108 protein-coding genes, 2 tRNA genes and 3 pseudogenes (1 of these 113 only partly in view) are annotated in these 115,343 nt (G+C 38.2%); 67 read left to right on the forward strand and 46 right to left on the reverse strand.

Annotated features, from left to right (window positions below):
- Together I4641_RS00805 and I4641_RS00810 are read right to left on the reverse strand one after the other, a co-directional pair.
- Positions 1-325, reverse strand: a 325-nt coding sequence (locus I4641_RS00805; protein WP_229638521.1) for a hypothetical protein, incomplete at its 3' end; no start/stop codon positions are given.
- A 254-nt stretch (positions 326-579) separates the two neighbouring features.
- Positions 580-2,127 (reverse strand): hydantoinase B/oxoprolinase family protein, encoded by a 1,548-nt coding sequence (locus I4641_RS00810; protein WP_229638522.1) that lies wholly within the window; start codon positions 2,125-2,127, stop codon positions 580-582.
- Positions 2,128-2,324: 197 nt separating this feature from the next.
- On the opposite strand from I4641_RS00810, the gene I4641_RS00815 reads away from it, so the two are divergent.
- From I4641_RS00815 to I4641_RS00825, 3 genes are all read left to right on the forward strand, one after another.
- Complete coding sequence (locus tag I4641_RS00815) at positions 2,325-3,809, forward strand: alpha-amylase (protein WP_229638523.1); 1,485 nt, start codon at positions 2,325-2,327, stop codon at positions 3,807-3,809.
- A gap of 141 nt (positions 3,810-3,950) precedes the next feature.
- Positions 3,951-4,160 (forward strand): acetyltransferase, encoded by a 210-nt coding sequence (locus tag I4641_RS00820; protein WP_229638524.1) that lies wholly within the window; start codon positions 3,951-3,953, stop codon positions 4,158-4,160.
- A gap of 131 nt (positions 4,161-4,291) precedes the next feature.
- Positions 4,292-4,453 (forward strand): hypothetical protein, encoded by a 162-nt coding sequence (locus I4641_RS00825; protein ID WP_229638525.1) that lies wholly within the window; start codon positions 4,292-4,294, stop codon positions 4,451-4,453.
- A 347-nt stretch (positions 4,454-4,800) separates the two neighbouring features.
- Here the strand turns inward: I4641_RS00825 and I4641_RS00830 are convergent, their stop codons facing one another.
- Positions 4,801-5,655 carry a DUF2267 domain-containing protein gene (locus I4641_RS00830; RefSeq protein WP_229638526.1) on the reverse strand — a complete coding sequence of 285 codons (855 nt, stop codon included), beginning with the start codon at positions 5,653-5,655 and terminating at the stop codon, positions 4,801-4,803.
- 326 nt (positions 5,656-5,981) lie between these two features.
- On the opposite strand from I4641_RS00830, the gene I4641_RS00835 reads away from it, so the two are divergent.
- Both I4641_RS00835 and I4641_RS00840 read left to right on the forward strand, forming a co-directional pair.
- Positions 5,982-6,257, forward strand: coding sequence for a DUF1816 domain-containing protein (locus tag I4641_RS00835; RefSeq protein WP_229638527.1), 276 nt, complete (start codon positions 5,982-5,984; stop codon positions 6,255-6,257).
- A 171-nt stretch (positions 6,258-6,428) separates the two neighbouring features.
- A complete protein-coding gene (locus I4641_RS00840) occupies positions 6,429-7,499 on the forward strand; it encodes a hypothetical protein (protein ID WP_229638528.1) in 1,071 nt (356 codons plus the stop codon).
- Positions 7,500-7,533: 34 nt separating this feature from the next.
- Here I4641_RS00840 and I4641_RS00845 read toward each other — a convergent pair whose 3' ends face one another.
- Complete coding sequence (locus I4641_RS00845) at positions 7,534-7,749, reverse strand: hypothetical protein (protein WP_229638529.1); 216 nt, start codon at positions 7,747-7,749, stop codon at positions 7,534-7,536.
- Between the two features lie 203 nt (positions 7,750-7,952).
- Between I4641_RS00845 and I4641_RS00850 the strand changes: the two genes are divergently transcribed.
- Together I4641_RS00850 and I4641_RS00855 are read left to right on the forward strand one after the other, a co-directional pair.
- Positions 7,953-8,987 (forward strand): ribonucleotide-diphosphate reductase subunit beta, encoded by a 1,035-nt coding sequence (locus I4641_RS00850; protein WP_369426702.1) that lies wholly within the window; start codon positions 7,953-7,955, stop codon positions 8,985-8,987.
- 563 nt (positions 8,988-9,550) lie between these two features.
- The gene (locus I4641_RS00855; protein ID WP_229638531.1) at positions 9,551-11,512 is read left to right on the forward strand and encodes a tetratricopeptide repeat protein; all 1,962 of its coding nucleotides are present in this window, start codon (positions 9,551-9,553) and stop codon (positions 11,510-11,512) included.
- Between the two features lie 22 nt (positions 11,513-11,534).
- On the opposite strand, the gene rdgB is transcribed toward I4641_RS00855, so the two are convergent.
- From rdgB to I4641_RS00870, 3 genes are read right to left on the reverse strand one after another with little or no spacing between them, the layout of a single operon-like run.
- Positions 11,535-12,122: an RdgB/HAM1 family non-canonical purine NTP pyrophosphatase gene (gene rdgB, locus I4641_RS00860; protein WP_229638532.1), complete on the reverse strand. Its 588-nt coding sequence runs from the start codon at positions 12,120-12,122 to the stop codon at positions 11,535-11,537.
- A gap of 46 nt (positions 12,123-12,168) precedes the next feature.
- Positions 12,169-13,653: a cyclic nucleotide-binding domain-containing protein gene (locus I4641_RS00865; protein ID WP_229638533.1), complete on the reverse strand. Its 1,485-nt coding sequence runs from the start codon at positions 13,651-13,653 to the stop codon at positions 12,169-12,171.
- A 54-nt stretch (positions 13,654-13,707) separates the two neighbouring features.
- A complete protein-coding gene (locus I4641_RS00870; RefSeq protein ID WP_229638534.1) occupies positions 13,708-15,003 on the reverse strand; it encodes a glycoside hydrolase family 10-like protein in 1,296 nt (431 codons plus the stop codon).
- A 120-nt stretch (positions 15,004-15,123) separates the two neighbouring features.
- On the opposite strand from I4641_RS00870, the gene I4641_RS00875 reads away from it, so the two are divergent.
- The 4 genes from I4641_RS00875 to I4641_RS00885 all read left to right on the forward strand — a co-directional run bounded on the left by I4641_RS00875 (position 15,124) and on the right by I4641_RS00885 (position 16,958).
- Entirely contained in the window at positions 15,124-15,636 is a 513-nt protein-coding gene (locus tag I4641_RS00875; protein ID WP_229638535.1) for a GNAT family N-acetyltransferase, read from the forward strand.
- A 150-nt stretch (positions 15,637-15,786) separates the two neighbouring features.
- Positions 15,787-16,557, forward strand: a complete 771-nt coding sequence (gene hisF, locus I4641_RS00880) for an imidazole glycerol phosphate synthase subunit HisF (protein ID WP_229638536.1) — start codon at positions 15,787-15,789, stop codon at positions 16,555-16,557.
- 95 nt (positions 16,558-16,652) lie between these two features.
- Positions 16,653-16,835, forward strand: coding sequence for a hypothetical protein (locus tag I4641_RS24050; protein ID WP_369426699.1), 183 nt, complete (start codon positions 16,653-16,655; stop codon positions 16,833-16,835).
- 50 nt (positions 16,836-16,885) lie between these two features.
- Positions 16,886-16,958 (forward strand) — tRNA-Ala (locus tag I4641_RS00885).
- 19 nt (positions 16,959-16,977) lie between these two features.
- On the opposite strand, the gene I4641_RS24055 is transcribed toward I4641_RS00885, so the two are convergent.
- Positions 16,978-18,894 carry a response regulator gene (locus I4641_RS24055; protein WP_229638537.1) on the reverse strand — a complete coding sequence of 639 codons (1,917 nt, stop codon included), beginning with the start codon at positions 18,892-18,894 and terminating at the stop codon, positions 16,978-16,980.
- A 261-nt stretch (positions 18,895-19,155) separates the two neighbouring features.
- Here I4641_RS24055 and I4641_RS00895 point away from each other — a divergent pair, with 261 nt between their 5' ends.
- The 3 genes and pseudogenes from I4641_RS00895 to I4641_RS24060 all read left to right on the forward strand — a co-directional run bounded on the left by I4641_RS00895 (position 19,156) and on the right by I4641_RS24060 (position 20,680).
- Positions 19,156-19,380 (forward strand): hypothetical protein, encoded by a 225-nt coding sequence (locus I4641_RS00895; RefSeq protein WP_229638538.1) that lies wholly within the window; start codon positions 19,156-19,158, stop codon positions 19,378-19,380.
- Positions 19,370-19,708: a type II toxin-antitoxin system PemK/MazF family toxin gene (locus tag I4641_RS00900; RefSeq protein ID WP_229638539.1), complete on the forward strand. Its 339-nt coding sequence runs from the start codon at positions 19,370-19,372 to the stop codon at positions 19,706-19,708. Before I4641_RS00895 ends, I4641_RS00900 begins: the two co-directional genes overlap by 11 nt.
- Positions 19,709-19,805: 97 nt before the next feature.
- Positions 19,806-20,680: pseudogene (locus I4641_RS24060) on the forward strand (HD domain-containing protein).
- Between the two features lie 2 nt (positions 20,681-20,682).
- On the opposite strand, the gene I4641_RS00915 reads toward I4641_RS24060, so the two are convergent.
- Positions 20,683-22,857, reverse strand: coding sequence for a peptidase domain-containing ABC transporter (locus tag I4641_RS00915; protein ID WP_229638542.1), 2,175 nt, complete (start codon positions 22,855-22,857; stop codon positions 20,683-20,685).
- A gap of 844 nt (positions 22,858-23,701) precedes the next feature.
- Here I4641_RS00915 and I4641_RS00920 point away from each other — a divergent pair.
- A complete protein-coding gene (locus I4641_RS00920) occupies positions 23,702-24,079 on the forward strand; it encodes a hypothetical protein (RefSeq protein ID WP_263858087.1) in 378 nt (125 codons plus the stop codon).
- Between the two features lie 24 nt (positions 24,080-24,103).
- Here the strand turns inward: I4641_RS00920 and I4641_RS00925 are convergent, their stop codons facing one another.
- Both I4641_RS00925 and I4641_RS00930 read right to left on the reverse strand, forming a co-directional pair.
- A complete protein-coding gene (locus tag I4641_RS00925) occupies positions 24,104-24,388 on the reverse strand; it encodes a TMEM165/GDT1 family protein (RefSeq protein WP_229638544.1) in 285 nt (94 codons plus the stop codon).
- 21 nt (positions 24,389-24,409) lie between these two features.
- Positions 24,410-24,772, reverse strand: coding sequence for a TMEM165/GDT1 family protein (locus tag I4641_RS00930; RefSeq protein ID WP_229638545.1), 363 nt, complete (start codon positions 24,770-24,772; stop codon positions 24,410-24,412).
- 120 nt (positions 24,773-24,892) lie between these two features.
- Between I4641_RS00930 and I4641_RS00935 the strand changes: the two genes are divergently transcribed.
- The 3 genes from I4641_RS00935 to I4641_RS00945 are packed head-to-tail and all read left to right on the forward strand — an operon-like array spanning position 24,893 to position 26,528.
- On the forward strand, positions 24,893-25,837 hold the full coding sequence (locus I4641_RS00935; RefSeq protein ID WP_229638546.1) for a serine hydrolase: 945 nt from the start codon (positions 24,893-24,895) through the stop codon (positions 25,835-25,837).
- Positions 25,838-25,862: 25 nt separating this feature from the next.
- Entirely contained in the window at positions 25,863-26,249 is a 387-nt protein-coding gene (locus I4641_RS00940; protein WP_229638547.1) for a hypothetical protein, read from the forward strand.
- Between the two features lie 12 nt (positions 26,250-26,261).
- Positions 26,262-26,528: a hypothetical protein gene (locus I4641_RS00945; protein WP_229638548.1), complete on the forward strand. Its 267-nt coding sequence runs from the start codon at positions 26,262-26,264 to the stop codon at positions 26,526-26,528.
- A 142-nt stretch (positions 26,529-26,670) separates the two neighbouring features.
- Here I4641_RS00945 and I4641_RS00950 read toward each other — a convergent pair whose 3' ends face one another.
- Together I4641_RS00950 and I4641_RS00955 are read right to left on the reverse strand one after the other, a co-directional pair.
- Entirely contained in the window at positions 26,671-27,438 is a 768-nt protein-coding gene (locus I4641_RS00950) for a sulfotransferase family 2 domain-containing protein (RefSeq protein ID WP_229638549.1), read from the reverse strand.
- 88 nt (positions 27,439-27,526) lie between these two features.
- Positions 27,527-29,317: a sodium:solute symporter family protein gene (locus I4641_RS00955; protein ID WP_229638550.1), complete on the reverse strand. Its 1,791-nt coding sequence runs from the start codon at positions 29,315-29,317 to the stop codon at positions 27,527-27,529.
- A 193-nt stretch (positions 29,318-29,510) separates the two neighbouring features.
- Between I4641_RS00955 and I4641_RS00960 the strand changes: the two genes are divergently transcribed.
- The 11 genes from I4641_RS00960 to I4641_RS01010 all read left to right on the forward strand — a co-directional run bounded on the left by I4641_RS00960 (position 29,511) and on the right by I4641_RS01010 (position 41,611).
- Positions 29,511-31,364: a response regulator gene (locus I4641_RS00960; protein WP_229638551.1), complete on the forward strand. Its 1,854-nt coding sequence runs from the start codon at positions 29,511-29,513 to the stop codon at positions 31,362-31,364.
- Positions 31,354-34,386, forward strand: coding sequence for a PAS domain S-box protein (locus I4641_RS00965; RefSeq protein WP_229638552.1), 3,033 nt, complete (start codon positions 31,354-31,356; stop codon positions 34,384-34,386). Before I4641_RS00960 ends, I4641_RS00965 begins: the two co-directional genes overlap by 11 nt.
- Complete coding sequence (locus I4641_RS00970) at positions 34,376-34,756, forward strand: response regulator (protein WP_229638553.1); 381 nt, start codon at positions 34,376-34,378, stop codon at positions 34,754-34,756. Before I4641_RS00965 ends, I4641_RS00970 begins: the two co-directional genes overlap by 11 nt.
- Positions 34,757-34,865: 109 nt before the next feature.
- Positions 34,866-35,318 (forward strand): hypothetical protein, encoded by a 453-nt coding sequence (locus I4641_RS00975; RefSeq protein WP_229638554.1) that lies wholly within the window; start codon positions 34,866-34,868, stop codon positions 35,316-35,318.
- Positions 35,319-35,337: 19 nt separating this feature from the next.
- The gene (locus tag I4641_RS00980) at positions 35,338-36,036 is read left to right on the forward strand and encodes a response regulator transcription factor (protein WP_229638555.1); all 699 of its coding nucleotides are present in this window, start codon (positions 35,338-35,340) and stop codon (positions 36,034-36,036) included.
- A 34-nt stretch (positions 36,037-36,070) separates the two neighbouring features.
- Positions 36,071-37,564, forward strand: coding sequence for a sensor histidine kinase (locus tag I4641_RS00985; RefSeq protein ID WP_229638556.1), 1,494 nt, complete (start codon positions 36,071-36,073; stop codon positions 37,562-37,564).
- Between the two features lie 35 nt (positions 37,565-37,599).
- A complete protein-coding gene (locus tag I4641_RS00990) occupies positions 37,600-38,013 on the forward strand; it encodes a hypothetical protein (RefSeq protein WP_229638557.1) in 414 nt (137 codons plus the stop codon).
- A 190-nt stretch (positions 38,014-38,203) separates the two neighbouring features.
- The gene (locus I4641_RS00995; protein WP_229638558.1) at positions 38,204-38,392 is read left to right on the forward strand and encodes a hypothetical protein; all 189 of its coding nucleotides are present in this window, start codon (positions 38,204-38,206) and stop codon (positions 38,390-38,392) included.
- A 224-nt stretch (positions 38,393-38,616) separates the two neighbouring features.
- Positions 38,617-39,804 carry a phosphotransferase family protein gene (locus tag I4641_RS01000; protein WP_229638559.1) on the forward strand — a complete coding sequence of 396 codons (1,188 nt, stop codon included), beginning with the start codon at positions 38,617-38,619 and terminating at the stop codon, positions 39,802-39,804.
- Between the two features lie 33 nt (positions 39,805-39,837).
- Positions 39,838-40,905: a T3SS effector HopA1 family protein gene (locus I4641_RS01005; protein WP_229638560.1), complete on the forward strand. Its 1,068-nt coding sequence runs from the start codon at positions 39,838-39,840 to the stop codon at positions 40,903-40,905.
- A 148-nt stretch (positions 40,906-41,053) separates the two neighbouring features.
- Positions 41,054-41,611, forward strand: a complete 558-nt coding sequence (locus I4641_RS01010) for a manganese efflux pump MntP (protein WP_229638561.1) — start codon at positions 41,054-41,056, stop codon at positions 41,609-41,611.
- A gap of 77 nt (positions 41,612-41,688) precedes the next feature.
- Here I4641_RS01010 and I4641_RS01015 read toward each other — a convergent pair whose 3' ends face one another.
- A complete protein-coding gene (locus I4641_RS01015; RefSeq protein ID WP_229638562.1) occupies positions 41,689-41,976 on the reverse strand; it encodes a PepSY domain-containing protein in 288 nt (95 codons plus the stop codon).
- Positions 41,977-42,022: 46 nt separating this feature from the next.
- On the reverse strand, positions 42,023-42,214 hold the full coding sequence (locus I4641_RS01020) for a hypothetical protein (RefSeq protein ID WP_229638563.1): 192 nt from the start codon (positions 42,212-42,214) through the stop codon (positions 42,023-42,025).
- A gap of 280 nt (positions 42,215-42,494) precedes the next feature.
- On the opposite strand from I4641_RS01020, the gene I4641_RS01025 reads away from it, so the two are divergent.
- Complete coding sequence (locus I4641_RS01025; protein ID WP_229638564.1) at positions 42,495-42,968, forward strand: hypothetical protein; 474 nt, start codon at positions 42,495-42,497, stop codon at positions 42,966-42,968.
- Between the two features lie 427 nt (positions 42,969-43,395).
- On the forward strand, positions 43,396-44,676 hold the full coding sequence (locus tag I4641_RS01030) for a tetratricopeptide repeat protein (protein WP_229638565.1): 1,281 nt from the start codon (positions 43,396-43,398) through the stop codon (positions 44,674-44,676).
- 123 nt (positions 44,677-44,799) lie between these two features.
- Here I4641_RS01030 and I4641_RS01035 read toward each other — a convergent pair.
- Positions 44,800-45,110: pseudogene (locus tag I4641_RS01035) on the reverse strand (IS1634 family transposase); the annotation flags it as partial.
- Between the two features lie 95 nt (positions 45,111-45,205).
- On the opposite strand from I4641_RS01035, the gene I4641_RS24065 reads away from it, so the two are divergent.
- Positions 45,206-45,448 (forward strand): DnaJ domain-containing protein, encoded by a 243-nt coding sequence (locus I4641_RS24065; RefSeq protein WP_369426700.1) that lies wholly within the window; start codon positions 45,206-45,208, stop codon positions 45,446-45,448.
- A 37-nt stretch (positions 45,449-45,485) separates the two neighbouring features.
- Here I4641_RS24065 and stpA read toward each other — a convergent pair whose 3' ends face one another.
- Both stpA and I4641_RS01045 read right to left on the reverse strand, forming a co-directional pair.
- Positions 45,486-46,769 carry a glucosylglycerol 3-phosphatase gene (gene stpA, locus I4641_RS01040; protein ID WP_229638566.1) on the reverse strand — a complete coding sequence of 428 codons (1,284 nt, stop codon included), beginning with the start codon at positions 46,767-46,769 and terminating at the stop codon, positions 45,486-45,488.
- A gap of 68 nt (positions 46,770-46,837) precedes the next feature.
- A complete protein-coding gene (locus tag I4641_RS01045; RefSeq protein ID WP_229638567.1) occupies positions 46,838-47,671 on the reverse strand; it encodes a GGDEF domain-containing protein in 834 nt (277 codons plus the stop codon).
- Between the two features lie 381 nt (positions 47,672-48,052).
- Between I4641_RS01045 and I4641_RS24410 the strand changes: the two genes are divergently transcribed.
- Positions 48,053-48,187 carry a PFE-CTERM domain-containing protein gene (locus I4641_RS24410; protein ID WP_439655314.1) on the forward strand — a complete coding sequence of 45 codons (135 nt, stop codon included), beginning with the start codon at positions 48,053-48,055 and terminating at the stop codon, positions 48,185-48,187.
- An 18-nt stretch (positions 48,188-48,205) separates the two neighbouring features.
- On the opposite strand, the gene I4641_RS01050 is transcribed toward I4641_RS24410, so the two are convergent.
- The gene (locus I4641_RS01050) at positions 48,206-49,099 is read right to left on the reverse strand and encodes a tetratricopeptide repeat protein (RefSeq protein WP_229638568.1); all 894 of its coding nucleotides are present in this window, start codon (positions 49,097-49,099) and stop codon (positions 48,206-48,208) included.
- Between the two features lie 249 nt (positions 49,100-49,348).
- Between I4641_RS01050 and I4641_RS01055 the strand changes: the two genes are divergently transcribed.
- A complete protein-coding gene (locus tag I4641_RS01055) occupies positions 49,349-49,558 on the forward strand; it encodes a hypothetical protein (protein ID WP_229638569.1) in 210 nt (69 codons plus the stop codon).
- 61 nt (positions 49,559-49,619) lie between these two features.
- Complete coding sequence (locus I4641_RS01060; protein WP_229638570.1) at positions 49,620-50,435, forward strand: prepilin peptidase; 816 nt, start codon at positions 49,620-49,622, stop codon at positions 50,433-50,435.
- Here I4641_RS01060 and I4641_RS01065 read toward each other — a convergent pair.
- Positions 50,432-52,099, reverse strand: coding sequence for a mechanosensitive ion channel family protein (locus tag I4641_RS01065; RefSeq protein WP_229638571.1), 1,668 nt, complete (start codon positions 52,097-52,099; stop codon positions 50,432-50,434). The genes I4641_RS01060 and I4641_RS01065 overlap by 4 nt on opposite strands.
- Positions 52,100-52,210: 111 nt before the next feature.
- Here I4641_RS01065 and I4641_RS01070 point away from each other — a divergent pair, with 111 nt between their 5' ends.
- The 4 genes from I4641_RS01070 to I4641_RS01085 all read left to right on the forward strand — a co-directional run bounded on the left by I4641_RS01070 (position 52,211) and on the right by I4641_RS01085 (position 55,032).
- Positions 52,211-52,822, forward strand: coding sequence for a DUF938 domain-containing protein (locus I4641_RS01070; protein ID WP_229638572.1), 612 nt, complete (start codon positions 52,211-52,213; stop codon positions 52,820-52,822).
- A gap of 95 nt (positions 52,823-52,917) precedes the next feature.
- Positions 52,918-53,676, forward strand: coding sequence for a response regulator (locus I4641_RS01075; protein ID WP_229638573.1), 759 nt, complete (start codon positions 52,918-52,920; stop codon positions 53,674-53,676).
- 227 nt (positions 53,677-53,903) lie between these two features.
- A complete protein-coding gene (rbp, locus tag I4641_RS01080; protein ID WP_229638574.1) occupies positions 53,904-54,188 on the forward strand; it encodes an RNA-binding regulator in 285 nt (94 codons plus the stop codon).
- A gap of 112 nt (positions 54,189-54,300) precedes the next feature.
- The gene (locus I4641_RS01085) at positions 54,301-55,032 is read left to right on the forward strand and encodes a DUF429 domain-containing protein (RefSeq protein ID WP_229638575.1); all 732 of its coding nucleotides are present in this window, start codon (positions 54,301-54,303) and stop codon (positions 55,030-55,032) included.
- A gap of 3 nt (positions 55,033-55,035) precedes the next feature.
- Here the strand turns inward: I4641_RS01085 and thiO are convergent, their stop codons facing one another.
- The gene (gene thiO / locus I4641_RS24020) at positions 55,036-57,033 is read right to left on the reverse strand and encodes a glycine oxidase ThiO (RefSeq protein WP_304956515.1); all 1,998 of its coding nucleotides are present in this window, start codon (positions 57,031-57,033) and stop codon (positions 55,036-55,038) included.
- Between the two features lie 331 nt (positions 57,034-57,364).
- Complete coding sequence (locus tag I4641_RS01100; protein WP_229638576.1) at positions 57,365-60,073, reverse strand: DNA polymerase III subunit alpha; 2,709 nt, start codon at positions 60,071-60,073, stop codon at positions 57,365-57,367.
- Between the two features lie 270 nt (positions 60,074-60,343).
- Between I4641_RS01100 and I4641_RS01105 the strand changes: the two genes are divergently transcribed.
- The 5 genes from I4641_RS01105 (at position 60,344) to I4641_RS01125 (ending at position 64,185) form a co-directional block, all read left to right on the forward strand.
- Positions 60,344-60,925: a Uma2 family endonuclease gene (locus I4641_RS01105; protein ID WP_229638577.1), complete on the forward strand. Its 582-nt coding sequence runs from the start codon at positions 60,344-60,346 to the stop codon at positions 60,923-60,925.
- Between the two features lie 638 nt (positions 60,926-61,563).
- Positions 61,564-62,085, forward strand: a complete 522-nt coding sequence (locus tag I4641_RS01110; protein ID WP_229638578.1) for a type IV pilin protein — start codon at positions 61,564-61,566, stop codon at positions 62,083-62,085.
- Between the two features lie 125 nt (positions 62,086-62,210).
- Positions 62,211-62,717 (forward strand): type IV pilin protein, encoded by a 507-nt coding sequence (locus tag I4641_RS01115; RefSeq protein ID WP_229638579.1) that lies wholly within the window; start codon positions 62,211-62,213, stop codon positions 62,715-62,717.
- A gap of 66 nt (positions 62,718-62,783) precedes the next feature.
- Complete coding sequence (locus I4641_RS01120) at positions 62,784-63,545, forward strand: hypothetical protein (RefSeq protein WP_229638580.1); 762 nt, start codon at positions 62,784-62,786, stop codon at positions 63,543-63,545.
- An 85-nt stretch (positions 63,546-63,630) separates the two neighbouring features.
- Complete coding sequence (locus tag I4641_RS01125) at positions 63,631-64,185, forward strand: transposase (protein ID WP_439655315.1); 555 nt, start codon at positions 63,631-63,633, stop codon at positions 64,183-64,185.
- 31 nt (positions 64,186-64,216) lie between these two features.
- Here I4641_RS01125 and I4641_RS01130 read toward each other — a convergent pair whose 3' ends face one another.
- From I4641_RS01130 to patD, 6 genes are all read right to left on the reverse strand, one after another.
- Complete coding sequence (locus I4641_RS01130; protein ID WP_229638582.1) at positions 64,217-64,810, reverse strand: Uma2 family endonuclease; 594 nt, start codon at positions 64,808-64,810, stop codon at positions 64,217-64,219.
- Between the two features lie 99 nt (positions 64,811-64,909).
- A complete protein-coding gene (locus I4641_RS01135; protein ID WP_439655316.1) occupies positions 64,910-65,803 on the reverse strand; it encodes a carbohydrate ABC transporter permease in 894 nt (297 codons plus the stop codon).
- Positions 65,804-65,986 carry a hypothetical protein gene (locus tag I4641_RS01140; protein WP_229638584.1) on the reverse strand — a complete coding sequence of 61 codons (183 nt, stop codon included), beginning with the start codon at positions 65,984-65,986 and terminating at the stop codon, positions 65,804-65,806.
- Complete coding sequence (locus I4641_RS01145) at positions 65,987-66,535, reverse strand: DUF456 domain-containing protein (RefSeq protein ID WP_229638585.1); 549 nt, start codon at positions 66,533-66,535, stop codon at positions 65,987-65,989.
- A gap of 37 nt (positions 66,536-66,572) precedes the next feature.
- Positions 66,573-67,424, reverse strand: a complete 852-nt coding sequence (locus I4641_RS01150; protein ID WP_229638586.1) for a M48 family metalloprotease — start codon at positions 67,422-67,424, stop codon at positions 66,573-66,575.
- A gap of 89 nt (positions 67,425-67,513) precedes the next feature.
- A complete protein-coding gene (gene patD, locus I4641_RS01155) occupies positions 67,514-67,885 on the reverse strand; it encodes a heterocyst frequency control protein PatD (RefSeq protein WP_229638587.1) in 372 nt (123 codons plus the stop codon).
- 317 nt (positions 67,886-68,202) lie between these two features.
- Here patD and I4641_RS01160 point away from each other — a divergent pair, with 317 nt between their 5' ends.
- Positions 68,203-70,452: a RelA/SpoT family protein gene (locus tag I4641_RS01160; protein ID WP_229638588.1), complete on the forward strand. Its 2,250-nt coding sequence runs from the start codon at positions 68,203-68,205 to the stop codon at positions 70,450-70,452.
- Positions 70,453-70,516: 64 nt separating this feature from the next.
- Here the strand turns inward: I4641_RS01160 and I4641_RS01165 are convergent, their stop codons facing one another.
- The gene (locus I4641_RS01165) at positions 70,517-70,654 is read right to left on the reverse strand and encodes a hypothetical protein (RefSeq protein ID WP_229638589.1); all 138 of its coding nucleotides are present in this window, start codon (positions 70,652-70,654) and stop codon (positions 70,517-70,519) included.
- Positions 70,655-70,763: 109 nt separating this feature from the next.
- The gene (locus I4641_RS01170) at positions 70,764-72,191 is read right to left on the reverse strand and encodes a hypothetical protein (RefSeq protein WP_229638590.1); all 1,428 of its coding nucleotides are present in this window, start codon (positions 72,189-72,191) and stop codon (positions 70,764-70,766) included.
- Positions 72,192-72,295: 104 nt separating this feature from the next.
- Between I4641_RS01170 and I4641_RS01175 the strand changes: the two genes are divergently transcribed.
- Together I4641_RS01175 and I4641_RS01180 are read left to right on the forward strand one after the other, a co-directional pair.
- Complete coding sequence (locus I4641_RS01175; protein WP_229638591.1) at positions 72,296-74,560, forward strand: glycosyltransferase; 2,265 nt, start codon at positions 72,296-72,298, stop codon at positions 74,558-74,560.
- Positions 74,561-74,689: 129 nt separating this feature from the next.
- Positions 74,690-75,094 carry a response regulator gene (locus tag I4641_RS01180; protein WP_229638592.1) on the forward strand — a complete coding sequence of 135 codons (405 nt, stop codon included), beginning with the start codon at positions 74,690-74,692 and terminating at the stop codon, positions 75,092-75,094.
- Between the two features lie 53 nt (positions 75,095-75,147).
- Here I4641_RS01180 and I4641_RS01185 read toward each other — a convergent pair whose 3' ends face one another.
- Positions 75,148-76,548 (reverse strand): ABC transporter substrate-binding protein, encoded by a 1,401-nt coding sequence (locus I4641_RS01185; protein ID WP_229638593.1) that lies wholly within the window; start codon positions 76,546-76,548, stop codon positions 75,148-75,150.
- Between the two features lie 45 nt (positions 76,549-76,593).
- Here I4641_RS01185 and I4641_RS01190 point away from each other — a divergent pair, with 45 nt between their 5' ends.
- Positions 76,594-77,274: a hypothetical protein gene (locus I4641_RS01190; protein WP_229638594.1), complete on the forward strand. Its 681-nt coding sequence runs from the start codon at positions 76,594-76,596 to the stop codon at positions 77,272-77,274.
- Between the two features lie 44 nt (positions 77,275-77,318).
- On the opposite strand, the gene I4641_RS01195 is transcribed toward I4641_RS01190, so the two are convergent.
- Positions 77,319-78,725 carry a hypothetical protein gene (locus I4641_RS01195; RefSeq protein ID WP_229638595.1) on the reverse strand — a complete coding sequence of 469 codons (1,407 nt, stop codon included), beginning with the start codon at positions 78,723-78,725 and terminating at the stop codon, positions 77,319-77,321.
- Positions 78,726-78,992: 267 nt separating this feature from the next.
- Here I4641_RS01195 and I4641_RS01200 point away from each other — a divergent pair, with 267 nt between their 5' ends.
- A complete protein-coding gene (locus I4641_RS01200; RefSeq protein ID WP_229638596.1) occupies positions 78,993-80,606 on the forward strand; it encodes a glycosyltransferase family 39 protein in 1,614 nt (537 codons plus the stop codon).
- 96 nt (positions 80,607-80,702) lie between these two features.
- On the opposite strand, the gene pheS is transcribed toward I4641_RS01200, so the two are convergent.
- The gene (pheS, locus tag I4641_RS01205) at positions 80,703-81,695 is read right to left on the reverse strand and encodes a phenylalanine--tRNA ligase subunit alpha (protein ID WP_229638597.1); all 993 of its coding nucleotides are present in this window, start codon (positions 81,693-81,695) and stop codon (positions 80,703-80,705) included.
- A gap of 238 nt (positions 81,696-81,933) precedes the next feature.
- Here pheS and I4641_RS01210 point away from each other — a divergent pair, with 238 nt between their 5' ends.
- A complete protein-coding gene (locus I4641_RS01210) occupies positions 81,934-82,092 on the forward strand; it encodes a DUF8639 family protein (protein WP_229638598.1) in 159 nt (52 codons plus the stop codon).
- Between the two features lie 49 nt (positions 82,093-82,141).
- Here I4641_RS01210 and I4641_RS01215 read toward each other — a convergent pair whose 3' ends face one another.
- From I4641_RS01215 to I4641_RS01240, 6 genes are all read right to left on the reverse strand, one after another.
- The gene (locus tag I4641_RS01215; RefSeq protein WP_229638599.1) at positions 82,142-83,020 is read right to left on the reverse strand and encodes a LysR family transcriptional regulator; all 879 of its coding nucleotides are present in this window, start codon (positions 83,018-83,020) and stop codon (positions 82,142-82,144) included.
- A 75-nt stretch (positions 83,021-83,095) separates the two neighbouring features.
- Positions 83,096-84,259: a cysteine desulfurase family protein gene (locus I4641_RS01220; RefSeq protein ID WP_229638600.1), complete on the reverse strand. Its 1,164-nt coding sequence runs from the start codon at positions 84,257-84,259 to the stop codon at positions 83,096-83,098.
- On the reverse strand, positions 84,259-85,683 hold the full coding sequence (locus I4641_RS01225) for a VanZ family protein (protein ID WP_229638601.1): 1,425 nt from the start codon (positions 85,681-85,683) through the stop codon (positions 84,259-84,261). Before I4641_RS01225 ends, I4641_RS01220 begins: the two co-directional genes overlap by 1 nt.
- Before the next feature lie 86 nt (positions 85,684-85,769).
- Entirely contained in the window at positions 85,770-87,191 is a 1,422-nt protein-coding gene (locus I4641_RS01230; RefSeq protein ID WP_229638602.1) for a VanZ family protein, read from the reverse strand.
- 60 nt (positions 87,192-87,251) lie between these two features.
- The gene (locus tag I4641_RS01235; RefSeq protein ID WP_229638603.1) at positions 87,252-88,793 is read right to left on the reverse strand and encodes a cyclic di-GMP-binding domain-containing protein, MshE-related; all 1,542 of its coding nucleotides are present in this window, start codon (positions 88,791-88,793) and stop codon (positions 87,252-87,254) included.
- 42 nt (positions 88,794-88,835) lie between these two features.
- The gene (locus tag I4641_RS01240; protein WP_229638604.1) at positions 88,836-88,976 is read right to left on the reverse strand and encodes a hypothetical protein; all 141 of its coding nucleotides are present in this window, start codon (positions 88,974-88,976) and stop codon (positions 88,836-88,838) included.
- 91 nt (positions 88,977-89,067) lie between these two features.
- Here I4641_RS01240 and lpxD point away from each other — a divergent pair, with 91 nt between their 5' ends.
- The 4 genes from lpxD to I4641_RS01260 all read left to right on the forward strand — a co-directional run bounded on the left by lpxD (position 89,068) and on the right by I4641_RS01260 (position 93,379).
- Complete coding sequence (gene lpxD / locus I4641_RS01245) at positions 89,068-90,114, forward strand: UDP-3-O-(3-hydroxymyristoyl)glucosamine N-acyltransferase (RefSeq protein WP_229638673.1); 1,047 nt, start codon at positions 89,068-89,070, stop codon at positions 90,112-90,114.
- A gap of 4 nt (positions 90,115-90,118) precedes the next feature.
- On the forward strand, positions 90,119-90,685 hold the full coding sequence (gene cobU / locus I4641_RS01250; protein WP_229638605.1) for a bifunctional adenosylcobinamide kinase/adenosylcobinamide-phosphate guanylyltransferase: 567 nt from the start codon (positions 90,119-90,121) through the stop codon (positions 90,683-90,685).
- A gap of 139 nt (positions 90,686-90,824) precedes the next feature.
- A complete protein-coding gene (locus I4641_RS01255) occupies positions 90,825-91,235 on the forward strand; it encodes a hypothetical protein (RefSeq protein ID WP_229638606.1) in 411 nt (136 codons plus the stop codon).
- A 29-nt stretch (positions 91,236-91,264) separates the two neighbouring features.
- Positions 91,265-93,379, forward strand: a complete 2,115-nt coding sequence (locus tag I4641_RS01260; RefSeq protein WP_229638607.1) for a recombinase family protein — start codon at positions 91,265-91,267, stop codon at positions 93,377-93,379.
- Between the two features lie 96 nt (positions 93,380-93,475).
- On the opposite strand, the gene I4641_RS01265 is transcribed toward I4641_RS01260, so the two are convergent.
- Positions 93,476-95,332, reverse strand: coding sequence for a sensor histidine kinase (locus I4641_RS01265; protein ID WP_229638608.1), 1,857 nt, complete (start codon positions 95,330-95,332; stop codon positions 93,476-93,478).
- A 224-nt stretch (positions 95,333-95,556) separates the two neighbouring features.
- Between I4641_RS01265 and I4641_RS01270 the strand changes: the two genes are divergently transcribed.
- Positions 95,557-96,111, forward strand: a complete 555-nt coding sequence (locus I4641_RS01270) for a pentapeptide repeat-containing protein (protein ID WP_229638609.1) — start codon at positions 95,557-95,559, stop codon at positions 96,109-96,111.
- 15 nt (positions 96,112-96,126) lie between these two features.
- Here the strand turns inward: I4641_RS01270 and I4641_RS01275 are convergent, their stop codons facing one another.
- Both I4641_RS01275 and I4641_RS01280 read right to left on the reverse strand, forming a co-directional pair.
- Positions 96,127-97,446, reverse strand: coding sequence for a hemolysin family protein (locus I4641_RS01275; protein WP_229638610.1), 1,320 nt, complete (start codon positions 97,444-97,446; stop codon positions 96,127-96,129).
- A gap of 56 nt (positions 97,447-97,502) precedes the next feature.
- Complete coding sequence (locus I4641_RS01280) at positions 97,503-97,757, reverse strand: hypothetical protein (RefSeq protein ID WP_229638611.1); 255 nt, start codon at positions 97,755-97,757, stop codon at positions 97,503-97,505.
- 93 nt (positions 97,758-97,850) lie between these two features.
- On the opposite strand from I4641_RS01280, the gene I4641_RS01285 reads away from it, so the two are divergent.
- Positions 97,851-97,923, forward strand: a tRNA-Ile gene (locus I4641_RS01285).
- A gap of 139 nt (positions 97,924-98,062) precedes the next feature.
- Positions 98,063-98,314, forward strand: a pseudogene (locus tag I4641_RS01290) (ATP-binding protein); the annotation flags it as partial.
- Between the two features lie 165 nt (positions 98,315-98,479).
- Here I4641_RS01290 and psbN read toward each other — a convergent pair.
- Entirely contained in the window at positions 98,480-98,611 is a 132-nt protein-coding gene (psbN, locus tag I4641_RS01295; protein WP_229638613.1) for a photosystem II reaction center protein PsbN, read from the reverse strand.
- An 83-nt stretch (positions 98,612-98,694) separates the two neighbouring features.
- Here psbN and psbH point away from each other — a divergent pair, with 83 nt between their 5' ends.
- From psbH to I4641_RS01325, 6 genes are all read left to right on the forward strand, one after another.
- Positions 98,695-98,898, forward strand: a complete 204-nt coding sequence (gene psbH, locus I4641_RS01300) for a photosystem II reaction center phosphoprotein PsbH (RefSeq protein ID WP_229638614.1) — start codon at positions 98,695-98,697, stop codon at positions 98,896-98,898.
- A 114-nt stretch (positions 98,899-99,012) separates the two neighbouring features.
- Positions 99,013-99,297: a TatA/E family twin arginine-targeting protein translocase gene (locus tag I4641_RS01305; RefSeq protein ID WP_263858083.1), complete on the forward strand. Its 285-nt coding sequence runs from the start codon at positions 99,013-99,015 to the stop codon at positions 99,295-99,297.
- Positions 99,290-99,445: a hypothetical protein gene (locus I4641_RS01310; protein ID WP_229638615.1), complete on the forward strand. Its 156-nt coding sequence runs from the start codon at positions 99,290-99,292 to the stop codon at positions 99,443-99,445. Before I4641_RS01305 ends, I4641_RS01310 begins: the two co-directional genes overlap by 8 nt.
- A 106-nt stretch (positions 99,446-99,551) precedes the next feature.
- Positions 99,552-100,919, forward strand: a complete 1,368-nt coding sequence (locus I4641_RS01315) for a tetratricopeptide repeat protein (RefSeq protein ID WP_229638616.1) — start codon at positions 99,552-99,554, stop codon at positions 100,917-100,919.
- 227 nt (positions 100,920-101,146) lie between these two features.
- Positions 101,147-102,115, forward strand: coding sequence for a hypothetical protein (locus I4641_RS01320; protein WP_229638617.1), 969 nt, complete (start codon positions 101,147-101,149; stop codon positions 102,113-102,115).
- A 65-nt stretch (positions 102,116-102,180) separates the two neighbouring features.
- On the forward strand, positions 102,181-103,263 hold the full coding sequence (locus tag I4641_RS01325; protein WP_229638618.1) for a coiled-coil domain-containing protein: 1,083 nt from the start codon (positions 102,181-102,183) through the stop codon (positions 103,261-103,263).
- Between the two features lie 94 nt (positions 103,264-103,357).
- Here I4641_RS01325 and I4641_RS01330 read toward each other — a convergent pair whose 3' ends face one another.
- Positions 103,358-103,735, reverse strand: coding sequence for a cyclic nucleotide-binding domain-containing protein (locus tag I4641_RS01330; RefSeq protein ID WP_229638619.1), 378 nt, complete (start codon positions 103,733-103,735; stop codon positions 103,358-103,360).
- A 139-nt stretch (positions 103,736-103,874) separates the two neighbouring features.
- A complete protein-coding gene (locus I4641_RS01335; RefSeq protein ID WP_229638620.1) occupies positions 103,875-106,283 on the reverse strand; it encodes a carotenoid oxygenase family protein in 2,409 nt (802 codons plus the stop codon).
- 217 nt (positions 106,284-106,500) lie between these two features.
- On the opposite strand from I4641_RS01335, the gene I4641_RS01340 reads away from it, so the two are divergent.
- Entirely contained in the window at positions 106,501-108,279 is a 1,779-nt protein-coding gene (locus tag I4641_RS01340) for an FAD-dependent oxidoreductase (protein ID WP_229638621.1), read from the forward strand.
- 51 nt (positions 108,280-108,330) lie between these two features.
- On the opposite strand, the gene I4641_RS01345 is transcribed toward I4641_RS01340, so the two are convergent.
- Entirely contained in the window at positions 108,331-108,789 is a 459-nt protein-coding gene (locus I4641_RS01345; protein WP_229638622.1) for an ABA4-like family protein, read from the reverse strand.
- A gap of 121 nt (positions 108,790-108,910) precedes the next feature.
- Here I4641_RS01345 and I4641_RS01350 point away from each other — a divergent pair, with 121 nt between their 5' ends.
- The 3 genes from I4641_RS01350 to I4641_RS01360 all read left to right on the forward strand — a co-directional run.
- A complete protein-coding gene (locus I4641_RS01350) occupies positions 108,911-111,493 on the forward strand; it encodes a two-partner secretion domain-containing protein (protein WP_229638623.1) in 2,583 nt (860 codons plus the stop codon).
- Between the two features lie 6 nt (positions 111,494-111,499).
- Entirely contained in the window at positions 111,500-114,199 is a 2,700-nt protein-coding gene (locus I4641_RS01355) for a CBS domain-containing protein (RefSeq protein WP_229638624.1), read from the forward strand.
- 296 nt (positions 114,200-114,495) lie between these two features.
- Positions 114,496-115,343 carry the 5' portion of a pentapeptide repeat-containing protein gene (locus I4641_RS01360; RefSeq protein WP_229638625.1) on the forward strand. Its footprint extends 73 nt past the window's final position, so the window shows 848 of its 921 coding nt (coding positions 1-848); its start codon is at positions 114,496-114,498; its stop codon lies beyond the right edge, outside the window.

Consider the following 115,343-nt stretch of genomic DNA (forward strand, 5'->3'; position numbering starts at 1 on the left):
CTGCTGCGCAAGGGTCTACACCCGCACAAGGGTCTACACCCGCGCAAGGGTCTACTGCTGCGCAAGGATCTACTGCTGCGCAAGGGTCTACACCCGCACAAGGGTCTACACCCGCGCAAGGGTCTACTGCTGCGCAAGGGTCTACACCCGCACAAGGGTCTACACCCGCGCAAGGATCTACTGCTGCGCAAGGTTTTGCCCCAGCACAAGGTTTTGCCCCAGCACAAGGATAAGCATTTACACTACCGAAATTATTGGGAGTCCCTGCTAGTCCGAAAGTAATGACGGATGCTGCTGCAATAGTTGCTAGATACTTAAATTTCATTAATACTTAATTCTCACTAAAATACATTTACATTTTGTATGATTAGCACGATACTAACTAATCAAAAGAGTAGATTACTTAATAACTCGATAAAAAACAGTTTATTCATAAAATATTTAGATTTGAATATCAAAAAATATAACTGTCGATCGCGCTTTGTTGTTTTACTCAATATACAAACTACAACAGAAAGCTTAAAACTAAATTAGAGAAAAATTAGATAATATGATTTTACTAGCTATTTCATTTGAGAGCTAATTAGTATTTTCTTCTGCTCCATAAGCACCGCCACCAGGAGTTTCTATCACGAAAGTATCTCCTGAATACATTTTGACGATCGCTTGGCTATCTAGTTTTTCAATAGTATTATTCGATCTTTTGATATAGTTGTTACCAGGTTTCCCTGGCTGTCCTTCTATTAAGCCAAAAGGTAAAACTCGACGACGATTGGATAAAATGCCCGCAGTCATTTCTTCTCGAAAACGTATTTTTCTGACTACACCGTTACCTCCGTGATTTAGTCCTCTGCCACCACTATTTTGCCGAATACTAAACTCTTCTAGAAGAACGGGAAAACGCAATTCTAATATTTCAGGATCGGTAAGAAGTGAATTGGTCATTTGGGTTTGCACCGCATCCGTACCATTAAAGTTTTTACCCGCACCCGAACCACCACAAATAGTTTCATAATATTGATACTTGTCGTTGCCAAAGGCGAAATTATTCATCGTTCCTTGGGAAGCAGCCATAACACCCAGTGCGCCATAAAGACAGTCGGTAATATTTTGGGAAGTCTCCACGTTACCCGCTACTACCGCAGCAGGATAGCTTGGATCGAGCATAGAACCAGGGGGAATAATGATTTTTAGGGGCTTGAGACATCCTGCATTGAGGGGAATATTATCTCGTACCAAAGTACGAAATACATATAAGATTGCAGCCTGACACACCGCAGTAGGAGCGTTAAAATTATTATTTAGTTGACTAGAAGTACCCGTAAAATCGATCGTTGCTTGAAGATTTTGACGATCTATAGTTATTTTTACTTTTATAGTTGCGCCATTATCCATGGTACAACTGAATTCACCATCTTTTAAAGATGCGATCGCGCCTTTGACTGCTGTTTCGGCATTATCTTGAACGTATTGCATATAAGTTGTAACCGTATTTAAGCCATAGCGATCAACTATATCTAGAAGTTCGTTTACACCTCGATTATTAGCAGCTATTTGGGCTTGAAAATCAGCAATATTTTGGTCTGGATTGCGAGCAGGATAACTACTATTAGTCAGTTTATTTCTAACAGCTTCTTCTTTGAATTTACCCGAATCAACTAATAAGAAGTTATCGAACAAGATTCCTTCTTCTGCTATATTTTTACTATTTGGCGGCATCGAACCAGGAGTAATGCCACCAATATCTGCTTGGTGTCCGCGAGATGCCACAAAAAAAACTGGTTTTGCTATGTCTTTTCTGAATACTGGAGTAATAACTGTTGTGTCTGGGAGGTGTGTTCCTCCATTGTACGGATTATTAGATAGATAAACATTCCCTGGCTTGATCGTATCTCGTAGATCTGTAATTAAACTAATCACACTGGCACTCATCGAACCGAGATGAACGGGAATATGCGGTGCATTTGCTACTAATAAACCATCGCGATCGAATATGGCGCAAGAGAAATCTAATCGCTCTTTGATATTGACTGAAGTGGCAGTATTTTGCAACACAATCCCCATTTGTTCGGCAATAAATTGATAGAGATTGTTGAATATTTCCAAGCGGACGGGGTCGCAAGACATAAAGTATAAGTATAAGTAGCAGGTTTAAATATATATCTATATCCCAAGGATGATTTTGATCTCTGGTTAATAGAGAGATAATACCCTCCAATCAACAAAATACTCAACGGCACTAAATATTTGTCTATTGTTGAAAAAAACAATAGTTTTCTTAACTAATATATAGTCATTCAGCTTTCAAAATCAGGAGTTTTAATATGTCTGAGTTTAATGGTGTGATGATGCAGTACTTTCATTGGTATAACCAACCCGATGGTAGTTTGTGGAATCAACTGGCAGAAAACGCTGCGGATTTGGCCAAAATTGGTGTCACTTCAGTTTGGCTGCCTCCAGCATATAAAGGTACTGCGGGTGGCTACGATGTGGGTTACGGTGTTTACGATATATTCGACCTAGGAGAATTCGATCAAAAAGGCTCGATTAGAACTAAATATGGTACAAAAGAAGAATATATCAATGCCATCAAGGTAGCTAAAAAAGAAGGTATTCGCATCTATGCAGATGTAGTGTTAAATCATAAACTTGGAGGAGACAAAGAAGAAGAAGTCGAAGCAACACCCATGAATCCCAACAATCGTCATGAAGCGATAGGGGATCTGCAAAATATTAAAACTTGGACGCACTTTACCTTTCCAGGGCGCAATGGTAAATACTCTAGTCTAGAATGGCATTGGTGGCACTTCGACGCCGTTGATTATAATGCCTATGATGGAGATGCTAATGCTGTTTATTTGTTTAAAGACAAGCAATTTGACGACCAAGTAGATCTAGAAAAAGGATCGTTTGCTTATCTAATGGGTTGCGATCTAGACATGGAACATCCCGAAGTACGAGGAGAACTCAAGTACTGGGGTGAATGGTATATAGATACGACTGATGTCGACGGTTTTCGTTTTGATGCAGTTAAGCACGTCAAAGCAGGATTTTTTCCCGAATGGTTAAATCACGTTAGAAAATATTCAGGCAAACCTTTATTTGCAGTAGGGGAATATTGGTCTGATAATATCGAAGCTTTACACCATTTTATTAGTACTACTGGTGGAGATGTAGCTTTATTTGATGCACCCCTGCACTATAACTTTACTGAAGCTAGTAAAACAGGTAACGACTTTGATATGCGTCAAATATTTGACGGCACCCTAGTTAAAGACCAACCTACTTTAGCAGTAACCTTAGTTGAAAATCACGATTCTCAACCTCTACAATCCCTTGAATCAGTCGTCGAAGCTTGGTTTAAACCTCTCGCCTATGCCTTGATTTTATTGAGAAGAGATGGTTATCCCTGTATTTTTTATGCAGATTACTATGGCGCGCACTACAAAGACAGCGGGAAAGATGGGCAAGAATATGAGATCTTTATGGACTCTCATAAGTGGCTGATCGATAAATTTCTGCAAACACGCCAAGATTATGCTTATGGAGAGCAATATGATTATTTTGACCATGCAAATTGCATTGGTTGGACAAGGTTGGGCGATGAATCTCATCCAGGGGCAATAGCTGTAGTGTTAAGTAATGGTGATGCAGGGACTAAATGGATGGAAGTAGGTCAAGCAAACCAAAATTATATTGACTTAACCGAACATATCAAAGAACCTATTACTACTAACGATGAAGGTTGGGCAGACTTTCGTTGTCTGGCAGGTTCGGTTTCTGTTTGGGTTCCCCAATCATCCAATTAAGAATGAATAATACTTAAGAGCGACTTTCTTAGTGAAAATTATTACTTGATCTAAGTCTTTTGTTAGATGTAACTGAGGTCTAATTAATAATATTTTAAAACTAGGTAATAAAAGTTTTAAATAAAAGTAAGGAGTGCCTTAATGCTGTTAAAAAGCAAAAAAGATGATGGTTTGGTTGAAATTGCTTCGCTAGAAGAATTAATCGATCCTTTTCAAGATAAGGTAACTGGACAGACCCAAGCGGGTCAAAACGAACAACCTCCAGAACCCTTTGCTAAAAAAGATTTGATATTTCCTTCGGGAGAAAATCTTCCTCTTTGTTGGCTTGATAGTGATTATAAATCAAAATAGTTTTGATTATTAGATTGATAAAAAAATGGTGCTGTTTTATTTGAAAAATTGAATAGCACCATTTATTTTTATTCATCTTTAATTATTATCATTAAGTTGCAATCTCTTTCTAATTAATAATCAAAGACCTATTGATTGCTTTTTTACAAGCGATCGCTGCTTTAAGTGGTCAGAATAAGATGTGTCTTGATTTAATGACTCTCCAATGGATTTACACACTTCGTAACTACCAACTGTTGCTAGAAGACGACCTTGGAGATAAATACCCCATCGTTTATCTTCAGTTTCCCTAAATTCGTATGCTCTGCTAGACATAATTACTTGATAATTGCATAAAATTAGCTTAATTGTAGATACTTAAGTATTTATGCTCATCTATCTTTAGTTTAACTTCGAGATTGACTAAATTTTGGAGTTGGTGGATTGAGGTATGATTATTTGACTTGCGATCGCTAACAAAAAATATACAGCAATTCTCAGAGCTATGAGGTCAGATACTTTGCCCTTTTCCCAAACACAACCAAGGTATACCTCGCAAGTACGAGAAACGCTGTAGATGATTGTTATGATTTTTAGGATTTTTTATTGAAATTAAGCTCACTATTAGGCTGAAGCCTAAATAAAGTAATTCTAAGGGATACTAAGCTGCTTCCCACATATCTTTGATTTTTCCTGGTAAGAATTCAGCTACTTGCTTTTTGCTGTCTTCAGACAATTCTTCTTTGGTAGCAGAAAAAACAGCATTAATCACTTTTGTTCCAGTTGTTCCACGAGGTAGTCCACCTTCTTTTTCAATGCGTAAAATGAAAGTGTCTGCATCAAATTTTAAAGGGGGACGAACTTTGCTTAACCAAGAAACCAAAGGATTATCATCTTTCCATAAATCGGAGATTTCATTCTGCAATCTTTTGTTTGTAGCGTCTTCTTCTATTTTGTTGTGTAGTTCGGCTTCAATTGCTTGAGAAGCTTCTTTCGACATTAGGTCGCGCATGGTGCGATAAACTAAGTTAGTCAAGTCTCTAGCATCAAAAATATCGGGTAATTCAGCCTTGAGGGCTACTTTTTCGAGAAAGGGTGTATATTTATCAACAATAGAGGTAGAAACACCCGTTCTAAGAGCTTCAGGGGGATTTTTTTCCATGCGATCGAGCATTTTTTCACCTTTTTCGGTCAATTCTGCTCGTTTGAATCTAATGAGGTGGGGCAAAGGACCATCAGGTGCGCCAAAAGTGTTAGCAACGCGAAAATCTATTTCATCCTCATCAATTAGATTGGGTACATCTTCTTGTCTGGCATAGGCATTTCCAGAGAAGTCTGCATTAATATATTGTTTTTGATTGAGGTAATCTAAATGACCGAGAAAATCAGATATAGTAAGATTGCGTCCTGTAAAGTCTGTTGACTGAAAGTCTACTGAATGTTTTCCTTTGTCATCTTTTTGACCAATTTTTTTGAGCAGGATGTACATAACATCATCTTTCAGAGCTATAGGCATATATTTATTATCTTCTTTTGATACAGATTAAATCTTATTAGAATTTGATTAAGCTGCACATCTACTTTAGGGACAATATCTATTTATAACTTTTGATAGATTTGGTTTTGGTATCCTACTCGATCTAGAGGATTTTGTAGGGTGTAATACAAAATTTTGTTTGGCACAAAGCCTAATATAATTTTAGTTTGATAGGGATTGGTCTTAATTTAACTTTTTTGGTTCTGGCGATAAGATAAAGCATTATTTTTTCTCAAATTTTACTAACTATTTTCAACTAAGGGATGGATTTTGTCTCCAACTGTAAATTTAATTAGGTAAGCATTATGTTCTTGAAAAGTTTCACAAATCGCTTGAAAACCATTAGTACTTCGATTATAAAGTATAAATTTACAATCCCGTATTGGGTAAGAATTGCTACAGAAAAGCCTAAATGCCTTTACTATTTTGGTCCTTTTAGCAGTCGTACTGAAGCCAAAGCAATGCAACACGGATATGTAGAAGATTTGATTGCAGAAAAAGCAATAGGAATTGGAATTAAAATTCAACGCTATTTGCCAACACAATTAACTATTACAGAAGAGGAATCGTTGGTTGAATGATTTCGATCGCGACTTCTTTTTGAGAATTTTAGCTCTTTGTTTTTGATGTTTTTTTCTCTATTTCAGACATTTAAAAAAAAACCGTCGTTGTGTTTTACTTTCTTGGTTCTTGTTGATATTCTTAAACCTTAATTCCTATCAAAAACTTAGCTGTTAAACTAGACGAAGTTTATGTCTATCCCCTTCGACGCGGAATCTGCTCAAAAACGGATTGATCGACTATGGTGTCTTCCTGCCAGCTTTGGTATGGAAAGAAATGCCTACCATAACTATCTTAATGAAATAGTGAGCGATCGCTATGCTTTAATAAATGGCTTACAGTTATTAAGAGACGAACTACAATTCGCTGCTGCTAGCCCTACGGATATGCACATTTGCGGGGCAGATCTTAGTTTACCCAGTGTGGTAACTACTTTAGCCTATACCAACTGCGGCGATCGCATTCATCAAGGAGAGGTAACTAAACGCTACCGAGATGTAGTCGCATCCCGCTTTGCTACCCTATCTGAAATTGGCGAACTCAAACTAGAGGCATTTTTTCCCGCAGGTGGCGGTACGGATAATGGGGCTACTTTAGCTCACGTCACCGTCGCCCATCAAATGGACGAACCCCTAAGAAGAAAATTATACGAAGGGAATCCCCAATCAATAGTATTGGTAGCAATTGACCTCAAAACCCACGTAGGGCGTTTAGAAGAAGAGGGCGAAAGGCGCATTTATGGCAAAACTCGCGAATCTCCTTGGCGAGAACCCCGTCATGCTTGTGGTGCAATTGTGGGGGCATTGTCTGATTATCATCCCCATAATATGATTCATCGACGTATTAGGGATGACTTGGGAGAAACTAACTTTCAATATTTATCTAATAATAAAATTATGACTGATAATGGTACAGATATTACGATGGCTGTAGCTGCTGCCATTGTGGCTATTCGCGGTATACGCAACACAGCCATGGCAATGACCCAAGAAATTGACGAACGAGGTGTAGCCCATCTTACCGCTAGCACTACGGTTAATCGTCCTTCTAGAGATGATTTAGTAATTTATCTTGCTAGGGCAACGGTGTTTAATGGCAAGGTACGCATACAAAGCTTGGGTACAAAAGCACAATTGTATAGTGGTAAGTTGGTCAAGTATGCAGGAGAGAAGCGACTCCAATTGACTTATGGTGATTTGGATGGAGAAAGTTTGCCTGTAGAAGAAATTGCTTACAAAATAAAACCTTCAGGTTTATGCTGATTTTCCTCAAGATTAACTTGAAATAAGTTATAAGTTATTTAGTGTGATCGAAGGTGTTCTGGGTTCTATGTTTGAGAGTATTGACTACTGCTTTACCTCTAGCTATAGCATTTTCGACGCTAGGATAAATACCTTCAAAATTATGCAGTATGTTTTCTTGGTTCATAATACTGAAATGGTATAAATTACCAGAACAATGACATACCATTAAACTATAGTCTTCAATACCAATTAGAGCTTTGATTTTCATTAATTTAAGATCGAAATAAATTTTTTATCTTAGTTATATTTCCCCATCGGTCGCCTATTCTAACTTTCACAACTGATTTCATCTACTCTTTTAGCTAGATATGCTAGTGTTTTTTGTTGATTTTTGTTAGGCTGAAACACCGTATATAGTGTGAAAAAATTAAGATTAATTATATGACTTCCTTTTTATCAGAATCTAAGCCAATGTCGGCAAATCCCATTTTCAATCCTGGTGGGGACGACAAAGTGGAAAATCGTTCTATTTGGTTTGGCAACACGACCAATTTAATGCAGTTAAATGATGTTCGCTATTCCTGGGCGACGGGTTTGTATCAACAGATGCGGGAAAACTTTTGGATTCCGCAAAAACTCGATCTAACCCAAGATGTAACCGACTATTGGAATTTGACAGTGAAAGAGCGTCGGGCATATGATGGCATCTTGAGCTATTTGACCTTTCTCGATTCAGTGCAAACTTGTAACATTCCTCATATCAAAAGTTGTGTCACTGCGCCAGAGGTAAGCGTATGTATGGCAGAACAAATTTCCCAAGAGGGGATGCACAATCAAAGCTATCAATATATTATTGAGACGGTGATACCAGGCGATCGCCGTAGTAGTGTTTACGATTTTTGGCGTACTGATAAGGTCTTAGCTGATCGCTGTGAATTTATTGCCAGCATATATCAAAAGTATGTCGATAATCCCACTCCTGAGAATTATTTTGTCTCTTTACTGGCAGATTATTTGTTGGAGGGAATTTATTTTTATAATGGTTTTATTTACTTTTATAATTTGGCTTCGCGGATGCTTATGCCTGGTAGTGCTGATATTTTTAAGATGATCAATCGTGATGAATTGAGTCACGTCAGACTCTATCAGAAACTTCTTCCAGAAGCGATGCAACTATTTCCTTATTCTGTAGAACAAATTTATGAAATGTTTGATACTGCCGTACAACACGAATGCCGTTGGACAAATCATATAGTAGGAGACAGCGTGTTGGGCATCACCGATACTAGTACCGAACATTACACCAAATATATGGCTAATTTGCGCTTACGCTCGATTGGTCTTGACCCATTGTATTTGGATGAGAAATATAAGAAAAGCCCTTATAGACATCTAGAAAGATTTTCAGACACCAAAAAAGAAGGGCATACCAAGGCTAACTTTTTCGAGGCTGGCGTTACTTCATATGTGATGTCAAGTGGTGTTGCGGGATGGGACGAGATTTAAGCAAAGCAAAGTACTCAGTAAATTCAACTAAAATATGTTCAAATGCTGACTTAAACATCAAAAAAATCAATCATACAATCAAATAATTAAATGTTATTTAACGGGCGTGGGAACGCTCTTTTTTTTATTGAGCTAGATTTTTAAGAAAGAAGTATGTATTTATCAATACAAAATATCTCAAAATGGCTAGATTTAAAGAATCATAGAATAGCTGTTGTTGTCCAAAATAGTAGATTTTGTAATTCAATTATTTTCAATTGTTTTTTATTAGTCAATCTAAGCCCCATTAAGATTATTTTTAGCTGGGAAAGTATTTCGAGAATAAAAAGATTAAGTGTGGCATAATTTTCCTAAAGATAAAGATTAAGTAAAATCTAGGATAATGCCTTTAAGATTTAGTGAATACTGAGATGTAAACACGGATCTTTTTGTATTGTAGATTGAGATAGCTAAAAATTATCTTAGCTTTCCGTCATTAGAATGAGCATTATTAATTATTGTCGCTTCTAGACATCAGTAGATTAACTTAGGTAAAAATATTTATAGAGTAATTCAGTTGGCTAATGTTTAAGTTATTTAAAAATCTTCTTCCTGCTGAATCTGCCAAGGAATCTGATTCTGCGATCGCAAAACTAGATTCGGATCTGGTAACTTCTGAATCTGGTTTATCAAAGTCTTGGGAAACACGCATTGCCCAAGCAGATGATTTGTGGAAACAGGGAAAACTAAGTGAAGCCTTGGCAATATACGGTTTGGTAATTGAAAAGAACCCTAATTTGCCAGAAATTCGGCAGCGTTTAGCAGGACGTCTCAAACAACAGGGAGATTTAGCCATAGCTTATGAAAAGTTAGCCACGGAGTTGAAAAATCAAGGTAATGTAGAACAAGCTGCTAACTACTATCGTCAGGCAATTCACATCAAAGCGATGACTGGAAATACCAAAGAACATTTGCTCAGATCTGGTATTGGTAGGATTAAAAAGACTCCTATCCCTTTGGCTAGTCTCAAAGAAGCTGCCTTTTCTTTTCAACCTCTAGCCAATATTAATTCGGGGTTAGTTAAAGTTCCCTCCCCTCAAAGATTTGATGCGAATATTACAGTAGAATCTGACAACACATCCCCTTCCTTTCCCAACCGCCTGAAAGCAGTTAACCCCGAACAAGCCAGAGATATTGACTGGGAAACAGCACAGGTCTATTTACAAAAAGCATTAGATCACCTAGAACAACAAGAGTGGTCGCAATCAGCCCTTGCCTGCAAGCAAGCTACCACTATATTGCCTCACATGGCAGAAGCCTATAAAGTCTGGGGGAATGCTTTACAAAGAATGGGCAAAACTGGCGAAGCAATGTCTTGCTATGCCAAAGCGGTAGAAATTAAGCCCAATTTAGCTGAAGTATATGCTGGACTAGCAGATATTTATTTCGAACAAGGTAAACTACAGCAGGCAGTTAAACACTATCAAAAAGCAATTATCATCAGACCCAGCCCGCAAGTATATCGAAGTTTAGCCAAAGTTTGGCAGGGGTTGGGAGATCTCGAACAAACTCGCTTCAATATTAGCAAAGCTTTGGAATTAGAGTCGCCAAATCAAACCACAGAAACCTGGGAAACAAGTGCCGATCCAGAAATTGTCACGGGGAAACAACCCAAATCTATTCGCTCGGTGGAAGTTTATTGCAGTATGGCAAGACAGCTAGAACAGCAAAATGAATGGCAACAAGCAGCAAAATATTATCGTAAAGCCTTAGATATTAGTATGGCATTACCAGCTTTACCTGCTTCGAGCAAACCAGAGCAACCAGTCAAGGTGGATTTAATTAAGCCCGCAGAAATTCTCCCAGACAAAACTTTAGATGACAATAGGGCAAACAGTCCCCAAACTCAGCTAGATCGAGCAATCAAACGCTATTATAAACAAGCGAAATTGCAGCCCAATTCTCCTAAAATTCATACGGATTTAGGAAATTTATATTCTAGAAAAAGACAATGGCAAGAAGCAATGGCTTGTTATCGTAAAGCTATTAAGCTTAAACCGCGATATGGTAAAGCACACTTAAATTATGCTCGGGTTTTGCTCAAAATAGGCAGACAAGCAGAATTTATACGGGAAATGCAGTTAGCTTTGGGCATACAGCCTAAAATAGGTTCGGCATTGGATCGTTTTAACTTGGGTAATGCTTTGGTCGAGCAAAGTCAAGAGCAACAAGCAATTGGCTTTTATTACAAAGCGATCGTTCTCAATCCTAAATTTATCCAAGCCTATCATCGTATGGCAGAAGTCTTGGGCAAACAAGATAAACACCAGCAAGCGATCGAGTTTTTGAAGCAGGGAATCGAGCAAAACCCTCAAGATGCAGAATCTTTTTATTTTTTGGGTCAACAGTTCGAGTCGATTCAAAATTGGGATAATGCGGTCAAAACCTACAGCAAGGTGCTGCAACTAGATCCAAAATTTCCTGGGGCATCCCAGAAGTTAAATCGCGCCTTGGCAGAAAAATTAAAGCAGAAAAATTCAAACTGAATCAAAAATAAAGACCTTTAGTTCAAATTGATTTGCCTGATGATAATTTTTGCAAGTCTGGCATTAATTGGGCAAAAGCGATACCACGATGACTAATTTTACCTTTAGTCGATGGTGACATTTGGGCAAAGGTTTGTTGGGCAGAGGGTACGTAAAAAATGGGATCGTAACCAAAACCGCCATTTCCTTGAGAAGAAGTTAGTATTTCTCCTGGGCAAATGCCTTCTGTTTCTAAAACAATTTTACCGTCAGGACTAGCGATCGCGATCGCGCAAATAAATTTTGCCTGTCTATTATGGGTATCTCCCAATTCTCTCAATAGGCGATCTATGCGTTCTTGATCTGTTTTGCCATAACGAGCAGAATAAATGCCTGGCGCGCCGTCTAGGGCATCCACTGCTAAACCAGAATCATCGGCAATCGCCCATTCTCCCAAAGCTCGGGCGACTTCTCCCGCTTTGAGACGAGCATTGGCAATAAAAGTCGTTCCTGTTTCATCTATATCCAATTCCGCAGGTTTTAATGCTAACTGCCAGGGTAAATCGGTGAGATATTTCTGCATCTCGGTTAATTTGCCAGGATTTCCCGTCGCGACTATGAGTTTTTTCACTATCGAATAGTATATTTTAATTTTTAAAGTTTACAGGCTTGAATATTTAGCTGGTTGTTTCTCTTTCATTATCCTGCCAAGCTTTGGTACAGACAATATATAATTCCACCCCAAATTCATCAGACTGAATTGTAACGGGGAGAGAACGAAATTTAGAACGGGAAAATAACTTTTCTAAATCTTCTGCCGAACGATAAATCGAGTGCCATTCGAGGATATGCTCTAACAAAAGGCGATCGGGATTGGCAGCGTGAAAATTACCCAGAATAATCGTTCCATTGGGCAATAGGCGATCGTAAATCCAATCCATAATACGAATTAATTCGCGATCGCTGAGATAGTTCGCCATGCTGACACTATAGATCATTTGCTGGGGCGGGATATCAATGTGGCTATAGCCTTCTGCCAGTAAAAATAGATTATCTTGAATAAAAGTTAGGCGATCGCGAAAACCCCATTTGTGAGCCACATTAGCAGCAGCAGCAAGGTCTTGGTGGTTGAAATCAACACAGGTAACATGGGCATTGGGGGGAGCAGTTTGGAAATAGAGGTCTAAAATTTCTGATGCCGCACCGCTAGCTAAACTAGTAATAGGCATCGGATAATCCGACGTCCAAGTTTCTTGTAATTGTTTGATAGTTTGGGTGATGATACCCCCGCGATTTTTGAGAGCCAAACAAGTGGGTAGATTGCGAATCCAACGGTCTAGATAAATGCCCAGATATCCGTCCCCTTCTGGCTCGTTTTGAGAAAGCAATCCGATGATATAAGAATCGCTGGAATAGTTTCCTGGTTTGCGAAAAGCGCGATCAAAAAAACTACTCAACATATAAAAAGGAAATGTCTCGCGAAAGATATAAGTTCCGATCGCTTTTTGGATCTTTGGCTCGCAAATTATTTGCTCCCGCAAGGAGCTAATGAGCATATTGCAGGCTTTATTAATCTGTTCTTGAGCATCGGGTTCGCTAATATTTTTGCCACGAATTGCTTGCTCGATAGTTTGGAGATTTTCTTTAAACAATTCTGTCTCCCCAATCAATTCGGGAGGAATAGCATCTTGTCCTATCTGCCCCGTACGCTGGATGTCATATTCGGGAGCTACCTGGGTTCTTCGCATCAAGTGAGCTACCAACGCAGTAGTTTGTTGCAATCGATTAGAAAGATTGTGCGCCAAAGACTGATAAAAACGGTCTGATAGTCCAGGTACAGAAGTCAGTAGAGAATAAAGATTCTGCTCGCTTAAGACACAAACTTCTACTTCTTCTTGGGCAACTACCGCAGCACTAGTGGGAACACTTTCTAAAAAAGACATTTCGCCAAATATGTCTCCTGGTTCTAAAAAAGCGATCGCTACATCCCTACCCGATGCTGCTCTTTCTACCCGCACGATTCCTTTCCGCACTAAATAGATTGCCCCAGACAAACGACCTTCTTTAAGGATTGTTTCTCGCTGCTGATAGGTGGCAACTTGGGCTTTTTCCAATAAAATGTTGTAATCTTCGGCGGTTAGGTATTTTAGTTTGCTGTTCATTTAATATGGATTCTCCGTGCTGCACCCTAGTAATAGTTCCCAAATTCTTCGTTATTAAGATAAGAATTGACAGTCAGATAAATTAGGGCGTTGGGCTTGATGATGAAACAATCTTTTCAAGGCTGCTTGTCTTCTCTGGGGAGATTCAGTAGCTAGATTCCAGAGACTTTCATAAAAGAAAAAAGATATTCCAGCAAACTCATGCTCGCGAGCGATTTTAACCTGCTTGTTAATTTTGTGCCACAGTATGGGGCGACCTTTTAAACCAGACAAAACCCCGATACCAACGGGGATATGTGCTTTTGCTGCCAACAGTTCTGGGCTTTCTAGTTCTTTGATAAAACTGTCGTTGCGATCGCGATATATTTGAACGATTAGTTCTTCGATCAAGCCTTTGCGTTCCCAGGTATACCAATCCATCAGAAAAGAATTGAGGGAAAAATGTTGGGGGTTGGGAGACACAGAGATAATCGCCTGGGGATTATGACTTTTGAGTTCGTGAAATAATCTTTCTACATAAGCGGTAATTTTATCTGCTCGCCAACGAACCCATTCAGGATCTTGATAGTCTTCTGGGGGAGATTGACCGTCGTGTTCGCCTCGATATAGCTCGACTGTATAGTCGTCATAACCGAGTTCGGCAGGATAGCCAAAATGATCGTCTAGCTGAATTCCATCAATATCATAATTACTGACGATCTCAACCAATAAATCGGTCATAAATTCTTGTACTTCGGGACGGAGAGGATTTAACCAGACTCGTTGATGTACGTCTCCTTCCCACCAGATAGTGCTACCATCTTGCCGACTGGTCAACCATTGGGGATGACGTTGGGCTAATTCTGAATCAGCAGGAGCCATAAAACCAAACTCAAACCAGGGAATTACGCTCATCTCTTTTTTATGTCCTTCACTGACAATTTCGGCGAGAATATCGCGATTTTGTAGCCCTTCTGTGGGGTCGAGATTTAAACCCGTGACCCTTTTTGATACTTCTGACGGATAAAGAGTATAGCCCCAATTCCAAACTGTTGGATAAATAGTATTAAAGTTAGACTCTGCTAAAAGTGAAATGGCTTCAGAAGTCCTGTCACGATCGAATAAAACATCGCTGTCAATGTTAGTCAGCCATACTCCCCGTAACTCTCTGGTTTTAAGATCCTTTGAGCAAATTTGCTCGACTCCATTATTTAAGATTGGCTGAGAATTCCCAGGAAAAGGAGTAATAGCCACTAAGGTTAGAGCTAAAATAAACAAAAAAATCAACCAAGAGACGCGACCTCTTTCTTGACTAAACTGAACTAGTTTATTAGCAAAGATATCAAACGAACGAGCAATACTTTTTTTCATCAATGCCTTAAAATCTATAGGATATGGCGATTATAACTGCTTATTTTTTAATCATTTACCTTTGTTTATTCGCCTGTCGATCTATTTATCTAGCCAAGTCGTAGTCAAAAATATTATCTCATGTATGTTCGCGATGCAAAAGAAGCGGATTTGACAGCAATTGTTGATATTTATAATCAAAGTATTCCCAGTGCCAGAGCAACTGCCGATACCGAACCTGTCACGGTAGATAGTAGGCTTAATTGGTATCGTAACCGTTCGAAAAACCGTCCTTTATGGGTAGCCATAAATAAAACAGAAATCGTCGGCTGGCTGAGTTTCCAGAATTTCTATGGTCGTCCTGCATATTTACATACGGCTGAGATTAGTATTTACGTGGCGACAGCATACCACCATCAAGGAATTGGCAGGGAACTTTTAGCCAAAGCGATCTCTTTTTGCCCAGAAGTAGAATTAACTACCCTTTTGGGTTTTGTTTTTGCTCACAATCAACCCAGCATCAATCTTTTTACCCGTTATGGTTTTAGCCAATGGGGTTATTTACCCGATGTTGCAGTACTCGATCGAGGGGATAAACTGGAAGGCAATACTGCCCTAAGTAGTTTGCTTATTCTTGGTTTGTCAATTAACTAAGAGAATACACTCTTAGAACTACTAGCCACGCCACCGAGATCGAGGTAGAATTTTTCTGCGATCGATAAAAATTCTCTTCATTAAATTGTTTGAGATCGAGTTCGCTATAGAAACAATTAAAAATACTCAGCCGACTAGTGAAAACTGACTATGCTTGCCAAAAGAATATTGCCTTGTCTGGATGTTAATGCAGGAAGGGTAGTTAAAGGAGTTAATTTTGTTGACCTCAAAGATGCAGGAGACCCTGTAGAATTGGCAAAAGTGTATAACGATGCTGGGGCGGACGAATTAGTATTTCTTGATATTACTGCCACTCACGAAGATCGCGGTACGATTGTCGATGTTGTTTATCGTACTGCCGAACAGGTTTTTATTCCTCTGACAGTTGGAGGGGGAATTCAATCCTTAGAGAATATTAAAATTTTGTTACGAGCAGGTGCGGACAAAGTTAGCATCAATTCCGCAGCAGTAAGAGATCCAGACTTAATTAATCGGGCGAGCGATCGCTTTGGCAAACAGTGTATTGTGGTAGCGATCGATGCTCGCAAACGAATGGATATCGACAATCCTGGCTGGGATGTATATGTTCGTGGCGGTCGAAAAAATACTGGGATAGATGCGATCGCTTGGGCAACAGAAATGGCGACCAGAGGTGCAGGAGAGCTATTACTAACCAGTATGGATGCCGATGGAACTCAAGCTGGCTATGACCTAGAATTAACTCGTTCTATTGCCGAACAAGTGGAGATTCCTGTAATTGCTTCTGGAGGTGCGGGCAATTGTCACCATATTTATGAAGCTTTAGATCAAGGTAAAGCGGAAGCTGCTCTTTTGGCTTCTTTGTTACACTTCGGGCAATTGAGCGTTCGAGAAATCAAAACTTATCTTCACGATCTCCAAATTCCTGTCAGGATTACTTGACCTAATAATCTTTAGTAAAGCTTAAATTATTGTCCATCTATCCCAAGCAGTAAAAATTGTATACTAAAATGTATAAAGTTTACGTTTCTTAAAAAATGCTGATTCCAATTCTCATATTTGACGTTGCGCTGGTGGCATGGTCGCTGCATTTGATGCAATCGGCTTTGGATCGGCAAGAATTTTCGCTCATGCTTGCTGGAACATTAGTCGCCCTGTCTGCTGGTGCGATGTTAGTGGTATACTTCATCATTGGAAACTGTCTAAGTCGTCTTAGTTAAATTAATAACTTCAAATCAGATGATGTTGTTGTGATATTATTTGTATACTCGGGGCATTAACTCAGTTGGTAGAGTGCTTGCATGGCATGCAAGACGTCAGCGGTTCAAATCCGCTATGCTCCATTAATGATGAACTATAAAGCTATAAATTTGTATTTAACCGAGCTTTCCTGATAATAAACTGCCACACAGTTTCCTGATGAGTAATAATATCGGCTCTACCTTCCATACCTAATTGTAGAGAGCATTGTTTACTACCTTGAGCTAAAACTAAACTATCTGGTGCGATGGTAACTTCATAAACAGCCTTGGTTGAAGAAGTAAAAGGCAAAATATTATGATTACGATCTACATTTAGAGCATCGGGAGAGATTTTACTGACAATTCCTGAAAGCGTACCATAATCAGGATAGGGACAGGCAGAGATTCTGATATCTACTGGTTGTTCTAGTCGAACTTTACTAATATCTTGGGGTGTAATTTGGGCTTTGATTTCTAATGTCGAGTTACTAGGAACAATTTGGGCAATTTCTTCTCCAGCTTTTACAGTTTGTCCTGGGTTTCTTAAATTGAGTTTGACAATAATACCGTCAGCAGTAGCCACAATATTAGTTTTGGCTAAGTCTCTTTCTAGTTGTTTTAATGAAGAGCGATCGCGCGATAATAATTTATTCGTTTCAATTTGTTGTTGAATTAATGCTTGCCTCTCTTTGTTTAAAGTTGCTAGAGTAGACCTACCTGAAGCTTGTTGTTGGGCAATGTTTTCTGAGGCAATTTCCACTTCCGCATCGCTAGGATTTAAGGCTGTCTGAACTCGTTTTAATCTGGCTTGGGCAGTATTGTATGCTGCCTGTTTTTCTGTTAATTGTAATTGGGAAATTGCCCCACTATTTACCAGTTGTTGATATCTACTTAATTCATCTTGGGCGAGTTTTAGGTTTGCTTGGGCTTCTTCTACTTCTGCTACCGTGGTGATTTTTCGGTCTTGATATTCCCGCAAACTACGATTGTGTTCTGCTCTAGCAGAGGCGAGATTACGGTCGATTTTATCAGTTTCAGCTTGAATTTGACTTTCTAGGGCTTCAATTTGGGCTTCAATTTGGATTAATTGTAGTTGGGCTTGTTGAATATTGGTTTGCAGTTGGGTTTTTTGGGTTTCTAGCTGAGAACTATCTAAAGTCGCAATGATGTCTCCCTGTTTCACTGGTTGGTTGATTTTAGTGGAAATATCAATAACCGCAGCTTCTGCCGGGGCTTGTACCAGTCTTAATTCTCCTGCTGGACGAACTCTGGCATCTCCTTTAACTACAATTTTGTATTGAGTCACAGTTGCCATTAAAGTAGCAATGACGATCGCACTAGCCGTAACCAAACCACCAAGAATTGTCCAATTACTCACCGAAGGTAGTAATTCATTGGCTTCAATAGGAACTAACGTTCCTTTGGTAATTTGACGATCTACCTTTACTATAGGTGCAGGTATGGTGGGAACAAGATTTAATTCCTGATCAGAATTTTGTTTTGCTTCTGTCAAAGTTGCTTTGAGGCGATCAACCCAATTTTTGCCAGCATCAGATTTGAGTTGAGTTGGAACTTGAGCCTTAGATTTGGTGGTGGAAGCGATAGGAGCAAATTCCACCACTCCAGAAATATCTCTTTCAGTCTTACTAGTTAAACGGGGGCTGATTTGAATATAGCCTTTATGAACTAACGCGATCGCAGATGCTAATTCTTCAACAGGAGTATCTTTAAGTAAATAGCCTTTGCCTCCTACTTGTAAAAATTTACTAACCAAATTTTGACTATCAAAAGTACTCCAGCCAATTAACTTGATTTGTGGATAATTTTGACAGATAATCTGGGCGGTACTGATTCCATTCATCCCAGGCAGAATCATATCCATCAAGACGATATCTGGATTTAGCTCGATTACTCGTTCAAATGCTCCATAGCCATCTTCAGCCGTACCGACTACCTCGATATTGGGTTCTTGTTCTAAGAGATTTTTAAACTCTTCTCTAATACTTTTTTGATCATCGACAATGAGAATACGAATCACGAGAGATCACTCCTGGTCTCAAATGAAGCGATAACGAGATAAAACCTATTATCTCATCGATCTAATTCTTATTGTTGGGGATAAATATGACATCAATATGTCATGGGATAATTGTAAGACTTTTAAAAATAGGTTTTACTTTAACCGCGTTATTCTAAAACTAGAAGCAAAAAATATCTTTCCCACCATTAAACAACAAGATTAAATGCGATCGCACTTGATCAATATAATACAATTAAAATATAGAATCATCTTCAATCCATGCAAGCATATAAACTACAGGGCAAGGTCAATAGCGATGGTAAATTAATTATCACAGAACCTGCAAATTTAACTCCTGGTGATGTGGAAGTGATTGTATTGCAAGTAAGCGAAAATTCACCAGATTTTCTGACTGAAGAATATGAATTATTAGCAGAAGAAGGGTTAAAAGAAGTTTACGATCGAGAACCAGAGGGACTATGGGAACAATGTCTTGAAAGTTAAACAACGAGACATTATTTTAATTAAATTTCCTTTTTCCGATCTGACTGGTGCAAAAGTTAGACCTGCATTGGTAATATCTAACAACAAGTATAATGTGTCTAATTTAGACACTGTTGTTGTTGCAATGACATCAAATATATCTCTATCAGAATATAAAGTTTTTGTTGAAAATAAGGATTTAGAAAGTGGTAATTTACCTTTAAAAAGTGCTGTCAGAATTGACAAACCATTTTCCGTCTTACAGAATAAAATATTGAAAATTCAAGCGAAATTAAACCAAGCAAAATTTGCAGAAGTTAAAAAGACAATATTCAAATTAGTTCAGTAAAAAACCCAATTTACAAAGAGAAAATAGCAAAATCAAAGATTGACGCGATCGCTTGTTTCTTGGTTTTTGGGTGAGGTGCGATCTCTAAACGGAATTAATGCAATGGGAAAAACTCCTTACACGAAAAAGACTAGGTAAGAATGAGTCAGAAGAACTAACAGAAAAAACCCGCACTTGTTTTCAGCAAGATTATGATAGATTAGTCTTCTCTTCTCCTTTTCGTCGTCTAAAAGATAAAACACAAGTATTTCCTTTATCAAAACATGACTATGTTCCTACTCGCTTGATTCATAGTCTTGAGGTATCTTGTGTAGGTCGCTCTTTAGGAAGTTTAGTTGGAAGAAAAATTATTGAAAGACATCAAAAAAAATTAAAGGGTTTTGATGCCTCCGATTTTGGAGATATTGTTTCTGCTGCTTGCCTTGCCCACGATCTTGGTAATCCTCCATTTGGTCATGCTGGAGAAGGTGCTATTGCTAAAGCTTTCGAGTTGTGGGATAACAAAAATGAGCATAATTTAACTGATGCACAGAGAAAAGACTTTAAAAAATTCGTGCCAAAGCTATTAACAAACTCGTATTAGAAATAACAGACATTTTTATTGACAAAGAAAATGATTTACTAGCAGGAACTTTTGACACTGATTTGATATCTTTAAGTAGATACGCTGACTGTCTTAAAGAAATTCAAAATAAAACTAAAGATAAAGTTTTTAAAAATCCAAAAATAGTTAAAATTGAAATTGCAGGATATGAAGTAATAAATTATCTTTTTGATAAATTTGTTAATAGTTTCTTAGAAGACAATCAACAAAAATATCGTTTTGAAAATATACTTCCTATTAAATATCGTCCAAAAAAAGGCGATAGTTTATATAGTAATATAATGCGCGTTACTGACTATATTTCTGGTATGACTGATACCTATGCTACTGAGCTATTTCAACAACTTCATGGTATTTCTTTAAATTAATCTTATTCGTTTCTTTCCAATTCCAACTCCTTAACCCCAGCAATAAAACTCAAATGTACCCCTGCTTGTTGGCGTAAATCTGCGGGTGTCCCTTGGATGCTTAGATGTCCCTCTTCTAACATCACGATCCAATCCGCTAACTGCACTACACTAGGACGATGAGAGATCAGGATGGTAGTTTTTCCCTGACGGTGGGATAAAAGATTGTGTAATACTTTTGCTTCACTTACAGGGTCTAATCCCGATGTAGATTCATCTAAAATCAAAATAGGTGGATCGGTAACGATCGCTCTGGCTATGGCTAGTCTTTGTCTTTGTCCTCCTGACAGGTTTGAGCCGAATTCCCCCAACACTGTTTGATATTTATCAGGTAACTTGCTGATAAAATCATCCGCTTCGGCAATTTTACAGGCTTGCACGATGGATTCAAAAGGTATATGGGGCGTACCTAAACGGAAGTTTTCGACAATAGATCGACTCCAGAAATGGGCATCTTGGGGAATTAAGATTACTTGCTGACGCAGAGATGCTAAAGATAAATCCGATAAGTTGTAATCTCCCAAGCGGATATTGCCCGAAGAGAGGGTATATAAACCTGCAATAACTTTTGCCAGGGTACTTTTCCCACAACCCGACTGTCCAATGAGGGCAATTACTTTCCCCCCAGGCATAGTTAAATCAAAGTCTTCTAATAATTCGATTCTGCCAGGATAGCAAAAGTTAACTTGGTTGCAGATAATATCGGCATTATCGGGAATAGTGACAAAGGGTTTCTTATCCTTAGCTGCTATTTCAGGGGTGGAGTCAATCACTTCTGTTAGCCGTTGTGTGGCGGTTTTGGCACGGGCAACACTATCAACAAAACCGATTAAGAAGCTAATTAAGTCCCAGAAGTTTCCGCTGAGGGTTTTAAATGCCAATAATTGCCCGATACTCATTTGTTTATCGATCACTAATAAGCTACCAACCCACAGCAAAGACACACCCCCAATACCAGAAATTAAACTAGAGAAGCGACTATTAATAATGCTGATGCGTGTAGTGGTTAAGCTGTGATTTGCCAAACGACCAAAACGATTTTGAAACTCATCCCAAAATTGAGGTTCGGCAGAGGTGGTTTTGAGGGCTAATGCACCCTTAAAACTTTCTACTAATACCCCTTGATTTTCCGCATCTAAGATTAACAGTTGACGGATTTTTTGTTGCAGGGTGGGTAAAAAGACAAAGGTGGTGAGGGTCATAATTATTCCAATAACCACCGAAATTAAAGTTAGCTGTCTGCTATAAAACAGCATTAAGCCAAAGGAAAATAAAGCAATGAATACCTGACTGGGTAAACTAACTACCAGCTTAGAAATTAAGCGTTTAATGGTTTGAATATCTTCTAATCTACTGACAATTTCGCCACTACGACGAGTTTCATAGTAGGTTAAAGGCAACCGTAATAACTGATGGGCAAAGTCTAAAACTAAACCTAACTCTAAACGTTCGCTAGCATGGGCGACTAGATTTTCTTCTACTGTCCGCAGTATAGTATCAATAATCTTCATCACGATAACTGCGATCGCCACAGAGGTTAATAAACTAGTATCTCCCCTTACCAGCACATCATCGGTCAAAATCTGAATTAAAAACGGGGAGGCAAGGGCGAGTAAGCCGACAATTTGAGCGTAAAATACTGCTTGAATGAGCCAATTTCGGTAGGGTATTACCCGTCTAATAAAACGGAAAAAACCGCTAAATTCATCGTTACTTTGAGCGTTAAACCTTTCTGGATCGGGTTTTAGCAAGAGCATTACCCCATTCTTCCAACCCTCACTAAATTCCCGACGAGAAAGATAGCGAACACCGACTGAAGGATCGGCAATGACATATTTCCTACCTTTCTTACCGTAGAAGACTACCCAGTGGTAGCCCTGCCAATGAATAATTGCTGGCAGAGGTACTTTATCTAGTTGCTGGAGTAATTCCCCTGAAGCTTTACCCGAACGGGCATAAAACCCCATTGCCTCCGTACCCCTCCGTAACCCTAGTAGAGTAGTGCCTAGTTGCCCCGTCCCCACTACCTCGCGAATATGATTCAGGGTAAAGTTGCGCCCGTAATACTTGGCAATAGTGGCTAAACAAGCAGCACCACAGTCTTCTTCGCTGTGTTGTAAGACATTATGATATTTCATCTGGCATAGTACGTGAAAAGTAGCAGAGTTGTGGTTTTCCCTGCTTTAGAAAATTAATATATTAGGTTTTATTGTGGCGGAAAATTATGACATCAATATGTCATGTCATTTATCATTGTTCGATAATAAAAAACAAAAATAAGTAGCGATGCAAAATTAATTACCTATATGTAGAATAAGATAAAACCGCTAAAATAGTGTCTTCATGAGATATATTCGAGATCTAAACCCAGAAAATATCAAGCTACTACAGCGAATCAGTGTGGACGGCGAGTGGTGTAGCTGCGATCGCTCTCTCTTTAATTGCGAATTTTGTTTATTCTTTTTTGCACTGAGATTTCGGTCACACACTGGTAATCAAAATATAGATAGCCTAAAGGAGTAAATCTTATCCCTTGTTATCCCATGTACAGAAAATGTACAGAAAAGTGCTGCTATCTATTAGCTCTATGAGAATGTCTGATGGCGATTTTGTTTCCTTAGTAGCAATCAAATAAACATATGGTTTTGTGTCGATCACAGGCTTGCCTCTAACTAAAATATAACCAAAAGGCACCTCGCTGCCCTAATTTTGGCTAATTAATTGCATCATTTTTTTATACTCTTCTCTCTCGGCATTCCCCCCAGAAGAAAAATTGTGAAAAATATTTGCTTTTGGTACACCATAAGCGATTAACTTTTGTTTGTATTTTGTGACAGCAAACTTGTCTAACGCCGTATCTTCGCTCGAAATCCTGAAATAGCCGTAAACTTCCAAATTCTTTGTATAATTAACTCCAAATCTTATAAAAATCCTACTATACTAGTGACCACTAAAACCAGACAACTCGAAAGGCTGATCTTGATGGCAGAAGACGAGCTAACCAATTACAGCACGGATGCTCGTAAAATAGAAAAGCTGCGACGCAAAATAGGAATATCTGTCACTCCAGCAGAGCAAAAAGAAGTCAAAGCTGCATTACTGGAAGAAATGCCCCAAGGTTTTTTCGGTAAGCTTATCGAAGAACAACGTCAAGCTGTAGCTTTGCCTTTTTGGGGAATTGCAGGATTGGGATTATTGTTTGGCATCTCTTTTCGCCAACCAGTAGACTTTCTTGCTCCTGCTATTGGTATTCCCATTGCTTTCAACGTTCAAAAATGGGGTTGGCAATTACAAGCAAAACGCATTCTGCTCAAAACTTTAGAAGAGATCGAACAAAGAAGCAAACAACCTGCAAATTAAAAAATAAGTAACGAGGATTTAGTCTTAGTCTTCCGACTCTTCTCCAACCCAGAGTGTTGTTAACGCCAAAGTAGCAAAACCGATCGCAGCTAGAGATTTAAGCAATTTTTCTGGTAAAAACTGCGCCACCGCACCACCAGCCAAAACGCCCAAAAAGCTAGCTAGGATCAAGGCGACAGTAGAGCCGATAAACACCGCACGGGGATTATTCGAGCTACCGCCAAGAGCGATCGCTGCCAACTGGCTCTTATCGCCAATTTCCGCGAGAAAGACGGTGATAAAGCTAATTCCAACAAGTTGCCAATCCATATTTCTTTGATCTTAATAAAATTACAGGCTGATAATATCGCTAACTAACCAAGCGGTAATAATTAGAAGCAGAATTGCGACGGATAAATCTAAAGTTTCGGGGGTGAGTTTTTTGGATAGCCAATAGCCGATAGAAACACCGATTAAACTAGTCGCAATCAAAGCTAGGGCTGCCCCTGTAAAGACTACCCAAGGTGCTTGAGACTCTGCACTCATCAAAAGAGTAACAAGCTGGGTTTTGTCCCCCATTTCTGCTAGAAAGATAGTAATAAAAGTAGAGCTAAAAACTACCCAAAAATTATTATGCTGTTGGGGGTTGGGTTTTACTTTTGATGCTTGGATTTCTGTATTTACTTCCAAAGGTTGACTATCGCTAGTTTCCATTCAAGTTTGTGGTTCATTTTGTCCGATTACCGTGAAATAATATTACTCTATCGAGGGAGGATAGGATCGTATTAATAATTCGCAGCTTTTATCGAGATAACACCTATTAAGATTGCTTTTATGCCTTTTTTTGATCGAGACGAACAATTAAATACAGCAGCCAAGGAAATTTTACAAACCACCAGGCAAAGGTTTCCTACTCTAACCAGGGACAAAATAGCTCTTACTTGGATTGTATACGAAGAACCAGTAATCGTTAATACTGGGGGCGCATTATCTGCTGCTGAGTTTTGGCAATATCCCGTCAAAGGCTTTAGCTATCGCGGAATGGAAAGAATTTATCCTGCTAGTGTAGTTAAATTATTCTATTTAGTAGCAATTCAAGAATGGTTAAAAGGAAACATGATCGCCGATTCTTTAGAATTGGATCGAGCAATTCGAGATACCATTGTTGAATCGAGTAATGATGCGACTAGTTTACTAGTAGATATTTTAACAGGAACGACTAGCGGCCCCGAATTACCCGCCCAACCTTTTGAAACGTGGAAGAAACAGCGCAACATAGTCAATCGTTATTATCAGTCTCTCAAGTGGGAAGAATTTGAAAGCATTAATGTCAATCAAAAAACTTGGAGTGATGGGGCGTATGGTAGAGAAAGAGCCTTTTTGGGTGAATTAATGGAAAACCGCAATATGCTGACTACCGATGCAGTAGCCAGATTGTTACACAGTATTATCGGTGGTGTAGCAGTATCGGCAGAGCGATCGCAAAAGATGATGAAGTTACTCAAACGTAGTCTTAACCCCGCAGAGTTTGTCGATTGCGACGGTGAAAACCAAATTACTGGATTCTTAGGGGAAAGTTTGCCCGCCAACGCCCAAATTTGGTCTAAAGCAGGCTGGATGAGTCGAGTACGTCACGACGCTGCATACATCGAAATTCCCAATTTGCCACCCTATCTGCTGACAGTTTTTACTGAAGGTAAAGAAAACGCCCAGAATAGATCTATCTTACCGTTTATCTCCCAATCTATTGTGGAAGCCTTAATATCTTTTCAAAAATAATTAGATAGGCTTGCCAGTTATAAAAATGTTTGACCATCTAAAACCCCAGTATGTAACCATCTCCCGCAAACGTCATTTTAGTTTTGATGGTGCGGTATATCCTTCGGTGACTTCTATTCTGTCTGCAACCAAACCAGCCAAAGATCGTCAAGCTTTGCAACAATGGCGCAAACGTATCGGTGTCAAACAAGCCCAAGAAATCTCTACCAAAGCAGCGCGGAGGGGAACATCGGTACATTCAGCAATCAAATATTATCTCAGACAGCAACCAATACCAGAAGACATTGAAACTAATCCTTTTTGGCATTCCATTCAACCAGTTTTAACCCGACTCGATCGCGTTCATTTAGTAGAATCAGCTATTTACCATGCAGAGAGTGGTTATGCGGGTTGTTACGATTGCTTGGGATAATGGGAAGGAGAATTGTGTGTTTTTGATTGGAAAACTGCTTCCAAATCCAAAAAAATAGAATGGATTAACGATTATTGCCTGCAAGTAGCTGCTTATATCAGCGCAATAAATTACTTTTATGGAGTCAATATAAAACGAGGAATTATTGCGATCGCTTTAAGTAACGAAGCCGCACAAATTTTTACTTTAAATGTACGAGATCTTGCTAATTATCAACAGCAGTTTTTGATTAGGTTAAACGAATTTAACAGATCTTTGCTTAAGTTACCGAGATCGTAGCCGTTCTATTAGATAATAAGCAAACTAATTAACGTGATTTCGGCTAAAAGCTAAAAGCTAAAAGCTTTCAAACAGCTACATTATCAAATCTAAGTTTTTCAGCAAACCCTAATTAGAACGACTATAATTAGCAATTAATCTACTATTTCGTTTGTAGAATTAATGCCTCCAGTTCTTTTTTACAATTCAAATCGAAAACACTTAATTGTTTGTATCCAAAATAGACAAAATCTCTAACAAACAAGCGATTTACTACTTTGAGAGTTTCCTCATCGTAATATTCTAATAAATTCCCTTGTTCTAGCTCGTTTTGTTCTTCAATCGAACTAAAAGTATCAACAATTTCTAAATTAAATTCTTGGCTGAGATCAGCAACATCTAATTTTAGAGTTTCAAAGCTGGCAATAAATTCAAATTTAAGCCAACTATCGTTTTCAATGTAGCTGTATTGATCTGCCGCACCTATATATTTCCTGGATATATCTAACCGAAACTTGGTTAAAATATAGTCCATAAACTCGACAAAACTTTTAAAATCTCCTTCGGGAAACATATGGTGAAACTCTTGAGAGGGAAAAGGATTTAAGCCAGTATGACGAGCGAGATAAAATCTCAAATTATTACCAAAATTCTTTTGAACGCCAGCTTCGGGAGACTTATAGTAATTCTGATAAATATCTATCAAGCGCGTGTAAGGATTGCGAACCCCGACAACTTTATAGTAGTCTTTCGGGTCAATTTCCAGTCGATTTAGCAAAGACTCGGAAAACCTAAAATAGCGTTGATTGGTACTAACGGACTCACCTTGCCATTCTTTCTGTACATAAGGAGCAAATAAATTAAATATTGCTTCGCATTTCGCTCCTGGAATTTCGACCAGAATAACTTTTGGAGACTTACAGATTATCATTGTAATAAAAAAAAAACAGGATCTCGTAAGTCTAGATCTTAAATTACATCAATGGTGCGATCGAGATCTCCATGAAGCAAAATACTTATTACTTAAAAAGCCCTGGACGTGTCATAGCAATAGGCTTATGTTTGTTTAACTGGCGCAACCAAAAACCGCCTAAGACTGCAACAATTAAAGATATCCAGCCTGTTAATGATTGTAGTAATAAAAATCCGCCGATCGCAAACATCGAACCAAATAATAAAAAGCTAGCTGCAATTACTTTTAATAAGTCTTGAGTTAAATTCTGTGCTGGTTCAATACCTGTCCTTTCTTTTTGTCTTTGCCAACCTATTCCCCCTGGTTGAACTTTGGTATAAAAGCGATCGAGAGTTTCATCAGATTCTGGAGGAGTGAGATACATTACTGCGATCCAGATTATCGCCGTTGTACCAGAAATAAATAACAACTTGTAGCCAAAATCAGGGAATATTTCATTGAAACTAGGATTAATACTGGCAATTAACCCAATTATGAAACCGCTAACCATTGCAGCTAATTCGGCTGCTGCATTAATACGCCACCAAAACCAACGTAAGATCAATACTAGTCCTGGTCCCGTACCGATCGCAATTACCAAACGGAAGACTGTAGTAATATTAGTTGCATATAAAGCTGCGATCGCGCCTAAAACGGTAACTAACACCGAGGCTATTCTCCCCATCATCACCAATTCTGCTTGAGTGGCGTTGGGTTTAATAAAACGGCGATATAAATCGTTGGTTAAATAAGACGCACCCCAGTTAATCGAAGTGGAAACCGTACTCATAAAGGCTGCAATTAAGGAAGTTACCACCAAACCCAACATCACGGGGGGTAAAAACTCCAGCATTAACTTAGGATAGCCCAACTCTTTATCTTCCAAGTCGGGATAGATTACCATTGCCACCAAAGCCACTATAATCCAAGGCCAAGTACGAATGCCATAGTGCAGGATATTAAAAAACCAAGAAGACTTTTCCGCTTCTTCTTCTGTCTTTGCTGCTGCTAAACGCTGAATAAACTCCCCGCCTCCATCACTACGACGAAATGACCACCATTGGACGAATAAATAGGCAGAAAAGGTAGTGGCGGTAATTCCTGCTGCATCACTCCAGCCAAAGCTACCATTGCTAAACTGGAAGGGAAAGAAGGCTAGAACATCAATATCGCTTACCTGTTTTACTTGGGGAATAAGTTCGTGTATTCCTCCCACATGATTCACTGCTACAATAGCTACGGCGATCGCCCCGAGTAAAGCCAAAAAGAATTGAAAGAAATCAGTCGTTACCACGCCCCAAAGTCCAGAAAAACCAGAATATAACAGGACAAACAGGCTAACCCCAATTACACTCCAGATTTTGATGTTTTCCCCTGGATTTACTCCCAAACTCTGCCATAATTCCAAGGCATCCACAACTTTAACCATTGCTAGCATGGCGTAACCGATCCCAATACAGTTGATCGGTAAAGCAAACAAAAATGCCTTTGTCCCTCGCAAAACCGCAGCAGTATCGCCCCCGTAACGCATCTCGGTTAACTCTGCGTCGGTGACAATTTCCGATCGCCTCCACAGACGAGAGAAGATATAAATTAAAATTACGTGGGATACGCCAAAACTCCACCATTCCCAATTCCCCGCAATTCCCCGACTGGATACTACCCCGCAGATATATAAGGGGGTATCGATCGAGAAGGTTGTCGCAGCCATACTCGTACCCGCCAACCACCAAGGAAGCGATCGCCCTGAAACGAAAAAGTCTTCCATGCTTTTAGAAGCCTTGCGGGAAAGAAAGATTCCTAAACCTATAGTGAGGATGAAGTATATTAAGACAATTAGCCAGTCAATCGGTTTCATGGGTTCGAATTTGCCTGTTTAAAGTGCCTCATTATAATAGACTTCTGGTTTTGGATATACTAAAAGTTTTAGGATCGCATTCTGCGGGGAAGGCGAAAGCCCCATTCCCTTTAGGGCAGGGAGTAGTCAAATATTAAATCACTAATGTCATAATTAGTTATAACCATTGATATTTGCTTAGGCAGTAGTCTCTGTGAGAATTTTGCTAGTAGAAGACGATCGCACTTCAGCAGCAGTGCTGAGTCAATACCTCACGAGCCAGCATTATCTGGTGGATCTGGCTCATGACGGACAGGCTGGTTGGCATCTAGCAGAAGCATTTGACTATGAACTAATTATCTTGGATGTAATGTTGCCTCAACTAGATGGTATTAGCTTTTGTCAACAACTACGAGCCAAAGAAGATCCTACTCCTGTTATGATGCTAACTGCCTACGATTCTAGCAGTGATAAGATTACAGGTTTAGATGCGGGGGCAGATGACTATGTAGTTAAACCCTATGATTTGGATGAGTTGCTCGCTAGAATTCGAGCCTTGTTGCGTCGAGGAAAGGTTGCTTTATCACCGACTATTACCTGGGGGGATTTATGTCTCGATCCTAGTATTTGTGAAGTGACTTACCAGGGACAATTGTTACGCCTCACTGCCAAGGAATATGCCATCCTTGAGCTTTTTTTACGCAATACCCATCGCATATTTAGTCAAAGTGCTTTATTAGATCGTCTGTGGTCTTTTGATGAACCGCCTTCGGAGAACACTGTTAGGGCGCATATTAAAAGTTTAAGACGCAAACTAAAAGAAGTAGGGGCAACAGACTTGATTGAGACGGTTTATGGACTGGGATATCGCCTGCGAGAAATTTCACCAGCAACAGAAACTTTAGGGTCAAAATCAGTAAAATCAGCCCCAATTTACTCCGAATTAATGCCATTTTGGCAACAGTCTTACCAAAAATATAGCGATCGCCTTGCCACCTTAGAGAAAGCAGTCACAGCTTTAGAAACCAACAGTCTTTCAGCCTCAGAACAACACCAGGCAGCACGACAAGCCCATACTCTGATCGGCTCTTTGGGTAGTTTTGGCTTGGAAGATGCTGCTAGATTATGTCGCGAGATCGAACAGATCTTGCAAGGTAAAATCGAACCTAGTCAAATTACCCCCCTGCAAACATTACTCCAGCAATTGCGCGCTTCCCTAACGGCAGTTGCCCCTGTTACTTCTACTCCAGATTCTGTCGATATTTCTATTGAGCCTGAAGAATCGAACCCCCAACTATTAATTATTGATGACGATCGCGAATTAAATCTACTTTTAATTGCTGAAGCTAAAACCCAGGGCATCCAAGCCAAATCTGTAACGAATATCTCTGCTGCCAGGGAGATGATTGCCCGAAGTCAACCAGACATAATTCTGCTGGATCTCTGCTTTCCCGACTCGAAGGAAAATGGATTAACTCTACTCCAACAACTAGCAATAGAACGCGCTTGTATGCCTGTAGTAGTATTTACCGCTAGTTCTAGTTTTAGCGATCGCCTCAAAGCTACTCAATGGAGGGCGCAAAGCTTTTTACAAAAACCGACCTCTGCCCCCAAAGTCATCGACGTGATCCTCCAGATTCTTCAGCAATCTACCACTCCTGAAGCCAGTTTACTGATTGTGGATGATGACCCCCAGATGTTGGATCTTCTGAATAATTTACTCTCTCCTTGGGGCTTTAAGCTTACCTTCCTAGAAGATCCCCAGCAATTTTGGCAAACATTGCAACAGACTACTCCCGATCTGTTAATTTTGGATATAGCGATGCCTAATGTCAGTGGGATTGAACTATGCCAGGTAGTGCGTAATGACCCCGATTGGAGTCAGCTACCCATACTGTTTTTATCGGCACATCAAGATGCGGACACAGTTAATCAGGTCTTTATGGCAGGGGGAGATGACTACGTTAATAAGCCAATTGTGGGAGCAGAATTAATTGCCCGTATTCTCAATCGATTGGAGCGAACTAAAATGCTACGCCAGTTAGGAAATCGAGTTAATGAAAGTTAGACACCAACTATTATTAAGTTATTTATTTATTTCCTTACTAGGAGGCATAGCTGGTTTTTTGGGGGTAAAGGCGATTAATAATATTCAACAAAAATTTGAGCGGGTCGTTCAGCAAACAATTCCCGTTAAAAACGAACTAAATAATTTACAAAGAGCCATTAATAATTTGACCCTCTGTACGGATGAAGTTATTTTCTTGCAACAGCAACAACAAGATAATAGCTCTAATCAAACCAAGGCGATCGCCCAACAAAAAGAGAGGGAATTATTAACTAAAATTAATGACTGGTACTTGCTCAGAAATGAATATTTGATTGCTTTAGGTAAATATGAAAACCTAGTTTTAAAATTCTTTCCCGAAGAAAAAGAATATTTGCTAGCTATTCGACAATCCAGCCAGAAAGTATGGCACACCGCTCAAGATTTAATTATTGCTCAACAAAAACAGGATTATGATCAAGTTTTTGTTCTTAAACAACAAAGTCTGAGACAAGCTTATCAAGATTTTAATCAAGTAATTAAACAAGCATTTACCCATGAGGATATTGAGCTACAAACCAGGAATGATAGTTTGAATTTATCAATTCATCGATATAGACAAATTATTTTGGGTTTTACTTTATTAGGTTTACTATTAGCTTTGGCGATCGCCTGGTTAATTTCCCGCTATATACTAAGATCTTTAGAAAATTTACAAGTAGCAGCAATTGCCATTGGCATGGGAAATCTAGATACCCGCCTCCAGACTGCTGGCAAAAGTGAATTTGACATCTTGGCACGAACCTTCAACAAAATGGCTGAGGATTTACAGCAAGCCAATGCCTATACCCTAAGTATTAGTGAAAGTTTAACCGAATCTTTGGTGGTGATCAGCCCCAAAGGCATAATTCAATCAGTTAATCAGGCAACCTGCAATCTATTGGGCTATAGTCGAGTCGAACTGATGGGCAAACCCCCCCAAATTTTACTAGCACAACGAGATAGTTGGTTAGGAAATTTGACTATCGATTACCTAGGGACGAACGGTGCAATTAGCAATGTAGAAACGACTTATCAAAGCAAATCTAATACTGAAATTTGCGTGCTGTTTTCCGCTTCGATTTTAGTTGGCAATCAGGGAAAACAGTTAGGTTTGGTTTATGTTGCTCAAAACATCACCAATTTGAAACAAGTCGAAAAAGACAATGCTTTACTGGCAAAGGCTTTAGAACACGTAGATGATGCCATTGAAATTACCGACAGCCAAGCTAATTATCTCTATGTCAACCCCGCTTTTACCAGGATGACGGGATATACCTCTTCTGAAGTGATCGGTAAAACTCCTGGGGATTTGTTTCGCAGTGGTCAACATAGTCAAGATTTTTATGATCAGATTTTTGCCACCGTTCAGCAGGGTAAAATTTGGCGGGGTTTAATGGTGAGTAAACGCCACGATAAAACCCAATACGACCAAGAAGTAACCCTGTCTCCGATCCTCAACCACCAAGGTTTGTTGACCCATATTGTAGGGGTGAAACGGGATATTAGCGATCGCCTGAAAGCAGAACAAGCCTTACAAAAGAGTGAAGAACGTTTGGATTTAGTTTTGTGGGGTAGCAAAGATGGATTTTGGGACTGGAATATTCTCGAAAATCAGGTATTTTACTCGACTCGTTGGAAACAGATGCGGGGTTTTGCGGAAGAAGAAATTGGTAATGATGTGGAAGAATGTACCCAGCGCATTCATCCCGATGATGTTAATACTTTTACCCAGGCTTTAGAGGATCATATCGCCCAGAAAACCCCAACTTTTGCCATTGAATATCGCACTTTATGCAAGGATGGTAGCTATATTTGGGTCTTAGATCGAGGTCAAGCTTTTTGGGACGAGACAGGAAAAGCGATCAGAATGACAGGTTCGGAAACTGATATTACCCAACAAAAGCAAATTGAAGCTACCTTAAGAGAGGCAGAACGACGCTGGCGATCGCTCTTAGAAAGTGTGCAACTTCTCGTTGTCAGTCTCAATTCTTTGGGTCAGGTGGAATATGTCAATCCTTTCTTTTTGGCACTAACAGGCTATCAAGCAGCAGAAGTTATTGGTAAAGATTGGTTTACTAATTTTCTGCCTCATCAAGAACAAGAAGGGGTTCAGGATTGTTTTGTCGCTCTCCTGCAACAAAACTTTCAGCCTCATTATCAAAATGCCATTCTCACTAAATCTGGTCAAGAAAGAGCGATCGCCTGGAACAATACCCTATTGCAAAACGAGCAGGGTGCAACAATTGGTACGATGAGTATTGGGCAGGATATTACAGAACGTCAGATGATGGAAAAAACCAAAGACGAGTTTATTTCTGTGGTTAGTCACGAACTCCGTACTCCCCTGGCTTCTATTCAAGGGGGGTTGAATCTGATTTCTAGTGGATTACTCGAACCTGAGTCAGCTAAAGGTCGCCAGGTGATCGAGATTGTTACGGAAAATGCCGATCGCTTGGTTTTGCTGGTGAACGATATTTTAGAACTAGAAAGGCTCAAGTTGGGCAAAGTTAAGTTATTACTCAAAATTTGTGATGCTGCTGAACTAATCAATAAAGCCAAAGATCTGATGCAACTTCTGGCAAATCGTTCGGGAATTAACTTATCTGTATCTCCTCAACCAATTAAGGTCAATGCGGATGGCGATCGCATTATTCAAGTCTTAACTAACTTGATTAGCAATGGCATTAAATTTTCCCCTGAAGGTTCAACTATTTCCTTAACTGTAGAACTGCAAGTAGAATCTCAACAGGCATTATTTAAAGTTAAAGATCGAGGACGGGGTATTCCTAGAGATAAACTTGATAGTATTTTTGAACGGTTTCAACAGGTAGATGCCTCCGACTCCCGTAAAAAAGGCGGGACTGGTTTGGGTTTGGCTATTTGTCGCAGCATCATCGAACAACATGGAGGAAAAATTTGGGTTGAGAGTATTTTGGAAGTTGGCAGCATTTTTTGCTTTACCCTGCCGTTGAAACTAGAGGAGTATAACCATGACAGTTAAAAGAATTCTCATTGTCGAAGATGAAGCTGGTTTACGACAAATTATTCAATTTTCCCTAGAGGCAGTAGCAGGCTGGGAAGTCTTAACGGCTGCTTCGGGTAAGGAAGGGTTGATGATAGCTGAAGCAGAACAACCAGATGGCATTCTTTTGGATGTGATGATGCCCGATATGGATGGGGATGAAACCTTTAAGCGACTACAGAACAATCCCACTACTAAAGATATTCCCACTATTTTTTTGACCTCTAAGGCAAGTGTGAGCGAGCAACAAGAATTACTAGATTTGGGAGTAGCTGGAGCGATCGCCAAACCCATTAAGCCCAGGGATTTAGTTGAGAAAATCTGTAAAATTCTCCATTGGCAAGCTTAAATTTCAACCTTAATATTACTTAAACTTTTAATTCACAAATTATTCACACCGATCTCCTAACTTGAGATTTAGTTAATTAACGAACAAAATGTTCCGTTAAAGGAGAGAAATGGGTGCATCCAATGGTTGTGAATTTTATATCGAACTGGCAACGGATGTCTTCCAAACTCAAAATCCAGCATTGCTTAAATCTCTGACAGATTTTCTGGCAGATCTCCCCTGTTCTAGAAGTGGAACGGAAATCTTGATTGCAGCTTGTTATCAACTGGCTCAAATCGATCCTGATGCTTTTCGCTGGCTTTGGCGCAATTCTGCTTATCTTCTACCTGAAGTAAATTTAGTAGTTCCAATGCTCGAATTTACACTTCAATTGCTAGAAAAACAAGGTTTTTTACCAGGTCAAGACTTTAACTTTCGATCGCCAGAGCAAATTTATTTGAGGGAACAGACAAAAACTGAATTATTGAGGCGGATTTCTCCAGGCGATCGCCTAATTCTCGAAGAACTACTGGTAATTGGCTTTGTAACTGAACTGGAAATGAACTGGAAATTGACTTTATGACTGAGGAGAATAATCACCAATGAAAATTTTGGTCGTCGAAGATGATCTAGAACAAATTGAACCAATCTGTGAAGTTTTATCTCAAGCTGGTCATATTACTGACTGTATTGCTGACGGTTCGACGGCTCAGTGGTTGATCGGCGATCGCGATTACGACCTCCTCATTTTAGATTGGATGCTACCAGAGGTTTCGGGGATTAGTCTTTGTTCTCAATATCGCAAGTTAGGCAAAGCTGCGCCAGTACTGATTATGAGTGCTAAAGATAGCATCGCTGATAAAGTCACGGGTTTAGATGCAGGAGCAGATGACTATTTAGTTAAGCCGATAGATCTAGTGGAATTGCTGGCTAGGGTAAGAGCTTTAAGTCGTCGCTCTCCTTTATGGCAGGGTAATCATTTGGCTATGGGTGAACTCCAACTGCATTTGGATACCCTATGTGTAGAGTATCAACAACAAGTAGTGCAACTATCGACAAGAGAATCTCAATTACTTGAATATATGTTGCGCCATGGTCAACAAGTGTTAAATCGAGAGCAAATCGAAGCAGCCCTATGGGAATGGGATAGTATCCCTGAAAATAATGCAGTTACTAGCTTGGTACGTCGTCTCCGCCAACGTCTACAGCAGATCGGGGCAACAGACTGGCTAGAAACAGTTTATGGTACAGGATATCGTTTACGAGAACCTGAAGCTCAGTTAATGGTTAGTTACAAGTAAAATGCTATATGTGCCAAGTTTTTTAAAATTACCCATGAAGCCAGTTAGCAATCAAGCACGTAAGTTTTGGCAAAAATTACCCGTGCGTCGTCGTGGGTTGGTTATTGTGGCAATTCCGATTACTTGTTTGATCGCTTCTTTAACGGTGTTTAGTTTACTGCAAATCAAACTAATTGAGCGGGAACGTCAAGTCAACCAGGCTCACAAGATCTACACAGAAACTCAACGCTTAATCACCACCATTGCCAATGCAGAAACAGGAGTTCAAGGATATTTAATTACAGGAGAAGAAGCATATTTAGATTCTTATCAAGTTGCCTCAACTATTGTGCTGGAATCTTTTCAAGAATTACAACCTCTAATTCAAGACGATTTTCACCAACAAGAAAGATTTAAATTAGCCCAACAACAATTAGATGAAAGTTTAACGCTTCTGGAAAAACTCCAACAAAGTAGAGGGGAACTAGAAATTAACTCTCAAGAGGCTATTTCTCCAGTGCAATTAACTGAATCAATAGATCGCACCAGAGCTGTAGTGGAAGAAGCTAAGTGGTATTTGTATTTAATTTCCACCATGGAAGAACGTCGTCTCTTGGTTTATCAGCATAATCTGGATGCACAGAAATTATTTTATTGGCTTTTGTTAGGTATTGTGGTGGGGCTTGGTACTCTCGCTTCCTTGATCGCCATTTATTTAATCTATCGTTTAGACGATGAATTGCAACAGAAAGAAGATCGTCTCTGTCAGACTAATAAACTACTGGCTCAGGTTAATGAACAGTTACAACTATTTACTGCCAATGCTTCCCACGAATTAAGAGCGCCTCTAGCAGCAATCATGAGTAATGCCCAAGCAGGATTACTCGCCCCCTCCCACGATCTTGAGCAACCCCGCCAGAGATTAGCCAAAATTGTCACCCTCGCCAAGTCGATGAGTGGACTAATTGGTAATTTATTATTCTTAGCCCGACAAGAAAATATTCTTGATTCAACCTTGATGGAAACAGTGGATATCGTTGTTGTTTTGGCTCAATTAGTTGAGGAATTTTCGACACAAGCAGCCGAGAAAAATTTATGTTTCCAAAATCATCTACCAGATCGGGCAATGCTGCTTCAGGTAGAACCAGAATTACTCCGTCAAGCCGTTGCTAATTTACTGAGTAATGCCATTAAATATTCCGATCCTGGAGACACCATCATTTTAAGCTTACAAGCCCAAACAGAGTGGGTTTTAATTCGAGTAGAAGATAATGGCATGGGTATTCCCGATCGCATGCTGCCCGATATTTTTAAACCTTTCTATCGAGTGGATAAAGTACGATCGCGTCAAACAGGGGGCTTTGGTTTAGGATTGGCGATCGCCCAACAAATTGTTCAAGCTCATGGTGGAGGAATTAAGGTTGACAGTATAGTTGATCGCGGTTCGACTTTTACCATTCTTTTGCCACGAACAATTAACCAGCAAAACTTAATGAGTAAAACTTGTCACACTTTTGAGAGTGCGATCGACGATAATAAACATATCTAAATTCAGCCTGGTTATTATCATCAGATTTATGGCTCGTGAAACTCCAGAAGGCGATCGCTAAAACTACATCTGTCTCAATCTTCTTGACTCTCTTTGTGATATTGAACCACAAAGATCGAGACTTAGTTAATCATTCTTTATTATTGAGCTGGTTCTCTGTCAATGCCCAAGAGAGTCAGCAGGTAGTTGCTATTAAAGATTTACAACCAGGGAAAATTCAAACGGTATCAGGTATTGTTGCTGCTTTATGTGATGATGAATTTATTTTACGGGATGATAGTAGCCCCGTTGTGGTTAAAGTCGATTTAGAAGCCAAAAATATTAGACTGTTTCAAGGAGAAAAAGTAGCTGTTAGTGGTATTTACTTTCAAAATGAATTGGAAGCTTTTGAGATCCGCAGAACAAATGGTGAAGTATTTAAGTTAAATGCTGCTAGTGAAGATTTATAATAAGTTGCGTTTCAAATAAAGCTAGATCTTATATTTCTTCTTCTTATTTTTAACTTGTATTTAAAGGTCAGTTAACCTTGACATATTGATGTCATATTTATTTCCCATAATAAAGACAGTTAATCCTCTAGACAATAACTAAGGATTAATTCTCAAAATAAATAGAAATTAAGCATAAGGAGACAAACAAATGTCTAATAACTATGATAACGGTTTAGCCTTATTTGCAGGATGCGACAGTCTTTTCCAAGACTTGACTGCTGCTGATGAATCTACTATTGCTGGTGGTCGTCGCGGTCGTGGTCGTGGTCGTAGTAGCAATACTAGCGGTCGTAGTAGTAATACTAGCGGTCGTACCCGTACTCGTACTGGCAGATAATATTCTTTTCTTTTTGGGGTGAATATTGAGCAAGAATATCCACCCCAAAAAGATAGTCAAGGATATTACTTTATCCCCAGCTAAAAAGTCTACTTTCATTATACTAGGGTTTTTAATGTCGAGACATCGGGATTGGAAACCCTAGTTCTTTTCAAGTTAAGAGATTTAGTAATAAGTAATCAAAAAAAACAATTAACAGATGACGGCATAAGAGTATAAAAATCATGGTTTTTAGCTTAAGTTCGCACAATGTTTGGCAGTATTTACAAGCTAGAAATATTTGCTCATCTACCGAAATATCTCCTAGCGCAATTAAACCCAAGGATTGTAAAAATTTTAATCTTTTGGTTAGTTTTTCTGATAATTGCCATTATCTAGTTAAACAGGAATGTTGGGATACTCAAGGTAAAACTAAAGGAGAATTTCAGCAGGAATGGCTAATTCAAAGGTTAGTTCGTCACTTCCCTCAACTTAATTGTTTACAGAATGTTATTAGTGAAGCTATTGATTACGATCGCGACAACTCGATTATTGTTTTTAATTATCTAAATAACTATTGCGATCTCGCTAATTTTTATGATCAACATCAGATTTTTCCAACTGCGATCGCTACAGCACTAGGCGAGACTTTAGCAACTATTCATCGTCTTACTTTTAAGCAAAATAATTATCGCGATTTTTTAGCTAAAGATAGTAACTATAACTTACAGAAACAACCTAATCTACTTAAATACTTGAGTCGAATTAAACCCGAATTAATCGGAAAAGTGGGAGAAGATGCTTTTAAATTTTATCGACTCTATCAACGGGAGGTAGTAATTGGTGAAGCAATTGCTCAACTTGAGAAAAAGTGGCTTCCTTGTTGTCTTACTCATCGTGATTTTCGCTTAGCTAATATTTTAGTTTCTCTATCTTGCCAAGCAGCTCTTAATGAAGCTGAATTAATATCTCTTAGCAAGAGAAAAGATGAGGCAATTATTCGTATTATTGATTGGGAAAGATTTAGCTGGGGCGATCCTGCTTTTGATTTGGGAACTATTATTGCTAATTATCTTAAATTATGGCTGGGTAGTTTGATTGTCGGGACGGATATTGATATTCGCACTACTTTAAGTTTAGCGACTACTCCTTTAGCATTTATTCAACCTAGTTTAGTGGCTTTAACTAATTCTTATTTAGCGGCTTTTCCCGAAATTACTCATCATAATTCTGATTTTTTAACTAAAGCAATTCAATTTGCTGGTTATCATTTAATCGAGTTAATTCTGGCAAAAATAGAATATCGCGAACCTTTTGATAATACAGGAATTTGTCTGCTTCAGATTGCCAAGATGTTGTTGTGTCATCCTCAAGAGTCAATGATGACTGTATTTGGACAAGAGATGAACAATGAAGAATTAGCTCGTACATAACTAATTAAGCGATCGCAGTCAGGAAGTGAAGTAATGGAAATATTGAAACAGCTATCATCAGAATTGGCAGCTAGTTTAGAAGATATTGTCAATAAAATTGAAATTGGTACGGATTTTTATCTCAGACATCCAGATTATGCTCCTTTAGAAATTGCCCCAGAAATAGTCGATAATTTGCAAAAGTTACCAAAAGAATTTCAAAATCGATATTTTAGTTTGCAGTTGCGTAGTTATTTGGCAGATATTTATTTTCATGGTTGTATTAATCAAATTAATTCATCAGTAAAGGAAATTAGTATACCTCTGGAGAATAACAGTATTAAAGGAGTAGATCGCGATTTTTACGAACAACTAGAAGCTAATAATTTTGGCACAGGTTATTTCGATCCTGGCTGGTTAGTAATTAGAGAAGAAGAAGCTGGAAGTTTAGCTGTACAAAAAGATAATCTAACTTTTCATATTCAACGCGATCGCCATTTAGCCACTCAAGATTCTCAAGCTAATATTAACGAGCTTGTTGCAATTTTATTACCTCATAATCGCTGGCAAGATGAATTTTATGTAGCCATTAGTAATCATGGGTTAGTAGATTTTTCTCAGGATAATCAACAGCAAGTGATCGAGATTTATTTCAATACTAGCCCTGAAGGGGCAATTGTCTTGATGAGAGAATTAACCAGACAATTGAACGATATTAAAATTCCCTTCACTTTAAAAGTTCTTGACAATCCTCATAATTATCCCTGTTATGATGCGGTAATTTTAGAAATTTTTTGTATTGACTATTTAATAGTCAATGAAATAATTAAAGCCATCTATCCAGATATACAGCCACATTTATATAATGAAACTCCAATCTGTACCTTCAAGTTAGCACCAGGAATTAGTTTGGCAGAAGCAACAGAAGACGGTTTTGTGAATAGTCGTTGTGGCGCGATCGCCTCTGGTTTATTAACTGCTTGGTATGAAGAAGATAATTCTCCTCAAAATCGTCTTCAATGTATAAAACAAGCATTTAGGTCACAAAAAATCAGTTGTCAATCTCCCTATTTACTGCAAAAACAAACGAGAAAAAATCAATATATACCTTTTGATAGATAATTTTTAGGATTAATATAAAGTTACTAATTTTATATTAAAATGATGATAAAAAAATGATTTAATCGTGATACAAATATGATAAAAAAGACAAGAAAATTATTGATTAAAATGATAGTATACAGATATTAAAATACTTAATATTTAGTTAATGGATTCTCTGGCTACAACTTTTTTAGCTTTGGGCTTGGCTGCCGATGCTTTTGCCGTATCTCTTACTAGCGGATTATTAATCCAAAGAATTAAAATCAACAAAGCATTGAAAATTGCTTTATTTTTTGGCGGATTTCAATTTTTAATGACCTTAATTGGTTGGTTGTGCGGGATTAAATTTAGTGATTTTATTGTTGATTTCGATCATTGGATTGCTTTTGGTTTACTAAGTTTTATTGGAGGTAAGATGATTTACGAATCATTTCAGTTACCAACTGAAAGAGAAAAATATAATCCTGTGGATTCCTATACGCTTTTAGTACTGGCGATCGCTACTAGTATTGATGCTCTAGCTGCTGGATTAGGACTATCTTTAATTAAAAATTCAATTATTTTGGCAGCCACTTTAATTGGCGTAATTACTTTTTGTTTGTCTTTTATTGGCGTATTTATCGGTCATAAAATTGGCGATCGTGTAAATCATCAAATTGAGGTTATGGGAGGAATGATTTTGATTTTTATTGGTAGTAAAATCCTATTTGAGCATTTAGCATGATTGGCAGATATGAAGAGATAATATAATTATTTGCTGGTTTAATCTCTTCACCTCTTTACCAATTAATTAACTATTGTTTATAATTTTGAGCTTGGTTTACGGCGACTTTTCCACCACATTGAAATACCAGTAAAAGTTAAAAACAATAATCCTAGAGCATTGAGAAAAGGAAAACTTTTCTGAAAATCAATGTAGCCAAAATCTCCTTTATGCCAATGAATTGCCCAGCGTAGCTTATCTTCAAAACCGCCTAATTCACCAATTTGAAATATTACTCCAGTGATTACCGTTAATAAAATTGGTAAAATCATAATCGGTGCAAGTAACCGATGCCATTTTCTAATTTTAGTTGCATTAAGTTTCATTTTTTTCTACCAAAATGACTATATCGCTGAAGAGTTTGTTTAGAGTTTAATCTTCTTCACCACCTTCACCACCTTCACCACCTTCATCAGTTTTTGGTGATTGTTGTTCGGTATTAACACCTTCTTCGCCCCCTTCACTCCCTTCCGTATCACCGATTTCACATCCACTCAAATTAGTCATCAAACCTAAGAATAAAGCGATCGTTAATGCCCTAGAAGTTGTTTTTTTATAATCCATTTTTCTTATCTTGATTTAATTAATGCAAAGGCATATTAAATACCTATACTTGTTATTTTTATTTATAATTGATTAATCCACAATTTTATTATTTTTACATAAAAATTAATAATTAATTGATTACATGACAGTCAATCAAAATTAAATCCTTTGACATATTGGTGTCATATTTTTCCGCAATAATAACAATTCATAAATACAAATAATTGTGCTTAAAAAGCAGAGCAAAACATACATAAAACTCTGCATTTTTCTGTACTATGACGAATGGATTATTATAATGAATTACTATATTGTTTTGACGAGAGTGCATGCTAAACGTTTTGAAGAAGCATCTTCGGCAACAGCAGAACTACCTAAATTCGATTTAAGCATGCTCGCCGAAAGTCTGAATGCTTCTTTTATCACTCCAAAATCTTATCCCATCAAACTTATTGACAAAATTCGCGCTAATTTAGCAGGAATACCAGAAAATTGGGCATTTGCTAGAGCGATCGCATCTCAATTAGGGGCAGATGATGTCGTTTTTTGTCCTGGAGAAGAAATCGGCATTCCTCTTGCGAGTATTTGTAGTACAAAAACAGAACGACCAAAAATTGTAGTCTGGTTTCACCGTATTACTGGCTTAAAAGCTCGCGTTGCTCTAAAACTATTTAAAGCAATTCGTTCACCATTGCTCGTTAATTTAACAAGCAATGCAGTTTCCCACTGTGTTCCTATCGGATTGTTCATCTGTGCGATAGAAAACTTTTAAGCGATCGCTGGGGTGACGAGAGTTCAGGAGGAGCAAGAAGAAAATACTATTGTTTGACTGAGCTAGGGGTCAAAACTCTCACCGATGTCCAAGAATATCGACAGCAGTTAGCTAAAAGCTAATTCCAAGTTTCAGCCTCTCTAAAACTAACGCTAGGAAATAGAGACAAAAAAAGAAGAGCAAGAGTTTACGATCGCAAGATCGACAAAACTCACTCTGTAAATAATCGAAACGATTTATCTTGATGTGAATGTGCTCTTTTATTGCCAAGTATTCATGTTTTTGATGAATTACAATGCAGTTTTAGAACAGACAAGTTACTGCCAAGTAAATTTAAGTCGCATCAAGCTCTCTCATGAAACTCTCACATAAATGTAAATTAGAAGTAAAGATATCTTTGGGGAGTTTCACTTTTTGCTTTTAACTAATGAATAAAATCAACATATTATTGGATAGCTGCTGCACAATATTTTTAGTCTCTGGTTTGGGAATGAGTAGTTTTATGACTGTACCCCAAATAGCGAGACAGTCTGCCCTAAAGGATACCGCTCCGCATATTGCGGGAGTTTCCTCCATTATAGGAACTGTCGAGAGTGCGATCGCCCAATTGTCTAATTCTTTAGTTTTAGATCGTCAAGATGCTTTAATCCCCAAAGGATCTGGCACAAGAGAATTAACTTCTTTTGAGAAATATCGCATTGAAAAAGAAATCGCTCAATTAGAGAAAAAGGCTCAAACTGAATTTGATCGCGATAATGTCAATCTAGCAATGAAGTTGTGGTACCGCCAGTTGAGGTTAACTCGCTTTATTGATACGGAAGCAGAAATTATTAGTTTAGGTAAAATTGGAGCGATCGCTTGGGAAGAGAATCGTAGTGAAGATGTCAGAAATATTGCCAATCGTTTAATTGCAATTCAAACTGAAGAAAGTACGAAAAAAAGATTAACCCCCAATTTGTTGGACGAGCTAGCAATTGCTTATCAAGCAGTACGATATTTGGATAAAGCAATAGATGTTTATCAATTAATTTTAGTCGAGGAAAAAAAAACTTATAATTCTGTTGCCAAGGAAAAGCTTTTAAATAAGCTGGGCGAGTTATATTTAGGTATCTTCGATTATGGTAATGCTGCTAATATCTATCAAGAATTACTTGACGATAATAGTTCCAAGGAAGATCGAGAAATACAGCTTAAAAGATTAATTGAAATTTATCATCATGGTCGATTCACTAATAAAGCGATCTCCACGAGAAAACTTTTAATCGTGCAATATATTGAAGCCGAAAAAAATAATCAGATACCAATATTAGAACTAGCTAATGCTCGCGATCGCGTCACCCTAAAACAGTTCGATCTAGCCATGAAAACTTATCATCTGGTATTTGAAAAAGCATCTACCACCCGACAATTAGCCATTGCTAGAGATGCTTTAATCGGCATTGGCCAACTCTATCAACAGCAGGAAAAATTAGAACCAGCGATCGAGATATACAAGAAATTACTAACGGTTGAAAAACAAGCTGATAATTCTTATGGTGCAATCGATACTTATGATACCTTGGGTAAGATCTATTTAAAATTAAATCAACCAGATAGAGCCGCGAATTCTTTCCAAGAAGCTTTAGTAATAGCAAAAGAATTTGATTATAAAGTGAAGTATTTTAATCGACAGATTGAGAAAACTAATTTAAAGTCGAACTCTCAATAAAACCCACCTTCCGCACGTCAAAATGTATTAATCAACAATTCATAAAAATAACTTCTCAATCCTGACCAACATTAAGCCAAAATACCCAAGTTTTCTATTGTTCTTTTCTCATCAAAGAAAACTAAATTGAGGAAATATCCAACGTAATGTAGGTCGTTCTGTCAGTTTACATAATTGATTTTTAATCCCTGTTTTTGCCCTTTGTAATGGTAGAGCGAACTTGTCTTTGTCCCACAGAATAAACTAGAAGGCAGCCAGCCCATGAGCATCGCCATAGTTTCAACTCTTTGAGTCGTTTTCAAAAAAACACTGTCAGCAAAAAACAAGGAGTCTTTAAGGAAAGCAAAACCCCTTTCAGGAGCTTGTTGTTCTTTATATTTTCTGAAAATATTATCTGAAGAAAAAGAGTTTTTATCTAACTTATTGGTAGCTAATTTTTGAATTTTACCTAATAATTAATTCTACTGATTACTAAATTTATTCTACCTTGAGACTTTTTGAGTATTTATTACTAGAGTTTGTTTGATCGGTGTTTTTTTTTCTACTGATTATTTTGATTGCTTTATATTACATTTTGACGTGCGGAAGGTGGGATCGAAGATATCGAAATTATCTCGATATTCTGCACTTAAATTTACCTTTTTCCAAACAAGAATTAAAAATTCCCTATAGGAAAAAAGCGTTAGAAACTCATCCTGATACGGTTGGAACAACCGAAGCTTTTAGGGAAGTGTATATCGCTTTTGAAATTTTGTCTCAGTTGGCTAGCTAAATGTCAGCACCCCCCACTAAAGCGAACCCCCAGGTTTTTAATCAAAATCTCTATTCTTAGCAGTATGACAAAAGAAGGTAATATATTCTTTGTGTCCCCCAGGAAAAGCTATGTTTAAGGTCAAGGGATCTTCTGTATCTCTAGGATCGCCCACGCCTTCTATTACTTTAATATCTTGAGGATTAGAACGGTCTAATTTTAGTGCTTGGCGGTTTTTAACTTCGCCACCGCTACTATCTACGTAAACAATTACATTATTAGTTTGAAATTCTCGACCTAATGCTTGAATTAATTCGAGAAAACCGCGATCGCTTCCTCCTCTTTTGAATTCCATTTGACCCTGATTTTCTACTGCTTTACTAGTTACTGTATCCCCCACTCCAACTATAGTAGGCATGACTTGGGGGTCAAAATTATCTCGGACTAATTTAAGCAGTGCAGTTTGCTCTTTTGGTGCTTGTCGCCCATTGAAACTTTCACCTAGAGGATATTTCCCAGTCTGCAAATGATAGTAGTGATTGAGAATCACTAAAACCCCTACTTCTTTGATTCCTCCCCGCAGCATAAATTGAAAATCTGTTGTCCCAGAATCTTTTCCTTGGGATGGTTGCATTATTTCTTGTCCCGCTTCATCTCGACCTAAATTGGGGGCATAATGAACGAAGAAGGAATCATTTAAACCCTGTTGCCGCGCTTCTGACAGCAAACGATCCATCAGGAATTTAATTTCTTGTTGCAAGTCGGCATATAATTCAGGATTATCTTGGAATACTTCGTGAAAGACGTTTAAATTGGCGGTGGGGGAAACTTTATTATCTAAGACGGTGGCGTTAATGTATGCGGCTAGTTTTGTCTCGTCTAAACCGTATTTGGGCTGTTTGCTCAACTCTTTTAAATAGTCTGCTATTTTATTGGGGACGGCTGCTAAAAAAGCCATTTCGCGATCGCTAACCCCAGGATGGGATACTTCTCCGTAACAATTTTGCCACTGTACCCCACCCCCAGCCAAACCTTGGAGATATAAGCCTTTTTCTTGGGCTAAATTGCCATCCCCTAAAACGCGATCGACAATGCCATTAACCCCCCGTTTGCCAATATGTTCCCCGTTAGTTAAAACATAAAAATGACTGCCGAAAGATTTTGCTGCGGAAAGATATTGGGGATCTATTACCCTTGTCAGAGGATCTTTGACCAATCCCATACAAACTCCGTCAAGATCTTGAATAATTAAGCTATTTTCTTTCTTGACAAGCATTTTACTCAAACTTTGATGGTCGAGGGAAAGCGATCGCAGATTTAAAGCAGCATCTTGAACTGTCATGAGAAAATATAGATAGATAAAGAACTTCTGACTAACACCATTCATTCAACCATAGTTTTTTTAACTACTCAAGATGATGAATTTGGCACTTCATTTATAACGTGAACCCTATTTTTCCCCGCCTGTTTCGCACGGTACAATTCCAGATCGGCAGCTTCAATTAATTTGTCCAGGGAATTAATTGACTCCGTTATTGATGCAAGTCCAATAGAAACCGTGATAGATCTATACAATTCTGGGTGAGATTGGGGGTTACAAGCTGAGGCTATCCTATTGCAGATGCGTTGAGCTAAATTAAATCCCTCATCAAGATCGGCGGAGATCAAAACAACAAACTCTTCTCCACCATATCTAGCTACCAAATCATATTCTCTAGTAATATGCTTTAACTCTTTGGCAAAACATTGCAAAGCAGTGTTACCAGACTGATGACCAAATTGGTCGTTATAAGCTTTAAAATTATCAATATCCAGCATCATGACACTAAGGGGTAGCTTTCTTCGCTTTGCCTCAAGAAACTTTTGCTGTCCTGACTGGCGAAAAAAAGCATAATTGTAGAGTCCCGTAAGAATATCTCTAAATGCTCTACGATGCAGTTTACTAATTTCATACTGCTCTGATTGCCTAAAAAAGAAAAGGGTTATCCCAAAGCAAACAATAAAGCTACTCTTCACGACATCTTCAAGTATTTCGATTAGCTCAGATCTCCAAGAGACGTTGGCAAGAATTAAGACTTCTGTGATAGTAAACAAAATAATCCCAATCAGGAAAAAAAAGATAGCTTTCTTCTGTAAACTAAATTTCAAACGATGAAGAAAAAGCAACCCAAAGAAGAGAATACATACAGAAATTAAAATATTACCTACGTGAAAATAAGTTTCAACTAATGAGACGATGAACATTGAGAATAAGCAATTCGCTAAAAGCGATCGCAATAATTTTGGTTTTATGATAGTACAAAACTATTGTTATAAATCTTGAATAATTTTAAATTAAACTTTAAATTAAACTTTGAATTTTACAGAAACTGTACCTACAAAGACATTGAGTTCAATGGGAGTGTGATACTTTGATAATAAATTTCGTGCTTTTATTCTAAGATTACATCTAATCGATGATCTTTATGAAAATGCTTAAAATAAACAATTGCCCAAAGATTATTCTAAATAAAGAGTAGCATCTTATCTGGAGTCAATATTGCTGCTGGTAGTGACTTTTATTTAAGATGGTCGGGGAATGATGTTTCTGGAAGTAACACAAGAGATGAATTTGCTTTAGATGACATCACCTTCAGAGAAGTTCCCTTTGAATTCTCTCCTAGCTTGGGGCTGTTAATTATGGGAGGATGTGGAATAGCTTCTTATATTTCTCAACGGCGATCTGACAGTAAACATAAAGAAAATAAGGCAGTATTCTAGAAATTTGTTTCGTAAGAATTATTTAATACCGCATCCCTTTTGAGCAATTTCTTGTGATTGAGGATCGGTTGTTAATTGCAAAACTTGCTGAAAAACTTTTTCCCCCGCAGTTGTTTTTTGAGTTTGACAAAGACTAACTCCTATATAAAGTAAGCTCATTCCTTTTTGTTCTTTAGTTAGATTATCGCGCTCTAAGATCTCCTCAAAAACGGCGATCGCTTGTTGATAATTTCCTAATTCGTATAAAGCAATTCCTTTACCCTGTTGTGCCGATAAATAATTGGGAGAATTGACTAAAGACTGTTCAAAAGCCGTCAAAGATGCTTGATATTGCTCTATTTTAAGCAAATTTTGACCTTTTTGATTAAAGGCGATCGCTCGATCCAAATTATCTACAGTCGACTGGGTGCTTAATTCAATTGCTCGATCGCTAGCTGCGATCGCTTGTTCGTATTGCTCCAAACTAGATAACACTCTAGCCTTATTCAACCAGAAAGTAGCCTCCTGGGGATTTTTGCTACTAGCTTTATCAAATGCTTGAAGTGCATCTGGATATTGTTTTAAATAATATAGTGCTTCTCCCTGGCAATTCCATCCCGTAGCAGCTTCAGGCTCGATTAAAGTAGCGGTAGAACAAGATTGCAGCATCTCTTGGTATCGATTTAAACCCAAAAAAGCATATCCTCGATTAATCCAAATCAAATGATGCTTAACTATATTGGTAGCCAAAAGGCGATCGTAAGCGGTAATTGCCGAACTATACTTTTGCTGTACCAGTAAATCATTGGCTCGTTCAAACTGTTCCACCTGTTGCTGTTTGCCAACTAAACCAATACCAAACCAAGCTACACCACTAGCACACACTAGCAGAGTAATTACCTTAATCGATCCCCAAAAGTTCCGTTGATTCACGCTAAAAAAGTCTCGATCCAGAGATTTATTAAAGAAACAAGACAAACCTTGTCCGTACCGTAATTAGTAATAATCATTCCTTAACCAAACAAATAAGTAAATATCAACATTTGTAATATAAATTTATTTTTCTGCCCTTCTTTCTGGAAAAAATTAGGTTAAATTTAGAGGTGTATTTTTGGGGATGAGAGAGTGAGTTATACACCATCGAAACGAAAAATCAATTCAACTAAAACTAAAGAGTCGAATATGACATTCTTCGATCCTAGTTTAATTAAAGCAGCTAGAAATATTTATCGAAATTATTATAGTTTAGATGTTCCTACTGATACTCCAGCAATGGGGGTAATTATCAATCGAGATAGTCATCGAGGGCAACTAGCATTTAAACACAAACCCATACTATTACCCAGAGAATGCTTCATTCCTCTCAAACAAATTGAATCGGAAGCTTATTAAAACCAATAATTCTAATTATCTTTCAATATTTACCTGCCGTCTTTTTATTTAAACCTAAATTATGGAAACGCTGGTTACAGCGATCGCTTTTATTCTTGCTTTTACGTTTGGTGCTTGTATTGGCAGTTTTTTAAATGTAGTTGTCTATCGTATTCCCGCGGGAATATCTCTCATTCATCCCCCTTCCCGCTGTCCAAAATGTGGACATCCTTTGGGGGTAACAGAAAATGTACCTGTATTTGGTTGGTTGTGGCTGAAGGGGCGTTGTCGGTGGTGCAAAACCAAAATCTCTAGTCGCTACCCTATAGTAGAAGCTGTCACGGGTATTATTTTTATGTTGGTTTTCTGGCGGTTTGCCTATAGCATCGAAACTATTGGCTATTGTGCTTTTCTATCTTGGTTATTATCTTTATCCCTAATCGATTTAGATACCATGACTTTACCCGCCCCCCTAACCAAATCTGGGTTAGTCTTGGGATTGTTATTTCAAGTTGTCTGGGGTTGGCAGCTAGCCCAGGGAAAAGGTATCGCCAATCAGCTAATGTTTGGCATTGGTGGTGCGGTATTGGGTATTTGGCTATGGGAAATTATTGCTTTGTTAGGCTCGATTATGCTGGGACAGCAAGCTATGGGAGATGCTGATGGTAAGCTAATGGCAACTATTGGGGCTTGGATTGGCTGGAAATATGTTTTAGTCTCTAGCTTTGTCGCTTGCGGTCTTGGTGCAGTTATTGGCGGTGGCGCGATCGCCTTGGGTATCTTGGGTAAAAAACAACCGATGCCTTTTGGTCCTTTTTTGGCTTTGGGGGGTGCATTGAGCTTATTTTGTGGCGATGCCATAATTAATGGCTATGTTAATACTTTTTTTAGGTTTTAATGTTGAATATTTCCTTGGTTTTTCTTGCCAGAATGGGAAAATACATCTTCTTGAAACCAAACTTGTTGTTGGGGTAGAGGCAGAGGTATGTCAGCTTGTTCAAAAGCTATTTTAATTCGACGACGAAACTCGCGGGCAACTTCCCATTGTTTTAGAGGTTCGGTCTTAAACCAAAGACGAATAACTACTCCACGCTCGGAAAAGTCCTCTACGCCTAATATTTGAGGAGACTCAAGAATATTGTTTCTCCAATCAGAATCTTCCCATATTTCTACTGCAATTGCTTCAATTATTTCTATTGCCTTATTTAGATCAATTTGATACGCTACGGCTATTCTAATATCGGATCTCGACCAGCCATTAGAATGATTGGCAACATCATTGATTTGACTATTAGCGATGGTAATTAAGCGACCTTCGGCATCTCGCAGCTGGGTAATTCTCAGGTTCAAATTTTCAACCATTCCCCCCGAAGTGCCAATAGTCACTATATCCCCTACAGCATATTGATCTTCCAAAATAATCAAAAATCCGTTGAGGGCATCTTTGATCAGACTTTGGGATGCAAAAGAAAATGCCAACCCCAAAATCCCCGCACCAGCTAGCAAAGGGGCAATATTAAAGCCAATAATTGAAAGTGCTACAAAAATGCCAATACAGATCCACACCAAAGTAACAATACCTTTGCTCAAGCGAGAAATAGTATTAATTCTCAAACCCAATCTACGATTGACTTCAGGACTGAAAACATAATTATTTTCGATCGCATTACTGCTAAAGACAGAATTAATCTTGGCAATTAAAGCGTAACTGAGGCGAATCAAAAGATAAGTAATTAAAGTAACTAAAGCTATCCGTAGAGGTATTCTAACTATAGTGATAATCCACAGTTGAGTCGTGCGAGTATAGGGAAACAAACCCAAGATTAAAATTATACCAACTGCCCAAATAATGACTTGAATAAATTGTAAAAGTCGATATTTTACTTCTTGGAGATTTATTTTTTTGCGTCGATCAAGTTCGGATGAGATAGTTTGGTTAATATCTTCCCGTATCTCTATTTTTTTCCTTTGGGATCGCCTTAAGAAACGAGAATTGAGCAAACTCCCTAGTATCATGGATAAAAATATCCCCCCCGCAATTTTTCCTTGACGGAGCAAAAAAGGTTTTTGTCTTTGGGTTTTGGCTTCCCGCAATCCTCTTTCTATTTGTTGGGCGACTCTTTCTGCTTCGTGTTCTAAATAAACTCCCCGTCGCACGGCATCTCGCTCATTCATGGTGAGGACGGGAACTCGGCGATTGCCTACTATCACGTAAATGCTTTCTTGTGTACCTGTCGCTTGACGAGATACGGTTACTTCTGAGTCATCGCTGGCAAAATAGCTCTGGCTGATGTCTTTAAGCCGTTCTTCGGTAAACTTGATTCTTGGAGCTAAATTAGCCTTTTGATCTAACATTTGAAAGATGCAAAGACCATCGAGACGAACACATCCAGAAACAAGAGCTTGATCTTGATTTTGGTTTAATTTAAAAGTTTCTAAGCTTATTTTAGGCAAAAATGGCAGTTGCGCTCGAACTGGTAAGACAAATACCGTAGCAAAAGCTAGCGCACCTATAACAATCCAAGATATAAAACCCTTGTTCGACATAATTACCAAAGCCATGATGATAACATCATAATTGTGCGGAATAAAATTGACTCAACAAAATTTTTTATCTAATTTATTTAATCTAAAATAACAAAACTCGATTCCCACTTATCTAAGTAACTTATAATGGATGCCAGACAATATGCTCCTGCAACTCAGCGCAACCGAGAGGCAATTTTAGCAGTATTAAGTGAAAATCTAATGCCACAAAGCAATATTTTAGAGATTGCTAGCGGTACGGGAGAACACGCTATTTTTTTTGCATCTAATTCTAAGTCGTGGCATTGGATTCCCAGTGATATCAATCCCACAGCACGAGAAAGTATTGTTGCTTGGAAAAATACTAATAATACTGATAATTTGGCATTGCCTTTAGATATTAATGTAACCCAAGACAATTGGAGTGAATTAGTCGCAGATCGAGCGATCGATGCGATCGTGAATATTAATATGATTCATATTTCCCCTTGGAGTGCTTGTTTGGGTTTGATGAAAGGGGCGGGACAGATTTTATCTGGGGGAAACATACTCTATTTATATGGCCCATTCAAACGCAATGGAGAGCATACGGCTGTTAGTAATGCCAGATTTGATGAGTCTTTGCGCGATCGCTCTTCTACTTGGGGAGTTAGGGATCTTGAAGCAGTAATCGAAACCGCAGCTACTGCCAATTTCCAACTGCAACAAATAGTAGAAATGCCAGCCAATAATTTATCGGTTATCTTTGTCAAGAGTTAAAGCAAATTTATTCCTCTATTCTTTTATTCTTTTCAGTGGAGTAATTCTCAATCCGAAATAATCAATAATTGATTTTAATCTATTACTAAAATTTGATGATCGTAAAAATTCTCCTCGCAGACGACCGATACCTCATACAAGAGGGAATCAAAGCAATTTTGCGCGATGAAGCAAAAATACAAATAGTCGGGACAGCCAAAGACGGTCTTGAAGCGATCGCTTTAGCAGAAAAACTCAAGCCCGATATGGTTTTGCTAGATATTGAAATGCCCAAAATGAATGGGATTGAAGTAACCAAACATATTTGCCAATCTCTCCCCGAAACGAAAATAATTATTCTCTCCAGCCACGATAGCCAAATCTATATTACTCAAGCTTTGAAGGCTGGCGCGTCGGGTTATTTGTTAAAAGATAGTTTTGTAGAAGATCTTAAACAAGCAATTTATTCTTTGAGTCGCGGTTATTCTTATATCGAAGCAAAATTACTCAATCAGGCAATAAAAAGAACCACTGCGAATAATATTGTTAATTCTCCCCAAAAAAAAACTTATATTCGTAAATATCGCAAAAATATTTATACTCCTGCCACAGCTTTATCTGACGAACAAAATTCTCCGACCAAAAGCACCACGAATAATAAACCTCATGCTGGCATCAACAAAGCTAGTCTAGCACCTATCTTCGATCTATCTGACTCCGATGAAATAGAGACTGTGGAACGACTTACTGCCAGTTTAAAAAGTCCCTCTTTTAAGGCTGCCAAACCAACCCATCGCCCAAAACGATTTAACAAAAAACTAGCTTGGTTGTTACTGGCGATCGCCAGTACGATCCTCTCCATCATATTTTTTTAAAATCTTTGATACTCCACAGTTTTTAGATATAAAGAAATGTGTGTGATGTTTCTCTAACCGAGATCTTGTCTGAGTGAAAGTGTTAAGATGTAAATTGAGAATCAACAGATTATACGATTAAGTTTTTATCCAGTATCTAAAGGTCTTTTCCGTAAAGTATTGCGCTATTTCTTTCCCAATAATCCAGTCTCTCTAAACACAACACTCACTGAGAAGACAATTAAAATATGTCAATTTACGTAGGCAACTTATCTTACGAAGTAAACCAAGATGACTTAAGCGAAGTCTTTGCCGAGTATGGAACTGTTAAACGAGTTCATATTCCCAGCGATCGCGAAACAGGTCGCGTCCGAGGATTTGCTTTTGTCGAGATGGCATCCGATGCTGAAGAAGATAAAGCGATCGAAACTTTAGATGGTGCGGAATGGATGGATCGCGCTTTAAAAGTTAATAAAGCCAAACCCCGCGAAGATAACCGAAGTGGTGGCGGTCGTCGTAACAATCGCTTCTAAAGTTTTTAATTTTTAACTAAATTAAGCAATAAATGTCTCTAGAAATTGAGTAGATTGATTCTACACTTCTTTTCTAGGGATATTTTGCTATTAAAATAATTCAAAGGTAGAGATGAAGTTTATTGGCGTTGATTTTGGCTGGACATCTGGGGCTAGTGGATTGTGTTGTCTTATTTTGCAGGGCGATCAATTAAAAATAGAAACCATAACCACAGTGTTAGAAATGGATGCCATCCTCGATCGCATAGATGAGTGGATATCCCCCGATGCGCCAGGATTAATAGCTGTAGACGCACCAACCATTATTAATAACCAAACAGGGATGCGTTTACCCGACAAGCTGACTCATAAGCATTTTGGACGCTATCATGCAGGATGTTATCCCGCCAATCTCAATCTAGGATTTAGCGATCGCACTGTAGGTTTTGGCAATAGTTTAACCGCCAGGAATTTCCATCACGCACCGACAATTCAATCTCAAGAATTAGGAAGATATCAAATAGAAGTATTTCCTCATCCTGCAACCATAAATCTTTTTGGGTTGAATAAAATCTTAAAGTACAAAAAAGGTAGAATAGCCGAACGAAAAATAGAGTTAAATAAACTGCGTAACTATATTATTGATATTTTGCCCAAACTAGAGCCAGCTTTGCAAATCGATCCCTTGGATGAAATACCCGTAATTCCCCATCAAATAACAGGGAAAGAATTAAAAGCGATCGAAGATAAATTGGATAGTTTAATTTGTGCCTATGTTGCTGCTCATTGGTGGTATTGGGGAGAAGCAAAAAACATGGTGTTGGGGAATATTGACAGTGGATATATTGTAATTCCCCAAAAATAGAAATTAACTAATTGTTCCAGTAAGAGGAGAACTCGCCGCAGCATATTGTTTGATAGGAATTCTGCCAGAAAGATAAGCAAGCCTTCCTGCTTCTGCTGCCAAACCCATTGCCCTAGCCATAGCTACGGGATTGTGGGCTAAAGCGATCGCACTATTAACTAGCAGTGCATCCGCCCCCATTTCCATCCCCAAAGCTGCTTCACTAGGAGTACCAATACCAGCATCGACGACTACAGGAACATTCGCTTCTTCAATGATAATGCTAATATTGGCTGCATTATTGATTCCCTGTCCAGATCCAATCGGCGAACCTAAGGGCATTACTGTAGCACACCCTGCTTCTTCCAAACGCTTTGCCAGGAGAGGATCAGCGTTGATATAAGGCAAGACCGCAAAACCTTCTTTAACTAGCTTTTCTGCTGCTTCCAATGTACCAATAGGATCGGGAAGCAAATACTTCGCATCGGGAATCACTTCTAGCTTAATAAAATTGTTGTCTTCTTGTCCCAGCAACTTCGCCATCTCTCGACCCAAACGAGCCACCCGAATTGCTTCTTCCGCAGTTTTACAGCCTGCGGTGTTGGGTAGCATCCAAATTTTACTCCAGTCTAGTGCTTCGGCTAACCCTTCGTGTCCAGGGGCTTTGGTTTGTACTCTTCTAACTGCTACGGTAACGATTTCGCAACCACTTGCTGCTACACTCTGCTGCATGGCTTCCATACTGGGATATTTCCCCGTCCCTGTCATGAGGCGAGAATTAAATGTCTTTCCTGCAATAGTTAATTTATCCGTATCTTCAATAATTAGTTCATTACTAAACACAGAAGTAGAGGAGGCGGGTAGGGGTGCGGGGGGATTGGATTCTATTTGAAGAGGAAGTTTAGGCGCGCTACTGCTACTACTAATAGATGTCATATTGCTTGATTGATAAAAACGTTGATAGCTAAATTCTTTTAGCAGGGGGTCGGATTCTTGTTCTAGAATTAAATCTGCGATTAAAGCAGCGGTTATCGGAGCGAGGAGAATACCATTGCGATGGTGTCCTGTCGCTAAAAAGAGATTGTCGCAAGCACCACGACCGAGGATGGGTAACTCATCGGGAGTACCTGGACGAAAACCCCACCATAATTCTTCAATTTGCCAATCTGCCACCGCAGGATATAGTTCGGTAGCTTTTTGCAATAGATTTTGAATTCCTTGGGGAGTATTAAAAGGAGTCCAATCGACTTCTTCTACTGTCGCGCCAACTACTAATTTGCCGTCTTGTCGGGGAACGAGATAGATATTGTCGCCAAATAAAACTCTTTGTAAAGGGAATGGTTGGTGAAGTTTTTGGGGCATCCTCAAAGATAGCATTTGTCCCTTGACTGGACGTACTGGTAAGGGCTGGAGTTGACCAGACCAAGAACCCGCAGCCAAGACATATTGTTCTGCTTGGAGTAAGCCAACACTAGTTAAAACTCCGTTGACTTTACCTTGTTTTTGCTGGATGGCTTTGACATTGACTCCTTCTTGAATTTCTACTCCCAAAGTTTGAGCGGCTTGCAAGAGCGATCGCATTAAACAACGATTATCAACTTGTCCGTCTTCGGGATACCACCAACCACCAACTACGCGATCGCTCAATCCAGGTTCGTATTGCTCGATCGCCTGTCGATCCAGCCACACCGCACTGTCATCTTCCACAATCGATTGAGGCCTCCTATATACAGGAGCGAGAATACCACAGGGTAAATAGCCCGTATCTACTCCCGTTAATTCTTCTAGCTTTTGCGTCCATTCTGGATACAGCCAACGCGATCGCAGACACAATTCTAACATTGCTTGGGAGGTCAACTTTTCCGCCATCGGTGCTAGCATTCCTGCTGCTGCATTTGCCGCAGCCTCAACAAAATCCTTGCTAATGACGGTAACTTTTGCTCCATGACGTTTTAGTTCAATGGCGATCGCCAGTCCCATTACGCCACCACCAACAATCAGAATATCTCTTGTTGTTTTCATACTCTTTTAATTGACCCCCAACCCTATAACTTTAACGTGAAATTCCGAGAATAATCTTTCAGGTTAAATCACATCACAAAACATCACGACAATTAATTAAGCTTCAAAAACAACTCTCAGATTGCCCCATTTTTTGGCAACTCGGCGGAAATATAAGGTTGGTGTCATACGGTGCAACCTCAAAAAAGTGTGATTATTTATACCATTTTTTGTTCTGACTTATAAGAAATTCGATCTTCTTCGTTAGCTATATTCTATTTATAGTGGTTAAATTACTTGTGCTGAATTTTAGAAGTACTTTTGTTTGATAGCTGTATTGTTAGCTTGCAAGCTAAAGCAGTAATTCTACTACTTTTAATTCATTTGGTTCTAATTCCAATAAGTCCAAACCATTTTCAAAGATTTCATCAATGGGTAACATTTTAGCCTCAGAAGTCATAAATTTATGGTCTTTAGTAGCTTTAATGATTGCACCATTATCCAAAGTATATTCAAAGACTTCTTGTTTTCCGCGATCGTGCCATTGTGCGATAGGCTGAGTATAAACAAAGCCATTTTTATCTACAGTATAAATATTACATTTAATTTGTTCTTCAACTATTTTACCTATTGGCAACGCACCATATTCAACAGTTAAAACTTTAGTATCGTAACTCAAACAATACTCAGCAAACAATACCATTTTGTCAAAGAGTTCATTAGCTACTTGTTTAGTAACTCCATTTTTAGCCGAACCATCCATGAATTTTTCACGGTGTTTTTCCATTTCAGCTAATTTTTTTTTGCCCATACATCTTCTTAGAAGATCTGCTTCACCCAAAGAATAACCAGCCAACTCTTGAGCAATTTTCATGATTTGCTCTTGATAAACAATTACCCCATAGGTTTCCTTAAGGATGGGTTCTAATATAGGATGCTCGTAACTAACTTCTTCTCTACCGTGCTTGCGATCGATAAAAATAGGAATTAGTCCTGCATCTAAAGGGCCAGGACGATACAATGCAGAGATAGAGGAAATATCTTCAATACCTGAAGGTTTCAAGTCTCTAGTAATCTGTTTCATCCCATCAGATTCTAACTGAAAGATTCCCTCTAAATTTCCCGCACGGAATAGTTTATGGGTTTCTTGAATATCAGCAGGTAGTTTTTTTTGTTTCCCCTTGGCAATAATTTCTAAGGCTTTCTTTTCATCTAAAGGTATCTGATCTAAATCTAAAGTTACTCCTTTAGTTTTCTGCACTAAATCAGCAGCACGTTGAATAGTCGTCAGATTTTTTAAACCCAAAAAGTCCATTTTTAATAAACCCATCGCCTCAACATCTTCCATATAATATTGAGTAATTACTGACCCATCATTGTTCTTTTGTAGGGGAACAATTTCATCTAACGGTTGAGAAGATATAACTACCCCCGCAGCATGAACCCCAAAGGTTTTATTTGTACCTTCAATACGGATCGCCATATCAACCCAATTACGGACTTTGACCTCGCCTATTTCTTCTTTATTAATGTCATAAATGGGGACGCTTTCGTTTTCGTATGCTTGTTTAAAAGCAGGTTCGGGAGTCTTTTCCGAAATCATGACGTTGAGTTTGGTAGGTTTACCCCGCACTACGGGAATCATCTTGGCAATGCGATTTTGATCGCCAAAGTCAATACCCAATACCCTCCCAACATCTTTTAATACCGCCTTGGAAGTCATGCGGTTGAAAGTAATAATTTGAGCTACGTTAGCCTCGCCATACTTTTCTGTAACATACTTAATCATGTCTGCACGGCGATCTGGACAAAAATCAGTATCCACATCAGGCATAGATTTCCGTTCGGGATTGAGAAAACGCTCGAATAGTAAGCCGTGATGAATCGGATCGATATTAGTAATCTTAAGGCAATACGCCACCAAAGAACCCGCCGCAGATCCCCTTCCTGGCCCCACTGGGATATCATTATCTCTAGCATATTTAATATAGTCCCACACTACCAAAAAGTAGGTAGAAAAGCCCTTTTCCTGCATTACCTGAAGTTCTACCTCCAGCCTGTGCATATATTCAGCAGGAACTTCAGTATGGTTGCGACACTTCAGTCTTTCGAGTAAGCCTTGGCGGGTAACTTCTTCAAGATAACTATCCGCGGTATGCCCCATAGGAACAGGATAGTCAGGAATACGGGGTTCGCCTAAAATATTGTAAGCCTGGACTTTATCCGCCACTTCTACGGTAGTCGCGATCGCACTTTCAATGACATCATCCTCTAAATGATCGCGAAATAGCAACCTCATTTCATCCGCAGACTTAAGATACTCCGTACCGCTATAGCGCAGTCTTTTGTCATCGGTAATGCGCTTTTGCGTCAGGATGCAAAGCAAAGCATCGTGGGCTTCTACGTCATAACAAGATATAAAGTGGGAATCATTAGTAGCAATAACTTTAATACCCAGCTTATTGGCAATATTTACAATGGCGACATTCACCATCCGATCTTCTGGCGATCCGTGATCTTGAATCTCTAAATAATAATCTTCGCCAAATAAATTTTGATACCACTTGGCTACCTTCTCAGCAAGTTCTAAATCATTTTTTAAAATTGCTTGGGGTACTTCTCCTCCCAAACAAGCACTAGTGACAATCAATCCTTCATGATATTTCTCTAACAGTTCTTTATTAATGCAAGGACGAGCAAAAATACCGCTACCTTGATAACCTTTGAGGTGGGAAATCGTGGTTAGCTTAACTAAATTCTTATAACCTTGAGTATTCTTGGCTAATACTACCTGGTGATACTTGCGATGCCTTCTTTTCTTTTCGGTAATATTGACTTCAATATCGCCATTAATAACGTACATCTCGTTACCGATAATTGGCTTAATGCCCTTGTTACGACAAACTTTAATCAATTCGATCGCACCATACATTACCCCGTGATCCGTTAGAGCGATCGCTGGCATATCTAATTCCAAACAGCGATCGATTAACTGGGGTATCTGGGATGCACCATCAAGCAAGCTATAGTCGCTATGGATATGTAAGCCAACAAAAGACATAGATCGTTAATTAGGAACTAGTAAGCAGATATTAATTATCAACGATTTACTCTATTTGTGGGGATGGAGAGTAAGAATATTTAAGATTTAGAGAGTAGATCGGATAGGGCGATCGCCTTACCTTATCTTAAAATAGAGGAAGAAGAACTAAGGCAGGCATATCGAGAACAAAATCAAGATCCTGAGTTTTAGAGATCGCTCTGAACAAGTATAGGGCGATCTGACAATTAACTGGACATATAATAGATAAAAGAGATTCGAGTAAAGAAAATGGAAGCAATTTCCGTACCCAAGGGATTTAAGGTAACTCCAGAACAATTCGATCGCCTAGCTGATATCGAGCAAACAGCACGGATGGAGTTAACCAAAGATGGAGAATTAATCGTCATGAGTCCTACTGGTGGTGAAGCAGGTAGAAAAAATTTTAATTTGTATTTAGATTTGGGCAATTGGAATCGCCAAAAGAAACTCGGCGAGGCTTTTGATTCTTCGACTATATTTGTTTTACCTAATGGTGCCAGAAGAAGCCCAGATGTAAGTTGGATTAAATTAGATAGATGGAATAATCTTACTTTGAAAGAGAAACAAGGTTTTCCTCCTCTTCCCCCTGATTTTGTTATCGAACTAGTTAGCCCAAGCGATCTCAAGAATCAAAGATACGAAGATTTACAGGCGAAGATGCAAGAATACTTAGATAATGGCGTTCGACTCGGTTGGTTAATCGAACCAGCAGCAAAAACAGTTGAAATTTATCGTCTAGACAAACAAGTAGAAGTTTTAAATCATCCCAAAACGCTATCAGGGGAAAGTTTACTGCCTGGATTTGTTTTAGATTTAAAAGAAATTTTTTAAACAGAAAGCTATAAACCTATTATTATAGAAGGGTGAAACTCTACAATTTTCCACCATCGATGCAGGGCGAAAATTTTTTAATTTCAGGGATTGACTGGCGATCGCCTTTTTTGTTAAAATTATTTTTATAATGGGAATAGTTGCGCCTACGTTTCTGAGTCACCACTCCCATTATGAAGCTTATTTTTTAATTAAATCACGTTTTGCGATCGCCAGTCAAGATTTTAGGCGATTTTTTTTTGATGTTTTTTGATAATACGCTCTAATTCTCTAATTGTTTATTCCTTAAACATATATAGGTAAAGAGATCGCCTTTTTTTCGTTAATACAGCAACGGATTCAATCTCCTCTCCTCAACTCGGACTTATAGAGAAGTAATTACGCGACTTTTCATTAATCAACTCAAAACACTACTTAATATGTCTCTTCCAGAATCAAGAGAATAGAAGGAAGAAAAAACACAATAAAATGCGATCCAAATCACAGCCAAAACCCTATTAATTACTAGCAAAAAAGCAGAAAAAAACTTTTTTAATGATGATATGTTTTGTCGATCGTTAGGGTAATTTCTAAATAGGAAAGAAAAACCTAAAACAAACACACAAAACACAAACACTTATTAACTGAAGGATATAAACATGAATAACGTATTTACTGCTAAATTACTACAAAACTTAAATAATAAAAAAGGTAACAAAGGTTTTACATTAATCGAACTACTAGTTGTTGTAATCATCATCGGTGTTCTTGCTGCTGTTGCTCTACCTAACCTCTTGTCTCAAGTAGGTAAAGCTCGTGAAACAGAAGGTAAAAATGGTGTTGGTACAATCAACCGTGCTCAACAAGGTTTCCACTTTGAAAGAAGAGTATTTAATAACGGTGCTGACGTAACTCTTGCTAACAATCCTCTAGGAGTAGTAATCAACCCTGACTTCTATGCTTTTACTGTAGCAGGTAACGCAGGTATAGATGCTACAGTAACTGCAATTGATGCTGCTGCTGCTGCCAACGGTACCAGAAACTATGGAGGCGGAATAGGTTTTGACGCTGGTGCTTACAGTACTGCCATCTGTCAATCTGACGCTGTGGGTGGAGCAGCTACTGCCGATGTCGCTGCCCCCGCTGCTGTTGTCTGTGGTGCTGGTACAGAGTTAAATTAGACTTCCATTATCAATTTTATTTGACTTAAAAAACAGGCAGATTCTGCCTGTTTTTTACTTTATATTAGACTCTTAATATAAATCGTATTTTAATCAAAAAGCATAATTACTTACTAATTAGAATCATGAATAATCAATGGATTAATTTTTTAATCAATCGCCATAAAAACAAATTTAATGAAGGATTTACCTTAATTGAATTATTAGTAACAATCATAATTATTGGTGTACTTTCTGCTATTGCTTTACCCAGTTTTTTGAGTCAAGTAGGCAAAGCTAGAGAATCAGAAGCCAAGAACAATTTAGGGACATTAAGTCGCGCTCAACAAGGATATCATTTTGAAAATCAAGTTTTTGCCGATAGCTTAAACAGACTGGCATCGAATACAATCTTTGAGTCAGAATATTACAATTACCCAAATGCCGATGTGGCTAATAATAACATCTTGACCCAGAGGGCAGTTTCTATCGATTCCAATTCTAATCGAACTAGAGACTATGCTCTAGGAGTTTATTTTAATGCAGGTAGCTACACATCGAAAATATGTGAATCTAGTGCAGTAGGACAAACTGTAGAAGCTCCTACTATAGCTACCGATCCTTGTACCAATGGAGGCATAGAACTCAACTAACTAACAAATATTAATAGATGTACTGAAAAACTTATGTTGAATAAAATCAGACAAAACAGTAAGTCAATGTTTGCTTGCTTAGGATTAGTTTTGAGTACTGGTAGTTTAGTAAATTTACAATTGAAAGAATTATCACAAAAGTTCTCAGTTCAAAGTATAGAAACCTACAGCAAACAAGAAAATCAGCAAAAGACATTAGTCAATTTTCAGAAAAATCTGCCAACTTTTGGTTTTGATAACCTATTGGCAGATTTAAATTATCTACAATTTATTCAATATTTTGGGGATACAGAAGCGCGAAATATGACAGGATACTCTCTAGTGACTGATTATTTTGAACTTTTGGTCAGTCAAGATCCTCGCTTTACCAACGCTTATTTATCTCTTTCAACAGCTAACTCTTTGTTCGCTGCTCAACCAGAAAAAACAGTCGAATTACTAGATCGAGTATTAGAATCCTCATCTCCTAATTTACCAGGATATCCATTTTTCTTGTGGACTTATAAAGCCACGGATGAAATATTGTTTTTAGGAGATTTGGAAGCAGCTAAAAATTCATATTTAATGGCTGCAAATTGGGCGAGTAAACGAAATGACGATCTTGGAAATGAATTGTCTGATCGATTTATCACTACTGCTAAATTTTTAGCTAGTAATCCAGATAGTACTGAAGCAAGAGTTGGCGCATGGTCAACATTATTAAATCAAGCTCAAGATTCCAAAACACAGCAATACGTAATCGAACAGCTTGAAAAACTAGGAGCTGAAGTTAATATTACTCCCGATGGTAGATTGGAAGTAAGACCACCTGAATCTGATCGCGCCTAGAATTATATTTATGACCTCTTCGCCCTTACGATTAAATTGCACCACCATAATTATGTAATTGAACCAAAGATCATCAATAAAATACATAAAATATGATCCCGACAAACACCACAGGCGGTCAATCCGATTACCAGGATATGATTACAGCCAATCGGGGGCGTATTTCGTAACGATATGTGCGTATCAACGGCAATGTTTATTCGGGGATGTTGTTGATGGACAGATGGTTTTAAATCAATATGGTAATGTCGTTGCCGATGAATGGAAAAAATCGTCGGTCATTAGAAAAGAAATTAAATTAGATGAATGGGTTGTGATGCCCAATCATTTTCATGGCATTGTAATTATCAATAACACCACCGTAGGGGCGAACGGCCGTTCGCCCCTACTACGGGGTTGTACGCACCCACAAATGAAACCAAAATCATTATCGTCGTTAATGGCGGGTTTCAAATCAATTGCCACCAAAAAAATTAATATTCTGCGAGGTACGCCAGGGACACCATTATGGCAACGTAACTATTACGAACATATTATCCGTAACCCAGATGCCATGAATAAAATTCGTCAATATATTATTCATAATCCCGTATCTTGGTCTGTAGACCAATTGCATCCTCATCATCCATCAAAATGGTAAATAAAGAAAGATTAAAAATGTAATGCTCGCTTTACGTTTTAATAGTAAATAGTTGTTGAGGAGTAATTTTTATTTCCTGAAATGTAGACGAAATTAATTCTTGTGCTGCGGTGAAAAGAGTCTCTTCATATAATCCTTCATCCAAGACCAGAATTGTTACCTTCTGTTCTATCGGATCGATAATCCAATATTCAGGAATACCTAAAGCTGCATATTCAGATCTTTTATAACGATAATCCCTTTTAATTGATTCTGGGCTAATATGCGAAGCGGTATCCTTTAGGACTACTTGAACCACCAATAATGGGGGATTTTCTAACACTCCCGATTTATCCAAAGAATCTAGAACCTCGGCTTTTTCTACTACGCAAACATCGGTAATACGCGATTTGCGCCATCCCGTCCTAATTCCCCCTTCTCGTATTGCTAACCAAGGGAGTTGGAGGCGATTTATTTCTGTTTTAAAAATATCTCGAACAAAATCACAAATTAAAATATGGCGAAATGTGGGAGGATTCATTATTTCAGGCTGACCTGCTACTAATTCATAACGGTTGTCTGGATCTGGGTCGTATTCTAAATACTCTTCAAAAGAAAACAAACTTTTTTTGCTTATGGCAGTCATGATGCTTAATAGAAATAATGCCAAAAATTAATGTACTTAATAATTGTAGTGGAAACTTTTTAGACAAGCGATCGCTTTTAATCTAAATAATCTCAAATACTACTCTTTATTCCAAACTCGCAGATAGAAATAAACAAAAACAAAGGCAATTAACAGCAAAATAGTTGCAGCAGCAGCAGCGTAACCAAATTCAAAGCGAGAAAAAGCCTGTTCGTAGATATAATAAACCAGCAGGTTGGTAGAATTTAATGGCCCTCCTCCCGTAATAATATAGACTTGCTCGAAACTCCGCAAAGTGAAGATAGCGGTAGTTAAAACAGCAAAAACTAGGGTAGGTCTTAACCCAGGAAGAGTAATATACCAAAACTTTGCCCAATCGTTTGCCCCATCTAATTCCGCAGCTTCATAACGGGATTGAGGAATGACTTGCAAACCCGCCAGAAATACTACTAAATTAAAGCCTAGTTGCTTCCAGCTACTTAACAGGATTAACACGGGCATCGCCCAGGTAGTACTACTCAACCAAGCAATAGGCTCTAAGCCCCATTGCAGCAGTATATTATTAATTGGCCCCTCAGTTTGAAATAGCCAGCGAAAAGCCAGCCCTACAGCTACTAGGGATGTAATGGAAGGAATAAAATAAGCAGCCCGCAAAAACCCCCGCAAAGCAAAAGATTTATTTAACAAGACAGCTAATCCCAAGGGAATAATAATCGTCGGGATGACAGTGGCAAGAGTAAAATAAGTCGTGTTAACCATTACCTGCCAAAAGTCGGCATCGGTAAACAACCGCAGATAGTTACGTACCCCTACCCATTCAATACCCGATACAGTAAAGCTACCCGTGGTAAAGCTGAGATAGAGTAAATAGGCAATGGGATAAAACAGGAAGATACTTAATAATATTAATGCTGGGGCGATAAACAACCACGCAGCAACACTATCTCGATCTAAGATCGCAGAAACAGGATTTAATTTATTCAAGTTGCTTATTTAGTTAAAAAACAACCACCCATAACCCAAAAAAGCGATCGCCCAAAATCCCCCGTAAATATAACCCAATCTTTTTTTATATTCCCTCGATTCATTCTTTTTCACCCCTAAGTGAATTGCCAAAAGTATAGGAGTCAGACAAAATATTATCGATAAAGCGATCGCCATATTATAATTCTCCATTTAGCTAAGAGTAGGGGGAAAAACAAAAGACCAAGTAGAATAAACAAAAATTGCTACCGCCACAGCAGCTAATAATGCTTCAATAATATTGCCAATAATCGAAGCAATCACAATACCCGCACTAGCCTTAAAAGCCTGTTGAATGCGGGCTTCGGATTCGAGATTACTGCGATAAAGATATTCCCCAATAAATGCCCCCACAACCGCCCCGACCAATACGCCTATTAAAGGCCCTCCAATGGGTAAAGCGGGTAATAGACCAAAAAAACCGACAGCCATGCCGATAAATGCGCCATATTGACACCATTTGCTGCCTCCAGCCTGTTTTGCCCCAAAATACAAAGCCAAATATTCGACTCCCGCACTGAGAATCAAAACGATAAAAATAAAAATCATCGGCAAACCAATGCCTGCAAAACTAGTTGCAATACTCCAACCTAAAATAGCAACCAAAATAATACTGCTACCAGGAAGCCCAGGAATAATTGCGCCAATTACCCCCAATCCCATTACGCCCAATACAATCCAATAAATAGTAGTTATATCCATATTGACTTATTACTTATTACTTATTACTTATTACTTATCAAAGTCGAGGTGCGACTATTTGAGCAAAGCGATCTTTGCCTTCTTCCAATCTGGTAGGAATTCCTTGAGGATATTCGCGATTGATAATACTAATTAACTGCTCGATACGGTTGCCAGGATCGGGATGGGTACTCATAAACTCAGGTTGTCCTTGCGCCCCACCTCTAGCAGAATCAAGAATTTTCATTAACTCCACAATACCTTTAGGGTTGTAACCCGCTTCCGTCATAAATTGAAATCCCAAGCGATCGCTTTCTAGTTCGTCTTCTCTGCCATACTTAAGATTCACCATTTGATTGACCGCTTGAGCTAAAATAGCTGCCTGTCTGCCACTACCAGGGTTATCGCTGGCTGCAATTCCCACCGCATTAACCAAAGCACTGCCTAACTGTTGTTTGGCTAAATGTTCCGCACCATGTCTGCCAATGACGTGACCGACTTCGTGACCCAAAACCCCTGCCAACTGGGCTTCTGAATTGAGCCGACTTAATAAGGCTGCGGTAATAAATACCTGTCCCCCAGGAAGTGCAAAAGCATTTACAGTTTGAGGATCTCGCAGCAAATGAAACTCAAAGGGATAAGAAGAACTTTTAGCGATCGAACTTCTAACTACCCGATTTCCCACACTATCGACATAATCTTGTAAAGTGCGATCGGGATATAAATTGCCGTGTTGTTGTGCCATTTTAGGCGCAGACTGACGACCGATAACTATTTCTTGTTGGGGTGAAAGTTGCACCCGTTGTTTTTCTCCTGTAATGGGATTTTCACTAACGTTAGTAAAATAGTTAAACATCCCAAATACAGCGAAGACTACGCCAATAACCAGACGTATTAATAATCTACTCACTCTATTTAATCTCTTGCTCTAAATGTAGTATTGGCAGAATATTACCATGAGTATATTTGTTTCTACGTTTTTCTTTGAGCTTCTTTAATTTATTTTTCATTTTTTAGCAGTCCCTGACAATAACCAATCAATTTAGTAGTGTGACTGCTGATGTTTTTAAGTTTCTTACTTTTGGTATCATCTCGACGGGCAGCAGCCAAAAATAAGATGTCGGTAGCTAATAACTTGAACTCTCGTTTGATTTCTCTTTGGATTGATTCCCAGCGTGGAATAATTGCTGGGTTTATTTCCTGACAATCTAAACCAACAATATTTTCCTCGAACCACTGTTGCAAGTCTGGAAACTCTTGTTGGATGATATATGCAGCACTATCTGTTGCCAAGTCGATCGCCTTTTGATTAAAGACTGTTAACAAAGTTAAGAAATCCTGATATGCTCGATTATGTGACCCAGGCAACATTATTTAGTTTAAGATAAGGTAATAAACAAGGTAAAATTCTACTAAGCAGACTTGACTTTTTCGCTGTTGTTACAGTGGAAAATATTGTTTGTAAGTTTAGACTTTTATTATTAAAAAATTAAGTTAATTTTACATATAAATACTCAATTAGATCTCAAAATTAGATAGTTATCTGATTTTGAACGTCTGACTTCCGCACTAACTATTTATGGGGGGATTAAGTAAATATTTAAGCAACAGTAGCATCCCTTGAAAGGTTTTTCCTTTCTATCTTAATTCTTCCATACCTATTACTCTTAACTTATATTTATCGATCTATGACCGCAATCTCTATCATAGAAAGCCCAGCCAACGAAGTGAAATTACCTCGATGGTTACAGGAATGCTTAATCAATCAGCAACCAGAAGATTCAGAGTCAGACGAACAACTTATTTGTCGTGCATTTAATTTTGCCTACGAATTACATGAAGGACAATATCGCAAATCAGGAGAGCCTTATATTGCCCATCCTATAGCAGTAGCTAGTTTGTTGCGAGATTTGGGGGGAGATAGTGTGACTATCGCTGCGGGATTTCTCCACGACGTAGTTGAAGACACGGAAATCACCCCCGAAGAGATTGAAAAGAGATTTGGGGTACAGGTGCGCCAACTAGTAGAAGGTGTCACCAAGCTATCTAAGTTTAACTTTTCTAGCACTACCGAGCGTCAAGCGGAAAACTTCCGACGGATGTTTTTGGCAATGGCAACGGATATTCGCGTGATTGTGGTGAAGCTAGCGGATCGGCTGCACAATATGCGTACCCTAAATCATCTCAAACCAGAAAAACAAAGACGTATTAGCCAAGAAACTAGAGAAATTTTTGCTCCTTTAGCCAACAGGCTGGGTATTGGTCGTTTTAAATGGGAATTAGAAGATTTATGCTTTAAATATTTAGAGCCAGAAGCTTATGAAGAAATAAAGGCTTTAATTGCAGAAAGAAGAGCCGATCGCGAAGCGAGAATTGCTGCGGTAACGGAAACATTGCGATCGCGTTTAGAACAGCTTAAAGTTGAAGTAATTGAGTTGAAAGGAAGACCCAAGCATCTATATGGTATTTACCAAAAGATGGAACGTCAACAAAAAGAGTTCAGCCAGATCTACGATATTGCTGCTTTCAGAATCATTGTCAACACCAATGAAGAATGCTATCGCTCTTTGGCAGTCGTTCACGATGCTTTTAAACCCATTCCAGGACGTTTTAAAGATTATATTGGCTTGCCCAAACCAAACCGCTATCAGTCTTTACACACTACTGTCGTTGGCTCAAATGGTCGTCCGATCGAAGTACAAATTCGTACCCTGGAAATGCACCAGATAGCTGAATATGGGATTGCTGCTCACTGGAAGTATAAGGAAACGGGTACGAGTAACGCGGAAATATCTTCAGAAGATACTAAATTTACCTGGCTGCGTCAGCTATTGGAATGGCAAAAAGATGTCAACGACGCTCAAGACTACATGGAGAATGTCAAAGACAATCTCTTTGAAGATGATGTCTATGTCTTTACTCCCGATGGTGATGTTATTTCTTTGGCGCACGGGGCAACTCCTGTAGATTTTGCCTATCGCATTCATAGTGAAGTAGGAAACCAGATGAAGGGGGCGAGAGTTAATGGTCGTTGGTCTGTATTGTCGAAACCATTGGAAAATGGTGATATAGTCGAGATTGTTACCCAGAAAAATAGCCATCCTAGTTTAGATTGGCTTAACTTCGTCGTATCTCCTACCGCAAGAAATCGCATCCGACAGTGGTATAAGCGATCCCACCGCGATGAAAACATCGCCAGAGGTAAAGAATTATTAGAGAAGGAAATGGGTAAAAGTGGTTTCGACTCTTTACTCAAATCTGAGCCAATGCAGATTGTGACTCAGCGTTGTAATTATCATACTGTCGACGATCTTTTGGCTGCGTTGGGATATGGAGAAATAACCCAAAAACACGTCGTTAATCGTCTGCGAGATGTTGTTAAAGAGCAGCAACCAGTCGAAGAAGTAGAAGTTGAGATCGAAGAAAATGTAGAAATTCCGAAATATATTCCTGCCAGCAAAGAAAAACAAAAGGGCGAGTCTCCGATTATTGGCGTAGAAGGAATGCTGTACCATATAGCGGGTTGTTGCAAACCTCTGCCAGGAGAATCTATTATTGGTGCTGTAACTTTAAGCTCTAGAGGTATTTCGATTCACCGTCAAGGATGTCAAAACGTCGATAAGGTGCCAGGAGAAAGAATTATTCCTGTTAGTTGGAATGATGGCACCCAAGAGACTCAACCCTTAACTTATCCTGTCGATATTCAAATCGAAGCGATGGATAGAGTCGGGGTATTAAAAGACATTCTGGCACGTTTGAGCGATCGCGGAATTAATATTCGCAATGCAGGAGTTAAAACTAGTCCGAATAAACCAGCCTTAATTTCTCTGAGTCTCGATATTAGAGATCGCCAACAGCTTGAATATATTTTCCAAAGAATTAGAAGTATGAGCGATACTTTAAATATTCGTCGCGTTATAGATTCGAGCGATAAATAATCGATCGACAAAAAAGTAGGGATAAATCTTAATTTACCCCTACTTAAATTTTGTCTGATTGTTTTTAAAGCCAGCCTAAATAGTTTCCGATCGCCATTCCAATACCAACCCCCGCTAAAGCACTAAATGCAGTTGGGAGAAACGACCAATTGTTGTGATGATGAGGACGAGAAATAGTTTGAACTTTAGCAGTAGTAATCATGTCAATAAATTTTTGATTTAAACTGACTACATCTTAAGAAGAGGTGGAATTAAACACTGCGATCGAGATCTCTATTAAGAAGTGATTATTAACTACTAAATTGATTTTTTTAATCTATTTCTCCTTGCCAATAAATCTTTTGTTCGGCAGAATTATCTCCCAAAGAACGGATTACGGTTAGTTCTACTTCGATCGCCGTTCCTGGTAAGAGATATTTACTATCTATGGGTAACTGTCCCAAATTTAGGACAAAATGCTGATTGTTCTTGCCAATAGCAGTCGTGGGGATAATGCCCTCATATCTAGTTTTATAACTCAAAGAATCTCTTTTACTAGTAAAGCGATCGCTATTAGTACGGTACTTAATTTTAAATTGGGTGTTAATAATATCTGATTTTTGAGCCAGATCGATCGCACTAAAGACTAAGTTAGATCGATTTCCCGAAACTAAACCTCTAGCCAAGCGAGTAGTTTCTGACTCGCCAATGGCATGATTAATCGTTAATAGTGTATTACTATCGGTAGTTGTCACGGTTGTATCCAACCAAACTTTTTCGGGATAAGTAATTAATAATTCATTCTTTTCTGTTAGTTCCAATGCAATTAATTCATCTTCAAAATCACTAATTACTCTCGATCCTTGCCAATTTAGAGATACTTTTCTTGACAAACGTTCGATATATTCTTGATAAGTATCGGCAAGAATAGAACTAGGATTTAATAGAGAAGTTGCCCCACGATGAGACTGCCAAATATTATTAGATAAATTAATTGTTTTTCCTCCCTCAATCGAAGACAAATTAATCGTTTCTGTTAGCTTTTCTGGGCGTAAATCTATGCCTTTTTTTACCAAATATAACGTTCCAGGTTTGCCATCCGCACCATCCCTACCAACTCTACCCCAACTGCCATCCCGCCCATCGTGACAGTAGTATCTTTGATGCTCTTGGTAACGCTCTCCTCGATCTGGTTGATGGTATGAATAATTATTAAATATTTTAGAAGGACAGACACAACCCCTGCCACCCCTACCTTCGGTTCCACCTCGTCCGCCATATCCCCCAGTCGACAAAACATAAACCTGTTTGAGATCTTCAAGGCGATCGTAAAACACCGTTAATGAACCACCATTACCTCCGTTACCTCCGTTACCTCCGTCGCCTCCCCTGCCTCCATTAGGCAGTCTGATATCAGATTTATAGTCTCTATCTAATCTATAACATCTAGCATCAGAAGCAATTCCCCCTCTTTCCCCATCTTCTCCATCCGTACCAGAAAGATTTAGATCTACAGCAGATCCATCAATGGTAATTGTTTTGTCTACTCCGCTTCTGCCGTCTCTACCAGATCTACCATCCCGTCCGCTATGTCCGTGTTGCCCTTGATAGCTATAAAGGTTTGAAGGAATATCAGACGGTGATGAATCGAGCTTTTTGCTAATTGCGGCTTGTAAAGCAAATTGAGGACTAGTAGCGATCAAACTAGGAATAAGCCAAAGACAGACAGCGAAACCTAGTTTAAAAGAATCCGTAACCATTATCGACTTAGGGTAAAACAGAGATATCTTTAAGACAAAAATTAGCTTTAGATAGTTCCTGAATTTTTTTATTAGATTATATTTGAGAATTCCAGTAATTTAAAATGACTGCCAATAAAATAAAAGTTCAATCGATAAAACCACCCTTGGCGACCTTGATTTTAATCGGAATTGTTTTATTAGGAGGATTGATTGTCTTTTTTTGGGCAATAGGATTGGGGGTAATTACTGATATTTTTGCCTACTTAAATTTATTACAAGAAAATCCTCCTATGTGGGTGGAAGCCCCTGTAGTAATGAGCAGATTTTTGCTTTTACCATCGATTATTATTTTTGTTGCAGTTTTTATTATTACTAAAATTTCTCCTCAACCCAAGGTTTGGTCGAGATTTATCACGATCGCAATTTTATTAATCCTAACTGTGCGCTATATTCAATGGCGATCGCTTTCTACTTTAAATCTTAGCAATCCTTTAGATGGAACATTTAGTATTGCTTTGTTTTTATTAGAAATTTTTGTACTTTTCAACAGTAGTCTTCAGCTATTTTTGATGGTTAAGGTAAAAGATAACCAAAGAGAAAGAGATCGATTGGCTGTCGCCGTAACTGAAAAAACTTTTCAGCCCAGAGTAGATATTTTTATTCCTACTTATGACGAACCAGAGTTTATTTTACGTCGGACAGTAATTGGTTGTCAGGCAATTGATTACGAAGCAAAAACGGTTTATTTATTAGATGATACTAGACGTTCTGCAATTGCAGAATTAGCAGCAGAATTAGGATGTGAATATATTACTCGCCCTAATAATAATCATGCTAAAGCAGGTAATATTAATCATGCTTTACCCTTAAGTACGGGAGAATTTATTGCTTTTTTTGATGCAGATTTTATTCCTAGCACTAACTTTTTAGCAAGAACCTTGGGACTATTTCAAGATCGAAAATTAGCCCTTTTACAAACTCCACAAAATTTTTATAATATCGATCCGATTGCTCGCAATCTAGGTTTGGAAGATATTTTAACTCCAGAAGAAGAAGTATTTTATCGTCAATTACAACCCATCAAAGATGCTGCGGGGAGTGTAATTTGTGCGGGGACTTCTTTTGTAATGCGACGGGAAGCATTAGAGTCTATTGGCGGTTTTGTTACCGATTCATTGAGTGAAGATTACTTTACAGGCATACGTTTATCTTCTCAAGGTTATCGCCTAGCTTATATAGATGAAAAATTAAGTGCGGGGCTAGCAGCGGAAAATATTGCCGACCATGCCAAACAAAGATTGCGTTGGGCGAGGGGGACTTTACAGGCATTTTTTATTAATTCCAATCCTTTAACTATTTCAGGTTTGAACTTTATGCAAAGATTGGCTCATTTAGAAGGATTATTACATTGGTTTTCTAGTATTGCCAGTGTTTTTTTCTTATTAATGCCTTTGGGATATGCTTTTTTTGATATTATTCCGATTCGGGCAACTACTGATGATTTTCTCTTTTTCTTTTTACCTTATTACATCACTAAGTTAACAGTTTTTTCCTGGCTTAATTATCGATCGCGCTCGGCAATCTTATCTAATATTTACGGTTTAGTTTTAGCTTTTCCCCAAGCGATTACCGTAATTCAAGTAATGCTTGCTCCCTTTGCCAATGGTTTTGATGTTACTCCCAAAGGAACAAAAAGCGATCGCTTTTCTTTTAACTGGAAGCTAGCTTTTCCTTTGTTAATTGTGTTCATTTTAACTGCCATTAGTTTGTGGTCAAATATTTATGCTTGTATCATATCTGCTATGCACGAATCTCCTGCTATAAATGAAAAAATGCAGGGTTTAAACTTAGGTTGGATCTGGAGTACCTATAATTTATTATCCTTAGGAGGAGCATTATTAATATTATTAGACGTACCCAAACCAGATCTATACGAATGGTTCAATCTGCGCAGAGTAATTAAACTAGAAACAATCGCATCAGACAGTCAAATCGAAACTTACTGGGGCGTTACTACTAGTATTTCTCAAATTGGGGCGCATATATCTTTAACCCATAGAGGAATCAATCAATTGCTTCAGGGGGAAAGTATTCCCGTGAGTATTTCTATTCTCGAAGAAAATATTAATATCTCAGGGAGAATTGTGGCAACTAATATAGATCAAGACTTTCACCATCTGCGCGTCAATTTCGATGCTCTTAGTTTAGAGCAAGAAAGAAAGTTAGTCACATTATTATTTTGTCGCCCAGGACAATGGAAAAGAAAAAATAGCCCAGGAGAACTATATTCTATCTGGCTAATGTTGAGAATTTTACTTCGACCTAAAGTATTATTTGATCGCACTCCTAAAATTAATGCGATCGAAGTCGGACAAAGATCTGCTTAATCTCGATGAATCTTAAATCTTTACAAGTATGTGTCTAATTATTACTTGATGCTGACTGTTTAAAATAACTGGGAACTATGAGGAAACAACCAGAAAAATTAATTATAATATAACTTCAGAGTTTCAATCATGAATAAAGCTTTAGTAATTGATGATAGCTTAATGATGAGAGAAGTATTTAGCAAATACTTACAGCAGGGGGGGTTTAATAATGTCGAAAAAGCCTCCAGCGTAGCAGAAGCTCAAAGTACTTTAGCAAGTTATCAACCAGATCTAATTATTCTAGATGTAGTAATGGATGGCACGAGTGGATTTGAATTTTGCCATAAGTTAAAAAAGAACAGAGAAACTTGTTCTATTCCTGTGATGATTTGCTCTTCTAAAACTAGTCAGGCAGATTTGATGTTAGGAGATATTGTGGGTGCTGATGCCTATTTACCCAAGACGGTAGCACAGGCAGAATTTATTAGCAAAGCACAACAGTTGGCTCAAAATCCCGTGCATTGTAAGTTATTAACGGGTGTTACGCGCTAATTAATTTATATAAGATAAGGGAATCCTTTCGCAATTTTAAAGGATTCCAGATTTTATTTAACGATCTCAAAATCATAACCATAAGAAGATCGCTTCCCAGGTTGTACTGTAACTAACTGTACGGGAGAATTGCGATCGCCTGAAGCTAAGAATTTTACTTTTCCCGAAGCACCATCAAAACTAAAACCCGACTGAGACAGAGTTTTTTGGATACCCTGACGACTAGGATCCCCTGTTAAACCCGCAATAATGGCTTGCACCGCATCATAAGCCATTGCGGTACGCCAATTAACATCCCCTCCCCACAAACGACGAGAAGATTCTGGGAAATCGGAATTAGTGTTACTAGATATATGCCAAGGTACGGCTAAAACCAAGCCTACGGCTTTTTCTCCTGCAATTTGTAGGGTTTGGGGTTTGTAGAAGCTATCCCCTGCTAACATGGGCAATTGATTATTGTTTAGCTGCACCATTAGATAGGACTTATCTAAGGTTGTAGAATCATTGAGAAAGACTAAGATATCTGCTTGCTCAATTTGGGCTTTTTGTAGTATTTCGGCGGGATTATAGTTACCTTGAGACAGATCGACTTCGATGGCAATTTCTCCTCCATTACTCACCAGATCAGTAGTAAAAGTATCTCTGAGAGAATTACTATAAGCACTTTGGGAATTATAAACAACTACCGCCCGATTTTTGTTGAGTTTTTTAAGGGCATATTCAGCGATCGCATTGCTAGTAAAGCGATCGCTAGGTACGGTGCGAAATATATTATTTCCCATCTTAGATATGGCAACAGAAGTGCTGCTAGGAGAGATCGCCACCAAACCATTTTCTTGATAGATCGGTGCAGCAGCTAGGGTTACTCCACTAGAAAAATGTCCTACTACGGCTAAAATATCTTTATTTTTAACTAAGTTTTGGGCGATCGCTTTGGCAGTTTGAGGATCGTTATCATCATTAACGATCAAAACTTTTAAAGGAACACCATTGATCCCGCCCTGCTGATTAATTTCATTTTGAGCTTGCGCCACCCCTCTGAGTATTTCTTCAGAAGTAGTTATTTCCGTACCAATGGGTACGGGTACGGCAATGCTATAGGCTTTATTTTGCCCAATACGGGCATTGTTCAAATAAATTAGGGCTTCGGGATCGTTAGGTTTTCTACTTAGGGATTCTTCTAAAAAAGATACTGCTTGGGGATAATCGCCATCGGAAATTGCTTGTCTTCCTGCTTCTTTTTCTGGAGTAACACCTTCACTAATTAGAATCTCATTTCCCGCACTAATTTGAGGCGAAGGAGATTCATCTACTGGAACAAGAATGTCTTTATTTGAGTCTACTATAAATGATTCTTGTTTATTTTTATTGAACCACCATAAACCACCAGCGATCGCGCTAATAGTTATTAATAATGTTAACAGCAATACTGTAGTTTCTTTTTTACTGCTCATGTAATTAATAAAATTAATTGATATTTGTTAATTCTAGATCTAGTTATGAAAAAAAATATTAATCAACTCCATCAACTATTATCAGGAACTACTTTGACAATTAGCTATGGGATCGCGGTCGGATTATTATTGATTGGCTGTGGTAATTATAACAGCGCGCAATCGTCAGAAATAGAAATTCGAGAGGAAAATACCAGCGATCGAGATATTTTTGGTATTTTCCAACAAATAATTGAATTAGGTAAAGATTTTAGCACTTTTGAAGATAATTCAGCCCAAAAAAAACAAGTAACTCCAATTTCTTTCCAAGAATTAATTGAATATTTACCTCAATCTCCTAGAGGTTGGACGACAGAAAAACTCCAAGGACAAACAAGTTCTTTGGCTGGCTATAGTGTTTCTCAAGTCAAACAAAGCTATCTTCAAAAAGATAAAACTATGACAGTTAGTATTTTTGATTGGACATTTAATCCTGCTCTTTATTTGCCTTTTTTACTAAGTACAGAATTTAGTCAAGAATCAATAGATGGTTATAACAAAGGTGTAGAAATAGACAATATTCCAGGGAGAGAAGCCTATAACTATCACACTAAAGATGGTAGCTTGAATTTATTGATTGATCGCCGATTTTTCGTACAGATAAAAGGAGATAATATAGAAGAAAGAGAGTTAAGGGAATGGTGGAAAAAGATCGATAGTGATTCTTTATCTCAGGTGAATAATTAAGGCGTGTCTTTACTCACCTGAAATGTCGAAAATAGTACCAGAATCTAAATGGTAAACTGTGGTGTTCTCATATAACTTGGCTTATCTATGCCAAAAAATTCTAAGATTGCAGGAGCATATTCGAGATAGTTAACCGTTTCGTTGGTAGTATGGCTAGTCGTGCTATTATAAACGACTAAACTGCCTTCTGGGCAATGTTTTCCTGAGTGATGATCTTCTACTATCAACTTACGAAAACCTAATTCTTGGTGATTAAAACCTCGATCGCCAATAAAAAACTCATCGGCTTCTTTGTTCAAACCAGTTGCTAAAGTAATTACTCGATCGTTATAGTACATCTTCATGTGAATATTTTTGAAATGCTCTTTAGCTTGTTCTATAGTTGCAAAACATTCTTGGGCTTCCTCTGGCGAATCAAACTTCAAAGAATACTGGGGTATCATTGCTGCATCTATTTCATAGTTATATTTGTGATCTCCACACACGCGATCGAGGAATTTGCGGATATTTTTTAATTTGTAAGTATGTTTTGGGGTTTTTTTGAGTTTTTGATTGGCTGCTTGCCCCATACTACTAACTAAAATCAGCACTCGTTGTTGTTGCTGACAGTAATTGATTATTTTTCCTAAAAAGATATCTAATAGTTCTACAGATACCATGATTTCTGAAGAATATTTGTCCATCCATTCTCGATCGTATAGCTTTAAACTATAATCTTCGGGAAACAAACCATACCAGTAGCGATGCATATTTGCAGCGATATGATTGGTGAAAAAGATCGCTAGATCGACATCTTTGGCTTGAAGTTGCTTTAAAAAAACATCCGCCAACAAGTTAAATTGTACGTTTCTCAATCTTTCTTTATTAACTTTGCCTGTTTTTATTTGAGCTACTAAGCCCGCAGAATTAAGTACTGTTTGAAATTTAATACCCAATGCAGGAGATTTAACCAGAGTCGCAACTGCTTCTTGCTTGGGAAATTTGACGCTGGATACTCGACCATTTTCTTTTGTTGCACTGGTATTTAATGCTTGAAAATCCTGATAAATTTCAGGCTTAGTTAGGTTATTGCTAGCAAAACAATCTGGAATGACAAATTTGTAATTACTATCGTCAATATAACTATCTGCGGGGGAAGAATGGAGGGTAGCAACCAATCCCACACTTAGATTGTTTTCCGCTATAGTTTTCCAATATAAAGGATAATTATCTGGTTTGGGATCGTTATACCAATGAATTTTATGCAGATCGTACTCCACTCCAGTATTTAACGAACCCCAAGTTTGAGAAGGATATAAATCGCTTCTGTCCACATCTTCCGCTTTGGTTTCTAAGATTAAAGATTTCTCGAATAAATGACCAATATGAGAATTAGGTTTGAGTTTTTGATAGTGTCTGAGAATTCTCAAAGGAACTTCATTAACTTCAATTACAATAGCTTTATTACTCATGATTTATTTGTTTTGTATATTTAAAGATTAAATTGTTAATGGGTATGCTATGAAAATTTCAACATATCATATCACCAAAATGATAATTTTTTGAGTTACACTTTTTTTTCTGGAAAAATCGCTCTTACTTTACTAAATCAAATTTACTGATATTAATTGAGGATACAATTGAGAACAGATAAATTAAACCGTAACTACAATTTAGAATCAAGAAACTTGCTAACTAGGTTGGATTTATTCCTACTATTAAGCTGGCTAGTTGTAGGTATGATGCTTCGGTTTGCCAATTTAGCAGATAAACCCGCTTCATCTATAGAAATAGCTACCCTGGGTTTTAGTCTTGGTCATGGTTTTTCGCAAATTCCTCTCAACCAATTAATTGCAGCATCGACATTACTATCTCCCCTCCAAGTAGATTTTACAATTAATGCTGCTGATGTTATCGATCGCTTGTTGGCAGAAAGCACCCATCCACCTCTCTATTTTTGCCTGACTCATTGGTGGATCAAACTATTTTCAGATAATGGCGAATTAGTATCTTTACAAGTTGGACGCTCTTTGAGTGCTATTTTGGGTGGGTTAGCAATTCCTGCTATTTTTGGCTTGAGTTGGCTGGCTTTTCGCGATCGCCTAACTGCCCATCTAACCGCTATACTCATGGCAGTTTCTCCCTATGGTATATATTTAGCTCAAGAAGCTCGTCACTATACTTTATCTATTCTCTGGATAATTGCATCGATTAGTTGTGCGATCGTCGCGATCGAGCATATTCACAACCGCCGTAAATTATCGTGGTGGATTTGTTCGATCTGGATCTTAATCAATGGCTTGGGTATGGCTACTCACTATTTCTTTTCTTTAGCTTTAGCCCTAGAAGGATTTGTGATAGTAGGCTTCTGGTTTTGGCAACGCAGTCAAAAAGAAAATCAACTTAGAAATCAATCTAGTTTTAATTATTGGTTGCCGATTATTATTGCAGGTTTGGGTACTTTAGCTGGCTGTCTTGTTTGGCTGCCCGTAGTCAGTGGTATTTCTGGTAATGAATTAACCGATTGGATCGCAACGAGTTACGATTTAGACGAAATTTGGCAACCCATACCTCGTATGTTGGCTTGGTTAATTACAATGGTTGTTTTATTACCCATTGAGGGGACAACTTTAGGAATCAAAATAGCCTCGGCTTTAATAGTTTTAATCTGTTTAATTTTGACTGTTCCCAAACTAATTAAAAACGGAAAACTATTATTAGATAATCCTAAGAATTTAGCCATGAAATTATTTATGGGCTATTATTTGGGAGCAGTAATTTTATATCTATTGCTTATCTATGGATATGGCAAAGATGTTTCTCTGGCAGCCCGCTATCATTTTGCTTATTTTCCTATATTTCTGGTTATCTTAGCAGCAATTCTCGCTCGACTTTGGGAGCAAGTAGAAAATCAAAAAATAGTTATAATTATATTAGTCATGGGGTTGTTAGGTTCTTTAACAGTAGTCAACAATTTGGGCTTTCAAAAATCTCGCAGCTCGAATAGTCTTGCAGAGCATATTCAAACAGTTACAACTATTCCTAGTATAGTAGCCACAACCTATGAAACCCATTCCCAATTAAGAGAATTAATTGCATTAGCTTTAGCTTGGGAAACAAATCCTCAATCCGATCGCTCGATAACACCTCAATTTCTATTAGTAAAACGCGATCGAGATCATAATCCTAATTTAGATAAAATATTATCATCTCAACCCAAACCCCTAGACTTATGGGCAATAAATCTCAGAACCGACAAAGACTATTTAAGTCAAATTAATTGTATAGACGATCGCAATTTGAGATTAGATAATAGTGGTTATCAAAATCGTCTCTATCATTGTACTAATTGACCTTTTAACAATAAAAAGTTGCTAGATAATCCTACAAAACTAGCAACTCATATATAGTTGTATAAAAAAGTGAAAACCAAACAAAATTAAACAAAATTAAAATTGATTCAAGAAACGCAGGTCGCTATTATACAAACGACGAATATCATCAATTTGGTGTAACACCATCGCAAATCTTTCTACGCCAAAACCCGCAGCAAATCCTGTATATATCTCAGGGTCATAACCAACAGCCTTGAGAACATTCGGGTCGACCATGCCACAACCCATTACTTCAAGCCATTTACCCTTCCACTGCACGTCAACTTCTGCGGATGGTTCGGTGAAGGGAAAATAACTAGTACGGAACTGAACGGGCAGTTCGTCGCCAAACATCCGTTGTAAAAATTCCTTAATTGTTCCTTTGAGATCGGTGAATTTTAGTCCTTGATCGATCGCCAATATTTCTACTTGATTAAAAACTGCCGAGTGGGTAGCATCTACAGTATCTCGACGATAAACCCGACCAGGAGCAATAATTCTAATGGGAGGTTCGTTGTTCTCCATATAGCGAATCTGTACCGAAGAAGTATGGGTACGCAGCAAGTTCCCTCCTGGTAAATAGAAGGTATCCTGCATATCTCTAGCGGGATGATCTTTGGGCGTATTTAAAGCTTCAAAATTATAATAGTCGGTTTCAATTTGCGGCCCCGTAGCAACGGTATAACCCAAACCAACAAAGATATCCAAGACCCGATCTACCACGCCATTTAACGGATGAACTCGACCCAAAGGACGATTTACCCCTGGCATGGTCACATCGAGGGTTTCGGCTTCAATCTGCGCTGCAATTTTGGCTTGTTGTAAAGCTTGCTTGCGCTGTTCTAGGTTTTGCTGAACTTCTTCTTTAACAACGTTAGCCTGAGAACCTACCGCGGGTCTTTCCTGGGCAGCTAGTTTGCCCATTCCTCTGAGGATTTGGGATAGTTCGCCTTTTTTACCCAGATACTTAACTCGAAGCTTGTCTAATTCATCTAGATTATCTGTAGAAGCGATCGCATTTACCGCGACCTGATTTAATTCTTTTAGTTGTTCTTGAATAGAAGTCATTTTATTTATCGTTTTACATTTGCCAACAGCGCAATTTTGAGGGCGATGTCCGACCTTATAGTTAGCCTCAACAATAATATAACGAAACCCTTTATTAATGAGTAATTACTCATGAGCGCGATCGCTGTAACTGTAGTTTGGACTGGCGGGCGATCAAAGGTTGCCTGTTGTCGATCGCTCATCAAATTTGGCAAATGTGATACTTTAATTATTTATTTATAAAGTGACAAATTTAGCTATGCCATCGCAACCACGATTTCAATCGGCAAAATCTGAAGAGAAGGACAATAACACCACTAGTCAAGAAGAAGAAAAAGTTTTATGTCCTCACTGCTTGCGTACTGCTACCAATGGTCTTAAATGCAAAGGAATTTGTGTTGCTGATAGTGATTATTAGCCATTCATCAAACAATACAAATAAATAGATCATTCTCTATAGAATCTATTTATTTGTATTGTTTGAGAAAATCAATAAATGCCCAAACGGCGTGGGATAAGTCTGCATCTTTAGGCGTTGCAGCTACAACAATGCGCTGTAGGGGTTTGGGTAGTTCGCAGACGGTGACTCCTTCGGGAATATGAAATACGGAGAGTTGAGGCAAAATTGCAGCACCTACCCCTGTCGCTACTAAGTTGATAATGGTGTCGCTTTCTCGGACTTGTTCGGCTGGTTGAAACTTATAACCTTCTCCCGCAAAGTGATTTTGAATTTGCCTGAAGCAAGTATTGCGATCGGGATAAGATACGATTGGTAGAGATAATAAGCGCGTCCAAGCGATCGCAGAATTGGGTGGTTGGGAGAAGGTAATATTAGGTGGCAAAAGTACAATATATTTATCTCGCAACACTTCTATGGTATCGAGGTCTTTAGTGGTGGGTAAGATGGTGAAACCAATGTCGGCTTTACCTTCATAAATCATCTGTTCTACTTGAGGACAATCTTTTTCTTCGGCAATTTCGATCGCAATTTGGGGATATTGAGTTTTAAAATTTGCTCTAATTTGGGGTAATAATTGAGCTGCTGCACCCCGAAAAGTTGAGATTTTGATTTTCCCTACACCCAAGCTTTTGAAACGGTTTGCCTCTTGGTGGATGTCTTCAATAGATTGTAACAGGCGATCGCAATGAGCCAAGATACTTTCCCCTGCTGGGGTAAGATTAACGCCCTTTTTGCTTCTAAATAATAGTTGTACTCCCAAGTCATTTTCTAATGTTGCGATCGCATGACTCACCGTAGGCTGAGTTAAGTTTAATTCAATTGCTGCTTGGCTAAATTTACCATATCTGGCAACCGTTACAAACGACCTAATTTGAGAGAGTTTCATCAAAAGAAATTTTCACCAATTGTTCTTATCTCTAATATTACCGATGCTTTATGTGTTGGTGTATAAATGCACTCTTTATGATTGATTGGCTTGACGCAGAGATTTAATAGCTGCGATCGCCTGTTTTCCCACTATGGCAATTTCTTCTGGGGTATTAAATCTACCAATACCAAAACGTAGAGAAGCGCGAGCGAGTTTTTCTTCCCTACCTAAAGCAGTAAGAACGTGAGATGGGGCGGTGGAAGTGGCAGCACAGGCAGATCCCGAAGAAACAGCTACCACTGATTGCAATGCTAATAATAATGCCGAGCCATCTACCCCTTCAATGCTAATATTGAGATTACCTTGGAGACTTGTTGTTAAATTGCCGTTTAGGTAAACTCCATCTAAAGATTCAAACATCGACCAAAGCTGTTGTTTTAGCTGTAATAAACGCTTTGATTCCCATTGCATTTCCGCTACCCCAATGGTTATAGCTTTGGCAAAACCAACTATCTGGGGTGTATATAATGTACCCGATCGCCTGCCTCTTTCCTGTCCCCCTCCCTGGAGTTGGGGAGCTATTTTTACTCTAGGATCGCGACGACGGACGTATAATGCACCAACACCTTTCGGCCCATATATTTTGTGAGCAGTTAGAGACATCAAGTCGATCTTCATCCCCGCTACATCTAGAGGAATTTTAGCGATCGCTTGGGCTGCATCGGTATGAAATAAAATTCCTTGGCTATGACAGATCTCTCCTATGGCTGCTAGTGGTTGCAACACTCCAATTTCGTTATTAGCAGCCATTACGGAGACGAGAATAGTATCTTCGCGAATAGCTGCGGTCAGTTTTTGCAAATCTAACAAGCCATCGGGTAATACGGGAAGATAGGTAACTTCAAACCCCAGGGTTTCGAGATATTGACAAGGATTTAATACTGCTCGATGTTCTGTTGCAACGGTGATTATATGTTTTCCGCGATCAAAATAGGCTTCGGCGACTCCTTTGATAGCTAAGTTATTGGCTTCGGTTGCGCCACTAGTAAATACAATTTCTTCGGGGGTAGCATTGATGATGTTGGCGATCGTTTCTCTGGCGTTTTTAACCGCTGCACTGGCTTCCCATCCATAAAGATGGGTATTGGTGGAAGGGTTGCCAAAATGTTCGGTGAAATAGGGCAACATGGCGTTGAGTACTCTTTCATCTACTGGCGTAGTAGCATGAGCATCAAGATAGATCGGACGTTGTGACATTATTTATTCTGCGAAACTTTTTGCGTGGAACATAATATAAAAATACCGCTTAGTAGAACCAGGGGAGATAAAACCAAGCTATAGAAAGTTATCTGAGATTGTAATGGATTGTGGTTTTGCAGGTTGACATTCCATTTCGTCAAGTTCCAGGGTAAAAAAAGCTTCAAGTGAGTTGAAGGTTGAAATGTGAAGGTATATTTATCTTCAGGGCGATCGAGATAAAAAGTTAATTTGTTTTGAGCATAGGTAATTAATATTTGGTGCAGATCTTTGTTTTTGAAGAAATTAGGAAAATAAAAACCTGGCTGGTTTGCGTTATCTCCTGTAGTGGAAGTACGCAAACGGAAGATGAGATTTGAGTTTTCTTGTCCCAACATTAAGTTGCGACTATAGATATTTTCTCCCAAAGAAATAATTCTCGATGGTCCTACTTGTTTGAATTTATTAGTAGCAAGAATTACACTGAGGCTAAACTCTTGGGAAGCTTTAATTTTTTGATTTAATTGGGTAAAGGGGGAGTCGGAAATCAAACTATTCTTTTGCTCGAATAAAACTGATTTCTGGTTATGAATTAAATCGTCAATGGGGGAAAGTTCGGTATCTATAGAGGGTAAAGAGTTTATTTTTTTAGCAGGTAGTTCCTGATGCCAATGTAAGTTTGGTATCTGTTGATTGTTATCGCCATAAGATGATCGATAATCTAGCAATAGTAAAGAAACAATTGAATTTGGTAGGGTAGAAAAAAAGCTATGGGTGCGATGGAATGCTTGATCTATTTCTTGTGTATTGAGAGAGCGATCGCAAATATATAGACTAGTAATATATCCCTGCCAAAATATTTGCTCTGTTACTTCACTGGCAAGGGATAAATAGGCATCATTATTCCAATTATTCAAATTGATACTATTAACAAATAAAGTAAAAGCACATATTATTGTGCCACAGTATCCCAAGATAATAGTAGCTAAAAACTTTAAATTGATTTGCTGATATTGACGGGTAATAGTTCCATTAATTAAGTTACTAAAGTCTTTGCGCCAACAATATAAACTACTACCAGATAAACCTCCAAGACTATTACAAGCAATATCCGACAAGCTAGAAGTACGACTAGGCAATAAAATTTGAATTAGTTCTATGTTGGTAGATAACATTGCACTTAATAAAAAGGCAAAAAGGATTATTTCTCCACGGTCGTATTTTTTGTAATTAAGAATACCTCCCCAAGCAATGCCAAAGGAAATAAATAATAAAATATTACGGATATAATCTTTAACATTGGTGAAAACATGAAACTTCTCGACAACATCGATCCAATATAATTTCTCGGGAATTATAAAATTGAAAGGGTAGATCGTGACTGTAGCGATCGCAACCAAGCTACCTATTAGTAATATATAATATCGAGTCTTAGGACTAATCATTAATAGATCTGTCAAGTATTTAATTGGTTTACTGGGTTTGACTTGGGAACTGGGAGACTGGGAGAGGGAGAGAGTTTAATAATTTGTTAGGGACTCGATTTATATCTGAAAAGCAAAATAACAATTAAAAAGAGTAACGGCATAGTAATTATAAGGTAGAAGACAAATCGATATTTAAAATCGGAAAAATCACTAAGATCGATTAACCAGCCGTGATGATTCCAGGGAATAAAAATAGGAAAGCTGGTATAGGGATTAAAAGAGAAAGAGTATTTGTTTTCTATTTTATCAATATAAAAAGTTAATTTGGATTTTTTAAAAGTAAATAATACATTATGGAAAACGCAATCGTCTAAAATATTAGCAATTAAAAATTCTGGATTAACAGCATTGCGTCCTGTAATGGGAGTTCGGAGGCGAAAATATAAATCTGTTTTTTTCTGTCCTAAAACTAGATTTTGAGTATATGCATTTTGAGACAGAGAAAAGATTCTAGCTGGACCACCTTGTTCTAAATTATTAGAGGCAAAGGTTATGCCGATAGTAAATTCATCTTTTTCTTTCAAATGCTTGTTTAAAAAAGTAGCAGGAACTTGAGTTTTCAACCATTGCCGAGCATTAATCGTTATAGAATTGTCAGTAGATTTCTGACTACTTAAGCAAACATTTTTGACTAGATTATTTGATGGCTTGTCAGTCGATGGAGAAGGCGGTTTTTTGTGCCATACTAAGCTGGGTAATAGCCGATTGCTATCTCGATATACTTGGCGATCGCGATCTAAAATTAGACTAGTTAATACACGATCGTCTTGACTAAAAAAATTATTAAATTCTGCTAATGCTGTTTTTGCGACCGCATAATTTACACCGCGATCGCTAATATAGATACTTTTAATATAGCCGTCCCAAGGGCGATTGCCATTAACTTCATTACCAATTGATAAATAGTAATTTTCATCCCAATTATTTAGATTAGCACTCAAGATTAAGATTAGAATACCCAAAGTGACTATAGAACAATAAATGCCGATTGCCCAGAAAATAGATCTATAACTAAGTCGATCTATTCTGCCAACAACAATAGTACCAATAAACTTAATGATCTTAAAATGAAAATAATAGATCAGTCCCCCTAACATCCCTCCAATACTGTTATAAATAATGTCAGTTAAATTAGAAACGCGAGTGGGCAAAAGAAACTGAGTTAATTCGACTGTTGTAGATAAGATAAAACCAGATAATAAGCTGAAAAATAATATTGTTCTAGCTATTTTATACTTAGATGGAATAATAATTGAAATGCTAAATCCCCAAGGGACAAACAAAAGAATATTTTGCCAATAGTCTTTAAGATTGCTTCCAAAGCGAAAGCCTTCTCGAATAAACTGCCAAGATAATCCCTCTGGAACGACAAAATCAAAAGGTGATATTGTCGCCGCACAAATTAAAGATAAGCTGGTAACTAAACCAAAATAGCCCCAAAATCGATTTTTGATCGGCAAATTCATATACGTTTGATGAGAATCAACTCCATATTTAAAACTCAAAGGGGTTGTTAAAAAATCTAATTAAAGATCGCTTGCAGGACAACTATCCACTAACCTGAGATAAGACTTAGTTTCTTGTCCCCAACTAGCAGAAGTATACCAACGTTCTAGCCAAACCTTAGCTTCATTAATATTTTCAGCATCAGCAGGAATATTACACAGATGTTTGATTGCTTCAATGGTTCTATTTTCTTTACCCAATTGTGGTGCAGCTAATACTCGCAAAGTATTTAAGGCTGTTTCACAACGGATGGGAAATTTTTGTAATTTATTCTCAGGAGAGTTAAGCCAAGTTTGTTTGCTTTTCTCTAGTTGAGATATTAAATTGAGAGAAGAAGGAGGATCTATGGTATTAATCTGACTACAAAATTCTGCCATTTTCGCCGTTTCTAATGAAGAGTCTGAAGACGATCTCTGCTCCTGTTTTAATGAAGAATAATAATTATTAATTGCTAATACTAATGGAATAAATAAAATAACTCCGACCAAAGTTAATAACGAACTAAATTTAGTTAAAGGTTCGGTTTCTTTGATGTTTGTTGTTCCATCAAGGCGATCGATAATATTTTCTTGGCTAAGACTGGAGCTAACGATAGAACTATTTTGCTGGACATCAATAAAACTATTTGTCTTGTCTGTTTGGATGATTTTAAGAGTCTCTTGTTCTATTTTTGACTCTACTAACTTTTTATTTTCAATTATCCAATCTCGATTGAAAACTTGTTGAAAAATTAGATTTGTAATTCTAAGTAGATTTCTCTCTCTCACTACTATGCCTAAAATTAGTAGCTCTTCTTGTTCTTTAGTTTGTAGATATTCTCGATTTTCAGATAATAATATCTCTTCATACTCTGTTAATAACAAAATTGGTTTGCATCTAGGATTATTCACTAGTTTTTCAGTGATTACTCTAAGATATGCTCCTGTTTTTGTAGTTTGCCAGTTTCTAATTAAAGAACTTTCAATTAGTCGATCAACTGCCTTAACCTCCATTTTTGGGGGAATATTGAAGTCAGAATTAGCAAAAATATTACAGATATTTTTGGTCAAAGCAGGATGCCCTCCCGTCCAAGCTAAAATACGACTTAAAATCAAAGATGTATCGGTGTATTTTTGCTCTAAGTGTAGCAACTTTTGATTATATTCTTCCAAAGAAATTAGAGACATCAAGCTTGGTGCTTTCAAAGCAAGATTACTAACAAAAAAATCAATAGTATTTTGATTGAGCCATCCTTTTTGAATAGCTAAATCTCCAAACTTTAGATTGCTATCTTTTTGTTCCTTGAGAATAGTTTGAATTTGTAAATCGTTTAACAAAGAAGCTTGTTTAAAATAATATCCCAGGGGGAATTGTTTACCCTCTTGCCTTATTTCTTGCCAACTATCGAGAAAAAAATCAATAGTCTTCGCTTCAATATTTTTTTGCAAAACCAAAATTTCACCTAATTTCAGCTTATTATATTGGGACTGGAGTTCTAAAGCCTTGGCTAATTGCTCCCTAGAAATCAAACCAGCATTTTGTAGCAACTTACCAAGAGGCAAAGTATTATTTCGATCGGACATTTCTATAACTAATTCATTAAAAAAACAAATCGACAAAATTACTTAATGGCAATTCATCGATAATATATAGCCAATAACTTTAAATAACTTGAGAGCATAAAACTGTTCGACTGTCACATTGTCAAATTTATGCTCAACGATATCTTTAATATTACGATTGACCTGTTGAGAATAAAAACTCATTTTTTAAGCTTTTCCGTAAAACGAACGATAATACGTAGTTTCTGCTTTAGAATAAATGCGGTTTGAGTTAACTTCCATCTCCTTTACTTTCATGCAGTTTCAAGAAATTATTACCAAACTTGGTAAAGCAGCCAAAAATAATAGTCTCAATCGCGATCGCAATTTAAACCCCGAAATAACAGGAGTTGCTGCTATCGATGAAGCTATCTCAGGCACGTTAAGCTACGTTGAAGGGGGAAAATTTACTGCCCATATCGCTACAACCGAAGCGGGTGCCTTAATTTTGCCGACGAACGAAACCTTACAGTCTCAAGCAACATCAAGGAACATTGCTTGGATCGCTACCCCCCAACCCAGACTATTATTCGCCAAGGCAATATCTTTATATTACAAACCATTTAAACCTACTCCAGCTATCCATCCTAGTGCAGTTATCGACCCCAATACTAGAATAGGACAAGATGTATATATTGGTGCAAATGTAGTCATTCAAGCTGGAGTTATCATAGGCGATCGCGTTACCATTCATCCCAATGTAGTAATTTATCCCGACGTTACCATCGGTGAAGATACAATTCTCCACGCCAACTGTACCATTCACGAGCGGACGCAAATAGGTTCTGGTTGTACGATCCATAGTGGTGCAGCTATAGGTTCAGAAGGCTTTGGCTTTGTCCCCACTGCCGTAGGCTGGTACAAAATGGAACAATCTGGCTATACTGTCCTCGAAGACGGAGTAGAAGTAGGCTGCAATAGTGCGGTGGATCGCCCTGCGGTGGGAGAAACGAGAATTGGAAGTAACACCAAAATAGATAATCTAGTGCAAATCGGTCACGGCTGTAAAATCGGACGTAACTGCGCAATGGCTTCTCAGGTAGGGCTGGCTGGAGGAGTAATTATTGGCAATGGGGTCATGCTTGGGGGACAAGTTGGAGTCGCCAATCAAGTTACTATAGGCGATCGCGTAATTGCTACAGGACAAACAGGCATCACGGGAAACGTACCAGCAGGAGAGATGGTTTCGGGAATGCCTCATATCCCTACTAAAATTTATCGCAGATTGTTTGTGATGTATAAAAAACTACCCGAAATATATCAAGAATACAAAAAACTTCAGCAAAAAGAAAGTAATCAATAAAATAGTGACATCCAATCGTCAAAACCAAATAATCTTAGTAACTGGCGCATCTCGATCTGGAAAAAGCGAATTTGCCGAAATGCTCGCTCAAAAATCCCACACTTCAATTATTTATGTCGCCACAGCCAAAGTCGATCCGACAGACCAAGAATGGCAAGCTAGAATTCTTCAACATCAACAAAGAAGACCAACAAGTTGGCAAACTGTAACCATATCCGATCCAAAATTATCTTCTTATATCCTTCAAGCATCAGCATCAGAGTGTTTATTAATTGATTCTCTGGGTACTTGGATCGCCAATTTTTTAGCATTAGATCGAGAGGAATGGGAAAAAATTAGTCACAATCTTTTGAACGGGTTAAAGACTAGTAAAGCCCAGATTATCTTAGTCGGAGAAGAAACAGGATGGGGTGTTGTCCCTGCCTATCCTGTCGGAAGACTATTTCGCGATCGCTTGGGTCATTTATCAAGACAAATAGCGAGTCTTGCCGATACTACCTATCTTGTTGCAGGGGGTCATGTCCTCGATCTCGGTCTTTTGGGAAAACCATTGAGCAATTATGAAATTTAGCTTACAGATCCTTATTTATATTTATGGAGTAGTTAAAATGATCATTAGGCACATTTAGCCCAAAAAGCATTTGTCCCAGCAAATCATCGTTTCAAGTATTGCCCAAAAATAGTTAGATTTAAGAGGTCGAAAACAGACAATGGCATCAGCAACACAAGTTAGAACTTACCTCGCTCATTGGTTTCAATTGGGTAAAAAACTAGTATGGCATAACCAAGAAAGTCTATTGCCCCAGCCAGTAATTCAAAGCGATCGCTTTTCACCCCAGTTTGAAGCATGCTGGCAAAAAATCATGAGTGTTGAAGGCAAAAATTGTTATCTAGAAGGAAGCAGGGAAACCATTGCCGAGTTACTTTCCTCTGAGTGGGATATTGATGGTTGTGCCAGATGCAATATGCCTATAGCGATCGTAGAATCTGGGATCGAATCTTTAGATTGTTTGTGTCGAGATCTCGATAATTGGCCCAACAACGAACTACCTACACCGAGATCGCCCATCAACAATCAAACACAGTTAAACAAAATTAGAGCGCGTCTTCAAATTAAGTAATCAGTAATAAGTCACGCGAGTTATTTATTTTGCTCCATATTTCATCACCTCTTTGGATTTCGGGGACATCTCGTACTGGTAAAACTTCACGTTTGGTAGCTGAATTTTCCCATTGGGTCAGAAAACAGCTAGTTCAACCCAAAGCCAAAGCTTCTCCACAAAACTTGGCGAATGCTGTCTTAGTTTTTGCTGCCAACAATCAAAATCGTCGCGAATTAAGAGATCGTTTGACTTCTGCCGTAGAAGGTACTTATCCTGTAGTTTGTAAAACCCCTGTGGGTTTTGTTAGCGACGAGGTGATGTTATTTTTCCCTTTAATTTTTGAAAAGTTAAAACTAAAAGCCCAATTTCCCTTGAGATTGCGTCCCGAAACCGAACAAGAACTAGCCACTCAACTATGGCGAAATCAGTCAGATTGGCAAACTCTCTGTGAATTTGATAACGAACCTCGTTTGGTGCGCCAGACCCTCGATTTGATGCAGCTAGCAGGTGCTAGTGGCATACCCACCGAAGACATCTCAATCATTCTGCAACAAGGTTTGGCAGGACTGGATCTAGGAGAAAAAAACCAGAGCTATCTCTGGCAAAGAATGGGAGAATTGCTTTTATTATGGCAAAAGTGGTGTTTAGATCGAGGCTTTTTAACCTACGGCTTAATTTACGAACTTTATTGGCGTTATTTACTCCCCAATACTCAATATCAATACCACTTAACCAGACGCTATCAAGCCATATTTGCTGACGATGTAGACGACTATCCCGCGATCGCTCGCGACTTATTTGAATTGATCTTAGATCGGGATGGGTTTGCTGTTTTCACCTATAACCCCGATGGCAAAATCCGCTTAGGATTAAATGCCGACTCCGATTATCTCCTAGGTTTAGCGGTGCGCTGTCACCAAGAACAGTCCAATTTTACCACCGACAATTTAGCAACCGAGTTTGCCCAGACTGCCGTAGAATTAGTTACCGAAAATGCTTATTTAGTTGAAGCTCCTGATTCTATTCAATCTTTGCAAACAGTTTCTCGTGCCGAATTGTTGCGACAAACAGCAGAAATTATTATCGACCTAGTCTGCAATCAAGGAGTCAACCCTGCTGAAATTGCCATTATTGCCCCTGGTTTAGATGAAATTGCCCGTTATAGCCTAATTCAAATTTTGGCTGCTAAAAATATTCCCGTTACTCCCGTAAACGAACAAAGACCGATCATTAGCTCTCCTTTAGTCAGGAGTTTATTAACTTTATTAGGATTAGTTTATGCCGATTTAGGTCGTCTGGTAGATCGAGATGCGATCGCCCAAATGCTCGTAATATTTAGTCAAAAATACCGGGGGGGTCAATTAATTGCAGATATAGATCCCGTAAGAGCGGGTTTAATTGCCGACTATTGCTATCATGTCGATCCAGAACATCCCTATCTATCTCCCGTCGAAACCTTTCCTCGTTGGGATCGTTTGGGTCATCAAGCAGTCGCAGCCTATCAAACTATTGTCAGTTGGATTGAAGCCAGTAAAATCAAACAGCAACAACAAAGTTTTTTTACCCCCACTATTCTTTTATCAGAAGCAATTAAATATTTTCTCAGTCGGGAAACCAATAGCAGTGACAGACTAGCGGTATTGCGAGAATTAATGGAAACAGCCCAACACTTCTGGGAAGTAGATCGTCGAATACGTCAAAATGAGCCTAGTTTTCAAAGCCAAGCTGCTACTGTTGCTCAGTTTATTCAATTATTACGTCGCGGTACTATTACCGCTAACCCTCGCCCCCTACCCCAACTGATCCCCCAACAAAGTGCAGTCACCTTAGCAACTGTTTTTCAATATCGCTCTCTGCGTACATCCCACTCCCTACAATTTTGGTTGGATGCAAGTTCTCCTTTATGGTCTCAAGGTGGTGCTGCGACTCTCTTTGCTGCGCCCTTGTTTCTCAAACAGTGGACGGGTAAAACTTGGATGCCAGAAGACGAATCTGAAATGGACAATCAACGCTTACAAAGAATTTTAAAAGACACTATGGCTCGGGCAGAAACCAAGATTTTTCTTTGCCACAGCGATTTAGGAGTGAATGGCACAGAACAAGCTGGTGTGTTATTGCCTTTAGTTCATGCCACCAGGCAATATGTAAATTCTAATTCTTGAAAATACGCCACATCACGAACAAAGTTATTCCTAGATAACCAAATACCGCTAACCAGTCCAATTCACTACCAGTAATCATAAATAACAACTAAACAACTAATCAATATTTGTTTCACGAGGAAGATAGATGGCAAAACTAGTGCGATCGCATTGACTCTGCAAACAAATGTTTCCACCCAAAAGTTCGACTAGGTTTTTAACCAATGCTAACCCAATACCAGTCCCTCCAAACTTCCAAGGATCGTGATGGGGAATACGATAAAATTTGTCAAAAACTCGCTCTTGTTCTACATGGGCAATTTCAACCCCAGTATTGATAATGTCGATTTTAATACCATCATTGCTCGATCGCGCCGACAAAATAATCATTTCTCCTTCTGGAGTGTATTTACAAGCATTATTAATCAATTCTGCTACAATTCGCTTAACCACTGAAATATCAGATCTAAGTTCAGGTAAATTGGACTCCAAATCCACAATCAAAGTTTGATTTTGGCTATCTATACGCTCTTGAAATGGTTCGAGAATTTGCGGTAGCCACACAGCAAGATCGATCCACTGCATCTTGATTATTTCTTTTTTAGCATCGATGTAACAAAGAGTTAGTAGATCGTCCACTAATTGGTTTTGTCTTCGACAAGCAGAGCGAAAAATATCTAATACTCTAGTAAAAGTAGCGGATTTATTTGAGCCGATTTCTCTCTCTAACAGTATTTCTAGGGTTTCCGATGCTAGCTGGATACTGCTCATGGGAGTGCGCAATTCGTGAGAAATAGTTCGCAGAAAATCGTCTTTGAGTATATTCAACCGAGCTAATTCTTCAAGTTGCGTTTGCGATTGTTTATATAGTCTTGCTTGTCTAATGGCGATCGCACATTGACTGGCGACTTGTTCTACTAAACTAATTTCTGATTGTTCAAAAAACTCTTCCTTCGGACGCAGCAACCAAAGATTACCTAACGTACCGCGATCGTCAAAAATAGGACAGACTAATCTAGTCGCCTGTGTATCGATCGGACTGAGTTCGGGGACTTTTTCCACAAACTGTAGGGATTGTTTTTGCAACAATTGATGATAGAGTTGGGGAAAATCTCTGACCTTTCTTTTGATTCCCTGACAGTTAGGTGGCTCGATCGCATATTCATATGCCACTGTTGCAATAATATCTAGGGAATTTGCATCTGATTGGCGATCGTTGTCATATAGTTCAATTTTGCAGCGTTCTATATTTAATACTTTGCCTATTTCTTGAGTAACAGTTTGGAGAATTTGAGGCTCGTTTAAGCTATCTCTTACTCTGTCTGTGATGTTACGAATTAAAGATTCAAACTTTACCGAAGTTTCTAGTTCGATCGTCCTGTGTCTGACTTTTTGTTCCAAATAATTATTGAAACTTTGAACCTGTTCATAAAGTTCTGCTTGTTGTACGGCAATGCCTACCTGAATTGCTAATTGTTTGAGTAATTCAACTTCTTGGATCAACCACTGACGAGGGGATTGACAGTGATGAGAAATTAACAGTCCCCATAATTCTCCACTAGCGACAATGGGAACGACTAAATTGGCTTTGACATCGAATGATTTTAATACTTCTTCATAACAAGGAGCTAGATTGGCTGTTTGAACATTTTCTACTGCATTAATTCTTCCCCCTTTATATTGTTCGATATGTTGGGCGGAAAAACAGGGATCTTTGATCCTAAATCCAAAAACACTAGCAGCATAATTTTGGATCGATTCGGCAACAATTACGCCACTCAAGTCAGGTTCAAAACGATAAATAAACACCCGATCTGTTTGTAGAAACTGTCTCACTTCCATAACAGTGCGATCGAGAATTATTTCCAAATCTAAAGACTGACGAATTCGTAAAGCGATCGCAGCCACAATATTTTCTTCTTCTTGATTAAAAGAAAAAACTTTTGAGTTTTTAACAGAGTTGGATTCAGGCAAAAATATTTTCCTGGTAAGTTTTGCTTTTTATCCTTAAATCTTAATATTTTTTAAAAGATAAGATCGCATTCTTAAGAAAATGTTAAAAAAATAGGCTTTTTTATTCGATTAAAATCTTAATTCATCATTAATCTGAGTATTTAAACTTATAAAACCTGATAGGGTTTGTAAACAAATGTAAACCAGATATTTTTAACTAACTATTAGTTCAATCGAAAACGATCGTGAATGCAGAAGAACTTTTGAGACAATATCGAGCAGGAAAAAGAAATTTCTCTCAAGTCGATCTCGCTCAAGAAATTCTAAAACAGACTAACTTATCTAAAATCGATCTCAGCCAAGCAAATTTAACTGAAGTCAATCTAAGTCAAGCAAATTTATCAGAAGCAAATTTCTATCAGGCTAATCTAAATCTGAGTAATTTAAGTCAAGCCAAACTAACTCAAGCAAATTTGAGATTGACTTCTATGGAGTCAACATTATTATATAAAGCTGACTTAAGGAAAGCCCAATTAGAAAAAGCCAATTTGAGTCGTGCTATTTTACAGAGAACATTTTTGCGGGAGGCAAATCTAGAAGGGTCTATTTTATTTAAAGCCAACCTACAACAAGCAAATTTAATTGATGCCAATCTACAACAAGCAAATTTAACTGATGCCAATCTCAAAAATGCCTTTCTACAAGGAGCAAATCTATTTCAAGCTTGTCTGGATCATGTCGATCTCAGTCAAACAATTCTGACAGGGGCAATTATGCCTGATGGGACAGTTATTCGATGATTATGAATTAGTAATTTAACAGTGAATTAATACTTGATAAAGGCGGTTACTGTCAGCCACGGTAATAGTGAAGCCAAGGTCTCCGTATTCTAGCTTTTCTCCCTGTTGGGGTATCTTTTGCCATTGCTCTAATAAAAAACCTCCTAGAGTGTTGTAATCATCAGCTACGGGTAAACTTAACTCTAGTTGTTCGTTCACTTCTTCTAAGTTCATCTGAGCTGAGACGAGAAAAGTACGATCGTCTAATTTTTGGATGGCTTCAATGCCAGAGTCGGGATCGTTTCCTGCATCGCCGACAATCTCTGCTACTAGGTCGTGGAGCGTGATTAAGCCTGAAGTACCGCCAAATTCATCGATTACTATCACCATTTTTTGATGAGACTGTTGCATTGAAGGTAAAAGTTCGTTGAGGGATGTAGACTCAGGAATAAAATTTACCTGTTCGACCCAAGGCTCGATAATAGAATCGCGGTTTAATTCTCCTGTTGCCAAAGGTTTGGATAGTTTTTTGTAGTGAATAATTCCGCGAATGTCGTCTAAAGAATCCCCAATAACAGGATATCCAGAATAGCCAGATTCGCAGATAGTTTCGAGTAATTCGCCAAAAGTAGTAGTTAGAGAGAGAAATTTAATATCAGTCCGAGGAATCATTGCTTGTTCGGCTGTATCGTCGCGAAATTCAAAAACATTCTTTAAAAGTTGTCTTTCTTCTGCTTCTAAGCCAATGGATTCTTTTTCTGTGGCAATAATCAGTTGCAATTCTTCGGAAGTGAGTTGTTCGTACCACCCTTGACTGTTATATTCCATTCCTACTAGTTTTAAAAGCAAGCGAGTAGACAAATTTAGAATAGCCACAAATGGTCGAAAAATGCGAGCAATAGCTAAGCTAGGGGGTCCAAAAAATCGTGCGATTTTTTCGGGATACATTAACGCTACAGATTTAGGAAAGAGTTCCCCTAGAACTATCTGTAAATATGCCAAAATAATAAAAGCAAGGGGTAAGGTAAAAGAATGAGCGATCGCTTGAGATAAATAATCTGGTAGAGATAGCTGTTTCGTTAGGGCAATAATCGCCGTTGCCATTGTTCTTTCTCCCACCCATCCTAAAGCTAGACTAGATAGAGTAATACCTAGTTGAGTGGTAGATAACAGGCGATCGATACTCCTTTGAAGAGACTGGACAGTTTGAGCCTGGAGATCTCCATCTTTGACCAGTTGACTGATGCGAGAGCGACGTACAGAAACAATTGAAAATTCTGCGGTCACAAAAAAAGCATTAATCGCAATTAGTAAGAAAACACCAATGAAAGTCAACAATAAATTTTGTTCTGCCATTGGTTAACTAACTATGAGTAAAAATATTGAATATCATTGCGTGAAAAGCCGATCTATCATTTATTCTCGGCATGAACTTGGTTATATACTTTGATTAAAATATCCTTTTCTTTAATAATTTTTAAACCTTTATGTTCTCCCCCCAAAGGTTTTTGATTTTTGTTAAAATCTTCAGAGCTAACATCGGGTTGAGTAACTACTTTAAGAGCTTCTCTACCCATGAAATAGCCGACATAAGAGCTAGCAATGCCTCCTGAGAGCATCATGAGAAATAAAAAAACAGTTAGCCACAAATTAACTCTTATTTTCATGTAATCTTGATTGTGTATTATTTTTTAAGATTATTTTTGCCAAAGATACGAGATTTACTAATATAATGGTCTACTAGAGCAAAAAACCAATAACCAGGGTTGGCCGAGCGGTTTAGGCAACAAACTCATAATTTGTGCAAGGCAGGTTCAACTCCTGCACCCTGGACTCGATCTGATTCGCTCCGCCATTCTATAAACTATATATAGGATAAATTATAAACTTGCTAACCCTCTCGTCAAGTATTTTTGAAATGGGCATCTGATAAAACAGATTGACAATTTGAGAATTAGATATCGCGAACAAAATGGAAGCTGTAATTTTTGTTGGATTGCAGGCTTCGGGAAAATCTTCTTTTTATCGAGAAAAGTTTGCCAACAGCCATATTCGGCTCAATTTAGATATGCTCAAGACTCGTCATCGAGAGAAGTTGTTATTCGATGCTTGTTTGCAGGCAAAGCAATCAATGGTTGTTGATAATACCAATCCCACAAAAAGCGATCGCGCTAAATATATTCTACCTGCCAAACAACATAAGTTTAAAATTACGGGTTACTATACTATATTTATTTAACTAAAAAGTCAGGAGTAGACAAATTTGTTTTCCCCTGACAATTTTTTTATAACGTTTTAAATTTTGCTTGGCTATCAATAATACAACAAGGCTTTAGACCAATATTAGTCTCAAGCAATTAATTGCACTTTGAGCGAAACTTACGTTGTTTTAATCTTCGTGATCTTCAAAAGGATCTCCTAAATCAGCAGATGGAGGACCAAATGCTGTGTAGATAGAATATCCAGTGATAGCGACTACTACAGCCCCTATACTAACGCTAAGAACTATTGCGGGTTCCATAAGTTGATCTAAATTATGATTACTCTTCCTCTATAATATTACAGAAGATTACGAAAAACCCGATATAACATCATTATTGGACTATGTCACAAGAAACTCGTTTGGGAAATATTCTCAAACCTTTAAACTCTGAATACGGTAAAGTAGCACCTGGTTGGGGAACAACTGTGTTAATGGGAGTCTTTATGGCTCTATTCCTGGTTTTCCTCTTGATTATTTTGCAACTTTATAATTCTTCCTTAATATTAGAAGGAGTTGATGTTGACTGGAGAACATTAAGTCGATAGACAAGTGTGATTTAAGATATATCTAAATAGCTAATAAATTGGTTCGACCCTATGGTTTATTGGGGATCGAACCAATATTCATATAACTTATTAAAATTACGGGAATACAGCATCATGAACATTTTTGGCATTGGTTTACCAGAAATGGCTCTAATTACTATTGTTGCTCTTTTAGTATTTGGTCCTAAAAAGCTACCTGAAATTGGTCGTAGTGTCGCCAAAACCCTGCGCAGTTTTCAAGATGCTTCTAAAGAATTTGAAAATGAATTTAAAAAAGAAGCGCAAAAAATTGAAGAATCCGTCACCATGAATGCGAAGTTAGAAGCAGCAGGAGACTCAAAAACTTCAGAGCAAACGGATATTTCTGCTACGACAGAATCATCAAAGGTAGTTGATTGACGCTCCAACGGGTAAAACCGCGTTGGCTTTCTCGACTCCCGTACTATCTGTCAACTTAGTTACAGATTATTTTCCTATTAGTTGTGGTTTAATAATCGTTAATGTAGCAATTTTCGCCTATATCGAGTGGATATTGATTGACAATTAACAATTAATCGGCAATAAATTGCTTGTTATTAAAATTATGTCGCCCTAGTTGCTATTTCTTTTGGTTAAGAAAAAAGCTCTAATATAATTGTCAATTTTCAAGTACTATGAAGGCGGAAAAAACCAACTCCGATAAAATTTATCGTAATGCGATCGCAAAATACGATCGAGACTTAATAGATACCTATTATAAGCGAGGTAAAACTTATCTCAAGCTAGAAGATTATCCGAAGGCGATTGAGGATTTTAATACCGTACTCAAGCTAAATCCTCAAGATACGAGGACTTATCTGATTAGGGGGTATGCGAGGGGCGAGATGAAGCAATTTAGCCTAGAAATAGCTGACTATACCGAAGCTATTCGTCTTGCTCCTAAATTAGCTAAAGCATATCGCAGTCGGGGTTATGCCTATGGAATTTTGAAAAATTACGATAAAGCGATCGCCGATTTTCAACAAGCGATCGAACTCGCCCCTAATTACACTCAAGCTTATTACAATCTTGCTTGTACCTATAATATCTTGGGGGAACATCTACCAGCATTAAGTGGATTCGATAGAGTTATCGAATTAAGTCCTGATAACGCAGCAGCATATCATCATCGGGGCAACCTTTTCAGTTTTTTAGAAAATTATCAACGAGCGATCGCCGATTATAGCGAAGTCATTCGTTTAGATCCCGACTGCGCCAAGGCATACAATGCCAGAGGGAATGCTAATTCCATCCTGGGATATCATCACAATGCCATTATTGACTACAGTCAGGCTATTTTGCTAGATCCTCAAGACTGGCAATCAATTTATAATCAGGGTACTGAATATCAAAATATAAAAGACTATAGCAATGCTATTGCTAGTTATAGTGAAGTGATTCGTCTCAAGCCACAATTAATCTCGGCATATCAAGATAGAGCCAATATTTATGGTAGATTAAAAGACTATTCTAGGGCGATCGCTGATTATTCGAGCATCATCGACTTCGATGCCAATAATGAAGATGCTTTTTATCATCGTGGCAATGCTTACAATTTTCTGCAAAAATACCAACAGGCGATAATAGAATACGATCGCTGTATTAAGTTGAATCCCAACCATAGTAATGCTTTTTATAATCGAGGAGTTACTTATAGTTGTCTGGCTCGATATCGAGAAGCGATCGTTAACTACGATCGCGCAGTAGCTATTACCCCTCAATCAGCCTCGATCTATAATAATCGAGCCAATGCTTACAAACAATTACAGGAATATCAAAAAGCGATCGCCGATTATACTCAAGCTATTTTCTACGATCCTGACTATAGTGACGCTTACTATAACCGAGGATTGGTATATCATATCTTGCAAGAACCAGATAAATCGATTAAAGATTTATCTCTAGCTGCCAATTTATTTGGAAAACAAGGTAAAAATAAGATCGCCAAACAAATAACGGCAAAAATCCAAAACTTGTATAGCATCAAACAAGCTGTAGGATAATTATCGATATACCCAAAGTGGTATCAGTATTGCTATATATTCAAACTCTAACTCTAATTTGGCGCGATCGAAAAAATCAACAAAAATAGTTGACTTAAAAATCAATTTTAGTTATGATAACCTCAGTGTTGATTTAAAAATCAATTAAAAAAGTGTCAAGTCTTGTGGATCTACCTCACCATAAGACTTACAAAACTTAAAACCATTGATTATTCTCAAGGAAGATTATGAGCCAAGCCAACGCAAGAGATAACAAAGATGCTATTTTGGCAGCATTCGATCGATTGTTGAATCAGTATCAAATAAGTGAATCTAAAATAGCGACAAAAGAAGAAGAAGCAGAAAAAAACAAAAATCAACAGCTATTAAAAAAGACAGTTAATTATACCGCTGATAATATTATTAATGGTATGGCTTCTTTGCAATTAAGTTTTGGCAGTGCGGTTAATGGATTAGCCGACAACTTAACTATTGAGTCAAATAAATTAGATGAATTACAAAAAGTGATCGCTGTAGAGCAAGAATATTTACAACAACTCAATCAAGTTCGATTGGTTGCCGATGCCCTACATATTTTAAATCTAGAACATCAAGAAAAAATAGAATCTCTACAAGCTAAAACAAGTCAAGAGAAAGAAACTATCGAACAAGAGGTTGCCCAGAGTAAAAAATATTGGAAAAAAGAACAAGATGAATTTGAAGTTAGGGTCAAAGAGTCAGCCGAGTTATTAGCTAAAGAAAGAGAAGAAGAAGAAGCAGACTATCAATATGAATTAGATCGTCAACGAACTATTGAAAATGATGAATACGAAGAAAGCCAACGTTTACAAACTAGGGAATTGGTAGAACAAGAAGCCGTTAATTCGCAAGATTGGGCGGAAAGAGAAAAATACTTAGCAGATAATAAACCAGAGTTTATTAAAAATCAAGAACAGATTGATGGCTTTGAAGCCAAGTTGAAAGAAGAATATAATAAAGCGAAAGGGAATGCTATTAAAGAAGCAGATAATAAATATAAAGTAGAAGCAGAATTACAAGAAAAAGAATGGTCTGGAAATCAGCAAGGCTACGAACTAAAAATTGAATCTTTAACAGTAGTAATAGAAAGACAGACACAACAAATCACTGAAATTACGGCTCAATTACAAGAAGTTAATACTCAAGCCCAAAATTTAGCAATGCAAGCTTTTCAATAACTAATCCTAAAGGATACCGCTACGCATATAACTAATAACCAATTACCAATAACTAATAAAACATCATGACAATTAATTCTAAAAGTACCAAGGCAGAAATTTTAGCGGCATATAAAGAGTTGGACAAACAAAAGAAAAGTTTGGAATCTCAACTTAAAAATTCTCCAAAAGTTAATCCTATTACTAATAAAAATACGACTCAAGATATAGTCAGAAAATCAATCCCAACAGTTAATATAAATAGCAATAGTACTAAAGGTATTTCTAATACAATTCAAGCTTTGGCAGAAATTCAAAGTAGTTTTGGTGGAGCAGTTAGTAATTTATCAGAACATTTAATTGTAGAAGCAACCCAACTAGAAACTGTCAGAAATGCGATCACTTTAGAAAAATTAGAATTAATAGAACTACATAAATTAGAAAAAGTTACAGAATCAACTATTGACGATTTAATTAAAAAATATCAAGCAGACTCTAAAAAATTCGCTGAAGAATTGAATCAGCAACAAGAAAGCGATCGCCAAGAAATTGAAACTCTTAAACAAGCTTGGGCAAAAGAGAAAGAAACTCACAGCAGATTTGTTAAGACGAGAAATGAAGAATATCGCAAGGCACAACAACGAGAGAAAGAAGAGTATGAATATAACTTAGATCTAACAAGAGATTTGGATGAAGAAGAATATAATCAACAAACAAAATTACGCCAACAAGAATTAGAGTCGAGTCGTAAAATATTAGAAAAACAATGGCAAGAAAAAGAAGCAGAAATTGCCAAACTAGAACAAGAATATAGTACTGCTCAAGAAAAAGTTGTAGCCTTTGAAGAACAACTGCGGGCAAAAATCAAACAAGCTAATGAAGAAGGAAAGGGAATTGGTAATTATCAAGCTAAAATCAAAGCCGATCTTCGAGCCAAAGAAATTCAAGGAGAAACCAGAAACTATCAACTAAGAATTGATTCTTTAGAACAAACAATCGAACATCAAGAAAGCAGAATTAGAAAATTATCCCAACAGTTAGATGCTTCTCTACAACAAGTCCAAGATTTAGCAGTCAAAGCAATTGAAGGTTCGTCAAATCGCAATTCTTTTGAAGCCATGAAAGCGATCGCGATGGAACAAGCCAAGACTCAAAGCAAAGGTAAATAAATTGCTTTCTTTGAATAATTAAAGCTTAAATATTCAACTTTCTAGGGTGTGTAGGGATAAATTAATTTTTTGTCCCTACTTTCTTACTTATTTATTAGCTCACTACCGATTGTCTCAAACGGCGAATGCGATCGCTATAACTACGCATTATTTCTAAACCAAACATGGGGGTTTGTTGCACCGCAAACAAAAAGTGTTTTCGTTCCATTAACGCTAACTTACATTCTGTTTTAGCGATCGCCGTACTAGCTCTTTTACTATCTAGATGCACCAAAGCACCTTCCCCAAAGATATCTCCCTGATGGATGGTTTCCAAAACTTTGCCGTTGACTGTAATTTCGACTTCTCCTTCTACCAAACCATACATTACATCTCCCGAATCACCATCGGCAAAAATAACCTCTCCTGGTGCAAAAGTTTGGGGACTCGGGGATGTTTGAAATATTTCAACGGTTTTTACGGGTGATAGCATAACCTAGTCTCCTCATTGGTATTTGACTGTAATGCCTACCCTTCCTGCTATTTGCTATTTATTGATCGAGGTAAGCATTTTATTTAGATAAAGACTAGGTTAACAAAAGGTTAAAACATTTGGAAAAAAACCAGTAAATTTATTCAAAATTAGGATAAATTTCTTCATCAAATAACCGACGAATTTCCATACTGAGATCCGATTGATTCTTCCTGAGGGTTTCGACTAGAGTATCGTAATCTTTTTTTACTTCATAGGTTAATTTTCGCTTAGGAGACTGGACTTCTGGCAGCCAAGTAGTGTGGAAAGAGAAGCCGATATTGAGTTCGGGGTGGCTTAATTTATATAAAGGACCTTGGTTTAATTCTTGAGCATCAAAGATCCAAATTTCGCTGTTTTGCGACCATTGCGGATCGTTATTGGGGTCTGTAGATTGGGATAAAAGGCGATCGCTGGTCAATACCGCGCAGACGATATAACCGTCGGTTTGATCTTCTTTGTTAGGACGGGGAATAAATTGTGCCGAAGTACCCAAATTGCGCTTATCAAATTGATAAAAGTTATTTTCGTTTAACTGAATGGTTGTCTCATCGCCATTTTTGATAACTTGCAGATGGCACAAACTAGAAGGGACTCCATCATAGATCAAATCTTTGACTTTATCTGTCTCCACAATACGATTAGCATAGTCTTCATAAGCTCCCAAAGTCCTGGTGGTTAAGGTATCTGGCCAAGCACCCCAATTATTCCAAAAAATATCGGTGAGATTTCGGGTTGGTCGTCGATCGGGATAAACATAAAAAGCCGTAGACCAAGTAAGCAAATATTTAGGATCGATCTGATTGTTAAGGCGATCTTTTTTCCAGTCGGTAATTTGTTGATTAATTTCATCCCTATTATCTAAATTGGGGAACATTTGATGGTCGATTAGTTTTCCTGTCTTGGCATCGATTTCCAAGCGTCCCAAACGACTGATATCCGTGGGACTGACAATATTTCCTGCCAACTGTTGCAAGCGAGAAGTTAGGTCTGGATCGTCATAAATATCGTCTAGATCGTCTCGATCGCGATCGTCATAAGCAGAGCGATCGTAAATACGGATATACTCGGCAATATCCGAGGCTGCTAAGTGACCAGCATAAATAATCAGGCGATCGCCTGTATCGTCGTAATCGACCACATAATGAGAAAATTCGGGGGCAATTTCTACGGGAGTGGCAACGACTTTAGCGAGATGTTTAAAGCGATCTGGGAAAAAGAGGCGATTTGGCTGGGGTGTAAAATTTTCATCTAAATCCAAATCTTTTTTATCGATAATATAGAGCTTAGTACTGGGATATTGAGGATAGTTAAGAAAGTCCGTTATAAAGACGATTAAAGAACTCAAAGTCGGATTTTTAGCAAACGGCATCGTATTTTCTAGAGAAAACTTAAATGATGTTTCCGCAAATACAATATAGTTATTACTAATCCCCATCTGATGCACTGTTTGATCGATTCTCAGAGGTTTATTACAAGGTAAAACCACATTCCAGGTTTTTGCTATTTTGACTTTTGTACCATCCCAGCAATGCAAGAGAACAAAATCATAACCCCCTCGGAACAATCTCGCTATTTGCACTATTCCTCGCAAAAACCAAGTCACAAGCTGGAGAGAGAATAGAATAATCGTGTAGATCAAAATTAAAATATTTTGAAAACTCTGGGTAAAACTGAGGTCTTTATCGCGCCAAATATCATCGATAATTGGTTTTAAAGCTTGCCAATTCTCTCCTAACCTGAGTTTAAGGGATCTGGGCAAAGCAAACATCGTCCATAAAGACTTGCCCACATTGAGGGTATAAAACCTTTCCGCATCGCGATCGAAGACGGGATGTGCCGAACTCATCAAGTTCTTAAAGGGAATTGGTTGCTGATCGGGTAGCAAATCCTGCCAGTCTTCATTTTCTCCTACAGGGGTTAGGGTTTCTAGGGTTTCTGGATCGACTTCATAAGGTCTACCCACGTCCCAAGTCACCAACAAACGTTCGCTTTCGTCGTCTGCTAGTTTAAAAGGCACAAATGCCGTATTTAATTGATTGCGAATCCCCAGTTTATTAAACGAACCCCGAGATATACCCAAATTATTAAATCTCAAGCTGCCGTATAGATTTTGCTTGCTAGGATCGGAGGTAGCCAAATCAGCATAATAACAGGGTGGCTTCATGATACGAGTTTTCAAGCTAGCTTGATTCTCAGTAAAACTCAGACGATATACCATGCCATCGCCGTTATACAAAGCAGTCCAGCCATCTTTGCTGACCCAAACCACATCATCGTTATTGTCTACCCGAGAAGAATTGGGCGAACCCACAGGACTAACCATAAAATAGTGACCTGTCAGATCGTCGGGGAGAGTAGTGACATTTCCCGCTGCATCTCTAACTGTCAGAGGAATCGGGTTGATAAACTCCTTTCTGCTTACCGAAACAACGGTTTGAGGAAATCTCGAAGGGTAAACAGGTGGAATATTATTGGTATTGGAAGTCTCTAAAGGGGTATTAGTCACGATCTAACCTGATAGAAAATATTGACAACTAAAATCTCACACTATTCTTGTTACTAGGGTATAGACTCGATCGCTTATGCAAAAAAGCACCTATTGTAATAAAAATTGATATCTAGGGCGATCAAAAATTACCAGACTGTGTATATAAACACCAAAAAATACATATGTAGATTAACATACGAAAATAGCAGACATATCAATCTAACTACTTATAATCATGGTGCAGCAGCAATCCCAGAGTACCGCTTGGGGCGGTCAAAGTAATGTTACTCTTTTTGCTAGAAACAAAGGCATTCCACCATCAGTCGAGAAGGTATTGCTCAAGCTAAATAAAGCTTTTCGCGGGTTTCCACCGTTTTTATTAACCGATCTCGGTAGAATGGTCGAACCTCCCGTAACAAAAGGATTCAAAGCATTACCCCCAGGAGTACATAAAAAAGTTGGAGTAGTCGGGGCAGGATTAAGCGGGTTAATCGCTGCTTTAGAATTGGTCAAACTGGGTTACGAAGTAGATATTTACGAAGCAACGGACTTTATTGGGGGGAGATTGGGGGCAAAACCCAGTGATGATTCCCCTTCGGGTTTTTGGGAACATGGTTTGCATCATTTTTTTCATAATGTCTATGATTACTTGATGCAAAAGATCGAAGAAGTAGGGGCAGATCGTTATTTTGAACCAGTAGACGAGGTATTACTAGAGTTTGAAAACTACGAACCAGAAGTCCTAGAAGCAAAACCCAACGCCCATTTATTAAATATGCTGGGTATCGTCTGGCGATCGCCGAATGTTACCATGTGGGATGCGATTAAAAGCGCGCCAGGAATGATTCCGCTGTTTTTCTACAACCATGAAAGTGTCTTTCAAAAGTTTGACAGCTTAACTATGGTGGAATATTCCCAAGGAAAAATTGCCAAGCCTTTCTTTGATACTTTTATTAAAACCGTACTTACTGTTAGCCTCAATCGCACCGAAGATATTAGTGCAGCCCAAGCACTCCATTTAATGTGGACTTTCTTTATTCGCAAACCCGATGCGATGTTGCGAGTAGTGCCAACAGATAACCATTACACCTCCATTATGCAGCCCTTCGGCGATCGCTTGGCAGAATTGGGAGTCAAGATCCATTTAGGCTATCGAGTTAATAGTTTAAAACTAGATAATCATCGCGTTACTGGTTTAGATTTCACCAACGAAGAAAGTGCAGACTTAGATTATTTAGTGTTGGCAACAGATATTAGAGGCACGAAAGAAATCTTTGCAGCCACAGAACAAGAAGAACCCCAAACCACTGCCACTTTAGAACCAGTTAGAGCGATCGTCAATAAATTGCGTACCGCACCTCCCTATGTAGTCGCTCGCGCTTACCTATTAGGCAAACCAGAAAACCCAGATCGCCCCGACGTGATCGAAACTCCCGAAAATCAACCAGTAGATTTAGTATTCCAAGCACACAAAACCGAAAAAAGTGATACAACTTGGGTCAAAGCTGCCCCTGCGGGGGAAGATCGATGGGTGATCGAAGTCCACGCTTATGATTTAGGCCCTACTTTAGCCAGAAAGTATGACGGTTTAAAAGAGAAGGTGAAAAATTGCTCTGACGAAGAATTATGGCAATTAATCTTGCAATTATCCGATGCAGAATTATGGAATGCTATCAAAGAAGAATTGCGGGATATCGATGGTTTATCCAAACTAGCAGATGCTACTCCCGTGGAAGATGGCGGATTACAAATCGGTCGCTATTTTAACTTTACAGGCTTTCAAGTCGGACAAGGCGATCGCCCTGCGCCATTTTTTGCCGAACCCCACATTACTAATTTAGTAGTAGCGGGAGACTGGGTAGCCCTCCAGGGTAAAGATGGATTTGCCAATCGCCCTGGTCAAGTTTATCCTGGCGGTAACTTAATGGGTCAATCTGCTGCTGTTGCGGGGATTGCAGTAGGCATAATTGCGGCTCAAGATAATGTTGTTGGCCCTTATGTATCAGTAATTTAATCTGCTAATTAGGGCGTAAATTAATGCGCCCGCGATCGCCTTTAAACTCAATTATGTTTTTTCTAAATCTTCTTTATCCAAATCATCATCATTATTATTATTGCTAGAAAGCGCATCCGTAATAATGTGAGACAACAAGCCAAGAGGAGCAAAAAAGAGACAGAGAAATAAAGAATGAATTATCCAGATTTTTTTCTCTTGTCCTTGCCAATAGATCCATCTTCCTAAAAATAAATCAACCACTAAAAAGTGAACCCACGTTGATGCTGCCGAACCTTCTTGAGATAAAGTTTTAGCAAATACATCTAGTTTGGGAGCAGCAAAAGCCAAGGCAGTTTCTAAACTAAATGAAGCAAAAAAGAAATAAGCATACAAAATAATTAAAGGTATAAAAGGTAGATAAGACTTCATTATTTTTTGGGTAATGTTCCAATTAGGAAGAAAAATAATTAAAATCCAAAAAGATGTAGCATAAAAAATTGAAATATCAAATAATTGAGAAAAACTCATAAGTTAAACCTCGATAACATAACCAAAAAAAGCTGTTTGATGGTAATTTTATTATAAATATTGACTCAATTTATGGCAGTAACCATTTAAGATAAAAGTGGGCTATTTGTATAGGTTGAAGATGAACTTTAAACCATTGTTTTTTACTATTATTCCTGGCATCTTGCTTGGCATTCCCTCTTCAATTCAAGCTCAAGTAATTGAAGATAGTTCTCTCTCTACAGAAGTACAGACTGAAAATAACCGCGACTTCAACATTAATGGAGGAGAGCAAACAGGCAATAATTTATTTCATAGCTTTGCTGAATTTTCGATTCCGACAAATGGTTCGGCGTTTTTCAATAATGCCCTGACAGTTGAAAACATTATTACTCGCGTAACGGGTTCTTCTATTTCCAACATTGATGGTTTAATTGGCAGCAACGGAACAGCTAATTTATTTCTACTAAATCCTAACGGCATTATTTTTGGGGAAAATGCCAGCCTAAATATTGGTGGTTCTTTTATTGGTACGACTGCCGAAAGTTTGGTCTTTGAAGATGGTATAGAGTTTAGCACTAAGTTAGATAATTCCGAAACATTGTTAACAGTAACCGTACCTTTGGGGTTACAGTTTGGCAGCAACCCAGGGAACATTACTAATCGAGCTAATTTTTCAATTCCCAGTCGTTTCGATCCTACGGGAGAAGAACGCATAAAATTAGGACTCACTACCCTTCCAGGTAAGACTCTCGGACTATTGGGAGGAGATATTACTTTCGATGGAGGAGCGATCGCTGCTCCAGGAGGGAATATTGAATTAGGTAGCGTTGCCGAAAACAGTTTTGTCCCTCTAGAGTCTATTGCCCAAGGATGGACGGCTAATTATGATAATGTAAGTCAATTTCGAGATATCAAACTAAATAATGTGGCTTCGGTAGATGGTAGTGGAGAAGGTGCGGGAGATATTAATATTTTAGGTAGGAATATTCAACTCTTCAATGGCTCGGCTATTACATCCAATACTTTAGGTGCTTTGGATGGAGGAGCTATTACAATTCGCGGCTCAGATTTAGTGGAAATTAATGGTAGCGATCTTACAGGTACAAAATTAGATTCATTATTAGCTGGGTTAGACATTTTTTTTCCATTTGCTAGTCAGATTTCCAGCAATACTATTGGCACTGGGAAGGGAGGAAATGTTGAAATTATCGCTCAAAACTTAAAGTTAGTTGATGGTAGTTCAATCTCATTACAAACCTTAGCTCTCTCACCCGAGCAAAAAAACTTAGGACAAAGTGGCAATCTAAATATACAAGTTTCTGATTCGATTCAATTAGCAGGAAATAGACCATTGTTAGGCATAGGAGAAAATGCGGAAAATCTAGTTTTGCCTTCAATTGGATTAGACACCGCAATTGAAATTAATTTAGCTAGTGGAATACAAGTCTTATCCATTAGTGATGCCGATGGCGGAGATCTAAAAATAATTACTCAGAATATTAGTTTGCGAGATGGTGCGACGATCGCTACTGCTCCTTTCTTAGACGGTAATGCGGGAAATGTGGAAATAACCGCCAGCGAATCAATCGAAATAATGGGTACCACATCAAAAACTGGCGAGATAGGTAGTAATATTGCCAGCAATACTGTGGCAATAGGAGATGCTGGAAATATCAATCTTAATACTGACAGATTAACTATTAAAAATGGGGGACTAATTATCTCTTCTAGCAATAGTGTGGGTAATGCTGGAAATATAGATATAGAAGCTGCATCAATTGAAATTAGTGGTTTTTCTCCGTTTAATGATAGAGTGCCTAGTTTGATATCTGCCGAAACTGATGATGGTGGAAATGGAGGTAATATATTTATTCGTACAGATAGCTTAAGTATCAGCGATCGCGCTATCCTTAGCGTTCGGGGTTCTGGGACGGGAATACCAGGAAATTTGCGGGTAAATGCTAACACGATCGATCTGAGTAATTTTGCTAGCATCACTGCTGGGACAGAATTCCAGTCTGGAGGCAACATTGAATTAAATGTAAAAGACAGTCTTACTCTGAGGGAAAATAGTCTGATATCCGCGCGGGCTTTTGGCGATGCCAATGGAGGAAATTTAGATATTGAAGTTAAATTTTTGATTGCTAATCCCAATGAAAATAACGATATTCTCGCTACGGCTGTTCGAGGTAATGGGGGAAATATCAATATTGGTGGGGATGGAATTTTCGGCGTTCTAGAAGGTTTATCCCAACCTCCCAATTCCAGTAATGATATTGATGCTAGTTCTGAATTTGGCGTAGATGGTACGGTAAATTTTGACTTTCCTAATTTCAACGAGTCTGACTTTGCGACTAATAAATCTTACGAGGCGATCGATGAGAATAATTTGATCGGCAATAATTTTTGCAATCTCAGCGTAGGTAGTGAATACTATTTTGTCGGTAAAGGCGGAATAGCAGTATCCCCCGATCGCGATTTAATCGTAGAAGATAGTTGGACTGATTTACGTTTTTTTGATGACGATCAATTAGCCTCCAGACAAGCAATAGAATCAATAGAAGCAACAGAGAAAGTTAAAAAAGTTGAAATGATTCGGGGATGGGTTAAAGATCGCCAAGGAAAAATAGTGTTAACCACAAATCCCGTCGCGATCGCTCCTCTGTCACCAGAATTACCTCGTCCTGATTGCAACACCAAACGAGTAATCGGTAATGAATAATTGAATATGGATATAATTTTGTGTCATCAAACCGTAGACTTTGATGCTTTGGGTTCGGCAATTGGTTTATCTCGGGTCAAACCTGGGGCAAAAATCGTGCTAACTGGAGGAGCGCATCCTGCGGTCAAGAATTTTCTAGCACTATATAAGGATGAGTTTACTTTTGCTGAAATGCGTAGTATTAGTCCTGAAACCATTTCGACTATCTATATTGTTGATACTCAAAAAAGCGATCGCCTCGGGGCAGCAGCAGATTGGTTTGATTTGCCCAACGTTGGGAATATTGAGGTTTATGACCATCATGTCGATCTCAAATCCGATATTGCGGTAACAAAGATTCATACCGAAGCAGTGGGGGCGATAACTACTTATATCGCAGAATTATTACAGGAACATAATCTGAGCTTAACCACATTTGAAGCTACGGCTATGGCGTTAGGTATCCATGTCGATACAGGCTCTCTTACCTTCGACCAAAGTACTCCCCGCGATGCTAAAGCGATCGCCTGGCTGATGGAACAAGGGGCGAATATTTCAATTGTCTCAGAATATGTCGAACCAGGATTATCACCCCAACTACAGGATTTATTAAAACAAGCCCTGGATCAATTAGATAGAAAAACTATCCAAGGATACGCTGTTGCTTCGGTAATGTTGAAGACAGATAAATTTGTTAATGGCTTGGCTACTTTAACAGCCCGACTAATCGACCTAACAGAAAGCGATGTCTTGCTTTTGGGTCATCAATACCAAAAAAGTCAGAGTCAGAAACTCGTAGTTATTGGGCGATCGCGTTTAACCCAAACCAATCTCAATCAACTTTTCAAGCCTTTTGGTGGTGGGGGACATGCCCAGGCTGCTTCTATGTCAACTCAAACCGATGATGCCCAGCAGCTATTTAATGAATTAATAACTCAATTGGAATCGCAAATTCCCCATCCTCCCACTGCTAGAGATTTGATGTCTTCCCCCGTCAGAACAATTCGCCCCAATACTACCATCGAACAGGCTCAAAAAATCTTATTTCGCTACGGTCATTCAGGAGTCTCGGTAGTCGATAAAAGCGATCGCTTAGTCGGTATTATTTCTCGTCGCGACTTAGATTTAGCTCTTCATCACGGTTTTAGTCACGCTCCGATCAAAGGCTATATGAGTCGCAATCTTAAGACTATTACTCCCAACACCACCTTGCCAGAAATTCAATTTTTAATGGTTACTTACGACGTGGGTAGATTGCCCGTAATTGAGGGGGGGGATTTAGTTGGCATTGTAACTCGTACTGATGTTTTAAGACAGTTACACGATGGTCAAAATGAAATAACCGACACCATAAGCAAAGCTAATTTAACTACTCGTTTATTACCCACTCTACAAAATCGTTTAGAATCTCCCATTTGGCAATTGTTGCAAAAAGTAACCGATGCAGCCCAAGCCAAAGGCTGGAATCTTTATTTAGTCGGCGGTGGGGTTAGAGATGTATTGTTAACTGATGAAAGCGATCCCCTATTACTACAGGATATAGATTTAGTTGTAGATGGTTTTCATCGCTCGGCAGACGACCGCGCGGGGGTAGAATTAGCAGCAGTAATTCAACAGATGTATCCCGATGTCAGCATATCTATACACGGTGAATTTCAAACAGCAGCTTTGTCTTGGCATAAAGATCCTATATTTAGCAATCTATTAATAGATATTGCTACTGCCCGCACTGAATTTTATCCCTATCCTACTGCCAACCCTCAAGTAGAAGCTAGTTCTATCCGTCAGGACTTATATCGTCGAGATTTTACCATTAATGCCCTGGCAGTACGTCTCACACCTCCTAAACGGGGTGAATTTTCCCGTAAAGGAGATTTATTAGACTTTTTTGGCGGTTTAATCGATCTTGAGGCTCGTCAGATTCGAGTGCTACACCCTAATAGTTTTATCGAAGATCCGACTCGTATTTATCGGGCGGTTAGATTTGCCGTACGTCTGGGTTTTACTATCGAACCTCAAACGGAAGAGTATATTCACTATGCAATTAAAAGCGGTGTCTATCAAGAATTAAGAATTAGCGATCGCGCTTCCCCAGCCCTCACCACCAGGTTGCGGGCAGAATTAAAGTATATTCTTCAGGCTAACTATTGGAAACCCGCTTTAAAATTACTAGCTAAATTAAATGCCCTTAGTTGTTTGCATCAAGATTTGGTTTTTACCAAGGCTTTAGCATGGCAAGTCACCTGTGTATCTCGCTGGATGTTTTATATAGATATTCCTAACGTCCAACCGTGGTTAATTCGCCTAGAGATATTAATTGCCCATCTATCACCTTTCGATAGACTGGAAGTGGCGGAAAATCTCCAACTACCCAAAGATAGTTTGCAAAGACTACAGCAATTAGAAATCTTAGAAACAGAAGTTGCGCCCCAACTATTAAATTCTCAATTGCCCAGTCAAATTCATCAGTTATTACAGATTTATAAACCCCTAACACTGATTTTATTTGCAGCCAGAGGTGATAAAAATATTCGGCATATATTATGGCAATACATCACAAAATTATCTCAGGTCAAACCACTATTAACGGGCAATGATTTAAAAAAACTGGGTTTCAAACCAGGAAAACTATATAAAGAAATATTAGACGATGTTTTGGCTGCAACTCTTGATGGCAAAATACGCGATCGCCTTACCGCCGAAAAATATGTATTAGAACATTATTAATGTTGACGTTCCTCGTTTTCTCAGACAATTAGGGTTAACCGTATTTTAGTTGGGCAATAAAGACTTATAGATTATTCCATGGCTAACTATAATCGATTGAAGAGAGCTTTTTTGTTTACAAATCGACTTAGAAGCTTACATAAAATAAACTAATGCCTATAATAATAAGAAATTATTAGGGCTTCCAGTTTTGGGAAAAATCATTCTAAAATTAACGTTAATTAGTAAATTTAGACACCATCAGATCCAGATAGTTTAAGTCAAACTTAGATAGCAGTAAAGGAAGGATTGCCATAGTGATTCAAAATCTAGAACAACACTATAAAGTATTGGGATTAGAACCAGGTGCGTCTTTAGAGGAAGTTAACCAAGCTTACAAAGACCTAGTATTTATATGGCATCCCGATCGCCTTCCCCAAGAAAATGAAAGATTGATCCAGAAATCTGTCGATAAGCTCCAGAAAATTAACGAAGCACGGGATTTTTTACGCTCTTATCATCGAAAAAACGGCAAAGTAGCAGCTAAAAGTCAACCCAAATCTACTACCTATCCTCGCCAAGACTATTATGGCGATCGCAATACTGATCGAAATAGAGAAAGCTACGCCAGAAGAAATAGCTATCAATCTTACTCTAGTAGCGATCGGCAACAAACCTCTTCTCAAACTACTTCTAGACGATCTTCGGACTATCAATCTAGAAAACCTTGGGACTATCGAGCATATTACTATTCTCCCCACAATCCTAACAATCCAAGCTCTAACAATAGAGATAGCGATCGAGACTTTCGCGAATCTAGTAAAAATTACGCAGCGAGTCGCACCTCAGAAAACAACTATAAAAGACCATATTATAAAGACTTGCGGGGAGCGGATCTGAGTAGATCCAACTTTAAAGAAAGAGACTTTTCGGGGAGAGATTTATCCCAGGCTAATTTATCCTATGCAGATTTGAGCGATACTTTCTTGCATAAAATTATCTTAGAAGGAGCTAATCTTCAGGGAGCTAATCTCAAAGGAGCTAATTTACTCCAAGCAAACTTAAGAGGGGCTAATTTAAAAGAAGCCAATTTAATCGGTGCAGATTTAAGTGGCTCGGATTTGAGTGGTGCAGATTTGAGTGGTGCAAAAGTTGGTTTTAATAA

Origin of the sequence: Waterburya agarophytonicola KI4 (assembly GCF_020640915.1) — a bacterium.
In the GTDB taxonomy this organism is placed as follows: Bacteria; Cyanobacteriota; Cyanobacteriia; order Cyanobacteriales; family Xenococcaceae; genus Waterburya; species Waterburya agarophytonicola.

What these genes read in the sequence shown, in the direction of transcription:
- I4641_RS01025 (WP_229638564.1), top strand. Translation starts at nt 42,495, where the DNA reads ATGAATTACTATATTGTTTTGACGAGAGTGCATGCTAAACGTTTTGAA.
- I4641_RS01160 (WP_229638588.1), top strand. Translation starts at nt 68,203, where the DNA reads ATGACCGCAATCTCTATCATAGAAAGCCCAGCCAACGAAGTGAAATTA.
- I4641_RS01315 (WP_229638616.1), top strand. Translation starts at nt 99,552, where the DNA reads ATGAAGGCGGAAAAAACCAACTCCGATAAAATTTATCGTAATGCGATC.
- I4641_RS01190 (WP_229638594.1), top strand. Translation starts at nt 76,594, where the DNA reads ATGAAAAAAAATATTAATCAACTCCATCAACTATTATCAGGAACTACT.
- psbN (WP_229638613.1), bottom strand. Translation starts at nt 98,611, where the DNA reads ATGGAACCCGCAATAGTTCTTAGCGTTAGTATAGGGGCTGTAGTAGTC.
- I4641_RS01210 (WP_229638598.1), top strand. Translation starts at nt 81,934, where the DNA reads ATGCCATCGCAACCACGATTTCAATCGGCAAAATCTGAAGAGAAGGAC.
- pheS (WP_229638597.1), bottom strand. Translation starts at nt 81,695, where the DNA reads ATGACTTCTATTCAAGAACAACTAAAAGAATTAAATCAGGTCGCGGTA.
- I4641_RS00840 (WP_229638528.1), top strand. Translation starts at nt 6,429, where the DNA reads ATGTCTATCCCCTTCGACGCGGAATCTGCTCAAAAACGGATTGATCGA.
- I4641_RS00925 (WP_229638544.1), bottom strand. Translation starts at nt 24,388, where the DNA reads ATGGATTGGCAACTTGTTGGAATTAGCTTTATCACCGTCTTTCTCGCG.
- I4641_RS01065 (WP_229638571.1), bottom strand. Translation starts at nt 52,099, where the DNA reads ATGGCTTTGGTAATTATGTCGAACAAGGGTTTTATATCTTGGATTGTT.
- I4641_RS01275 (WP_229638610.1), bottom strand. Translation starts at nt 97,446, where the DNA reads ATGGCAGAACAAAATTTATTGTTGACTTTCATTGGTGTTTTCTTACTA.
- I4641_RS01240 (WP_229638604.1), bottom strand. Translation starts at nt 88,976, where the DNA reads ATGAGTTTTTATTCTCAACAGGTCAATCGTAATATTAAAGATATCGTT.
- I4641_RS01070 (WP_229638572.1), top strand. Translation starts at nt 52,211, where the DNA reads ATGGATGCCAGACAATATGCTCCTGCAACTCAGCGCAACCGAGAGGCA.
- I4641_RS01235 (WP_229638603.1), bottom strand. Translation starts at nt 88,793, where the DNA reads ATGTCCGATCGAAATAATACTTTGCCTCTTGGTAAGTTGCTACAAAAT.
- I4641_RS00875 (WP_229638535.1), top strand. Translation starts at nt 15,124, where the DNA reads ATGTATGTTCGCGATGCAAAAGAAGCGGATTTGACAGCAATTGTTGAT.
- I4641_RS00985 (WP_229638556.1), top strand. Translation starts at nt 36,071, where the DNA reads ATGAAGCCAGTTAGCAATCAAGCACGTAAGTTTTGGCAAAAATTACCC.
- I4641_RS01145 (WP_229638585.1), bottom strand. Translation starts at nt 66,535, where the DNA reads ATGGATATAACTACTATTTATTGGATTGTATTGGGCGTAATGGGATTG.
- I4641_RS00995 (WP_229638558.1), top strand. Translation starts at nt 38,204, where the DNA reads ATGTCTAATAACTATGATAACGGTTTAGCCTTATTTGCAGGATGCGAC.
- I4641_RS00845 (WP_229638529.1), bottom strand. Translation starts at nt 7,749, where the DNA reads ATGAAAATCAAAGCTCTAATTGGTATTGAAGACTATAGTTTAATGGTA.
- I4641_RS01015 (WP_229638562.1), bottom strand. Translation starts at nt 41,976, where the DNA reads ATGAAACTTAATGCAACTAAAATTAGAAAATGGCATCGGTTACTTGCA.
- I4641_RS01180 (WP_229638592.1), top strand. Translation starts at nt 74,690, where the DNA reads ATGAATAAAGCTTTAGTAATTGATGATAGCTTAATGATGAGAGAAGTA.
- lpxD (WP_229638673.1), top strand. Translation starts at nt 89,068, where the DNA reads ATGCAGTTTCAAGAAATTATTACCAAACTTGGTAAAGCAGCCAAAAAT.
- I4641_RS01345 (WP_229638622.1), bottom strand. Translation starts at nt 108,789, where the DNA reads ATGAGTTTTTCTCAATTATTTGATATTTCAATTTTTTATGCTACATCT.
- I4641_RS00850 (WP_369426702.1), top strand. Translation starts at nt 7,953, where the DNA reads ATGTCGGCAAATCCCATTTTCAATCCTGGTGGGGACGACAAAGTGGAA.
- I4641_RS00970 (WP_229638553.1), top strand. Translation starts at nt 34,376, where the DNA reads ATGACAGTTAAAAGAATTCTCATTGTCGAAGATGAAGCTGGTTTACGA.
- I4641_RS00955 (WP_229638550.1), bottom strand. Translation starts at nt 29,317, where the DNA reads ATGAAACCGATTGACTGGCTAATTGTCTTAATATACTTCATCCTCACT.
- I4641_RS01215 (WP_229638599.1), bottom strand. Translation starts at nt 83,020, where the DNA reads ATGAAACTCTCTCAAATTAGGTCGTTTGTAACGGTTGCCAGATATGGT.
- I4641_RS01195 (WP_229638595.1), bottom strand. Translation starts at nt 78,725, where the DNA reads ATGAGTAATAAAGCTATTGTAATTGAAGTTAATGAAGTTCCTTTGAGA.
- I4641_RS01010 (WP_229638561.1), top strand. Translation starts at nt 41,054, where the DNA reads ATGGATTCTCTGGCTACAACTTTTTTAGCTTTGGGCTTGGCTGCCGAT.
- I4641_RS01075 (WP_229638573.1), top strand. Translation starts at nt 52,918, where the DNA reads ATGATCGTAAAAATTCTCCTCGCAGACGACCGATACCTCATACAAGAG.
- I4641_RS00935 (WP_229638546.1), top strand. Translation starts at nt 24,893, where the DNA reads ATGCCTTTTTTTGATCGAGACGAACAATTAAATACAGCAGCCAAGGAA.
- I4641_RS01325 (WP_229638618.1), top strand. Translation starts at nt 102,181, where the DNA reads ATGACAATTAATTCTAAAAGTACCAAGGCAGAAATTTTAGCGGCATAT.
- I4641_RS01085 (WP_229638575.1), top strand. Translation starts at nt 54,301, where the DNA reads ATGAAGTTTATTGGCGTTGATTTTGGCTGGACATCTGGGGCTAGTGGA.
- I4641_RS01100 (WP_229638576.1), bottom strand. Translation starts at nt 60,073, where the DNA reads ATGTCTTTTGTTGGCTTACATATCCATAGCGACTATAGCTTGCTTGAT.
- I4641_RS01170 (WP_229638590.1), bottom strand. Translation starts at nt 72,191, where the DNA reads ATGGTTACGGATTCTTTTAAACTAGGTTTCGCTGTCTGTCTTTGGCTT.
- I4641_RS00940 (WP_229638547.1), top strand. Translation starts at nt 25,863, where the DNA reads ATGTTTGACCATCTAAAACCCCAGTATGTAACCATCTCCCGCAAACGT.
- stpA (WP_229638566.1), bottom strand. Translation starts at nt 46,769, where the DNA reads ATGACAGTTCAAGATGCTGCTTTAAATCTGCGATCGCTTTCCCTCGAC.
- I4641_RS01320 (WP_229638617.1), top strand. Translation starts at nt 101,147, where the DNA reads ATGAGCCAAGCCAACGCAAGAGATAACAAAGATGCTATTTTGGCAGCA.
- I4641_RS01130 (WP_229638582.1), bottom strand. Translation starts at nt 64,810, where the DNA reads ATGACTGCCATAAGCAAAAAAAGTTTGTTTTCTTTTGAAGAGTATTTA.
- I4641_RS01120 (WP_229638580.1), top strand. Translation starts at nt 62,784, where the DNA reads ATGTTTGCTTGCTTAGGATTAGTTTTGAGTACTGGTAGTTTAGTAAAT.
- I4641_RS01110 (WP_229638578.1), top strand. Translation starts at nt 61,564, where the DNA reads ATGAATAACGTATTTACTGCTAAATTACTACAAAACTTAAATAATAAA.
- I4641_RS00920 (WP_263858087.1), top strand. Translation starts at nt 23,702, where the DNA reads ATGGCAGAAGACGAGCTAACCAATTACAGCACGGATGCTCGTAAAATA.
- I4641_RS01115 (WP_229638579.1), top strand. Translation starts at nt 62,211, where the DNA reads ATGAATAATCAATGGATTAATTTTTTAATCAATCGCCATAAAAACAAA.
- I4641_RS01045 (WP_229638567.1), bottom strand. Translation starts at nt 47,671, where the DNA reads ATGTTCATCGTCTCATTAGTTGAAACTTATTTTCACGTAGGTAATATT.
- I4641_RS00870 (WP_229638534.1), bottom strand. Translation starts at nt 15,003, where the DNA reads ATGAAAAAAAGTATTGCTCGTTCGTTTGATATCTTTGCTAATAAACTA.
- I4641_RS01165 (WP_229638589.1), bottom strand. Translation starts at nt 70,654, where the DNA reads ATGATTACTACTGCTAAAGTTCAAACTATTTCTCGTCCTCATCATCAC.
- rbp (WP_229638574.1), top strand. Translation starts at nt 53,904, where the DNA reads ATGTCAATTTACGTAGGCAACTTATCTTACGAAGTAAACCAAGATGAC.
- I4641_RS00895 (WP_229638538.1), top strand. Translation starts at nt 19,156, where the DNA reads ATGCAAGCATATAAACTACAGGGCAAGGTCAATAGCGATGGTAAATTA.
- hisF (WP_229638536.1), top strand. Translation starts at nt 15,787, where the DNA reads ATGCTTGCCAAAAGAATATTGCCTTGTCTGGATGTTAATGCAGGAAGG.
- I4641_RS01225 (WP_229638601.1), bottom strand. Translation starts at nt 85,683, where the DNA reads ATGATTAGTCCTAAGACTCGATATTATATATTACTAATAGGTAGCTTG.
- I4641_RS00965 (WP_229638552.1), top strand. Translation starts at nt 31,354, where the DNA reads ATGAAAGTTAGACACCAACTATTATTAAGTTATTTATTTATTTCCTTA.
- I4641_RS00980 (WP_229638555.1), top strand. Translation starts at nt 35,338, where the DNA reads ATGAAAATTTTGGTCGTCGAAGATGATCTAGAACAAATTGAACCAATC.
- I4641_RS00865 (WP_229638533.1), bottom strand. Translation starts at nt 13,653, where the DNA reads ATGAACAGCAAACTAAAATACCTAACCGCCGAAGATTACAACATTTTA.
- I4641_RS01340 (WP_229638621.1), top strand. Translation starts at nt 106,501, where the DNA reads ATGGTGCAGCAGCAATCCCAGAGTACCGCTTGGGGCGGTCAAAGTAAT.
- patD (WP_229638587.1), bottom strand. Translation starts at nt 67,885, where the DNA reads ATGTTGCCTGGGTCACATAATCGAGCATATCAGGATTTCTTAACTTTG.
- I4641_RS00810 (WP_229638522.1), bottom strand. Translation starts at nt 2,127, where the DNA reads ATGTCTTGCGACCCCGTCCGCTTGGAAATATTCAACAATCTCTATCAA.
- I4641_RS00855 (WP_229638531.1), top strand. Translation starts at nt 9,551, where the DNA reads ATGTTTAAGTTATTTAAAAATCTTCTTCCTGCTGAATCTGCCAAGGAA.
- I4641_RS01060 (WP_229638570.1), top strand. Translation starts at nt 49,620, where the DNA reads ATGGAAACGCTGGTTACAGCGATCGCTTTTATTCTTGCTTTTACGTTT.
- I4641_RS01105 (WP_229638577.1), top strand. Translation starts at nt 60,344, where the DNA reads ATGGAAGCAATTTCCGTACCCAAGGGATTTAAGGTAACTCCAGAACAA.
- I4641_RS01030 (WP_229638565.1), top strand. Translation starts at nt 43,396, where the DNA reads ATGAATAAAATCAACATATTATTGGATAGCTGCTGCACAATATTTTTA.
- I4641_RS01000 (WP_229638559.1), top strand. Translation starts at nt 38,617, where the DNA reads ATGGTTTTTAGCTTAAGTTCGCACAATGTTTGGCAGTATTTACAAGCT.
- I4641_RS01005 (WP_229638560.1), top strand. Translation starts at nt 39,838, where the DNA reads ATGGAAATATTGAAACAGCTATCATCAGAATTGGCAGCTAGTTTAGAA.
- I4641_RS00835 (WP_229638527.1), top strand. Translation starts at nt 5,982, where the DNA reads ATGTTCTTGAAAAGTTTCACAAATCGCTTGAAAACCATTAGTACTTCG.
- I4641_RS01355 (WP_229638624.1), top strand. Translation starts at nt 111,500, where the DNA reads ATGGATATAATTTTGTGTCATCAAACCGTAGACTTTGATGCTTTGGGT.
- I4641_RS01175 (WP_229638591.1), top strand. Translation starts at nt 72,296, where the DNA reads ATGACTGCCAATAAAATAAAAGTTCAATCGATAAAACCACCCTTGGCG.
- I4641_RS00915 (WP_229638542.1), bottom strand. Translation starts at nt 22,857, where the DNA reads ATGAAATATCATAATGTCTTACAACACAGCGAAGAAGACTGTGGTGCT.
- I4641_RS00930 (WP_229638545.1), bottom strand. Translation starts at nt 24,772, where the DNA reads ATGGAAACTAGCGATAGTCAACCTTTGGAAGTAAATACAGAAATCCAA.
- thiO (WP_304956515.1), bottom strand. Translation starts at nt 57,033, where the DNA reads ATGAAAACAACAAGAGATATTCTGATTGTTGGTGGTGGCGTAATGGGA.
- I4641_RS01140 (WP_229638584.1), bottom strand. Translation starts at nt 65,986, where the DNA reads ATGGAGAATTATAATATGGCGATCGCTTTATCGATAATATTTTGTCTG.
- I4641_RS24050 (WP_369426699.1), top strand. Translation starts at nt 16,653, where the DNA reads ATGCTGATTCCAATTCTCATATTTGACGTTGCGCTGGTGGCATGGTCG.
- I4641_RS00950 (WP_229638549.1), bottom strand. Translation starts at nt 27,438, where the DNA reads ATGATAATCTGTAAGTCTCCAAAAGTTATTCTGGTCGAAATTCCAGGA.
- I4641_RS01230 (WP_229638602.1), bottom strand. Translation starts at nt 87,191, where the DNA reads ATGAATTTGCCGATCAAAAATCGATTTTGGGGCTATTTTGGTTTAGTT.
- I4641_RS01330 (WP_229638619.1), bottom strand. Translation starts at nt 103,735, where the DNA reads ATGCTATCACCCGTAAAAACCGTTGAAATATTTCAAACATCCCCGAGT.
- I4641_RS00820 (WP_229638524.1), top strand. Translation starts at nt 3,951, where the DNA reads ATGCTGTTAAAAAGCAAAAAAGATGATGGTTTGGTTGAAATTGCTTCG.
- I4641_RS01055 (WP_229638569.1), top strand. Translation starts at nt 49,349, where the DNA reads ATGACATTCTTCGATCCTAGTTTAATTAAAGCAGCTAGAAATATTTAT.
- I4641_RS01255 (WP_229638606.1), top strand. Translation starts at nt 90,825, where the DNA reads ATGGCATCAGCAACACAAGTTAGAACTTACCTCGCTCATTGGTTTCAA.
- I4641_RS00975 (WP_229638554.1), top strand. Translation starts at nt 34,866, where the DNA reads ATGGGTGCATCCAATGGTTGTGAATTTTATATCGAACTGGCAACGGAT.
- I4641_RS01220 (WP_229638600.1), bottom strand. Translation starts at nt 84,259, where the DNA reads ATGTCACAACGTCCGATCTATCTTGATGCTCATGCTACTACGCCAGTA.
- I4641_RS01020 (WP_229638563.1), bottom strand. Translation starts at nt 42,214, where the DNA reads ATGGATTATAAAAAAACAACTTCTAGGGCATTAACGATCGCTTTATTC.
- I4641_RS01305 (WP_263858083.1), top strand. Translation starts at nt 99,013, where the DNA reads ATGAACATTTTTGGCATTGGTTTACCAGAAATGGCTCTAATTACTATT.
- psbH (WP_229638614.1), top strand. Translation starts at nt 98,695, where the DNA reads ATGTCACAAGAAACTCGTTTGGGAAATATTCTCAAACCTTTAAACTCT.
- I4641_RS01200 (WP_229638596.1), top strand. Translation starts at nt 78,993, where the DNA reads ATGATGCTTCGGTTTGCCAATTTAGCAGATAAACCCGCTTCATCTATA.
- I4641_RS01185 (WP_229638593.1), bottom strand. Translation starts at nt 76,548, where the DNA reads ATGAGCAGTAAAAAAGAAACTACAGTATTGCTGTTAACATTATTAATA.
- I4641_RS00815 (WP_229638523.1), top strand. Translation starts at nt 2,325, where the DNA reads ATGTCTGAGTTTAATGGTGTGATGATGCAGTACTTTCATTGGTATAAC.
- I4641_RS01350 (WP_229638623.1), top strand. Translation starts at nt 108,911, where the DNA reads ATGAACTTTAAACCATTGTTTTTTACTATTATTCCTGGCATCTTGCTT.
- I4641_RS00830 (WP_229638526.1), bottom strand. Translation starts at nt 5,655, where the DNA reads ATGCCTATAGCTCTGAAAGATGATGTTATGTACATCCTGCTCAAAAAA.
- I4641_RS01280 (WP_229638611.1), bottom strand. Translation starts at nt 97,757, where the DNA reads ATGAAAATAAGAGTTAATTTGTGGCTAACTGTTTTTTTATTTCTCATG.